The organism is Arcicella lustrica (genome assembly GCF_034930985.1).
Classification (GTDB): Bacteria; Bacteroidota; Bacteroidia; order Cytophagales; family Spirosomataceae; genus Arcicella; species Arcicella lustrica.
This window is the reverse complement of the sequence record NZ_JAYGIM010000011.1, coordinates 1-115,343: the sequence shown is the minus strand read 5'-3', so window position 1 is coordinate 115,343 and position 115,343 is coordinate 1. Positions and strand designations below refer to the sequence as shown.

The following is a 115,343-nucleotide window of genomic DNA, read 5'->3' as shown; positions in this document are numbered from 1 at the left end:
AATATAATACTTGCTTTAGGTGAAATAATTGGTTTTGCTGTTTCTTCCGTTATGAACAATGGATTACTATTTTCTCCTTTGGCTGTTTGTAAATTTACATTTTTACCTTTGAGAGCAGCTCCGATGCGCAAGCGACAGTTTCCGCCAATAGTAGATTTTATTTGCAAGCTTGTTACTTTTCCATTCGTCCAAGTCATTTTTACAATTTCAAAACCACCACGAGTTTTCAAGCCTGAAATACTTCCTTTTTCTTTCCAAAAGTCAGGCAATGCTGGCAATAAATGAATGGCTCCATCGTGACTTTGTACCAGCATTTCGGCAATGCCAGAAGTACAACCAAAGTTACCATCAATCTGAAATGGAGCGTGAGCATCAAATAAATTTGGATAAGTACCCCCGCCCGCAGCATTGACGCCTAAAGGTGATAATTGATTTTGAATTAATAGATGCGCATGATTCCCGTCTAACATTCTTGCCCACCAGTTTACTTTCCAACCCATACTCCAACCTGTTGATACATCGCCACGTTGAATCAGTGTATTATTAGCGCCCACAAATAATTCAGGAGTACGATAAGGCGAAATTTGATTAGAAGGAAACAAACCATACAAATGTGAAATATGACGGTGTTTGTCGTTCGGACTATCAATATCTTCCATCCATTCTTGTACTTGATTATATTGCCCGATACGCATAGGCGACAATCGTTTACGAATCGTTTTAAGCGTATCTACTAATTGTTGATCTTTTTTCAATAATTCAGCCGCACGAATGGTAACACTGAGCATATCAAAAACAATTTGATTATCCATTGTTACGCCAGCATCAAAAGATGAGCCTTGATGAGCCGCAGGAGCATTTTCTGGTGAAGTTCCCGGATTGATGACCAAGTATTTATTGCGTGGGTCTTCTACCAAATCATCGACAAAAAACAGAGAAGCACCTTTCAAAATAGGATATATTTCAGCTAAATAGGCTTTGTTGCCTGTATAAAGGTAGCGTTCCCATAAATGTTGACATAACCAAGCGCCGCCCATACTCCAAACGCCCCAAAAAATTCGGTCAACTGGACCAGTAATTCTCCAAAGGTCAGTATTATGATGCGCCACCCAGCCTCTTGAACCGTACATGATGCGAGCAGTCTCTTGTCCTGTTTCCGATAATTCTTTCACCATTTTTAACAGAGGCTCGTGCATTTCTGATAAATTGGTTTTTTCGGCAGGCCAATAATTCATCTGAGTATTGATGTTGATGGTGTATTTACTATCCCAAGAAGGAAACATTTTATTGTTCCAAATGCCCTGTAAATTAGCAGGTTGTCCGCCAATTTTAGAGGAAGAAATCAATAAATAACGTCCGTATTGAAAATATAAACTTGCAAAAGTAGGGTCGTTATTCGTTCTAAATTCATCCAAACGTACATCTGTAGGTTTTTGCTCAGCAGCAGGATTTGAGCCTAAATCTAATTTTACACGATTAAAAAACGATTGAAAATTCGCCACGTGTTCGTTCAACAAAGTAGCATAGGGTTTTGGGAGTGCTTTCTGTAAATCGGCTTCCGTTCTAGCGATTTCATTTCCTGATAAATCTTTATAAGAATTAAAATTGGTTGCAATGTTTACATAAATAATTACTTCATTAGCACCTGTAATTTTGGTCAATGTATCGTTTGAAGTAATGCTTCCTCCTTGTTGTTTAAAGGTTGTTAAAGCATTAAATTTCAACTGATTACCCTCTACTCCTTCGTGCCCAGCGGTTGCTCCATGCAAAATCAATTGTTTTCTTGAATTCGTACTAAGTTTTACATTTTTTTGTGGCGTAGTAAAAAAAGCGTCCAGTGAAATACTGTTAGCTTTATTCGCCGTAATACGCACCACTAAAGTATTGGTAGGAGAGGAGACGAAGGAAGTTCGGGTATATTGAACGCCATCAACACTGTAAGTTGTGGTGCTTATGGCACGTTCAATATTTAATTCACGACGATAATTAGTGTAATTTTCGTGATTGGCGAAACGTAAATTCAGACTGCCAACTGGTTGAAAAATCTGTCCGTTCGATTTTTTACTTTGTATCGTTTTTTCAGATAAGATTTCAGCCTCCTTTTGTTTTCCATCAAAAACTAATTTACGAACAGCGGGTAAAGAAGCCAGCGCATCAGGATTATCGTTTCTATTGGGGCTACCCGTCCAGACAGACGTTTCGTTTAATTGTAAAATCTCTTGAGATACATTCCCATAAACCATCGCTCCAATTTTACCGTTGCCAATGGGCAGAGCTCTTTCCCATACATTTCCAGAAGGTTTATCATACCACAAAACCAATGATTTTTGTGCCTGAACAAAATTTGAAATAGCAAAAAGGAGGATGAAAAGTACTTTCTTTTTAAATAGATTGTTTGTCATTTTCTAGTAATATGTTTAGCGTATAATAAAGTTTTTCTAAAAGTGAGGTAAGTAAGTGTGGGATGATTCTCTTTTTAGCAAAGGTAAAATTCATTAAAAATACTGTTATAAGATGGATAATCTTATAACAGTATGAGTATTAAAATAGCAAATTATTAGTAACCAGGATTTTGAGTAAGTTTTGGATTAATATCACGCTCTGCTTGAGGGATTGGTAATAACTCGCTAACTCCTTCTTTATAATTAGTTTTACCAATTGATTTCAGATAAGTAGCGGCGTCACCCCAACGGATTAAATCGAACCAACGTATTCCTTCCATACCTAATTCTACAGTACGTTCTTTTTTAATAGCTGTTCGCATTTCTGTTTGTGTCATGCCTGAACTTAATAGTGCAAGATTGACATCCTTTCTAGCACGAACAGTATTGATGAACGTATATGCCTCTGCGGTTTTTCCTGCTTCATTCAATGCTTCTGAATACATCAATAACAAATCGGCATAACGCATAAGAATATAGTTTTTAGGGTCGTCGGTTTTACCAATGTTTGTTCCTTTACCAACTACATATTTTTTTGAATTATAACCTGTTGACGAAGTAGATGAACTATAAGGTATTCCTTGGAAAACATCTCCATCTCTAAATACTGTATAGCCTAATCTTGGGTCATTTGTTGTAAAAGTATTTACAAAAACTTTTGTAGGACAACTCCATCCATAACCACCATCTAAAGTAAAACCCGAACCTCGTGGAGCATCATAGTTATTAGTAGCATTGCCCAAACCTCCTAAAAATGATGCGTACTGAATTTCAAAAATTGATTCTTTCCCGTTTTCAGTAGCCAGTTCAAAGTTATCGAAATATCTATCGAATAAGCTGTAAACTTTGCTATCTATTACTTCTTTAGCTTTACTTGCTGCTTCGTTCCATTGCTTGCGGTATAAATATACTTTGGCTAAAAAGGCTTTGGCAGCCCCTTGGGTTGCTCTACCAAGGTCTGATGCTGGATAAGTAAGTGGTAGTCCTGCTTCTGCACTATATAAATCTTTGATAATTTGCTGATAAACTTCCTCTTTACTATTTCTAGCTACCAAAAAATCACTTGGATTTGTCTGAGGTTTTGTGATTAAAGGCACATCACCAAATAGAAGTATCAAATAATGATAATAAACCGCCCTTAAAAAAGATGCTTCTGCTAATACTCTTTTTTTAAGATTTACATCCATCTGAATAGCAGGCACTTTTTCTAAAACTAAGTTCGCTCTAAGAATGCCTTGATAGGCAGCATTCCATGTATTTCTAACAGCGCCATTATCAGAAGTAATGTTATTGTTTTCAATTTGTGCCCAATCTGCTGCATCCCCTAATGATGTTGCGTCGCCAGCCAAATAATTTCCATAATAACAAAGTCCAAACTGACCTAGCCCATTGTACATTAATGGCTTGTATGCTGCATTGGTCGCTCTAACAGCATCGTCAGATGTTTTGTAAAAATTCTCTGTAGTTACTGCATTAAGAGGTTGCTTTTCCAGAAATTCCTTATCACAACTGCTTAGTAAAGCAATTACGAAAAATGTATATATTGTTTTTTTCATGGTTCTATACGAATTAAAAGTCTAAATTGATACCAAAAAGGATTGTTCTAGGTTGTGGGTAAGTCATTAAACTGGTAAAGTTATTGTCTCTTCCCGCACCAACTTCTGGGTCAAACCAAGGATATGGCGTAACTGTAAGTAAATTCTGACAGCTAGTATAAACCCTAATTTTATTAACACCCAAAGTGCCTTTTGGCAAAGTATAACCCAACTGAATATTTTTGATACGCATATAACTAGCATTATACACCCAGAAATCAGAGGTTCTACGGTTGTTGCTTGGATCACCCCAAACCAATCTTGGAACATGGTTACTAGTACCTGGACCAGTCCAACGAGTAATATAATCAGCCGTAGTATTATCAAAATTATCCATTAATCTACGTCCGCCTGTGCCGTCAATATAAACCTCTCTTCCTTGTATTCCTTGAATAAAAATACTGAGGTCGAAATTTTTATAATACATATTGGTGGTTAATCCATAGCTCAATCTTGGAATAATATTACCAATATAGTCTCTGTCCAAATCATTGATTACTCCATCATTATTCAAATCTTTCCACTTGATGTCCCCCGGTTTGGCATTAATTTGGGTTGCATGTTTATTGATTTCCTCTTGGTTTTGGAAAACTCCTTCCTGTACATATCCAAATATTGAACTAATAGGATGTCCTTCTGCTGTTTTGAATACACTAGAGAAAATTGGTAAGCCTGCTAAAGAAACTACTTCATTTTTTATTGTTGAGATGTTAGCATTAATATCGTATTTGAAATCGCCTGTTCTTTTTCGATAAGTAAGCCCTAATTCAAAACCTGAATTGCGAACAGAACCCACATTTTGATAAGGTGCACCTGTTACTCCTGTTGTTCCTGGAATAGGTACTTGCACGAGCATATCCGAAGTAAGTTTTGAAAAATAATCAGCCGTAATCGACATTCTATTATTGAAAAGTTCTAAATCTACTCCTATATCACTAATGGTTGTTGTTTCCCACTTAATGTTTGGATTACCCAATGAAGTAGGAGCGACCCCAGGCGCAATACCTTGATTACTACCCAATACATAGTTCTGTGATAAATCTAAACCAGAGGTAAAAGCATATAAACCAATTTCCTGATTACCCAATTGTCCCCAGCTACCTCTGATTTTAAGGTCTGAAATAGCGGTAAGGTCTTTCATGAAATCTTCGGCAGAAACTCTCCAAGCAGCAGCGAATGATGGAAATACTCCATATTTATTATTGGTACCAAAACGGGAAGACCCATCAATACGCACATTAGCTGAAACTAAGTATTTGTCTGAAAAATTATAGTTTACTCTGGCTAAATATGAACGAATTGACCATTCAGAGGCAGTACCTCTGGCTCTGTCGTTCAAAGCTCCTGCATCTAATACTCTGATGTCATTATTCGGAAAGGTTTCACGGTGAGCGGTATAAGTATCATAACGATTGGCTTGTTGGGTAAGACCAACCAATGCGGAAATACTGTGTTTTTGGGCAAAAGTATAGTCATAAGCCAAAGTATTTTCGTTGAGCCAAGTACTGCTGTTCAGATAGGTTCTATCTAATGTACTAATTGTATTGGTTCTTCCACCAAAAGCATAAGTAGGCGTAAAGCTAGTTCTATCTTCAATCAAAATATCAGCCCCTAAAGTCGTTCTGAATTTTAAGAAAGGAAGAATGCTATATTCTGCATACACGTTTCCTAACAAGCGGTACCTGTCAATATCGTTCTGAAAAATATAGGCATTAGGCACTGAAGGCAAGTAACCTAATTGTTCTCCTTGGCGTGTGGCATAGCCATATTCTCCATTCGCAAATTTGTAAGGAATCGTTGGCGAAAAACGAATAGCATTTACAAAAGTCTCATTCCATTGTCCACTTCGTTCTAATCCTTTGGTTAGCGATAAGCTATTTCCAAATTTGAATTTCTTAGTGATTTGGTGGTCGGATGTTACATTTAAAGAAAGTCTATTATATTTAACACCAATACCGATACCTTCTTGTGAGAAATAGCCCATTGAAACCGCATATTGCGATTTTTCAGAACCGCCAGAAATACCAAAATTATAGTTTTGAATAGGAGCTGTTTGAAAAACTTCTGCGATTTTTTCGTTGCCTACACCCAATGTATCTACTCTTCCCCAATAAATTGGTAAACCTGCATTGGTCCTTGCTTCATTTTGTAAAGTGGCAAATTCTGTCGCATTCAGCATTTTAGGTAAACGCCAAGCTTTCTGAATACCATAATAGCTACTAAAAGTAATTTTTGCTTGACCAGCTTTCCCCCTTTTCGTCGTAATCAAAATAACACCATTGGCAGCTCTGGCTCCATAGATTGCCGAAGATGCAGCATCTTTCAATACCGTCATTGATTCTATATCATCTGGATTGATATTACTAATGCCTTGATCAGTAATTACGCCATCAATTACATAAAGAGGATTGCTGTTTCCTGTTGTACCAACTCCTCTGATTCTAACAATGGGTGAATCGCCCGGACGACCAGTATTTTGAGTTACCTGTACTCCTGCACTTCGTCCTTGTAAAGCTTGCCCCACATTAGTATTCACCGTGTTCTCAAAATCTTTTGAAGAGATAGTAGATACTGCACCTGTTAAATCAGATTTCTTCGCTGTACCATAACCAATGACGATGACTTCACTAAGCGATTTTGTATCTTCTAATAATTTTATCGTTAGAAAAGATTGTTTCCCAACTGTCACCTCCTGACTAACATAACCTACTGAAGTAATGACTAAAACCGTATTTTCATCCCCAATATTCAATGAAAAAGTACCATCGTTTTTAGTACTTGTACCAATGTTAGTGCCTTTTACTTGGATATTTACTCCTGGTAGGGCTTCATTATTTATACCTGTTACTTTTCCTGAGATGGGCAGAAATACTATTTCGTTTGTTATGTCGATTAACTTGTTTTCGACTAAATGCTTTTTTTCAATTTTATTCAATAAGATTTGTCTGCCAGATACTTCGTAAGACAACTCTAAAGAAGCACATAGTTTATCTAATACTTCTATCAACTTACTTTTGTCAGTATTGAAATTGACTCTTTGTTGTGGATTAAGTACTCGATTACTATAAATAAATTTTACGTTAGATGACTGCTCAATTGTTTTTAAGGCATCTTTTATTTTTTGATTTGAGAAGTTTACTGTAACAGTTTGATTCAACAAGCTTTGGGCATCGCTAATATGGGCTGAAACCACATTAGTGAACACTAAAACCCATAAAAGTTGTACAAAGGTTAATTTCATAATACTCCATATAAAATGGTGGATTTTGGGATTTTTTTTCATAAATTCGTTTTGTTAAAATGTTCGATTTTGACAATAAAAAATCATTCGTCATTTCTGACGATTGATTAGGAGACGTCGGTAAAGTGGCCGCTTTATCGACGTTTTTAATTAAAAAATGATTTTAAAGTCATGGAGGACTTCATTGTGAGGGAAAGATTGTCTGTTTTTTTTTCATACACTAAAAGGGTTGTTTTATGATATACTGATTATTATTGTTCATTGCATCCTACTCCACTAATTATAATTTTCCCGTTCACGATTTCATAAGTTGCTTCTACTGATTTACTGATAAGTTTTAATTTTTCAGATAATGGTTCGTCTGTCAGAGAGGCTGTTACTAGGCAATTTTTAAAGATGTTTTCATCACATACAATGGTAATATTATAGGCTTCTGAAAGGTCTTTAAATATTTTGAGTACTGATACTTCTTCATACTCAAAGGCTATATTTTGAATAGAAATAGCTTGTTTGTCAATTGCTTTAATGTTTTTCTTTTCAAAAGTGAGCAATTGTCTTTTGATGATAACCTCTTGATTAGGACTCAATACAAATCCTTCTAATTTTTTATGATTAGCCTGCTGTTCCGCTTCAATTCCATCTGATTGATATACAGAAACTTTTCCCGTTTTAACACTTACTTGAATTTGTTTATCGTTTGGATAAGCCTTCACATTAAAACTTGTGCCTAATACTTTCGTAATGATTTCGTGAGCATGCACATAAAAAGGTTTAGAGGGGTCTTTGGCAATTTCAAAAAAAGCTTCGCCCGTTAAATATATTTCACGGGAATCGTCCGAAAAATGATTGGGATAAGATAGCTTACTTCCTTTCTTTAAAAGGACAGAACTACCGTCAGGCAAAACAACCAGCTGTACAGCATTTGATAAATTTCCTACTTCTACAAGATTATATTTGGAAGAAGCTTCACTAACTAAATCTGAATATTCGATAGTTTTTGTATTGACCTTTTTATAAAAATATACTGAAAGAACAATGACTAAACTTGCTGCCAAAACCGTAATCAGCCAAAGGTTTTTAGTATAAAATTTAGCCGGCTTTACTATAATATTAGCTTGATTCGCACTTTCATCAATTGTAGAAAAGATGGATTTTTTTAACGATTCTACCTGACGAGAAGACAATTTTGGTATTTCTAATTGATGGATAGTCAATACGATTTGGCGTGCAGTTTCTACATCCGCTCTTTTGAATGGATAAGTTTCTAGCCAGTTTTGCCAAAATTGCTCGGTAGAAATATCAGTAGAACAGACCCAAGCAATGAAGTAATCATCTTGGGCTAATTGTTCTGGCGTATAATATAAGTAGTCAAACATTGTATTTATTGAATAATAATTTGTCTTTCAATAATACAGAGTTGGGTGCTATATTTTACTACTAAAGAATTTTAGATTTTTTTTAAATTAATTGAAGAAGAGAAAAAAGAGGGTAATGCAATACACTAATTTACTACGAAGTTTGGTCAGTGCATTTTGAAGAGTATTCGCAATGGTTTGTTCTTTTAGATTCAATAACAAGGCAATGTCTTTAATTTTCATGCCAGAAAAGTACTTCAAAGAAATAATTTCTTTTTCTCGTAGCGACAACATATCTAAAGAATCAGCTAATTGTTTATCTTGCTTATGCTGTTCTTCAGTCTGTATCCATAAATCCTCGAAAGAGTCATCGTTATCCTCCAACATTTCCTCGTCAAATATTCCAGTATAGATATTTTCTTTTGTGAGGGTGTTTAAAAGCGTGCGTCTTAAACATTTATACAGATAAAATTTTACCTGAACGTCTTTAGCTAAATTTTCATGATAATGCCAGATTTGAATAAAAACATCTTGAATGGCATCCTGTGTGAGGGCGCTATTATTAGATAAACGATAGCCATAACTATGTAATTCTTGTACGTAGCGGTCAAAAATCAAACCCAAAGCATTGATATTGCCTTCTACGACCGACATCCACAGCCTTTGGTCTTCTTTTTGATTCGATATTTCGTAATAATAACCTTTCATCTTTGATTCATAAAGAGAAGGCTTATTTATAAATACTCAAAAAGTTATTATTTTTATTAAAATAGTTAAATAATAAACTTTCAAGAATCGCATTGTATAGGTTTATTGCAATAAACAAGAGGAATAATTCCATCTGAAAGGCTTAAATTTGTTCATGAATTTGGGAGAAGCTCTACTATAATCTGGGCAATAGGGAAATACTAAAGTATCATTATAACCTAAACCTCTAAAATATGTATCTAAAAAACAATCTGACACAATTCTTAAAAACAGATGAATCCATTCTTGATTTTATTGAAGAATATGCACTTGATGGTTTATGGTTTTGGGATGCCGAAGACAGTAATCGTTCTTGGGTAAATACAAAGTTGAAAAGTGTTTTGGGCTATCAACAAAAAGATAATGATGTTGCTTTAAATCAGCAATTTATACATTTTTTTAAGCAAGATGTTTTCTTAAATACTATTGATTACTCAGTCGAAAAAGGCAGTTATTTTCATCAATTTACTTATTTTCATGAAAATGGAAATAAGCTGGTGATGGATTGCAAAATGCTCAATGTATTTGATGAAAAGAAAAAAATGTTGGGTGTATTAGGAGCAAATACTTTTGCTTGTCAAGTTGATATTGATGCAAATAAAGTAGTTCTTGATTTAGATTTTTTCAATCAGCTCAAAAAGAACGAAGAGATTCTCAAAGAGAGTAGCCAAATGGCAAGAGTTGGTAGTTGGGAAATGAATTTGAATACTGGAGCTTTGTACTGGAGTAAAGTAACCTGCGAAATCCATGAAGTACCCGATAACTTTCAGCCTTGTTTAGCTGATGGAATTAATTTCTATAAAGAAGGCATTAGTAGAGATACCATCACAAAAGCCGTTGAAGATTGTATAGCACTAGAAAAAACCTTTGATGTTGAACTCCAACTCATTACTGCAAAAGGGAATGAAATTTGGGTAAGAGCAATTGGGAAAGCCGATTTTTCAGCATCGAATGATAAAAGGATTTTTGGAGTTTTTCAAGATATTAATCAGATAAAAAAAATAGCTGTTGAACATACTCAAACAACGGAATTATTAGCAAAACTAGCAACTCAAGTACCGGGAACACTCTTTCAGTTTCAGTTACTTGATACTGGAGAATCTTACTTTCCATATACTTCTCGAAATTTCATTAATTCAAATAATTATTATGAAATGACGCCCCAACAGAGGAGCGCCTATTATTTTCAACACATTCATTCAGAAGACTTGCCCATAATAATGCAAAAGGTGCAACAGTCGGCTAAAACATTAACAACGCTAAGTTTTCAATATCGTTATCATGATGAAAATAGAGGTACGCTATGGATTGCTTTAGTTGCTAATCCAGAACGTTTGGTGAATAGCGTTTTATGGCATGGATATTCTATTGAAATTACTGAGAGCAAAAAAGTAGAAAATGAATTAAAAGATACCAAAAGGCTATTACAAGAAAGTAATAAACTTGCTATGATTGGTGCTTGGGAAAGTAACCTTAATACTGGAGAATCAAATTGGTCTGATTTCACTAGAGAAATCTTTGGGATTAATGAGGCTTTCCAGCCTTCTATTGAAACCATCAATACTTTTTTTAAAGAAGGAGAAAGTAGAGATGCCATTTCTAGAGCCTTGAATTCGTGTATTAATGATGGTCAGCCATTCAATCTTGAACTGGAAATGACGAATAATTTTGGAGATGATATTTGGGTAAGAATTATTGGTTATGCAGATTTTTCAGAATCAAATAATAAAAGAATCTTTGGGTCGATTCAAGATATTTCTTACATAAAAGAAATAGAAATAGAGAAAGAAGCATCTAATATTTTACTCAAAAAACTGACGAAACAACTTCCAGGAGTATTGTATCAATTCGAGGTAAATCGTAATGGAGGTTCATCTATCATCTATCACTCAAATGATTTCTTTGAAATAGAAGGTTTCAATAAAATGTCTTCTGCTGAAAAAGCCAATGCTTTTTGGAAAATTATTCATCCAGAAGATTTTCAAGAAATTACAGGGTTAATCATGCAAGCGGTTAAAAGTTTTTCAAAATTTGAACATGAGTATAGAGTCTGTTTACCTGATGGAACGATAAAATGGGTGCATTCGATTGCAAAACCAGAAAGAGTTAAAAATGGAGTACTTTTTCATGGTTATTTATTTGATATTACACAACAAAAAGAAATAGAATTAGCATTTCAAAGAACAAGAAACTTATTAGAAGAATCAAGCCGAGTTGCTAAACTCGGAGGTTGGAGTTTTGATTTAAAAACCAAGGTTATTCATTGGTCAAATCTTATTAAAGAAATTTTAGGTACTCCAGCTGACTTCAATCCATCACTAGAATCTGGAATAGCATTTTATAAAGAAGGGCATTATCGAGATTCGATAAGAGTAGCTCTGAAAAACTGTTTAGAAGAAGGCATACCTTTTGATATAGAATCTAAAATTATTAATACAGCAGGGAAAGAAATTTGGATTAGAGTAGCTGGTAAAGCTGAAAAAACAAAAGGAGAAGTAAATCGTATATATGGTATTTTTCAGGATATTGAACATCTTAAAGTAGCCGAAGCACATAAAGAGAAACTTCAAAAATTAGAATTACTATTGGCGAAGGAAAAAGAGCTTAATGCTATCAAATCAAGGTATCTTACTTTAACTTCACATGAGTTCCGTACACCTTTGGCTGCTATTTTGGGAAGTACAGAATTAATAGAAATGACAAGCGATTTTATAGAAAATAAGTCTGTTTCCGAGAAAATATGTAAACATATTGAAATCATAAAACTGCAAATAGATAGATTATCATTTATGATTAAAGATGTTTTGTCTTTAGAAAATACACGTGCAGATACAACAAGGCTTACTACTCAGTCTTTTTCTATTAAAACATTTGTATCAGATTTACGACAGTCATTACCAAGTAACCAAACGCTTGAATTATTTTTACCTGATGATGATAAAGAGATAATATCTGATAAAACATTGTTGGATGTGATACTCAATAATTTACTTAACAATGCCTTTAAATATTCCCGTTTATCGAATCAAAACCCTGCACTCCAATTAACATATTTAGATAAATCAATTGAGATAGCCATAAAAGATTATGGAATTGGGATTCCAGCCAAGGAACAAGACCAAGTATTTGAAGCATTCTTCAGAGCGAGTAATTCTATCAGAACAGAGGGTACTGGTTTTGGACTGAGTGTTGCCAAAGAATTGACGGAAAGATTAGGAGGAAATATTACTTTTCATAGCGTAGAAGGAGAGGGGAGTACCTTTTTACTGAATATTCCTTATTTTATATAATTTTTTGGTTCGTAATTTTAGTAGTACTTGCCTTAAAACAAAAAAACAATCGGAATATTTTCCGACTGTTTCTGTATTTCACCAATATGAAATTCATTTTGCTCCCGAGTACCACTTTTTCTTGAACCAGAAGGCTACTCTAACCAGTAAAATTAATGCAGGAACTTCTACCAAAGGACCGATTACTCCTGCAAAAGCTTGCCCACTGTTTATTCCGAAAATTCCGATAGCAACTGCGATAGCCAATTCAAAATTATTTCCTGTTGCTGTGAATGAAATGGCAGTATTTTTAGCATAATCAGCACCCATTTTTTTGCCCATAACAAAGCTCACTAAAAACATAATAATAAAATAAAGTACTAAAGGAACTGCAATTGCCAGTACATCAAATGGGATTTGTACAATCAGTTTTCCCTTTAAACTGAACATTAATACAATGGTGAAAAGCAAAGCAACCAAAGTAATAGGAGAAATAAATGGAATATATTTATGATTGAACCACTCAATCCCTTTCCACTTTATCAATACATATCGACTGATAATTCCTGCAAAAAAAGGAATGCCTAAATAAATCAAAACACTTTCTGCAATTTGTTCAATAGTGATATTTACTTCCATACTTTTCACCCCAAAATATGGTGGTAAAACAGTAATAAAAAGATACGCATAGATACTGTAAAATAGAATTTGAAAAACGCTATTTAAAGCTACCAATCCAGCAGCATACTCTCGATTTCCTTCTGCTAATTCATTCCAAACGATGACCATTGCAATACATCTTGCAATACCGATTAAAATTAAACCAACCATGTATTCAGGTTGATTATGAAAGAAAATGATTGCCAATACAAACATCAAGATTGGTCCAATTATCCAATTTAATAAAAGCGAAACACTTAGTATTTTGGTGTTTTTGAACACTTCACCGATATTCTCAAAACGTACTTTTGCCAAAGGCGGATACATCATTAATATTAAACCAATAGCCAAAGGAATATTGGTTGTTCCACTAGAAAATGAATTAATAAATTGGGATGAATCAGGAATAAAATAGCCAATCCCTACGCCCAAAAACATGGCTAGAAAAATCCATAAAGTTAGGTATTGGTCTAAAAAACTTAGCTTTTTCCGTTGTGTTGGATTGCAATTAATAGCACTCATAAACTCTGATTTGTTTATATTATACAGTTGGGCTTAGCGTCAGCCATGTATTATTTTGAGAGTAATGATTTAAATCTCATTGTGAACATTCCCACAAATTCATTTAAAAGCAGATAACTTCAATGTTTTTGAAGTAAATTATTATGTAATATTGCAATATTACGATAAACATCTAAAATAAAAAAGAGAATGGTTACTGTTTTCTTTTTGTGATTTGTTTATTTAACATAACTATAATTATAATTCAAACCATATGCTACTGATTTAACTTGACACTTAAACGTTAAGTTCATGAATATCAATGAGTTGAAAAGGAATAAAAAAAATCGTAACTTGATACTTTATCTCCTAAAAGTAGTCGAAAGTTACCGTGCTGGATTCGTTTGCTAATAGAGATTTTTTCAACTAATTTATTAGCAGTCAATAGTCATTTCGTCTGTAATTGGGTCAAAATTGTAGTTAATCTGAGGAAAGTCGTTTTGTATAGTTCATTGAGAACTCTCAATAATTTTCATCCAAATTCAAGCAATAAAGTACATTGGAAATTTTGTTTCTCCTATTTTAAAAGCCGCTCTAACTGTACCTTAAATAGTTTCCCAATAGGCACTGTGTAGTTATCAAGAAATATCTGATTTCCCTCTATGCGTTTGATGTGCTTCTGTGCTACCATAAACGACCGATGTACCTGAACAAAACTGTCAATAGGCATGAGTTCCATCATAGAAGCTAATTTTCCACGAGTAGTAATGATTTCTTCTTTTAGTACAATTTTAATATAGTTGCCCGATGACTCAATAAACAAAATATCATCTATTACAATTTGAATGTATTTATTATCTGAACGTAGGAAAAGCCTTCCTTGCTTTTCATCGCTCACTGTACTTTGCGTGTTAGATGGTACTTTGGGAGTATCTGTACGTACCTTATTGACCGCTTTCAAAAAACGTTCGAATGAAAAAGGTTTAAGTAAATAATCAACAATGTTTAATTCGTAACCTTCTAAGGCATGTTCTTTATAAGCAGTAGTAACAATTACTTTTGGTGAATGAGACAGTGTTTTTAGAAATTCGAAGCCCTTCAGTTTAGGCATATTCAAGTCCAGAAAAATCAAATCTACCTCGTTATGACTGAGGTATTCAATGGCTTCAATGGCATCGTAGCAGTGCTGCATCAATTGCATATTGGGCAATAGCGAGCAATACTTTTTGATGATGTCGTGTGCCACGGATTCGTCATCCACTATAATATATTTAGTACTCATAAAGTAAGTCTTAATCTAATTGTATAAATATCTGCACGCTTAGAAGTTATTTCTAATTCATGTTTCTTCAAATAAACCAATTCTAGTCGCTTTTTCAAATTATTCAGACCAATGCCTTGAGTCCCAACTTGTTCCTCAATGTCAAAATTGTTTTCAATTTCAAAATCAATATTTTGCGATGTAGCCTTTAAGCGAATGTAAACAAATGCATCTTTTCTTAGTTTTTCTACACCATGCTTGAAAGCATTTTCAACCATAATAATCAAGAGTAATGGCATAATTTTAACACGCCTATCTTCTACATCTACATCAAAGCGAACGGTAATTTCTTTGTGGTATCGCATTTTATGCAAATCCATGTAGTTTTCAAGATAAGTAATTTCATCCGCTAAGGTAACCCAATCATTTTGTCCTTCATAAATACTATACCGCATCATGTCGGATAATTTGAGAATTAACTGCTGTGCTTTAGCGGTGTCTTTTTCTACTAATCCATACAAATTATTCAAGGTATTGAAAAAAAAGTGCGGATTAACCTGACTCTTCAAGTGCATTAACTCAGCTTGTGTTTTATCTTTTTTGAGTCGAAGTATGACTTTAATCTGAATGATTAGCCAGCGTATCATCCAAACCATCATCGAAATGAAAAATAGTAAAATGAAAATGTGATAGTCTTCTTCTTTTCCAAAAAAATCGTTAAAAATCACCAGTAACATGGTGGTCACGATGAAAAAGTAAGGCACTAGCCTTTTAAGAAATTGCTTATCGAATAGTTTTTGCCCTAAAGTCATTCCACAAAACTACACAAAAATTCAAGCCATGTCGATTGGTTGTTACAGATTTATCACTTAGCGTGATGAACGTACTGTTTACTGTTATCAAGTGCTTTTGCCACGCAGCACCAGCAATTCATACCTATCTGAAGTACACCTATCCCAGTTCTTTTTATAGCCATTTCATTCATTTTAATATTGGGTCAAAATTAAATTAATCATGGATAATCTAATAATTACTGACCTTTCTAAAACATACAACAATGGAGTTAAAGCACTCCAAAACGTATCATTACAAATACCCGTGGGGATGTTTGGACTGCTGGGACCAAATGGAGCTGGTAAATCAACCCTCATGCGTACAATAGCGACCTTACAGGAAGCCGATTCTGGAAGTATTCAATTGGGAAATCTCAATATTTTAGAAAACAAGAATGAATTGAAAAAAGTACTGGGTTACCTACCTCAACAATTTGGTGTATATCCAGCACTATCTGCTGAAATGTTATTGAATCATCTAGCGGTGCTAAAAGGGATTATAAACCGAAAAGAGCGTAAAGAAATGATACACGCCCTTCTCTACAAAGTAAACCTGTATGAGGTTCGGAAGCAAAAATTGGGGGAGTTTTCTGGAGGAATGAAGCAACGCTTTGGCATTGCTCAAGCATTGTTGAACAACCCTAAGTTGCTGATAGTTGATGAGCCAACGGCAGGTTTAGACCCTGTGGAACGCAACCGATTCTATAATTTATTAAGTGAAGTGGGTGAGCATACAATCGTAATTCTCTCAACGCATATAGTCGATGATGTGAAAGAATTATGTCCAAGGATGGCCATCATCAACAAAGGGAAGGTGATTATTCAGGGAAATCCCTCCCAAATCATCGAAAGCCTTCAAGGGAGAGTGTATGAAAAGACGATACTCAAAAACGAATTGGAACAATACAAAAAGGAATATCAGGTCATCAGTGAGCGCCTGTATTTAGGAAACCAAATTGTTCATGTAATCAGTGACACACACCCTGGCGCATCATTCAAACTTATTGAAGCCAACCTTGAGAATGTTTATATGTCTCAAATTTTCAACAGCTAATATTAACGCATCATGCTATACGAATTTTTTATATTTGAAATAAAATACCGATTAAAGCGACCTGAAACCTATTTCTTTTTTCTGCTGCTATTTTTATTCTCCGCAGTGGGCGTGGAGTTTGTTTTTCAGGGCATAGATTTAGGATTAGTGAAAAAGAATTCTCCACTGGTGATTGCTAAAACCATGGGAGCGATAACTGGATTGTCGATGATTATTGCGTCCATGATTATGGGCGTTCCTGTACTTCGTGATTTTCAGTACGACGTTACTTCACTTATTTATGTTAATCCTATTTCCAAAAGGAAATACCTCTTGGGCCGTTTTTTAGGCTCTTTGGTGGTGTTACTCTTTATTTTCAGTGCTGTATTTTGGGGAATGATAGTAGGACAATTTTTGCCATGGAATAATCCAAACGATTTTTTGTCTTTTCAATTGATCAATTATCTACAGCCCTTTCTTTGGGTGGTTTTACCTACTTTGTTTTTTGGTGCTGCTGTATTTTTTACCACTGGGGCGCTCAGCAAAAATTTAATAGTCGTATATACTCAAGGGGTAGTCATTTTTGTATTGTTTATGATTACTAAAGGCATTACAAATGAAACGTTTCAAGCCTTATTGGATCCCTTTTCGCTTACCACATTAACAAAGGCTACCAAAGGCTGGACGGTAATGGATAGAAATTCTCTGCTGATTCCTATGTCGGGGATTATGCTATTTAACAAACTTTTCTGGGTAGGCTTGGGTATTATGGCATTAGCGATTGGCTATATCAAGTTTCAATTGATGCTCATCAATGAAAAGACTTTCAATAAAAAGCAAAAACAAAAAGTAAAAACTTTACCAGTTACTTTCATTAAGAGCCTACCCACGGTTACACCTGTCTTTCATATCAAGGCGCAATTCATTCAGCTGTTGCTCAATGCTTGGTTTCATAGTTTGTCTATTCTCAAACTCATTTCCTTTTGGGCGATTATTCTGTGTTGCTTCATTATTATTCTTATCAATTCGGTGAGTTTAGGCACATCGTATGGAGTAGATAGTTATCCAACTACCTATTTCATTATTGAAGAATTGCGAGAAATGTCCATTTACTTTTTCATGATTATTTTAGTCTTTTATGCTGGTGAAATTATGTGGAAGGAAAGGGATGTAAAGCTTAACCTCATTCATGATGCTGCGCCGATTTCAAGTTTTGTCAATATGAGTAGCAGATTTTTAGGATTACTGTTCATTTATGCTATTGTCATGCTTTCGCTCATTGTTGCTGGCATTCTCTTTCAAACATTGAACGGCTACTATCGATACGAGATGGATGTCTATTTCTTTGGTTTTTTTGTAGAACTATTTCCATTTCTGGCTCTTTATACCTTTGCAGCCATGTTTTTTCAGGCACTTACTGGTAACAAGTTTATGGGAATGCTCGCAACCATCGCATTTGCTATTATCAACGTAGCAATTGGCGTATTTGGTTTAGAACATGCCTTACTTAACTTTGGCGGACAGGCACTTGCCGTATACTCGGATATGAATGGTTATGGACACTTTCTGAGTTCATATCTGTGGGTAAAAATCTATTGGGTATTGTTTGGTTTACTACTCTTGATTTTCGCCAGTGTTTTGATGGTAAAGGGAGCCGAAACGGGCTTGAACAAAAGATGGACGAGCGGACTAAAGCAAATAGGAAAACCGTTGAGGATTTTCAGTTTAGTTTGTCTGACGCTCTTCATCAGTATAGGAGCTTATATCTTTTACAATACCAATGTGTTAAATGAATTTTGGACTAAGGGTGAGCAAAATAATTTTAGAGTTGGTTATGAAAAGACGTTGAAACATTTTGAATATATTTCACAGCCCAAAATTACAGATGTTAATCTAAAAGTTGAGCTGTACCCATCACAAAGAGCATATAAAATTGCAGGTTCTTATGTGCTTATCAATACTTCACCATTACCCATTCGGGAAATTCACGTCCAAAAACTAATGGCGTCAAATGTAGCATTAACGGATGTAACCTTTGACCGTCCTGTAACAACAAACAGCAAGTACAAAAAATATCATTATATCATTTACCAATTGAGTCAAGCATTAGCACCAGGTGATACAATGAAAATGAATTTTAAACAGACTTTACAGCCAAAGGGTTTTGAAACTGACAATACTGATATAGATGTAGTGTATAACGGTACTTTTTTTGACAATGCCGTATTACCAAGTTTTGGTTATCAGAAAAAATATGAAATGCAGGATGTGGACAATCGAAAAGATTTTGAGCTGGCTCCAAGACTGCAAAAAGCCAAACGAGATGATGTAAGGGAACTGGTGAATGCACGCAATGGGAGTGATTCGGATGGAATTAACTTAGATATTCTAATCAGTACAGAAGCACCACAAACAGCACTAACTTCTGGCGATTTACTAGCGACCTGGAAAACAGGCGACCGCAATTATTTTCATTACAAAACCAATCAACGGATTATCCATTTTTATCCCATTGTATCAGGACAGTATGAAGTAATGAGAGACACCTGCATTCCGTCAGGTAATATTTCAAAGGAGCGGGTTAATTTAGAGATTTATTACCAAAAAGGACATGAGTACAACCTGAAGCGTATGATGGAATCTATGAAAATGTCCTTGGATTATTACAGTAAACATTTCAGTCCTTATCAATACAAGCAACTCCGTATTGTGGAGTTTCCAAGGTATCGAACATTTGCCCAATCGCTGCCAGGCATTATTCCATTTTCGGAAGCTATCGGCTTTGTGATGAACATTGATGATGAAAAAGATGTTGACATGGCATTTTATATTACTGCCCATGAAGTGGCTCACCAGTGGTGGGGTTTACAACTGGAAGCTGCAAACGTACAGGGACAAAATATGATTTTGGAAACACTGGCGCAGTATTCAGCCATCATGGTGCTTAAAGAAAAATACCCAGATAAAAAAGTTCAGCAATTTTTGAAGTTCCAATTGGATGAATACACAGAAGCTAACTTAAAGTCTAGCAAGAAAGAAAGTCCACTGACGTTGGTTGAAAATGAAGAACACATTTACTACAACAAAGGAGCAATCGCTATGTATGAATTACAGAAAAAAATTGGAGAAAAAAATGTAAACATAGCTTTACAGCATTTTCTGAAGGATTGGCATTCTTTTAATAATCCTAAAAAGCCAAATCGTTATTCGACCACCCTAGATTTGATTCAGTATTTTCGTGAAGTAACTCCAAATGCTAAACAACATATTATAACAGAATTGTTTGAACAGGTGAATAGTATTAAGTAAAGCAATATCGGTCTCCTATTGCCCACATAAAGACAAACAAAGCTACTTCAAAAAAAGTGGCTTTGTTCTTTTATTTAAGTCTCATTTGAATATTTAAATTTAGCTTTTCATTAAATTCTTGATTGTACAGCGGTACAACAATTAGTTACAAATTTTGTAGTTATTCTAGTCTTAGCTGTTCAATGATTTTAGAATCAACCCAATATTTTTTTGACTCCCAATATGTGCTTCCACCCTCCCTTATTTTTTCTTCTGACCTTTCAAAAAGCAAATATTTTCCATCAGGGGTTAATCTTGCACCACTTTCTACTAGTTTTGAATTTATCTTATCTCCCATATTGATAGTTGAACCCCATGAGCCATCTTGCTGTCGAAAACTGATATAAATGTCAGACTTGCCATATCCATCTTCTCTCTCACTATCCCATATTAAGTAGGATTCATCAGGTGCTATAAAGGGGTGGGCTGTCAATGCCCCTGAGTTAATCTCCTTACCGAGTAGTTTTGGTTCTTCACGCTTTCCGTCTAGAATCCTTGATATGCGAATTCCTTTATTGCTTTTATAGTCGTCAAAAACAAGAGTACCCTTAGAAGATACTGACATCACCATAATACCCAAATCTTCCCTATCAAACATAGAGCCTAGACTTTTAATTTTGGACCAGCCAGAATCTGTACGCTCTATGTAGGTCCATCTAGAGTATAAGATGTTATTATCGCTAGGATTATGTTTAAAGCTATACTTATTAACCCTGTAATAACTACCTTCATTACGATACACAACAACGAGAGGCTCAAACGGGTCGTTACCTTGATATGTAAAATAAAACTCATCCATATTCAAAGAGTCAGTATCCCATAATTCCCAATCTTGAGAGGTGCTCTTTTTAGGAATAAAAATTTCGGGGTTTAATCCTGGAGTTTTATGTCCAAAGTAAAGGTTCTCTTTCGTTAAAGGATTATTCTTCTTTGTTTCAAACTTCTCTGTTTTGCAAGCACTTAAAAATAATACAAATACCAGTACTGTAATTTTAATCATGTGATTTCTCATTGCTTAATATGTTTTAATTACCGCCAACGTCAGTCTGTGAAAAAAAACTCAGTTGTATTATCTCCCTATATCATAATTATCCAATGAATTGTTGAATTATATGTTTCTTCTAGTTTTGTTTTTTCTATTCTTTTCGAAATACATTTTGATAAAATTCTTTCCATATATAATTTGCATGCCCTTTTTCAAAACTCTTTTCCTATTTATTTGATAGTCTTTTCCAATTTTGCAAAAAGCATGGACTTTTCTGTATCACTTGCAAAATAACATCATAAAAGAATCATGATATTCTCTTTATAGGTTTGTCCAATTGGCACTTCATAATCATTTATTAATATCCTGTTGCCTTCAATCTGTTTGATTTTATTTTTAGCAACAATAAAAGATTTATGAGTCCTTATGAAATCACGTTTTGGAAGCAACTGTTCAAAAACTGAAATTTTTTGATGGCTTACAATCATCTCATTCTTTAAATACACTTTGGTATAATGCCCATAAGCTTCTATGAATAATAAATCTTCAAAATGAATTTGATGGTACTTTTTATCCCCACGCAAGAAAAAGCTATTACTATTTGACGTTGTTTCACTTATTGGCAATGCAGTTATGCTATTCTTATTCCTATTTTGACTACTATCAATTGTTTTGTTAATCGCTTTTATGAAACGGTCAAAGCTAAACGGTTTTAATAAATAATCAGAAATATTAAGTTCATAGCCTTCTAATGCAAATTCTCTGTAAGCTGTGGTCACTATTATTTTGGGTGGATTGGGTAGTGTTTTTAAAAAATCGAAACCAGATAGTTTGGGCATTTTTATATCCAAAAACAACAAGTCAACAGTATTTTCATTTAAAAATTGTAAGGCTTCAAAGGCGTTATAACAACTTCCTTTCTTTTCCAAATGTTGCAAATGCTCGCAATAGTTTTCAATAATGCGATGTGCAATAGGTTCATCATCAATAATTAAATAGTGAATCATGTCATTTCTATTTTAAGGGCTAATTTGTAAATAGAATCATTAACTTCTATTTGTATTTTGTGTTTGTTAGGATATAATAATTTCAAACGCTGTTTTAGGTTCTGTATTCCAATACCAGCAGTTGGGGAAGATTCTTGTACTTCAAAGTTATTTTCAATGTCAAAATAAACTATGTGAGCATCAATTTTTATATTAATATGGATGTAAGCATCTTCTGTTAAGCTTTCTACTCCGTGTTTAAATGCGTTTTCCAAAGGAATAATAAACAGTAAAGGCACAATTTGATAGTCTATTTCGTAATCATGATTAAAAACAATATCGACTCTTTTCTGGTACCTAATTTTATGCAATTCAATGTAGTTCCTTAGATATTCTATTTCATCCTTCAACAGTACAACATCTTCTTTCCCCATATAAATAGTATAGCGCATTATATCTGATAATTTTAAAACAACACTTGGTGCATCATCAGATTTTTCTATTATCAAACCATATAAATTATTTAAAGTATTGAAAAAAAAGTGCGGATTAATCTGGCTTTTCAATAACGATAATTCTGCTTTAGTTTTTTTTGATTCTATTGTTTTCATCCATTTCCACTGCTGATAAAACCAGGTTAAAAGCAACACAAAAAAAGGAACTGTCAAGATGATTTTGATTTCTTTTTCCTGCTGGAAGTAACTGTTTAAATCATCAATATAAATTCTTATATAGTAGAAATAGCCTAAAGCCAAGACATAGAAACCAATTATCATCAATGCGTTTTTCTTAAAATAGGAAGGTGCTAAAATGGCAAAAAAGGATAATCCAACACCAACTAATCCGACAAAGGTTATTGGATTGTCAATTATTTTGGAATTAACATCATTTATTATGATCACAAAAAATACAAAAATCAGGATAAGCAACTTGAGACTAGTGGCTTTATGCTTTTTTAAAAACAAAAAATAATGAATAGGCAAAGAGATTAGTAACCAGCTAAAAATAAAACTCAGCATATTCGCTAATACTCCCGAATCATCAATATAAATGAAATTAAAATACAGTAAAACAACCACTGCTATCCTTTGGATTAGCAATCCATATAAAAAGGCTTTGTACTTTTTAAGAAATTCAATCATGAAGTCAAAATTAATAGAAATTGACTTTGTACCAGTACAACGTGCACCAATTCCCTTAAAAGAAGCATAAACGCTACTTTTTTCGACTTAAAATAGATTTGAACACAAAAATCAATTGTATGTGATTAATATTAACTGGTTGATGATAAAAATTTTAGACCGTTTTAGTTTACTGATATGTTTGTTGAAAATTATAAATATTAAAACTAAAATATTATGAAAGTCTATCTCAAAACAATGCTATTGATGTTATTTGTAATCGTACAAGATACAGTAGCACAAGACACTAAACATTTACTAAATACAAAAGAGAAAAATGCCGTTGTATCAGCAATAAAAACTCATATTGAAGAATCTTATATTGATTTAGATTTATCAAAAAAAATGATAATTGAATTAGACAAAAATTTAAAATCTAATAAGTATGAGAAAATTACAAGTCCTGTTGAATTCTCTAAAACAGTAACTGAAGATTTGCAAAGTATTAGTAAAGATTTGCACCTAAAAGTTCGATTTGAACCAGAGCGTATCGCCCAGGAAAAGCTTATTGTTTCTGAAGAGAAGCAATTAGAAATGGAGAAAAGAACAGCTATGCAAATAGCCGAAATAAATTACGGATTTACAGAGGTAAAAATACTGGATGGAAACATTGGTTATTTAAATTTAAGTCAGTTTGCAGATATAAAATATGCTGAAGAAACTGCTACAGCAACGATGAATTTTTTAAGCAATGCCAATGCAATCATTATCGATTTACGTTCAAATGGAGGTGGTGTTCCAAGTATGATGCAGTTATTATCGAGTTACTTCTTAGCTGAAAAACCTGTTTTATTAAGTGACTTTTATGAACGAAAAACAAACACAAAAACACAACTGTACTCATTTGAAAATGTAAATGGGAAACGAAGTGCAAACAAGCCACTTTATATCCTAACCAGTAAGCATACGTTTTCGGCGGCAGAGGCATTTACTTATACTTTAAAACATTTAGACAAAGCCATTGTTATTGGAGAAATTACTAAAGGTGGTGCTAATAGAACAAAACGAATTAATTTAAATGACGAGTTTACAATATCGTTATCTTATATACAATCTATTCACCCTGTTACAAAAACTAACTGGGAAGGAAAAGGTGTTGAGCCTAACATAAAAACAAATGAAAAAGACGCTTTTATTTATGCGTACATAGATGCTATTAAAAAGACATTTAAAAGAAATAAGAATACTATTTTAAACAAAATTGGCTACGGTTTTTTGAAAGATAAATTGATTGATAATGCTATTGCCGTATTTCAGGAGAATGCAAAATTATTTCCAAATGATTCAAATTCATGGGATAGTTTAGGTGAAGCGTATTTTGCAAATCAGGATAAAGAGAACGCATTAAAATCATACAAAAAAGCTTTAGAATTAGACTCTAGTTCAGAATCTGCAAAAGCAATGATTCAGAAATTAGAAGTCATGAAATGAGAAAAAAACTTACAGCAACTGCTTGGCGTTATAGTTAATATATTTATCAGCTAAAAGTTATTGACATAGAGCGAAATTGAAATAACAAAAAAAGCCTTTAAAATAAATCATTTTGAAGGCTTTTAATGCAAAGTAACCAATGGATTCAACGCAAAAAATCTTACTTTAGCTATCAAGAAACGTCAAAATAGGTATTTGGGTGTGCTTATCTATATCCGAAACCTTTTATTCTTAAGCCTATTCAACTTTTGTTTAAGGTAACTTTTTAAAATCCCAATCATTTGTCTTCATTGTCCACTCAAACGTCAGTTCAAACTATCAGAGTGACTCGTTCATCCAGTTAGATTTTTGTATTAAAGTCACAACTCCTATGTTGTATGCGTAAATGGCCGCAGGGACAAAAGTAATGTTCAGATTATCTAATGTCCTATTACCTGTTTGATCCATGGTAGTTACCAAAGTAGCCTTAAAACTATTTTGATTGCAAAAATGTAATAGACTGTTTAACTCCTGTGGTTTGTCAAAATAGCGATTACTCCATTTAACTTCTACACACCATTGTGGCCTAAATAATTTATTATCGATGAGAACTATATCTACTTCGCCTTCAGAGCGTCCCATTTTCCAACGAGCATATTTTAAGTCAAGATTTTCCCTGTGCATCCATTGAGAAAAAATAGCAGTCTCTACCATATTTCCTGACTCATTATCGGTTTCTTGTATTGGTGAAAACAAAGCAGTACGTAATGATGGATTGGTTAAATACACTTTGAAATTAGTAATCCGTTTGAATTTCTTGGCATTATCATCAATTTTGTGAATGACCTTAATTAAAAAGGCTGCTTCTAAGTATTCTAAGTACTTCTTAATAATTTCTTTCTGAATACCGCTGTCTCTCCCTAATTTTTCATAAGAAAATTCATTGCCTGTATTATAAGCTAAATAACTGAAAAAACTATTGAGTTCCTGAACATCTTTGATACCGTATAAACTAGGTAAGTCTCGCAACAGAACTTTATCAACAATATCGCTTTTTACGTAGCGTCCCATATCACGCTGAATTTTTTCAGATAAAACTACTTCTGGATACCCACCATAATTAAGATAATGGAAAAACTCTTTGTTCAAAGCCTTATTATCGTGAGTAGTAAAAAATGGTACTTCTTTTTCATTATAAATAATGGATTTAGATTGTACTAAATGATTCAATCCTTTAAGATGTATGTACTCATGGAAAGTTAATGGTGGTAACATAAAATCTGTAAATCTACCAGCACCGCTTTCTGAGCTTTGTAATCGTAACGCTGCCGCAGCCGAACCAGAAACGATGAACTTCGTTTTTGGGTAAAAATCGACCAATACTTTGAGATGACGTTCCCAATCTTTTAAGTATTGAATTTCGTCAAAAAACACAAAACATCCTTCCAGACTTTCTAAATGAACGGCCTCTTTTGCCAACAATAATATATCCTCTAAACCCAGTTGCATATAAATAGGATTGTCGATGCCGATGAAAAAGATTTTTTGAGGAGAAACCTTTTCTTTAATTAATTCTTGTATAGCATGAAACATCATAACCGTTTTGCCTACACGACGTGGCCCCATTAAAACCACAGCTCTTTTTATTTCAGTTTCTTTTACAAAAGGATAGAACAAATCAAAATATAGTCTTTTGGACATATCCATGTACGTTTGTTGTACTTGACCTGAGAGCCACCAAGGATTTTCATACTGTAAACGTTCTATCCTTTTAGAAGTTGGAATAACATTATTAAAGTTCATAATTTTATTTATTTTCACGTAAATGTAAAAATAAATAAAACAAAAATGTTTTATTTATACAAATAAAACATTTTAAGCTAGTTAACTTATTATTAATGGTTTATTTCCACCACTCCATCACCACTTAATATTAGCAATCTATACATTCGGATAAGCTCTATAAGTAAAGCTTATTCTAAAACAATATTACACTAACTCATGTTTTGGTATTTACAGTAACATTTTATGAATAATCTCAAAGTGTTTTTAGTAGCGGATTTTAGAATCATTGCAGTTTCCCAATACAAATATTTTAATTCTTAAGCCTATTTAACTATTGTTTGGCATAACGTTTACAAGTACAAATCATTGACATTCTACACTAAAGCAATATTCCCTAACATTTCCTAAATGCTTTTTCCATTGGCTTCCGCATAGACTTTATTCAAGAGCCAGATGCTGCTTTGTCCCATTTCAAGAGCAAAGGTATGAACGTGTTCTTAACCCAGGAACAAGGTCAAGCCTTGGGTTTGCCAAAAAATCTCCACCCATGCGGGTCGTATTTATTTGGTAAAACCTTGTTCCTGCTAAACACTAACCTTTTATGCTCCTGAAACGAAACAAAGCATACTCCGACTCTTTACACGAATAAAAAAAATGTCAGACATGAAAAAATACAGCATTGAAAATGGCAATAAAGTGAAACGAAACAGCACCACCTCTCATTGCCGAATAAATCTAAATAAATCAAATCAAATCACATCAAAGTAAACAACATAAAATATGGCAAACTGGTGCAGTAATATGGTTACTTTCGAGGGAAGTATCGAAGCAATCAAACAGATACAACAGCTTTTCGAAGCAATGAAAGCAAACGAAGAGAAAACAAGACAAGGGCAACTGCCCGACTTTACAGACAATACTAACGGAGGTTATTTTTTCAATATCTATTGGAACGAGGGAGACGAAGGCATATTTCAGTATGAGACAAAATGGGCACCCAATTCCGAAATATTAAGAACGATAGCAGAAAGGTATCTATTGAACTTCATTCATGACTATGAGGAAATGGGCAACGGTATATACGGTAAAGCAAGTTATCAAAATGCAATACTAGACGATGTGTGTTTAAGCGACGAAGAATTGGATTTGTATTCTTTTGACGAAGAAACTGATACTTATCATTTTGAAGGAGAAGTCTATGAAATAGAATACGAGATATTGGAAATACTTCTCGAACGAAAACTATCTTTCTGACAGTAATGGCTTTAAAGGTTTGTTGCCTTAATGGAACAAACCTTTAAGTTATTATGAGGTGGAGCCTGAAACAACAGTTTTTGACACATTACAACCGGAACAGCAACAAGAAGCAAACTAATCCCCTCAATTACATATCTTTCAAAGTTTTTTTCATCATTTTTCCTATGAAATTGGTCGCTAACTTTGGATTTAGGCGATAAAGTAAATCCAAAATCATGGCATCTTTTCCAACGGTTACTCTGTATTTGTCGCATTCTATTGCTCGAATAATTATTTCAGCAGCTTTTGAAGCTGGTAAAGCTAATTTTGTTTGTTGCGAATTAGCTTCAATTTTGGGTTTTCCAAGTCCAGAATTCTCTGTAATGTTTGTTGCGATTGCCCCTGGATGTACAACTGTAACCTTTACGTTGGTATCTTTCAGTTCTGCATACAGTCCTTCTGTAAATATTTTCACCGCAGCTTTAGCAGCTCCATAAATAGTTTGTCGTGGAAAAGGAATAAAACCTCCCATACTCGAAATATTAACAATGTGTGCTTCTGGACGCTCTAAGAAATGAGGTAAAAAGGCTTTGGTTAAATAAACCGTTCCATAAAAATTGACGTTGATAACTCGGTTAATCTCTTCAATGTTCAAATCGTTTACTGGAATAAATTTTTGAATAATTCCTGCATTATTAATAATTCCATCTACTGAACCAAAGTGCTTGATAACCTCATTTGGCAAGGCATCAACTTTTTCTTTATTAGTAATATCAAGGGTAAAAACCTTAAATCTATCATCGCCAACACCTGCTATTTTCTGGGTTTCTAAAAGTGAATTTAAGTTTATATCAACACCTACCACATTAGCTTGTTTTTTGATTAATTGTAGGGCTAATTCTCTTCCTATTCCACTACCAGCACCTGTTAGTACAATGGTTTTATTTGCTATTTGCATTTTTTTATTTGTTAAAATAGATTTTAATTGGAGCTAATAAACCTGAAGGTAACAATTGAGCGTCCTTTCTGTAAAATGGGATTGTAGTAAAAGTAGTTTTCTTGGCATTGGGTTGGGCATCGCCAATCAAACGATTTACCCAAAGATTTGAAACCTTGATTTGGATGGTATTTTTGCCAGTCTTTACAGCTTCTGAAATATCCAGTTTAAAAGGCTTCTTCCATGCTGTACCCACATTTTTACCATTAATAATTACTTCAGCGATATGCTTTACATCACCCAAATCAATGATATAATTTCCTGATTTATCAGGGTTGCTGAGCGTAAAAGTGTTTTCATAAGTAGCAGTTCCCGAGAAATACTTAACATCTGCATCTGGATTTTCAGACCAAGAGGTAAGTTCTTCAAAATCAATAATTTTGTTATTGAAATTTGCCTTCCAAGTACCTGTTAAGGGTGTAACCAAACTTTCTTTACTTGCTGTTTTCGTGTAACTCTTTGCTGCTGTTTTACCTTTGAAAATTATAAAATATGCGTCCCAAGATTCAAATTTCAATGGTATAATAGTTCGCCCATCTACTATTTTATAAGAAATTTTTTCTGTTTTTCCCGTTTGAGGATTCCACAATGCTGGTATTTTTCCACTTACCTTAAAACTTACTTCTGTATTAGTTGACTCTTCTCCACGATTATTTAACCAATAAATATCTTGGTCGGAACTCTGACGATGACGGTAAAGTATTTTATTTTTTGTACTGCTAATTATTACATCAGGTTTTAAATTGATTTTATCAAACGCTGTAACATTTGTTTTCGACCAAATTTCATCAGCCAATTTCTTGAAATCTGATTCGTTATCCGTTAAACTTGGTGATTTTTCGGGTTTTGTTCCTATTATCTTTACTCCATTATCTACCAACGATTTGATTTTTTTCAGCACTGGTAGTGTCATGTACTTTGCTGATTCATCTAATATCAACACCTTGTACGTATTTCCGCTTTTAGCGATTAACTCGCCGTTTTTTGCTTGTATGGCGTTGAGTAAAGCAGATGTATTCACAAAATCAAATTCAAATCCAGTAGGAATATTGGGTAGTTTCTCTCTACAAATCCACGTGATATTGGTGTTTTCTCCATAATAATAAAGGATATCGGCAACGTTTTTACCTTGTTGAAGCATATATGAGCTTCGACCCAAATAATCCATCCAAGCTTTTGCTCCTGCTCCTGCCCATGTTTCTTGACGAGTAAAATACTGTCCGAATGGCCCAAGTGAAAAACCTGGTTTCCTATCGTCAAGTGGTTGATGAACAGAAGTATGAATTACAAAACGGTTCAATCCAGAAGCCATCTCAAGATCTGCGGTGCGCTTTAATTTTTCTGGATGCCATGAAAAAGCATTTTGAATTGCCGTCATTGATTCTGCTGCAACTATAGATTTTCCATAAATATTGGCTACTGAGGCTGATTCACGAATATCGGCTTCGCTTCGTACTTCTTCATTTCCACCTGATTGTAAACTACCAGGAGTCCACATCGCAGACATCGGAATCTCAGCATTACGTTTTACATCCATTCCATCGGCCAAAAATATACGTCCATTTTCGTGCGATTCGGTATAACGCTTCATTCCTCTTTTAGACAATTCTTCGCCAATTACTTCATAATGATTTTCAACTATCATTTCACCAATCGTTTTACGAAAATCCCAAAGGAATTTTTCGCTTGCTTCGGTATTTTTCATAATACGACCAATCAAAACAGGCATCCAAGTTATCATATCATATCCACGGCGTTTTTTGAATTCTTCAGGAAATGCTTTTGTCCAGTTCATGTGACCAGCTTCGTAGCTATCCAAGACCATGTATTGCAAGCCTTTTTCACCCATCATTCCACCCGTTGCATCTTTGTACATATCTAAGTAGGTATTGATGTATTTTCTAACAGCGTCTCTGTCGAGTTTATCTACTTCTAAACCTGTTGCTTCTGGTGATGCTGGATGATTTTGACGACCCGTAAGAGAGTATCCAAAACGGATAATTCCCCAATTTCCTGCTGGAGCTTGCCAATTCAATGTTCCATCTGGTAGCATTTTATTAGTTAAATCTATCACATCTTCGGTCGAAATCACATCTTGCATTACTCCTTGCCCCCCTTTTATCATGTTATTTTCTTCTCTCCAAGGCGTAAAACCTGCCTTGTCTTCGGCTTGGTCGATTCTGTCAGTATTGTAAAGGATAAATTCTGAAACTTCAACTCCATCTGGTTTTTCTACCTTTGGATTTCCACCAGACATTGCAGCCATCACATTCATAGGTGGTGGTAATGTTTTATAGGCTATTCTCCAATATTTGGCTGTGGTTGCAGGAAAGCTTATCGTATTGAATGGGACAATACTGCTTGTAAAAGCCGCAATTTCTTTAAAATTAATACCATCGTCACTCACTTTTATCGAACGATTGAGGGCTACACCATTAAAATCTGACGAACCTCTTGTGATTGCTCCAGTAATAGAAGCCGCTTTGAATGTTTTGGGAGAATCAAATTCATATTGAACCCACATATCTTCGCCAACTGCCATTGGAGGGAGCATTGTTGGATTCCCCAAATCACCATCGGTAAGATTCTTGAAATTGAATGCTCCACCACTAGAACTTACTTTTGGTGTAAAATCAGTAAACGATTTATCATTTTGAGGTAAACGAAATGCAATGACCATCGCATCACGATAAAATATAGGTTTGTCGCCTACATATTTACTAAAAAATGATTCTGATTTGTATGGAGAAGATTGGAATTTACCTGCAATATCTGACGGTTTTGGTAAATTTAATGATATGTTTTTCCCCCCTTCAACTCTGGTTTCTGTCCATACATATTTTTTCATGGCATCTTCTGGTTTTACCCAAGGGCCTCCTGTTACACTCCAACCCGGTGAGCCTGCAATGGCCATTTCTAAGCCTTTTTGGTTAGCTAATTCAGTAGTGAATTTGAAGGCATCTTTCCATTCGGGAGTCATGAAAACCAATTTTTTGGGTACAATTACGGGAGTAAGTAAATTAGCATCAAAATTCTGAAAACCTCCAATTCCTGTTTTTTCAAACCATTCAAGGTCTTTTTTTATGCCCTCTTTGGTGATATTACCATTCATCCAATGCCACCAAACTCTTGGTTTGGCGGCATTGGGTGGTGTTTGGAAATCTTTCAATTGCGGGCTTTGGGCAAATGTAAGACTAGGAATTAGGAGAATTCCAAAGATAATTTTTTTCATGTTTTTCAATTTAAAATCATGGTTTTTTTGCACCAAAAAGACTGTCTTATTTACTAAAAGTCAGGAACATAATACTATAAGCAGGTAACTCAACGATTCCCTTTTTTACTGTTTTGCCTTCTATTTCAGGTAATTCATCATTTGCAGTCAACTTCAATACTTTCCCGTTTAGGCTAACTTTTTTAGTTACCAATTCATCGGCAGTAAGTAAATATTGTTTTGCATCAGCAGGAATACTTACAGAGGTTGCTGTTTTATTGGTATTCAGTATCATTACTGTTTTGCCTTTTGATTTATTTTTCAGATTATGAGCATAAGTATATACTCCTGTTTCTGAATTTCCTGCATCATACACTTGGTTTCCCATGAGTTTATTCCAAAGATGAGCTGCCCAATAATTTGGGCGAGGATTATGAGTATCATGGTCTAACAAACCATATTCACTTCTTGCAAGCGTATTGTGCATGACTACTTGAACGCCCTTTTTGGCTAGTCGCCCCATTTGGTCTAAATATCTGAAACTATCAATATAGGTAGCTGCCCAAGGATTACCACCACAAGCAGTCTCGGCAGTTTCAGTTAGCCAAATGGGCGTATTAGGCATATATTTATCTCTGGCATTTTGATAAAATTCCAGTCCCTTTTCAGTTCTTTTTAACCAATCTGGTGATAAGGCATTTTCTACTTTTTGCCCTCCTAAACAACGCTTTGAGATATTACCGTAATAGTGGTATGTAAATACTTCAAAACTTGGTTTTGGTGTATGTGATAATAATTCATCAATCGGAAAGTCTAATCCAGCAGGAATAATACCACCTTCGGTGCTTGACCCTGGACCAATAATTCTCATTTTAGGGGCATAAGTACTTGCAAAGTCCTTAAAAAGAGCGAATTCTTTGGCGAAAATCTCCCCGTTATATCCTTTAGGTGCATCGCCATGAATGGCGTGAGAAGGCTCATTGAAAAATTCGGCAGCGTGAATATCACCACCCACTGAATTGGTATAATCAATAATTGATTTTACTTGTGTTGGTTGCCACTTTCCAGACTCGTCTCGCATACCCTCACTGATAGGAAATGATGTCACGAGTTTTCCATCAACTGCTTTACAAAAATCTACTACGCCCTTCCATTGTTGACGAGTAAGTATATTTTTAAACCCTTTGGGCGGGCTACTTAACTTAGGTCCATCGTTGTTTTGAAAAAAAATGGCATTTGCCCAAGTACCGCTTACTCTTACATAGGTTGGTCCTAATCCAGCAGCAAGATTTCGTATTTTTTTTTCGTATAGATTTATTGGTTCAATTTTCCATTTCAAGGCATCAATCCCCTTTCTATCAGAGTGTTTTCTGACAGAATCTACCAAATTGTAGGGGATCCAGAAATCGCCACCAATAACCTCACACATTTCTATATTGAATGATTGATACCGCTCATCTACCTTTCCGATAAAGCTCATATCTTTCAAATTAATTTTGTTTTGTGGAGCGTTTTGCTGTGCAAAGACATTTCCACCAAGTAAAGCAAAAACCCAAAAAAGGAGTATTTTTTTCATGATTTTCATTATTTAAAAGACATTCTAGTACTTATTTGTATTCTACCTGTTTGATATTTTTATTTAAAAAATCACCAAAGAAGTGAAGAACCTATTTACCTTATTACAACTATCACTCTATCTTAGCTCACCGGGAACACCAGTTGGTAGCCCTTTTGCTAAATCAACATCTACTTTACGATTATCTAATTGTGCCTTGATAGTCCCCGACCCTATTTTATCTGGATAAAACCACACATTATCAACTTTCAAAAACCCTTTGTGCTTACCACTTACTTTTAAATCAGCAAACCAGTGTGAAGTCCTTGAAAATGGATCATTTGGGTTCGGTGCATTTCTTTTCTCATTGCCATTCAAAACGTATTCGCCATCATCAGTAAAGTTGAAATATTCTATTTTGAACATCGGCTCTTTTGGATTTGAAGTATCCAAATTTATATTAGCATAGCCCGACACTTTGCCTTTGAGTATCCCTTCTGTTGGTATATTCGTATTTACCATTGGTTTTAAGTCTTCTAATTTCAATGCCCAATCCAATGTTGGTGTATATACTGGTAGTGGATTAGTTGGCTTTCTTGAAATAAATTTGATTAATCTCAAACGACCAAGTTGTTCACCTTCTTTTAATTGCCAATGGTCTTTTTGTTCCCAAAAAACACCTTTTGTACTACTTTTATGCCAAGCGAAGTTGCCAAAATGATTGTATTCACTTAAATTATCCTTTGCTACAGTTAGGTTTTGACCTGTGTAACCTTTTTCTGGCAAACGATTTCTATCACCAAATTGGTCAGTCATAGTAAGTCCATAAAATCTTCTATGTCTTCCGTTGCCATTTTTACCCTCCCTATGAGGGGCTACCCATTGATTTCGATACTCTGCAACTCCAGCACTTAGGCTTGTACCAGCTATTAAGGGACGAGGTATTAAACCAAAAGCATCCATTCGATTATGATGTCTTTGTGTTTGAAAAATTATCCACTTGCCATCTGGTGAGGGGTAAACACCTTCGTCATAACTAAAATGACGAGTAAAACGACTTACATCACCTGTTTTAAGGTCAATTTTACAGATGTCGTAGTTATTTGCTTCAAAAGTTGTAATAGTGCTTAGATAGCGCCCCATATCCGTAAAACTTTTCACTTCACCATTGCCATAAAAATAAGGTCTAAAATAGGATGAATCCGTTTCCAGAGTTTTATCACCTGCTATAACTCTTGTCTTAGTAAGTTCATACCTTTCTCCTTTTTGGTCAGAAACTCTGGTCAATTCACTCACTAATACAAGAGAAGTAGGTCTGGTAGTAATCAAGGTATATGCTACATGAATACCATCTTGTGACATATTGGTAGCAATACGTGCAAGAAATCTGGCTCCAGGAATCTCTGGAAAAACTAAAGGCAATATTTTAGCCTCCTTACAATCTACAATCGAAGGGCTACACTCTAAAATTCCTCTAGGCGTGTAAACTCTTTTGCCATCAGGCAGTGGAACAGGCATTTCATCACCAATTGGTTGATTCAAATGACAAGTAAGGCATTTAAACCCGCTACCATCTTCTTTCATTACTGCCAAATCTGATTCATGTTTACCTTTCATGGTTACATCCATTATTAGATGTTCATTATCAGGCAAATAATTTACTAATGATACTTCGGATACCTCACTAGGTATAGGAATGGTTGTTACCTCAAATGCCTCGGGTTTTGGCGGTTTCGGAAGTTTGGGAGCAATAGAATAATTTTTGGGTGTATTTGTTCCCAATTTTTTAGAATCAAAATTCATACTTTGTGAGAGTACATTAAAATGCACCTGTAAAACGATTGTAATTATCGTTGAACTTATAAAAAGTTTAAAACTCATTTTTCCCATGATTTTATTATTTGAAGACATAATAACATTTATAGTGAAAGTAAAGCGTGTTTTATTTCATTGAGTACTAATAACGATTTGAGCAGCCGTTAGCCCGTTTGAGTATGCTTTCAAAATAATATTCCCCTTTTTACCTGTAGGCCTAAGTATCGCCAAGCATTTTCCATTAGTAGTATTTCGCTTAGGTTGCTGAAAACTTGCCATTTCGGTTGGACTTGCACTACCTACACCAGCCAATTCACCTTCGCCACTGATTGAGAATTGAATCGGCACATTGGCAGTTGGTACAACTTGATTATTTTCATCTACGATTTCGACTGCAACAAAAGACAAATCGTTTCTGCTCGCTTTAATTTTAGTGCGGTCGGCTGTTAAGCGAATTTTATTGGCTGTTCCTACCGTTTTTAATACAACACTTTGGGTTTCAATACCATTTTCAACATTTACAGCTTTGAGTGTACCAGTTTGATAAGGCACTTGAAATCTTGCCGTAATACTATTGGGGGCTATTTTTTGTTCATCAATAAGTTGGTTATTCAGATATAAACGCACAAATGAAGCCCTTGAAAATACTCTTACTTGCAATGGTTTACCTTCTGCACCATGCCATGACCAGCTTTGTTTCTCTAAAGGCCATCCCCAATCACTTATATTTTCGACCATACCTTCAGCAATGGGTTCATGTACTGCCATTTCGATAGGGCTGTTTCTCCAAACAACATCTCTGTAATAAGATTGTGGCTTTTTGTTGCCTACCAAATCGATATCTCCACACCAAGCATTAAACCAAGGATACTTCAATAGCCTTACTTTCTTTTCCATTTTATCGTAAGTTGCATTACCTGTTGAGGCTTCTCCGAGATAATCAAAAGCCGTCCAAACAAAATCTCCAATGATATAAGGGTGTTTTTCTACTAAATTCCAGTTTTCTAAAGCATCTTTAGGGAGAGACTCCGACCCTACCATAATTCTATTAGGATATTTTTCATGGTCAGCTTCATACCTTTGCCATTCGTAATTATAGCCACCAACATCTAAAAGAGCGAAAGCATTAGCGGTTGTGTCCCATTTATAAGTAGGTTTATCCCAAAATTTGCAAAGTGCTTCTGTTACTGGGCGAGTAGGGTCTATTAAATGGACTCTATCAACTAATTTTTTTGCGGTTTGTAAGCTATCTACTCTTTCAGGAATCTCATTTCCAATACTCCACATAATAATAGAAGGATGATTTCTATCTCGAAGAAGCATCGCATCTAAATCTTTTTGCCACCAATCTTTAAAAAATGTATGACTATCATGCGGCAATTTAGCTTTTTCCCATGCGTCAAAAGCCTCGTCTATTACCAACATTCCCAATCTATCACAAATATCAAGAAATTGTTTTGAGGGCGGATTATGGCTTAGGCGTATGGCATTAAAGCCATTCTTTTTAAGAATTTCTATTTTTCGTTCCTCTGCACGATCAATAGCCGCCGCACCCAAAGGACCATTATCGTGATGAACACAGCCTCCTTTCAATAAAACTCTTTTACCGTTTAAGGTAAATCCGTTTTGTGCATCTACATGAATACTTCTGATTCCAAAAGGTGTTTCTACTCGGTCAATTGTTTTATTACTTTCTTTAATTTCGGAAATGAGCGTATAAAGCGTAGGTGCTTCGAGTGTCCATAAATTAGGATTACTGACAATTATTTGTTGATCCGTTGGACTCTTTGTATTTATTTTTTGAGTTGCTTGACCAACTATTTTTCCATTTGGAGCTACGATTTTGGAAACCAAACTCAAACTTTGAGGATTTTGTCTTTCATTAATAATAGTTGTGTGTATTTTCACTGTAGCCTTTTGCTTGTCTATCAAAGGTGTAGTTACATAAACGCCCCACGTAGCAATATGTGTTGGATCGGTTACAATCAGTGAAGCATGTCGATAAATACCCGAACCGCTATACCAGCGAGAATTCATTCCTTCATTTCTTACTTGTACAGCCAGTACATTTTCTTGACCAAGTGGATTTAGATAAGGCGTTAAATCATAATAAAAAGGAGTATATCCATTCGGATGATTTCCCAAATAATGTCCATTTAACCAAACATCCGAGTTCATATAAATGCCATCGAAATAAATACTTACTTGCTTGTTTTGAAATACTTTGTCTGTTTTAAACTTTTTCCGATACCAAGCCGTGCCTCCTTTGGTAAATCCTGTGAAAATAGACCCCATACTTTTTCTATCGAAAGGACCAATAATAGTATCCTTTTTTTGATTTGGCAAATCTTCGATACTCCAATCATGTGGAATATCTAATTTTCGCCATTGAGTATCGTTGAATGCAATTTGCTGGGCATTAGCAACTTTATCTTTACTAAAAAGCCAATCACTATCAAAAGGAATATTTCTTCTTGACTCAATTATTTTGTTCCCTCCTTGTGCCAAGGATGAATGAAATAAAAATAAGAATGGCGCTATAGATCCTCCTATAATAGCCCCTAAGTTTTTATTTGATACCATTTCTTAAACTGTTTAATTAGATTTTGAAAAGACGATAACTGGTGTAATGGTTTATATAAAATAGGAACAGTTTTACGTGTGAATTTTGAGTAAAGGACATGATACTGATACTTCATATCATGTCCTTTAAATTACCCACGTTAAAATTTGTAACTGAGTGTTAAAAAATAAGCTCTTGGAGGTAAACTTAGTGTATAATACACGGCATTAGGATTAGCCTCTAAGTTCGCCTTTGTAAAGCCTTGGGTATTCAATGATGCTGGGAATGAACCAGGAGCAGACCATGACATTACACCATTTTGATTAAAGAGATTATTAATATTGGCTTGTAATGAAATGTTTTTGTTAACTGTATAGCCTACGTTTAGATTTGACTGATTGAATGAAGGTAGTTTAAATGTATTTGCAACATTTGCCATTCTACTACCCATATAAGACCAATCTATTGAAGCAAATAATTTACCTGTCGTATATGATGGCGATACTCGTAATATCACTCTTGCATTATTATCGGTTTCATTACCTGAATAATAAACAACTTTGTCATCTGCATTCCCATTCGCTCCTAAGTCCCAAGTACCATAATCAAGAGCGACTGATTTTTGAAATGTTGCCACTGCTCTTACGCTGAATTTCTTCGTAAAAGCATAATTTGATTCAAATTCAATTCCCTGTGTTTGGTATTTATTATACACAACTGGCGTAACATAAAGTGTTGATACATCGGCAGTTTCTTGTCCTTGAACTTGTTGAGGAACATTACTTAACAAGCTATAAAATGGCGTGATAAATAAGCTTGCATTGCCTTTTTTCAGTTTAATACCAGCCTCAACTTGTTGTATTTTCTGTGCAATTGGGTTAATAAAACGCTCATCAGCAGTAGCACTTACATTCAAGAACATGCTTAAATCTGGCGATTTACTTCCTTGCGAATAACGACCGTAAATAGCTAGACCATCATTAAACCTATAATTTAATCCTCCAGAAAACGAGAATGTTTCAATAGGTTTATCATAAGAATACTTTTTTGTAATTTTAGCAGAGTAGTTATCATATAATGTTAAAGGGTTTTTATCTGTACCGCCATCTGTTGCTGCAAATTGAGTAGCTATTTGGTTTGTTCCTTTTACACGAATTGTTTCATAGCGTACTCCCCAATCCAAGTTCAATTTTGGTGAAATTTCCCAGTTATGTCCAAAGAAAGTTGCTAATTGATTTTGTGTAACATTAAAAATGGATGTTGCAACACTTCTTCCCATTCCTCCAGTTATACCATCCGGATTTGTGACTTGGTAAACCACTCCTTTAGCATCTGTGTAGGTAATAGCTGTAGGGCTTATACGTGGAGAAGTCATTTGATTATACATTGTACCTACTCCACTTGGATTTTTACGGCTAATATCTGAAACACTATAAAAAATACCACCCGTAAAACTCATGTGGTTAATTTTTCTAGATAAAGTAGCATTTTCTATAAATTCATTTCCTTTATTATCAAAGACAACTAATGGATTGAAAATTAAAGAATTAGGAGAAGCATTAGCACCCGGCAAACTTCCATTCAATACACTAAATTTAATTCCTGCGGGTACACCATTAACGAAATTTAGCCCTTGATTTACCTTTAATAAATTCCGTCCAGTAGCTAAATCATTGAAATCATAAGTGCCAAATTTTCCAGCTAAATTATTTAATCCATAAAAAATCACATTATCCACTGCAATAGGATAAGGAACAGAAGTAGCATTCCAAAAAGATGATTTATCAGAATATTTGAATTTATTTTCAAAAGTCCATCCTTTTCCAAAATGTAAATCATAATTCAATGAAAAAGATAGCTCTTTAGAATGAATTTTATCCCTTGAATCAAAGGTCTGTTTTTCACCTGTATCATTGATTGTGTATTCAGCCGTAACAGGTGGAATCATCACAGAGTTGGTTTGCTCAAACCCTGGTACTAACTGAGGATTCGTAAAGCCTACAGTTGGTAAATATTCAAACCATGTATTTCTATCGTTCAAATATTTTGCATAAAACTTTACTGAACTGTTTTTAAAATGTTTTACTACGTTTGCCTTTACTTGTCCACCTTCATTCATTGGATAACCCGGATATCTTGCCCCATCATTTTGTCTCCAGAACCCCCCAATATTATACGTTAAGGTCTTATCTTTTGATAAAGGTCCACCAAAATTTGCTTCGAAACGATAGTAAGGGTTTATGCCATTTCCCTCTAAACCATATTTGCCCCTTACTTCGCCCGCAAATTCAGTTCCTCCTGTCTTTGATACGTAGTTAAAGATTCCTCCAGGGGCATTGTTGCCTAAAATAGAAGCTGTACCACCTTTTACTGCTTCAAGTTTCCCAATAGTGATATCAGAGCGCAAAAAGTAATCTGGACCAAAAGTCCCAAAAGTTCCATTAAATACAGGCAAGCCGTCTTCTTGCATTGAAACATAATAATAACCACTTGAGCCATCAATTCCTCCTGTTGTCACTCCACGAGAAGTAACAGTATTACGGATTTCTCCGGGGGCTGAATTGACAAAAACTCCTGATATATTTTTTAGTAAATCTGCCGCACTAAGTGGGGCTTGCATCTGTATTTGTCTTGTATTCAACACAGAAATGGCAACAGATGACTCCATACGGCTACGTTTGTCGAATACTCCTGTTACAACAACTTCTTCTAAAGCATCAACATCTTCGAGAAGTTCGATTGTCAAGGAAGTTCTACCTGATAAAGTAACCTCCTTTGTTACATAACCGACAGAAGAGATGACAAGAGTACTGTTGGGGTCTGTCACTTCTATTTTAAAATGACCAGATAAATCTGTAATTACACCCTGTTTTGTTCCTTTCACCATAATCGTTGCTCCTACTACAGGTTCTTTTTTCTCGCCAATAATAGTTCCTGTGATGGAAACACTGATTTTTTTCTCATACTTAATTGCCGTAAGTCCAACTGATGCTTGAACTACGTTAGGCACAAATGCAGTACCTAATAGTACTAATCCTTGAAAAAATGATAATCTGAAGGTTTGTACATACGAGTAATAATTTTTCTTCATATTTTTGTATGTTTTGTTTTAGGGAAATCGAAATGAAACATTTTACTCTGAGTGTGAGTGGCCATACCCACACTCAGAATTAGTCAATGGTTATTTTGACCATTGACTAATTTTTTTAACACTAAACACTATTTAATTTGTACTCGATATTTTAATCTAGGATAGTTTATACTATTCTTTTAATCTTATACCTTTAGCATCAAACATTCCCATCATACTTCCTTTTAAGGTGTTTTCATCAGTTTTAGACATTTCCAAGTTTACATCATAACCACTTGAAGTGAAGTAGATTGTGATTTTGTCAGCGCTATCTTCAATTTTAGTAATAGCAATTTTTTCTTTGGTTGGGTTAGTTGGATCAGATAGTTCTCCTGTTAATTTTCCATCCTTACGAATTAAATTGGTTGAAAATTTAGCATCTCCATTAGGCGTTCCCATAACTGTAAATTCCCATTTCCCTACAAAAAAATCTTTGGGAGTAGTGCTTTGAGATAAGCCATTAAGGGTTATTCCGAAGAATAAAGTCAATAAAATAATAATTGATTTGTTCATTGTTTTGATTAGTTAAAGTTAAAAATTGATTACAAAAATTATTTAAGCATAAATTCCTTTTCAAAGCAAAGCACCAACTGTATCTTCTGCCGAAAGGCATCCTTTGTGTGAGTTGTACTTTGTCAAAATCTCAGCCCACTCATTAGCCTACTCTTAACAATATACGTAGTCATATTTAGTATCAACTGAAATATGAAACTCAATTGTAAAACATTTGTATGAGTACTAGCTATACCTAATTAGGTATAGACTTATTTGAATACATGCACAGTCATTTCATCATTTATTTAATTATTCCATGACAAAATTATAAAAAAAAATCATATTGTATATTTTTTATACTATAAATTTTATTTTTTTAATACATTTGTAAGCATAAGGATTTTTACAAGAATCAGAGAGTCATATCTTGAGTAGGAAAGGCATTAAAATGACGACAAGAAAAAAAATCTAAATAAGTGTAATTTTGTGCGATATCACCATCAAACTGAAATGCAGTTTGATAATCATTTAATGATGGAATTTTTGTTTTTGAATACTTATTAATATTCAAAAACAAAAAATACATACACTAATAGTGTGTAATTAGTCAAAAACTAGTATCTAACTTAGATGAATTGATAGAGATTACTCCAATTCATTCATATAAATAAAACATTTAAAACTTCATGGAATTAAAAAATTATGCCCCAAGTAAACTAAATTATATTCATCAAATAACCATTGATTGTGTTATTCTGGGGTATTCTAATAAAGAGATAAAAGTATTAGTTCCTAAACTAATATTTAATGGGGATTTTTTTGCACTACCAAGTGGATTTGTCTTTCAAGACGAAGATGTAGATGATGCCGCAAAAAGAATTCTTCATGAAAGAACAGGACTTGAAAATGTATATTTAGAGCAATTTCAGGTATTTGGACAAGCTAAAAGAAATAGCACAGCTTTCCTTGATAAGTTAACGGCACTCAATCCTGATATTGTGAGTGATCAAAATATGGCTACCAGAGAACATGAATGGTTTACTAAAAGATTTATTTCTATTGGATATTATGCTTTAGTGGACATTAACAAAGTTGTGCCACAAAAAAGCTCATTAGACCAATCTATTAGTTGGTTCAATATAAAGGACATACCTGAAATGATTATGGATCATAAACAAATTGTTATAGAAGCAAGAAATGCTCTAAGAGTAGATTTAGACGAAAAAATAAGTGCATTTAAACTACTTCCAGAAACGTTTACGATTAAAGAAATACAGGAGTTGTATGAAACTATTTATGAAAAAGAGTTCGTAAGGACTAATTTTCAGAAGAAAATATTAGAATTGAATGTATTAGAAAGGCTTGAAAAAAAATATACAGGTGCAAAAAATAAAGCACCATACTTATATAAATTTAAAAGTTAGCAAGTGTAATTAACAAAAACATATTTCTCCACCCTCCCTAAAAATTAACTACAAAAGATTTTGAAATTGAAAACTCAAGAAAAAGAGTTGATAACTGTAAAATCTATGGATTTTTAATTTTCCTTTGGATATTACTAAAATATTAGTGTTAAGGTAATAGCAAATTCATAAAACGTATTTTAGCATAACGTTTCCTTTTTAAGATTATGCTAAAATACGTTTTAATTCACCTTAATTGAGACATAGTTGCTCAAATCTTTTGAGTAAGAAAAAATGATTACGATGACTAATGTTCAGACTATCTAATTAATGTTGGTAATAAGTAATCTTACTTTGAACTAAAAGGCTCAAGAACATGATGTCAAAGATTATCTATAGTTAAATATTTTTTAGAGAGAGTACATGAATGTTATAAACTAAAATTTGTATCTTAAATCACTATAAATCCTGTATCGCTATTTCAAGGCAAGACACCTTTGTTCTAAACCTCAATTAAGGAAAAACAACCTCTTTATTATTTCGCAAATTTCTCTAATTCAATGTTGAACTTTCCCATTTCTTCAATAAATAAGCCGTGTCCACTATTTTCAAATCGAATGATAGTCGAATTCTTAAGACCCTTTTGCATTTCTGTAGCCAAAGCAAAGTCACAGATTTTATCTTTCACTCCGTGGAAAATAGCTACTGGTATCGTTATTTTACTCAATTCTGGACGTAAGTCAGTGTCTCTCAAAGCGATTAGACTTTGTGTTGTTGCATAAGGAGATGCTTCCAGATTGATTCCTCCCAACCAATTTCCCATTCCAGCTGATACAGATGTTTCAGAGGCGGCAAATATTTTACCGAAATTCTCTAATAATTGAGGTCTATTGGTACGGCTCAAATCAATGAGTTCATTTACTTGATCCTTAGTAAATCCAATGGCAAAGTCGGCTCTTTTAGTCCAAACAGGTGCCGCAGCTCCAAACAAGGCAAGTTTACTCACATGAGCGGCGTTGTGTCTGGCAACATAATGTAATGATATTGCACCTCCCATTGAGAAACCTCCCAATGTTGCATTTTTGATACCCAATTGGTCTAAAACAACTTTAATATCATCAGCATACACATCATAATTATAAGCTCCAAATGGTTTGTCTGACTTTCCAAAACCTCGTAATGTAATACCAATAACTCTAAATCCTTTCTGAACCAAATATTGGTATTGATATTCATACATGGCATCGCTTAATGGCCAGCCGTGAACTAAGACGATAGGTTTGCCATTCCCAAGGTCAGTTACATGTAGGCGTACATTTTTTTCTACTTCTATGTACTCTGCTCGGCCTTCCGAAGCTGGCACTCTTTTGTTTTGGGCCATTAGGTTGTTAGTAAAAAGAGAAACTAAAATTGCGATTGCTAAAACTGACTTTTTCATTTTGTTAATAATTAAATTGTTTATGATTATTTTGATGATGCAAAGTTCTTCCAAATAGCGAAGCCCATCAATGGACGGACTTCGCCTTGAATTGCACTTTTTGCCCTAATCATTGAAAATGAAAATATAGAAATAAAAAAAGCATGAATTGAGCTTCATGCTTATCAATTAATCGATTCAAAAAGTCAGAATTGCTTTCGAAATGATGTTGGAGATGTTCCCGTATTTTTAGTAAAAAATCGGACAAAATAGGCATCGTCTTCATAATTTAAACTATAAGCAATTTCTTTAACTGATAGTGAAGTATGAGCCAACAGGCGTTTACTTTCTAAGATTATCCGATTTTTGATGATATCGTTAGGAGTATCTTTACTGAGTAAACCTATTTTTTTGCTTAGGTTTTTTGGAGTGATGGATAGCATATCAGCGTAATCTGCCACAGTATGATGTGTTTTGTAATGCTGTTCGACCAATTTACTGAATTTCCTCAAAAACTGAACATCTAAATGTTGTTCAGTTTCAGCTAACTGATGCTGTTGCTTCCAAATTCTTGTCGATTTTAAAATAATTAGCTTTAATAAAATCCTGAGCATTTCTTCTGTACTGGCATCTTGCGATTGCATTTCAGATTTTATGTCAGTGATAATTTTCTGAATATCCTTCGATTGATTTTCATCTAATTCAATAAATGGAACTTCAAAAACATTATTGTACAAAATACCATCGCAAGCTACTTCTTGGTCGTGGATTTCTATGCAGTAAAAATCTCTGTTAAAATGAATTAATTCAGCTCCTGCTAAGTCTATTTTCAATGGCTGTATTACTACTTGGGGATTCACAAATAGTAAGGCATCATGTGGCAGACTAAATTCTTGAAAGTCAACTTTAATCCCATATTTTTGAGGTATAAAGATGATTTTTATGTGGTCTTCTATGGTGTTAATCGACTTGGCTGTGTTGTCATACACAGCCAAGTCGATACTCCCAAATTGTTTGTAGTTAAATTGCTTAATCATATTGAATACATATCAGCCATAAAGGTATAAAAACAAATAAGGTTTTAAAAGCTAAAGTACACTACAGCCTCTTTGACTTGCAGCCACAAAAAACGCAGTTGTTAGCTACCCTCATTTGTCAGCCTGTTATTTTCAACGACTCAATAAGTCTGTCTTTTAATTGAAAATGATATGTTAAAACAATGGGACTTCCGGGGAAGTTGCCTGAAACTTCAGCTTTTAGTATTTCTTCTGTTGCAGAATATTCTAAAGGTTTCATAACGGCTTGATATTCATCATTGGCTTTTTTAATCCATTGTTTGATTTCCGTTTTTCCATTGTGGGTTTTTCCTTCGTCAAAAACTACAGCAGTTTCTGAAAAACAATTGGCATAAGCCACACTGTCGAAATTGTTTTGTGCATTGGTTAAATCTGCAATTACATTTGGTAAGTTCATATTCTTGATTTTTAGATGATTAAATAGTTGGTACTGTGCCGCCATCTATTACATAATTTGTTCCTGTTAAATAATTGGCTCTTGGTGAAACCAAAAAGCCAACAAATTCGGCCACTTCTTCGGGTTGGGCTGGGCGACCGAAAGGAATTCCCCCCAAAGCGTCCATGACACTTTGCTGAGCTTCTTCTACGGTGCTATTTGCATTTCTTGCAATCTCGCCCAACCAAGCTTCCGATGCTGTTGTATTTATCCATCCTGGTGAAACAGTTAGTACACGAACTCCTTTTGGTGTAACTTCATTTGATAAACTTTTGCTATAATTAATCAATCCTGCCTTTGCGGCTGCATAGGGCAATGTGGAATCATATAGTGGTAGTTTACCCTGAATAGAAGCTATGTGAATAATAACACCACTTTTATTAGCTAACATTTGTGGTAAAAATCCTCTGTCTAGTCGAACAGGAGCAAGCAAATTAGCTTGTAGGGTTGATTCCCAATCATCATCAGTTAATACAGCAAAACCACCAGCAGGAGTTACTGAAGAACCAAGGTTGTTCACAAGAATATCTAGTCTCCCATAAATCGATAGCACTTCGCTGACTACTTTTTGTGCATCTTCTGCCTTGCTTAAATCGGCAGGGATAAAATGCAAAGCACGGTTTTCTTTTTCGGGTACATTTCTTGCGGTAATAATAACCGTTGCACCAGCTTGTAAAAGCCTTTCTGCAATGGCTCTTCCAGCACCCTTTGTTCCGCCTGTTACCAAAGCAATCTTGCCTGATAATTCATTATTGAAATTAAATTCTTGTTCCATTAGTTGTTTTTTTGAGCAAATTTCAGCTGTACATTGATATAAAGCAATTACGGAAATACGATTCACATAGGGATAAATTTTTCCCCTATTGCACAGTTTGGAACTGTGGTTTAAATTTGTTTTATGTATGAAAGGAAAATTTTACCGAACCTAAATTGTGGTTTGGATTTGATTGGCGAAGTGCTTTATGGCAAATGGAAAATCCGTTTGTTGTGGTTTATCAATCAAGGGCATCAACGTCCAAGTGAACTTCAACGCAAAATACCTGATGCTTCCAGAAGGGTTTTAAATATTCAATTGAAAGAATTAGAAGATCACGACTTGGTTACGAAAAAAATATATCCAGTCGTTCCGCCAAAGGTAGAATATAGTCTTACCGAATTTGGTCAGACCTTGATTCCTGTACTTTCAGCTTTGGGGCAATGGGGAGATAAAAATGAAGAACATTTACGGTCGGTTATTTTAAAACGCTTAGATTTAGAAAGTCAGTAGTTTTTAAATCGCTATTTTACCTTTTAAATTTATACTGAATACCTCTGAAGTCTTATCCTCTGTAATTAAAAACAACATTTATATGCTCAAGAAAAACCTAATTATTGTACTTTTTTTCTCTTTATTATTGAATAAACTTACAGCTCAGTCCATCAAAAGTGATGGAAGTAAATATCCAGCAAATCGTATTTTGATAGCTCCAGAAAGTGTTTTTAAAATGTTTATTGAAGCTGGAATGGAGCCATCAAACCATGTATTGACAGCCCTTGAAAAAGAGAAAGTAGAACAAGCCTTTGCGATATTACCTCCATTGTATAAAAAAGTACTGAGAGAGCATTTACAGAGTATTAGTTTTATGGACAATATGCCAAATACAGCACTGACTTCGCCAGTTGAAACGGCTGATTCTACAAAACAATTTAATATTACTTTTCGAGCAGGTATTCTAAACGAAACAATTTCTGAGTGGGCAACATGGAAAGAAAAAACCATTTTTAACAATCCTGAAAATTCAGGATTCGAAATACTCATAGATGCGGGGAAATTAGATGCCATCCAATATGTTTTATTGCATGAGGCTACACATGTTGTAGATGCCATTTTAAACCTTGCGCCACACCTAGACAAAAAAGACTCTTTGGTTATACCTACAGCATTTACTAAAGATATATGGAGTAAAATGAATACACCAGTGGCAAAGTTTACTAATCCATTACTAGAAAAAACACGCTTCAGAAGTGGCAAAATTCAGCCAATTTCATCTGCATCAGAAATATACAGTAGACTCAAGAAAACCCCGTTTCCATCACTTTATGGAATGGCTTCATGGCATGAAGATATCGCAGAACTTTTGTCTATTTACCATCTGACCAATAAACTAAATCAACCATTCGTAATTTATATTAGAGAAAAAGATAAGGTCATAGCAACATTTGAACCGATGAAGAATAAATTAGTAAAAAAGAGAGTAAAGCAACTCCGCTTTTTTTACCATACCGATAAGACAACTAAAGTATAAAATGGAAAAGTGGCGGTTATCTTTAGTTTGTCTTTTCTCGCTAAAAGTTGCATAAATAGTCATAGTGTGTCTATTCCCAATTCAAACGCTTCTTCTAACCAATTGATAAGAGTAGAAGAAAATCAAAAAAAGTTTTTCTAATATATCCATGTTCGTTTGATTGAAATCATATTTTTAGCCCTTATTTACCCTTACTTAACAGATATCACTAAATCTCTTCGATCAATTACTAAATCTATTTGACTACCTTTCGTTTCCCTCTCTCCTTTCGTTCGCCAAGAGTATATTTCGCTGGCTACCCCTCCAATATTCAATGCTCTTTTAATCTGTGGAATATGAGCAAAATAAACTTGCTCAAAAGCAAGTCTCGACCATGTTCTAAAAGCTGGATTATCTATTTTATTCAACCAAATATTGGGCTCATATTTACCAGCCTTATCAATAAATCGAAAATAGAAAAGTGTATAAAAATCTGAAATACAATAACCCGAGTTAGCCAATTTTAATCCAAACTTAGGAAACTTAGCAATAAACCCACTTTCTTCTAATTCATTTAAAGTTTTGGTCATTGTACCGCCAGAGGCAATGTTTGTGTATTTTACTAATTCTTCTCTGTTCAAAGCCCCACCCTTTTCAAAAAGTGTTTTTAAGATTAATTCATGTTTTTCGGCATCTCTAAATAAAGAAGAAAAGATATAGCTAAACTCTGTTTTAAGTTTTCCATCATTTCTAAAACACAAATCTTCAATATTTTGCATGGCACTCTTCCCCGCCTCTACTTGGTCTAAGTAATAAGGAATTCCACCCATTACCATATATAATTGAATGATTTGATAATGGTCTAAAACAATATTTTTCTGAGCAAAATAACTTTTAGTTTCTTGTAAATTGAATGGTTCAAGTTTAATTCTTTCAGTTACTCGGTTATATAATCCTCCAGTATTTTTAATTAAATTATTAAGCATTCAATAATCCGCTGAACCGCAAACGACAAGTAAAACGTCAGTTCTGCCACTTGCCCAAGCATTCCAAAAAAACTCAAGCCCATCATAAAATCAGACTTTTTAGTATCCATCCACGGCATTTCGGCAATGAATATTATCTTCTTTGAAGTTGTTTTTTTCTGCTCTAATTCTTTGATTAAAAGGTTGAAAGCCTCTAACCAATTGGCAGGAACAACATGAGAACCAGAGAAGTAGTTATTGATAAAAATAGTAAAATTCGTCAACTGCTGTTTGGTATTACCTTTGGCAAGACCCGTTGCGTAAAAGTCAAACTCGTTTTTGAAGTAATCTCTAATTAAAAACGTTTTTCCTACCCTTCTTCTACCATAAATTGCCAAAAATTCTGATTGAGTAGAACTCATTAATCTGTCAATTTTTTGAATTTCTCTAACTCTACCTATTAATTTCATCGTCTTTACTTTCATTGATAGCCAAAAGCAATAAAAATAAAGCATTTTGGCTGTTAATTGTTATTTTTTTAGCCAAAAATTAAATACTTGATAATTTTGGCTAAAAACAATGAAATAGGACTATTTATTTCTTAAGCAGAGACATCTTTACTGAAAGATTAAACCTTTTCAGAAGATATTGATTTTAAAGTACCTAGCACCAAGTTTAGCGCAATTTAGTAAAACTAAACAAAGTAAAATATTATCAACTTTTAAGAAAGATGTTATTCAAAAACTAAGAAATGATTTCGAAATTATTGATGAGCAAATCACCGTTAATAATGGTAATAAATTTGTAGCCGTTGAGATAAATTACCCTACATTTTTCAGTTGTGCAGAGGCTTTAAGACCGCATATTTTACTTGGATTGACTGTTGCAGAACTTTTATTGTCTCCGGTAAATCTACCAGTTTCTTCTATGATTAATCAAGTAGCGAAGAGACAAGTAGAAATAAGTAACATTGGCTGTATTAATCCTGTTGAAAATGCTGCAGATAAATTAAGTGCTATTACTTGGCGTATTGCAGAAAGAGTAATGGGGTAGTTGAGGGGGATAGCCCTGATATTGTAAGGCATATTCACGATTTAGCGATAGATAAGCCTAAATTTCCAGAAATAGTACTATTTGCAATGGAATATTTGCAACGGAACGAGATAAAAATCGTTCTGAGGTTATAAAAAACTTATCAGCAAAAGAAAAGCTTTCTAACGTGTTAAATATTATTTCCTCAGATGTAGAATATATTAAAAAATATGAAAGCGTTGTAAACGCTATGTCTTATGCAAATAGTGATTCAGTCCCTACTTTTAAAGCCGCTCTGGAAGATGTGGGAGAATTGGTTAATTTGTCAATAGGTTAGTTAGAATAAAGTGTAATGCAACGGAGGAGATAAAGATAATGCTTAATACCCATAGGTATATAGCCTCTGACTATCAATTCTTTGGGTAAGAAATGGGATGAATACAGTCCTTTACAAATTAAGTAATGAAATCTTTTTACAGATAATGAAACCATATTTTGAAAGAAATAGAATGTTTTTTTCTATTAATCATAAACGAAGAAAAGCCTCAACAATACAAATCTAATTTGATTACAAGATTGATGACGAAACAGGTCAATAAGAAGTGGAGAATTTCAGTTCCCTACTCTGCTTTTCTCTTCATCGCCAAAACTGTTGGTAGTTCTTTTTATATTTCCTCCAAAACTCCTGGAATAGGTTAATTTGATGACCCGATAAAAAACGGTTTCATCACGCCAATTAGAAATCGTGTTGATGTCAAAGGCAATAGGTGTCATGCCTCCGTTGTGGGAATAAACACTAAACGAACGAAAAACATCGGGCAAAGTAAGTAGGAAAGTCCCATTGTCGTTTTTGAGTTTTTTACCAATTCCTACATTAGCTACGCCGAAAGCTTTGATTTTATTGGGGCCTTCAAAATAGGGGAAATTATACCATCCTGAAAGCTCAATTTCGAAGTTTTTAGGTAAATTGATTTGTTGTGAAATATTCAGATTTTGAAATAAATAACGCTTTTCGGTAGGAAATTGACTGTAAGAAACCTTATAATCTCTGAGAGAAGTGAGGCTATTCAATGTAAATTTCCACCATTTGGTTATCTGCAATGGATAGGTAATAAACAAATTCAGACTTTTCATATAATCAAGATTTTGAGGTGAAGAAATTCCCATATCTTCGGTGGCATTTGATGTAATCTGATACCTCAAAATCGGATTCAAATCATATTGAGCCGAAATGCCAACACTTAACCCATTTCTTGAATACTCAACTTTGAGCATATCAGAAAGAGTTGGTTTGAGAAGTGGATTTCCCGAGAAAACAAAAGTAGGGTCGGTATAAAACAAATTAGAAATCAAATCGGTATAAGCGGGGCGACTAATTCTGCGACTGTAATTGAAATTTATCGACGTATTTTGATTAATGGCATAAGTATAAAGTATTGATGGAAAGAATTTTGAAATCTCAAATGGGTCTTCTTGATTGCTAAAATTCCTCTTCCAATACTCATAACGCAAACCCAAAAGAAGATTAGTCTTAGCATTGAGTAAAAGTTTGACCTGAGAATAAGCCGCAGCTATCTGTTCCTGACTTTTGAGTTGGCTTTGAGAACGTGGGTCGATTTCCCAACTATCATTTACTTTTCTTTCTACTTTGCTATCGTTTTCGTTTTTTGCATAACTCATTTTTATGCCAAAATCGGCATTGATTTTTTCACTAAACTGAGTACTCAAATCAGTTTTAAAAACTCCCACATGAATTTTTGAAACACTTTCACCTCTATTTCCAAAAGTAAAAATTGAAAACTGTGGTTTGATGGGTTGCTTCTGTTTATCAAAATATTCTGACGTGATAGTGGCAGGGCTATTGTTGGTATAATTAATGTAGGTCAAATCGACATTGAATTGCGTTTTTGGTGAAAAATTTTGTTTGAGATAGGCAGATGAAATATTATTTTGTTTGGTTGTCAATCCATCAGAAAGCATCATGATTTCGAAATACTCTCCATTTTTAGGCTGATAAGTACCACCGTTATTCACCAAATTTTGTGATTTATCAAAAGCTCCTACAAAATCAACCCCAAGTGTAGTTTTAGGGTTGGGTTGATATTGTGCTGCAAAATTTAGATTATGAGTATTTTGGTATCGACGAGTAATCCCATAAAAAGTGTTAAAGGTTTCTCCCAACATAAACGAAATCCCGGCGGTTCCGTCTCCTTCATACCCAGATTTACGGACATCATGGTTGAAAGAATACGATGTGTTCAGATTTAGCTTTTTATATCCTTTAGCAACCCCGATGGTGGTAACAGCTTTCTCTCTAAAACCATAACCTGCTGTGGCTGAAAAATTGATTTTTGTACCCAATGTTTCATTACTCTTGAAAATAATATTGATAATACCTGCTCCACCATCGGCATCGTATTGGGCAGTGGGAGAGGTAATCAATTCAATTTTTTCGATATTATCAGCCACTGTATTTTCAAGCAAAGCCATAATTTCCTCAATGGGCATTTGTACTTTTCTACCATTAAACAAAACCGTTACTCCATTTTGACCATTGAGGCTAAACTGGTTATTTCTTCGGTCGGTGATAACCCCTGGCAACCTTTCAAAAACTTGCAAAGCGTTGCTTCCCTTAGTCAATAAACTACTTTGGATATTGATGATTTTGCCGATGGGTGTAGTTTGAATTAATTCCCTTTTGGCTGAAATCGTTACTTCTTCCAGTGTATTGTTTTCATCCTTTAGATAAATAGTTTCTAATTCTATGATTTTTGATATATTGCTGATATTAAATACTTTGGAGACGTAATTTTCATATCCTATAAAACTTGTTTTAGTGAAAAAATCCCCTGTTTGTGTGAAATTTAAAGCAAATACGCCAAGTTCATTGGTAGTTGTGCCTGCTACGATAGACGAATCCTTAGCTGAATATAAAATGACATTGGCGAAAGCAATCGGTTCATTTTTGATATTCTGAACCTTGCCACTTATTTGTCCAAAAGCATAATTGGTTATCAGTAAAAAAAGGAATAGCTTTTTCATTTTCTTGTTTTTTGATTCAAAGAAAATAAAAGACTAAATTGAACATTTCTGAGATTGACGAACTATCTGTTTAGATTGATAAAATGTAGCGTTTGCGTGTTTTTGCATTTGGTCATTTATTTTATACACTTTGTCAATCACAAGTCATACTTTATATCAAAGTGGTTAATTTTCATTTTTAGACTAAAATGCAAAACTGGTTTTTCAAATATAAACTTCATCATATCCCATTTTGGATTGCCTATCATCTGCTTTGGATGATGATAAATGTAGGTAATTTTGATGGCGTAATTGGGTATCTTTTTAAAGGGGAATTACCGATTAAATTTATCGGATACATTATTTTTCAAGCAGCAGGAGCCTATTTTAATTTGTATTATCTGATTCCTAAATTTTTGTATGTGGGCAAATACCGCAGCTATATTTTATTAGTTATTCTTACGGTTTTGATTTGTTCTGGTTTTATTACTTCGGGCTATTTTTTGAATGCTTATTTATCAAAACTGACCTTTTTTGAATTATTCAATAAACGTCCTGACCAATGGTTTATCATTTTTTCAACGGCTGCTTTACCTTCTACGGTAGGCTCTATGACGTTGGCCATGAGTATAAAATTGGGCAAGAACTGGCTTAATGCAGAAAGGAAACGTCTTACACTTGAAAAAGACAATCTTGAAACCGAATTGAAGTATCTGAAATCTCAAATCAATCCCCATTTTTTGTTTAATACCATCAATTCTATTTTTGTTTTGATTCACAAAAACCCCGATTTAGCATCTGAATCGCTGGCAAACTTTTCAGAAATGCTTCGCTATCAGCTTTATGAATGTAACGATCAAGAGATTTTATTGAGCAAAGACTTGCTATTTTTAGAAAATTTTATCGAATTAGAGTCTTTGCGTATTAATGAAAATCAGACCGAACTTTTATTTGAAATTGACCATGAATCGGCTCAGGGAGTAAAAATTGCACCGTTCATTTTATTACCCTTTGTCGAAAATGCTTTCAAGCACGTTTCAAAAGGAAAAACCCAAAAGAATTTCATAAAACTTAAATGTTCGGTAAAAGAGTCGGAGGTTTTTGAATTAAGTATTCAAAACAGTTATCATGCAGAAACAAAAATTGAAAGTTCAGGAATTGGTCTGAAAAATGTAAAAAGAAGGTTAGATTTGGTTTATCCAGAAAAACATCATTTAGAAATTGAAAAAGAAACTGATTCATTTAGTGTTAGTTTGACAATCAATTTAAATTAACCCATTTGTAAATGAAACTTAGATGTGTCATAGTAGATGATGAACCATTGGCAAGTGAAGGCCTAACTAAATATGCTGAGGTAATTGATTATCTCACTCTTATCGGTGTTGCCGAAAACCCCATTGAGCTCAATAAAATCCTTGAAAGACAAGCTGTTGACCTTATATTTCTGGATATTCAGATGCCCCATATGACAGGACTCGATTTTCTGAGAATTAAGACCAATCTCCCAATGGTCATACTGACTACCGCCTTCCCCAATTATGCTCTGGAAGGTTTTCAGTTTGATGTGGTAGATTATCTGCTCAAACCAATTACCTTCAATCGCTTTTTTAAGGCTGTCAACAAGGCCAAAGAATTATACTCTCTTAAAAATCAACCTCTTAATTTATCTCCTCAGAAGAGCGAGCCTGATTATCTTTTTATCAAATGCGAAAGTAAATACGAGAAAATTCTAGTTGACGAAATATTGTTTGTACAAGCACTCCAAAACTATGTCATTATTTATACCAATAAAGGTAAATACATGACCCTTTTACCCCTTAAAACAGTAGAAGAATATCTTGATTCAAATACATTTTTGCGGGTTCATAAATCTTATTTGGTAGCTATCCCGAAAGTTGATGGTATAGAAAATAATGAAATAAGTATTCAAAATCATATCATACCCGTAAGTAGAAATCTCAAAGAGCGAATAATCAATATGGTAGTAAAAAACAAATTGCTGAGCAAATAAATGCCTGTATTGGAGGGTTGTTAGAGGTATCAATACTATTTTATCTTCACGGCTAGGCTTAGGGTAATGGCGTTGGGAAAAACGTAAAGGGGTACGCCCATATTATTCAGATTTTTGATTTTAAACGGCTCAACGTTTCCTGTGAAATATTGAGGTAAGAAGCGACCATTTTATTAGGCAATCGTCTTACGATGATTGGGTTTTCATCAAGTAGTTGACGGTATTTTTCGGTAGCATCTTGTGTCAGGAAAGACATCAACCGTTTGGTATTGTTTACGTAGGCTTTTTCGAGGTAATAGCGGTAAAATTTCTCCCATTGAGGAATGATGTCGAGCAGATGGTAAAAATCTCTGTGCGTGATAAAAAGCAGTTCCGAATGTTCGGCAGCCTGTATAAATTCTTTGGAGGGTTCGCTAGTAATGAAACTTACCAGAGCTGTTGCAAACTGGTTTTCAAAAGCAAAATATCGGGTGGCATCCTGCCCATCTTCATTAATGAAAAATATCCGCAAGCAACCTTTGCTAACGAAGAATGTCCGCTGGCTGGTTTGTCCGTGGGTGACTAGCAGTTCATTTTTCTTTAATTTTAAGGGTTTAAAATAGGAAAGAACGGTCTTTAACTCGTCTTCACTGACTTTAATTTGGCTGTTGATGTAATGTGTAAGTTGTTCGTACATTTAATTTTTTAGGTTACTAAATTACTCTTTTACGGCTAATTTTTCTGCCAGTTTTCGGGCATTGGGTATAATGAGGAAGGCTGCTGCATACGCCACAGGCAACATTACGCTCCAGGCTTTTAGGAATTTGAAAAACCATTCTTCACCAAAACCATAATTACGTATCAGTCCTACAAAGGCCATAATCAATGTCATCGGAATGACTACAAACAAAGTGTTAATGTACTTAAAATGTTTCTTTTTCATTTTTTGACTTGTTTAAGATTAATGATGGTGCAAATTTGCAACGCTTATTATTTTCAAACTTTGACTTAGGTCAAAAAATGAGGTCGTGGGATTTTCAAGTTTAAGGTTTACACTTCTTCCCAACCGAAGCCGTTCTACTTGATTTTGGCATTGATAGTATAGAATGATAAATTTAGATGAATTTGAAAAATACTGCTTGAAGTTCGAAGTTTATTTTATAGCTCCAAATAAGTTGAAAAACTTAAAAGTTTTTGTTCTGCCATTATTTCGAAAAGATTCTTGCCTTCTGCAAGGATAGGTAAAATCTTTAATCTATTTGATAAGACTTTAAACACGTTGGTTGGTAGGCTCAAAGTTCTGGTAAATAATACAAGAGTTTACGAATTTATAGAAAAAGGTACTTTACTTAGATAATATTTGATTATTAGCTGATAATTATTAAATATATTAAACACTGTTCAAAAAAAGTTGTCTCAAAATTTTTTTTTGAACAGTGTTTAATATATTTGTGCATCAAATAATGTTTAACATGTCTATATCGAAAAGGAAAGAACAGGAAAAAATAGAAATGCACAAACGAATACTGAATAGTGCGCGTAAGATTTTCCTTGAAAAAGGCTACGAGCAGACCAGTATCCGCAACATTGCCAGTGAAATCAGTTACAGTCCAGGTTCAATATATTTTTATTTTAAGGACAAGAGCGAGATTTTTCATGAGCTTCATAAAGAGGGGTTCCGCTTGTTTTTAAGCCAGATGAAAGCGTTGGATGTCATAGCAGACCCTTATGAACGCTATAAAGCGCTGGGCCTAGTATTCATTCGCTTTGCACAAAACCATACTGATTATTATAATCTGATGTTCCTAGTGAGTGAAACAGGGAAAGCACAAGGAGAAGGATTTCAGATCGCACAGGAAGCGATTGAGCATTTGTCCGGCGTGATACAGCAATGCCAGGATCAAGGAAAATTTGTGGGGTTGAACAATAAGTTTTTTACATTGATGACGCTGTCTTTGGTACACGGTATTTGTTCACTGTACTGTAAAGACCGGATGTCGGGTTTTTTTGAAAAATCAAGTGAGGAGTTGATGCTGCACGGATATGAAACTTTTATTGCATTGATAGAACTGAAGTAAGGTCAGGAATATTTAAATTTTAGTCAGAAAGAGTAAGCGTTATTATAAGGCCAGTTGCGACAGGATGTTTTTCATCCTGAAAAAATTGGCCTCTTCTTTTAAATTTTAATTAAACAGTGTTTAAAATTATTACAGTGAACAAGTTGCTAAAAAAATCAGGCGCTTGGAAGGCGGCGCTTTCGTTTCCAATGCTTGCTATGCTAGCCTACCCATCTCAGGGACAGAGCAGGCTCCATAATTACATCATCGAAGGGCTTGGGGCAAACCAAAGCATCAAACAGCAGAATTTTCTGCTGGAAAGAAACGTGCTGGCCCTAGCAGAAGCCAAAACCATGTTTCTGCCCAGCGTTTCATTTTCTGCTACCTACACCAAGGCAAGTGGCGGACGAACAATCGATTTCCCAACCGGAGATCTTTTAAATGGGGTGTATTCCACGCTCAACCAGCTTACCAGTACCAACACTTTTCCTAATTTGCAAAACCAGAGTATTAAGCTGTTTCCCGACAATTTTTATGATGCGAAATTCCGCACCACGTTGCCTCTTATCAATGCTGAACTGGTTTATAACAAGCGTATCAAAGGCCAGCAGGTAGGTCTGCAAAAAGCAGAGGTGCTTGTGTATAAGCGCGAATTGGTAAAAGAGATTAAAACCGCTTACTATCAGTATGCCAAAGCAATTAACGCCGTTAAGATCTACGAGTCTTCACTTGGACTGGTTCAGGAGAGTAAGCGTATCAATCAGGCGCTTTTTGATAATGAGAAAGTGAATCGGACTGGGGTAATCCGTAGCACCAATGAAGTAACGAAAATCAATGCATCGCTGACAGCGGCCAGAAAAACTAAAGAGTCAGCTAGGTATTATTTTAATTTTCTGCTCAACCGTACGCTCACCGATAGTGTCCAGATTGATTCCATTACCAGCTTGCCGGAACTTAGTCTACTATCTGCTGGCGATGTAGCAGGAAGAGAAGAGCTTGAAAAACTTAAAATTTCCAAAGACATCAGTACCAACCTGACTGGGCTTGCTAAATCCTACATCATCCCCAGGGTAGGAACGTTTATAGACCTGGGTTCGCAGGCATTTGAGTGGAATTTCAATAAAAAGAGCCGCTACTACTTCTGGGGGGTATCACTGGACTGGGACCTTTTTGCTTTTGGAAAGAATAATTACAAAATCAAAAAAGCAGTCGCCGAACAGGAAAGCATTTCAGCCCAGTCAGACTACATCGCAAAGCAATTACTAACGGAGCTGAAAGTACGCCAAAATGAGATGCAGAGTGCGATAGCGCAATACCAATCTGCTCAGTCGCAACTGAAAACCGCCCAAACCTACTATAACGACGAACTGAAATTATACCGGGAAGGTGTGGCAATTTACATTGAATTGCTGGATGCACAAAACCAGCTAATCAATGCCCGTCTGGATGCCAATATCGCGCTATTCGACATCTGGATTACCCATGCTTCCATAGAACGCGCCAATGCCAGTTTTACTTTTCAATAATTTAAAAACATAGTATATGAAAACGATACCATTAATAATTTTGGGAGCTGTAGTCTTTCTGGGCTGCAAACAGACACCCAAAGAAGAAGTCCATTTCGATGAGAGGGAAGCGATTCCTGTGAAAGTTTCAGTGGTAAGCTCACTTGACGTTTCGGGAAATATCAGTGCCACAGGTCTTGTGAGCACCGAACACGAAGCAAAGTATAGCTTTAAAATTGGAGGGGTGATTAGCCGTATTCTAGTCGAGGAAGGACAATCTTTCAAAAAGGGGCAATTGCTGGCTGTCTTAAATGCCACAGAAATTGCGGCGGGTTTGAGTCAGTCGAACTTAAATGTTGAAAAAGCGCAACGCGATTATGACCGGGCTGTAAATCTTTACAGGGACAGTGTGTATACCAAAGAACAGTTGCAGAATACCAAAACGCTACTTGATATAGCAAAAAAAGGGGATGAAGCAGTTTCCTTCAACGAGCAGTATTCCAGGATTTATGCCGCTTCCGATGGTTTTGTAGCCCAGCGACTGGCCTCGGAAGGTGAGGTGATTGCACCAGGTAGCCCTGTTCTGATTATCAATGAGACAAAACAGGACAAAAGCTTTCTGCTCAGGGTTGGGCTTACCGATAAGGAATGGGCTTCTGTTTCAGTCGGACAAAAAGCAACGGTTACCTTGGATGGCTATCCGGACAGACCAATTGATGCTTACGTACAACGGAAGTCTCAAACTGCCGACGTAGCTGCGGCATCTTTTCAAGTGGAATTGAAATTGAAACTAACCGACATTAAACCTGCCGTGGGCATGTTTGGGAAAGCACAGATTGCTACCGGAAAAGCGCAGCATGTGATGAGCATTCCCTATGATGCCTTGGTGGAAGCGGACGGATACACGGCCTATGCATTCATTTTAAATGGCTCTGGAAAAGTAAAGAAAGTGGCCGTTGACATTGCCAGTTTCGACAATAAAACGGTGTATCTGAGAGACGGGCTAAATGCAACCGACCAAGTGGTTATTTCTAATAGTGCTTACCTGAATGAAGAATCTAGAATTAAAGTAATCTCAAAGCAATGAAAATTACCCGTTTCGCTGTTAAAAATTATCAGTTCACCCTGATTATTTTCCTTCTGGTTGCTGTTGTCGGCGTGTTGACACTGCTTACCATGCCACGTTCAGAAGATCCCACTACCCATCCGCCACAATATCTGGTCACGGTAATCTACCCTGGCACGAGTCCAAAGGACATGGAAGAACAAGTGGTAAAACCCATAGAAAATAAAATTTACGGTCTGGAGAACATCGACAAGATCCTGACCACGGTGGAAGACGGCGTAGCCGCAATCCAGATCAAGTTCAAATATGGTGTCGATGTTGATAATAAGTACCAAGAAATTTCCACGGAAATCAACGCCTTAAAAAACAGCGAGCTTCCCAAGGAGATTTACCAGATTAAGACCGAAAAAATTGCCTCATCCGATGTGAAAATTATTCAGGTTGCGCTGATATCAAACACCGCATCATCGAAAACATTGAGGGACAATGCGGATATCTTAAAGACCAAACTGGAAAAAATCACCAACCTGCGGGAAGTGAAATACACAGGGATGCCAGAGCAGGAAATACGTATTGATATGCAGTTAGATAAGCTGGCGCAGTTAAAAATACCAATGAACCTGGTTGTGGGCAGTTTGCAAAGTGAAGCGGCAGACATTCCAGGCGGAAGTATTCATGTAGACAGCAAGGTTTTCAATGTCAAAACCAGCGGCAAGTTTAAAAATGCAGAAGATGTTGCTAATTCGGTCATCTACAACGCCAACGGAAAAATAGTTTACCTGAGGGATGTTGCTAGGGTGAGCTATAAAGACGGTACCGTCAGCCACATTACCCGGATTAACGGCCAGCGCTGTATTCTGGTTACCGCAGCAATGAAAAATGATGTTGACATCAGTCAGGTTAAAAAAGAGTACACGCCTGTATTGGAAGAATTCAACGAAACATTGCCTGAAAATATCAAAATGGTCAAAAACTTTGACCAAGCAGATATGGTTTCAAAGCGGTTGGGGCATCTAGGTTTTGATTTCGGGCTGGCCATTTTACTTGTGATAGTTACGTTGTTGCCGCTGGGTTTCAGACCATCGTTGATTGTAATGATCTCGATACCGCTTTCTTTGGCCCTTGGCCTTATTGCGATGAACCTTTTAGGCTACTCGCTTAATCAGCTTAGTATTGTAGGTCTTGTTGTAGCATTGGGCTTGCTTGTTGATGACAGTATTGTAGTTGTTGAAAATATTGAAAGGTGGCTCAGAGAAGGGCACTCCAGAAAAGATGCAGTCTTAAAAGGAACCAGTCAGATTGGGGCAGCTGTTGTAGGTTGTACCGCAACGCTTGTCATTGCGTTTTTACCATTGGCTTTCCTGCCTGATATGGCTGGAGAATTCATACGAAGTTTGCCGATGGCCATCATTACCAGTGTACTGGCATCGATGATCGTAGCACTTACACTGGTACCTTTTATTGGAAGCAAGATCCTGAAAACCCATGACCACGGAGAGGGTAATTACTTTCTGCGAAAATTGCAGGGCTTTTTGACCTATTCCTACCGTGGCATCATGCCCATGGCTTTGAAGTGGCCTAAGGTTACGATTGGTATATCTCTTGCATTGAGCGTACTGGCATTTTTACTGTTCCCACTGGCAGGTTTTAAACTTTTCCCTACCTCAGAAAAACCGATGTTTCTGATCAACATTAAAATGCCCCTGCAAGCCAATATTACAGAAAGCGATAGGGCTACAAAGCTGGTGGAAACGGAGCTAAAAAAACATGGAGAAATCATTTATTACACTTCTAATGTGGGAAAGGGCAATCCGCAAATTTATTATAATGTTCACCAGCAGGATATCAAACCGGATTTTGCACAAATTTTTGTGCAGTTGGAAGAAGAAACAAGCCCAGATGCTAAGACAGAACTAATCAAAAGATTAAGAGGCAAGTTTGGCGATTTCCCTTATGCAAAAATAGAGGTGAAGGATTTTGACCAGGGCACCCCGATTGAAGCCAACATCGTGGTACGGGTTTTCGGAGTCAATCAAGACACGCTACGGTCCCTTACATTCAAAGTGGAAGAGATACTGCGTAAGCATCCCGGCACCTTTTTCATCAATAACGAGCTCAATACCTATAAGTCGGATGTGAAGATTAGTATCGACAAGGAAAAAGCCAGAACATTGGGCGTAATGACCAGTGACATAGATAAGGTGATTAGAATGGCCGTTGCTGGACTAAATGTCGGAGATTACATTGATGACAGGGGCGATGCCAGAAATGTGGTCATTACGATCCCGCGTGAAAAGTTTTCAAATCTGGATGCACTGAAAAACCTTTACGTCAATAATATCCAGGGTGTTCCTGTGCAAATAGATCAGATTGCGACCATCGGTTTTGAAACCTCACCAACCGCCATCAACCACTTCAACAAGTCGAGGTTTGCAAAGGTTACTTCGCTGACAAAGGACAACCTGCTGGCCAACGATATTTTGAAAGATGTTGTACCGCAGCTTAACAAGTTGAAAATGCCGAAAGGATATTATTACAAATTGTCTGGTGAGGCCGAATCAGAAGGTGATGCACTTGGCGGAAATTTTCTATCGGTCATTATCTTGAGCACATTCCTGTTTATTGGCGTCCTGTTGTTACAGTTCAAAACCTTCAAGGGGATCATCATTGTTTTATCAATCATCCCATTGGGTGTTTTGGGTGGTGTGGTATTTCTGCTACTGACTGGAAATCCGATGTCGCTTGTTTCGATTATTGGGTTCATTGGACTCTCTGGTATACAGGTCAAAAACTCATTGCTGCTTGTCGACTTTACCAACCAGCTCAGGGAAGAAGGTAAAAGTATAGAGGAAGCGATCAGCATTGCTGGAGAAACCAGATTCCTGCCCGTTGTACTTACTTCAATAACTGCTATATGTGGGCTGATTCCTATTGCCATGAATCCCAATCCGCAGATTGCACCACTTGCCATTGTATTGATTGGAGGACTAATCAGCTCAACCATACTATCCCGGATTGTTACCCCGGTGATGTACAAATTGATCCCCCCAAGCCTTGATAATGACATTAATAAGGACTAACATAAAACGGTACAAAATCAGATGAATGGAAATGCAGGAGTCTGCGGGATTTTCTGAAAGAAAACTTCATTGATAAAAACAAGCTCGGTATTTCTACGGGGAAGGTTTTTACTCGTACCCAAACCCGGCATATCAGCATGCTGATTTCCTGAAATAGAGCATAATCTTAAATATACCCAATGGAATGACATTCAAAACTCAAATATTACTAACATAAATATATAATCTATATGAAAGAATACATATTGCTCACCGGAGCATCATCCGGTATTGGCTATGAGATGGCCAATCAACTGGCTGCGAAAAAATTCAACCTGATATTGGTGGCCCGTACCGAATCCAAATTACAGCAGATGCAAGCTGAACTAACAAATAAGTATGGCATAGGAGTTGAGTATTATGCTGCTGACCTCTCTGATGTAAATGCTGCAATAAACCTTCATAAAGCGGTGAAGCAGGAAAAGTTTATAATAACTCATCTGGTAAATAATGCTGGTGTAGGAAACTATGGCAATTTTACTGAAACGCTACTGGAAGAAGAACTGAGTATGATTCAGTTAAATATTTCCAGTCTGGTGGTACTCACCAAGCTCTTTGCACAAGATATGGTCAGCCGCAAGTCTGGACGAATCATGAATGTAGGCTCGGTCGTTTCATTTTTACCAATGCCTTATTTTTCTGTTTATTCTGCTACCAAAGCTTTTGTAAAAGCATTTAGCGAAACACTTGATGCAGAATTGGACGGCACTGGTGTTACCGTTATCTCTCTATATCCAGGTACAGTAGATACTGGTTTTACAACCCAAGAGATGGCATCTACCAATCTTCACAAAACCAAACCAATGCATCCCAAAGAAGTGGCAACGCAGGGTGTAAAACATCTATTAGAAGGAAATGGCAAAAAAGTAGTGGGCTTTCAAAACTGGTTTAACTCTAAACTCCCAAATTTTGTGCCTGATAGTATTATGATGAAAATTAAGAAGGGTTTGGCAAGTCAAAAATAAATATATAATGAAAACAACAAAATTATTCATACTCGTTAGCTTAACGGGTATGTCACTACTACTTTCTTCTTGTTATTCGCACAAGAAAGTGATTCAATCAAGTTTGCCTTATTCCGAAAAAATCAACTGGCCGAAAGGTTTTAAACCAGCAGAATCTGATTTTTTCATACATAATGAAATAGACATTAAAGCCTCCCCCCAGGTGGTTTGGGATATTTTCATCAATGCTGCCAAATGGCCTGAATGGCACAAAAAAACCGAAGGTATTCAACTGCTGAACTCACCTGAAGGTAAGCTTAATCCATCAAGTGTTTTTATCTGGAATCCTGCAGGAAAATTCACTTCAACCATCAAGGAATTTAAGCCTCCCTATAATATCGCTTGGTTAGGCGAAACCGATAATAAAAACATGACCGTTTACAATGCATGGGTGATTATCCCAACCGAAGATGGCTGCAAGGTTGTTTCATGCGAAACCCAAAATGGTCCCAAAACGAAAGTGGAGAAGATTTTTGCACCCAATATGGTTAGCAAAAATATTGGGCAATGGTTAGTAAGACTGAAAGAGCAGGCAGAAAAACACTAATTTATATAAATGAGACTTATGTCAACTGCATTTTATGACATTAGAATAAAGGTTACATTCAAAAGACAGTATAACAGTGGGCATACCAGAAAAAAAACTCAGAGAGCATGCAGCAATGAAAAAAATAATTCTTGATGCTGCGTATGAATTGTATTCAGAAAAAGGGTTGGACTTTACAACCATACGTAAAATTGCAGAGAAAATAGATTATAGCCCCACTACGGTTTACCTTTACTACCCAAGCAAGGATATGATTTTCTACGATATGCAGAAATTGGCATTTGAAAATCTGCTTGCAACCCTACAATCTGTTGATGAACATAAAAACGCATTCAATAGATTAAATATTCTTGGCAAGACTTATATTGATTTTGGTGTACAAAATCCCCAAAAATATGATTTGATGTTCATTTTGCATTCCCCAATGAATAGCATTCAGTTAAATCAACCTTGGGGTAACTTCCAGGAAACTTTCCAATTTATGCAAAGCATAATAAATGAATGTATAGCCAAGAAAATCATCATTTACACTGATCCACTTACTACATCATTGCAATGCTGGGGTTTCCTGCATGGGCTCACTTCTTTATATTTAAAAAAGCGATTTTCTAATTTAAGTTGTGCTGGGCAACACAACTTAAACCCTATTTATCAGGCCTGGAACGAGTACATAGGATACATTAGCATAGCTTCGGGCTACAATAATGGGGAAATTAAAGCCTGATATTACATTGATATAGTTAGTGGCGGCTTCTAAATCAAACAATATAACTTAGCTACTTTATCCACTAACAATCGGTTCTTCACTTAGGCTAGTAGTCATGCTTCGTATCAACGTAGGGATAAAATTACACAAGAATACAAAAACTGCGAGACGTTAGTACTAATTTTATATGCTTCTCTCATTTACCATCTAAATCCTTATGATTTTGTTAATACGGCTAAACGGTTATAATCAAGTCCATCTTTTTATCCACTCAACAATGTCATTGGTCACAATATTACCTTTTTCTTCATTCATCAAAAAAAATGCCCAATACCTCTATATAAACGAAAGCTATTATCTGTTGAATTGGTTTGCTGTTAGAAGTCAATCGCATCTTGTGGAACAACATACAAATCTGCATCACCGCTAACCAAAAGTACGAGGTCTGTAGATTTTCGGCTGTTGTCTCGCAAATATTCTAAGCCTAGTTTAAAAGCATTGATTAATGATACAGAGCATTTTTTAGTGAAAGTGCCTTCCACTGAAAGCGAGCCTTTAAGACCGCATATTTTACGTGAATTGACTCTTGCAGAACTTTTATTATCTCCGATAAATTTACCAGTTTCTTCTATGAATAATCAGTATCAAAGAGAAAAGCAGAAATAAGTAACACTGACTGTATTAACCCTGTTGAAATTGTTGCTGATAAATTAAGTACTATTAGTGATCCTGTACCTACTTTAAAGCAGCTCTGGAAGGTGTAGGAGAATTGGTTAATTTGTCGATTGGTTAGTATAAACCATACTGTAATGGAAGAGACAAAATAAAATAGCAGTCACAGGAAGCTTTGTAAATACTTTAAAATGGCTTGCGGAGAAAAACAAATCTATTCTCCGCATATTATGCGGAGAATAATCACTATATTCACCGCATAATTTATTCTTGCATGGGCAATTACATACATCAACAGGCTAATTGGACAAACTTTACTTGGGACGATGCTACTCTTTCAGTCCCACTTGGAAAGGTTAGAAATCTACAAGGCAGACTCATGGGTAAAATGGGACAATTGGGCTTTGGTCTTCAACAAGAAGCTTTTCTGGCTACCCTTACTTTAGATGTACTAAAATCAACTGAAATTGAAGGTGAATTTCTTAATCCTGAGCAAGTCCGCTCGTCTTTAGCAAGGCATTTAGGAATGGATATTGTTGGTTTAGTGCCTTCTAATAGAAATGTAGATGGAATTGTTGAAGTAATGTTAGATGCTACACAAAATAATCAATCTCCACTCAGCGATGAACGTTTGTTTAATTGGCATGCTGCACTTTTTCCTACTGGTAGAAGTGGAATGTACCCTATAACAGTAGCAACATGGCGTACTGGTATTATGCAAGTGGTATCGGGTGCTATGGGTAGAGAAAGGATCCATTTTCAAGCATCAGAAGCTTCAAAGGTAAATCAAGAGATGCAAGAATTTATCTCGTGGTTTAATGGAGACCAAGTGATTGACCCTGTTTTAAAAGCAGGAATTGCACACCTTTGGTTTATAACAATTCACCCTTTTGATGATGGTAATGGTAGAATTGCAAGAGCAATAACTGATATGCAATTATCAAAAGCAGATGGCAGTCCCCAACGTTTTTTTAGTATGTCAGCACAAATTCAGAAACAGCGAAATCTTTATTATGAAACCTTAGAAAAGGTACAAAAAGGCACTTCGGATATAACTATTTGGCTTGATTGGTTTTTAGAATGTTTAACAGAAGCTTTACTCAACACCGATGTAATTCTTGAAAAAGTACTGACAAAAGCAAGATTCTGGGAAAAGCATAGAAATACTTCTTTTAATGAAAGACAGCAACTTTTGTTGAATAAACTCATGGATAATTTTGAAGGTAAACTTACTTCTTCAAAATGGGCAAAAATAGCGAAATGTTCAGCGGATACAGCTTTGAGAGATATTCAAGATTTAATGTCAAAAAAGGTTTTACAGAAAGAAAATGCAGGAGGAAGAAGTACTAATTATGAACTGGTTTATTAGTGTCAAAATGTTGGAGTTAGTCCATTTACAGCCCTTACTAGAAAATTTGGGACAAACTAAAAATCTGATGGCACTAGATTTATTACCAGTATCAAAACATGGAGATAAGTAACTATAAGTAGAACATTACAGACATTTGTTTAGACTCAAAATGCTTTATATTTAATATAATTATAAAGCTAAATAAATTCTTTGCTTATCGCTTCTTTGTACTTAATTAACAGTAAATGTTTTCCATTTTCCGAGGCTATTTCTAACACACTAACTTTACACAAAGCATCGATTCTAGCTATTTGGTCATTAGCTGAATCTACCTTTCCTAATTCATCATCAAAACCTGCAATATTTTTTATAGCATTTTTAATGATTGAAGTAAGTTTTTCAAAGTTTTCAAAAGATAGGTCTGAACTAACCAGATAGTTTTCGAGTCTTGCTCCTTTTCTATAAGTTGGATAATTTTCTAAACCCATGAATGCCAACATCCAATCCATATTGTAGTAACCAATAGTCTTAGTAATTCCTATATAATCTGCAATTAGTTCGTCGTGAAGGTTATTAGACGCACTGCCATATTTTTTTAGCGTAAATAGATGTGCACACTCATGTTCAAGTCTGATTGAAAAGGAATATAACTTCCATTCAGATTCAGATATTGCTAAACTACTAGCAGTAACGTTACTGTAAGGTTTTGTACTTAAAATGATTATTCTATCTTTAAATAACCCTGAATTTGGTAAGACATTTTTTGCAAATTCCTCATTCCAGGTTTCTAAAGGATTATTTGCTAACCAATCTTGTTTCAAAGAATGTAATCTATGCCAATTATTAATTCCATTAATTAGTATTGCTCCCATTGAATCAGGAATAGAGATTGGGTTATTCTTGTATAAAAGGCTTTGAACGATTTGTTTAAAGTCCTGATTGTTAGGAACTTTTATCACTGGAACTTTGCCCGCTATACTTTCGAAAATATTAATTTCAATTCCATCTGGATCAATAAGATTTAGTGTATTCTCCCTTTTGTCTGTAGCATTTTTCCCTTTCAATACCGTATCAACGTAATCCTCAGTTTTATTTATTCCTTCTACTATAGGGAAATTTAATTGAGGATAACACATTTTCAAAATGGAAAAGGCATTTCCACTAGTAGAATCTGCCGCATAACTTTCCCATGCACTAATATATGGCTCGTCAATCAATAAGGAGTTAGGTTGTGCTTTTTGAGAAGAAAACTTATTCTGAAAATACAATTCCAGTTCTTTAGATAAACCGTCACCTTCTTCTTTTAATGCCAAACTTGATAAAGTAGTTTTCATTGATTAAGCAATTTGGCGTTTGGCAAGTTGTGCAAAAAGAGCATCATTTTCCATTAATTCATCATACGTACCAGCTTCAACGATTGTTCCTTTATCCATCACATAAATACGGTCAGCATTCTTAATGGTACTTAGTCTATGAGCTATTATGATTCGGGTTGCTTGAAGTTTATCTAAACTTTGAGAAACAATATTTTGTGTTCTATTGTCTAATGCACTCGTTGCTTCATCCATAAACAGTAACCTTGGCTTATGTACAATTGCCCTTGCAATCATCAATCGTTGTCTTTGTCCACCCGAAAATGTGCCTGCTCCTTCACTAACAACGGTGTGCATTTCCATTGGCATTTGCTTGATATCATCCTCCATTCCTGCCATACGAGCAGCTTCCCAAGCATCATCTAATGTCAATTCGGAATTCCCCACTATATTTTGATAAATACTTCCTGACATTAACGCACCATTTTGTAAAACAACGCCGATTTGTCTTCGTACTAATTCTTTATTCATTGATTCAAAAGAATCTGTATCATAATAAATAGAACCTGCTTCGGCTTGTTCAAAGCCTAAAAGTAATCTCATAATCGTAGATTTACCAGAACCTGAGGCTCCTACGAAGGCAACCATTTCGCCTGGTTTAACTTTGAAAGTAACGTTATTTAATACCAGTGGAAGGTCTTCTTTGTATCTAAAAGAAATGGAATTCATTTCTATTTCTCCTGCTAATTCACCAGGGTCTATACTTTGTTCTGCAGATTCTGTTTCTTCTTCTAAGATAGGTTTAACTCTTTCATACAATGTAATTACATTCAGTGACGTAATTAGAGCCATGCTTAGTCTCAAACTATCATTCAAAAATTTGTTAAAAGCACTAATAAAAGCTAAAAAAGCTCCTACTGAAAGCATACTTACAGCTCCAGTCGAATTTAATATGGTATAATATAAGAATGAGAAAAAGAAGATGCTGGTTAAAAGTGGGTAAGACGCATTGAATGTTTCTACAAAATTTTGATACATTCCTGAGTTAAATCCAAGTTTTTTTAAGTTTGAAAACTTATCTGCCCAAAGTGTAAAAACTCTACTTTCTCCTCCCGTTATTCTTATTTTAGTAATCCCTGATAGAAACTCAAATAAAAATCCTTGTATTTCACCTTGATACTTAGATACTTGTCGGTCATATTTTAATTTTAGTAATCCAATGCAAACTATAAAAGCGGCTGCAATTGCACCTAAGAGTACACCAACCCAAGCCAACTTGGCATCATAATAAAAAAGTAATATCAAATTGACAAAAGAGAAAGCTCCACTCAATACCGCTGTCATTAAAGTATTTGAAACAATTTGACGAATAGCATTAATACTTAATACTCTATTGGTAAGGTCGCCGGCAGAGAATTTTTTATAAAAAGTCACAGGTAATCTTAGCATGTGATCCATTACACCCGCTTGCAAATTAATACTTGACTTTGATTCAACCCTTAATTGTAGGACTCCTTGAGCAAGCTGTAAACCTGCAGATACGAATCCTATCATAATCATAATAGCAAAAACTTCAGTGTGAAGAGATTTATCAGCAGTTGGAATAACATCATCGTACATCAATCCAGATAGCATTGGTATCAATAAACCAATTAAAGTTCCTACGAATGCTGCAAGTATCAATATTTTTGAATCTTTCTCTACTCCCTTGATGGCAAAAGTAACTACTTTTTTGATTGAAGTCATTTTGCTATCAAATCCAGCAAAGAACATATTGCCAATCGGTTCTAAAGTATCTGCAACTTCATTATCAATGACTAACTCTTCGCCACTTGACAAATTTTTCATTACATAACTTGTAGAAGTTTTTTGTATTAATGCTACTGGAGTTTTGTCTTTTTTGGTAAAAGCCAATAAATGTCCGTTTTCTTCTTTCCACCAAGTTCCTCGCAGAATAACTTTACGAATTCTTATTTTCGAGCTCTTTGCAATGGCATATAATTGATTGTTAGTACTATTTTGGTAGGATTCTATGTACTTAGGCTCTTCCAAATCAAATCCAATCTGATTCCCAATTAATTGACAGGTTGCAAAAAGAACACTTTGTTTATTTGAATTTTGATAAACAGCAGATGGAGACTTTTCATCATTACCTACTACGATAGATTTTATTTTTTCTAAAGTCGTTTTTAGTCCTTGCGCTTCATTAATAAGTTTATCTTGGAAACGATTACTTTCTTCTGTTCTTTGGTTTTCAATAATTTTATTAAGTTGAGTATAGAAATACCCTTCTAGTTTGCTCAATGAAAGTAGAAAATATATTTCGTCTTCAATCAGTACCTCTCTAGTACTTAACACTCTCACTTCTGTAGCATTGGTAAGAGACTTTATCCATAATTTATTTGAAACAGGTGCAAGAAAATCAGGATATTGCGCTGAGCTGATAGGGGTACTTTCAGAAAAAACGTCAATTTCACCCTTTAGCAGGTGAATCCAATTGATGCCACTTGAAGGGAAAGCAACCGTATTTTTTTCTAAAGTAGTTATTTTAAAATCATCAAGTGCTGTGTAAATTCTTGGAGTATTATTAGTATTTAAAATGGTAGATGTTTTAGTAATCCATTTATTAATCATATTCTTTAAAAAGAAGGGATCAACATCAAGTAGATTATTTTTGTCAATTGCTAATAAAGTAGCTTCATTTGATGAAATGATAAGCCTTGTATTATCAGTATGCTCAAGAGCCAATAAACTAAATAATATTTCTCCTTTCTGTGCGGTGTACAAGTGTCTTAAAGCAATTAAATACTCTCCATTTTCACCAATTTTAGTATAAAAAACATTTACTTCACCCGAAAGCACCAGCCAAAATCTATCCGTATCGTTCAGAATAAAGGGATTTTCAACTCCGATATATATTTTTTCATTTACAGACATGAGAGTAAATTTTATTAGTCCTTGATTTAAGTAATGAATACAATTTAAGCGACGTTTTGTATTTATGTAAGTGTTTGATTATTAGGTATATGAAGTGCTAAGCACCAATCACTTTTTACTAATCACTACCTAAGTAGATAATTATACTTTATTTTGATTCAATTAACTGAGCGTAAACACCGTTTTGCTTCATCAGTTCTTGATGAGTTCCTCGCTCTACGATTTTACCGTATTGCATTACGATTATTTCATCACAATCCATAATAGTGCTGAGTCTATGAGCAACAATCAAACAGGTACATCCTCTTCTTTTGATATTATCCATCACTAATTTTTCGGCCGTTGGGTCTAAGGCACTTGTAGCTTCGTCCATAATCAAAATAGACGGATTGGTGGCTAGTGCCCTTGCTATTTCTAAGCGTTGGCGTTGCCCACCGCTAAAATTAGAGCCGCCTTCCATCACCATACTATCATAAGCATCTTTTCTGACTGCTATAGTATCATGAATGGCGGCATCACGAGCAGATTGAATAATATTTTTATCCGAAATGGTAGTATCCCAGAAGGCAATATTTTCTTTAATTGTCCCATTAAAAATTAGTACTTCTTGGTCAATTACTGCCAAAGAATCTGTAATGATATGTCGGGGAATATCGTCTTTGGGTTTGCCGTCGAACAAAATTTCACCTTTCCACGGTTTATATAATCCAGAAGCTATTTTAGCCACTGTTGACTTGCCACTACCAGAGCCTCCAACCAATGCAACTCTACTGCCGGGTTTCAATTTTAAATTAAAACCTTCAACCAAAGCTGGCATCGTGGTATTATATCCAAAGGTTACATCCTTCATTTCGAAATATCCAATCAACTTTTGATTGTTGGCAGTATTTGAGTTTTTTGCTTGCTGATTATCATCTCTGAATTGGTCATCCACTTCATAATTTATTACATCATCTATACGACCCATGTCACTTTCTGTTTCATTTAACAATGTACCTACAGAAATTAATTGATTAACAGGCGAGATAAAATTCCCCATCAAGTAAGTGAAAGCTACCAACGCTCCAAGGGTCATCTGTCCATCCATGATTCTCAAAGCCCCTATGCCTAAAATCAAAGTAGTTGTCAACGAAGTAAGCAAAGGAGGAATAGCATTAAACCTAACTGATAACCATCCTAATTCTTGTTGTCCATTGGTTACTTTTGCTAAATATCCAATCCAATTTGTAAAGAAATCATTTTCTCTCCCCGACGCTTTCAAGGTCTCAATCATACTGATTCCAGATGTTGTTATGCCTAATAGTTTGCCCATTTCGTTGCTCAAACGACGATTCCCATCTTTCCTCGCTCTTGATACATATTTAATAACACCCACATTAAGCGCTGCCATTAATATCCCAATAAGAGTTAAGGGAACATCATACGAGAACATCAGGATGGCATAAAATATAACAACAATGATATTTAATGCAGCATTGGCAAGATCCCCACTTAGTAGTTTAGCAACCTTGTCGTTGAGTGATACTCTATTACCAATTTCACCACTATAACGTTGCGTAAAAAAGGCTATCGGTAAGTGAAAAACATGCCACAGGAACTTGCTAGAAGTAGTTAAGGCTAGTTTTGTTTCTAGTTTGAGCAAATAATATTGTTGCAGATAAACTAGCACTGCATTAATTATTAAGGTTACTCCCATAATCAGTAACAAAGGCATCACAAAGCCAGAGTAGCCATTTATCAAGTATTTATCAATAAATATTTGAATGAATGAAGGAATAACTAAACCAGGAATAACTAAGAAAAGGCTCACTAAAATAATATAGCCAATACTTAATTTTGAATTTGCAATTCTTGAACCCAAGGATGCAAGAAGCCCTCTTTTTTCATTTCCTTTTTCAAATGTTGCACTTGGATTAAATGTAAGTACAACTCCAGTATAAGCCTCATCAAACTCTTGATGACTTACTTGATACCTTCCTTGGGCAGGATCACTTAAAAATACTTTATTTTTGGTAAAGCCTTCTAACACTAAAAAGTGGTTAAAATTCCAAAATATAATCGCTGGTGTCTGGATTTGCATCAGCTTTTCAAGTGATTTCGCATAGCCTTTAGATTCTAAGCCAAATTCTCTGGCTGCTTTGATAATATTGGTAGCCTTTAAGCCATCTCTTGAAACTCCACAAGCGATTCTCAGTTTTTCCAAAGGAACGAACTTTCCGAAATATCCTAATATAATGCTCAGTGCGGCAGCACCACACTCCACACTTTCCATCTGTAATACTGTAGGAACCTTAACTGGTCTTGCCTGTTTTTCGATAACAAACTTGGTAGTATCCATCTTTTAAAATTTGTTCATTAGTACAGATCAAAAAATTTCTTAAATGCTGGTACCACGATTGTAGCAGGCGCTTCCTGTTTTATCGTAATTTTACCCGTGCATGAAGTACCTTCTTTTATCAAAATATCAGGGCCTTTAGCTGAAGTCCATTTGAATCCGCTGAATGATGCAGTATCTTTTTCAAATTCTACGTGAACTTCAAAAAGAGGTCCAGAGGCTAATAAACCTTTCGCTAATTGGTCATTCTTGACGGAAGTCATCATGCCTTGTTGCGTAATGGGGAAGTCAGAAATGTAAGTCACCTTGGCTTTGATAAAACCGTATTCTTGTGGTTGTACTGTAGATGGAACAACAAAAGCCTCCATGCCTTTTTTAATTTTTTTACCATCTTGCGAAGGAATATAAAGTACACCTTTAAGCTTAGTTATCTTTTTTTCATGCAAGTTTTTGACTTTGAACAAAGGCGTACCAGCAGCTACCATAACGCCTGCATCTGTTAACACTTCAACTACTTCACCATCATAAGAACTTCTTATATTCGACTGAATATCATATCTTTCAGATACAAACTGAAGATTCCTTTCGGCTTCTGCAATTCGTTGATTTTGTAAAGTAATTTTTTGCTGTAAATCAAATCCTATATTGAGTTTTCGGCTTGAGGTTTCTGCCATTTGAGATTTTAATCTTTCGATAGTATTCTTAGAAGCATCAATTTGTTGTTTTGTATTAGCAACTTGCGATTTTACGATTAATCCTTTTTCAAGTAAATTATTTTCAGATTCTAATTGATTACTCAGAAATGATAGTTTCTTTTTTTCTGACTCGATTTCACCTTGAATACTTATTCTATTTTGATTAATTATTTCGCTCTCCAACTGTGTCCCTTGACTACCGTAAGACATTAATTTCCCCATCTCCAATTTCCTATCCGACAATACAGCTTTTGCAGATTCTATTTGTTGAATAAGTTCAGGTTGTTGGATTTCAGCGATAATATCGCCTTCCTTTACATTTGTACCTATAGCAACACTCAATTTTACAAGTTGACCTTGCGAAGTTGCAACAACCTCATGAACCTCTCCGCCTAAAACTACTCCAACGGCATTGAGTTTTGTTTTTACTCTGCCCACAACAGCCCAGCCTATTCCAGTACTTAACGCTAAGAAAACCGTAAAAAGAGCAATCCAAGCTTTTGGACCAGTCACTTTTATTAATTGGTCTAATTTCTCTGGTGTCGAAAGTTTTTCCAATGCTGACTTTCTGAAAAATCCTGCTGCCATAGTTTTATTTTTTTATTAATTATCGGTTTGAGGAATACTATAAAATGATTTTTGATCTAAAGTAAATCCCTGATTATCTTGTGAAATTAGCGTTCCAGTTTCATGTCTAAGGTTAATGATTGCATTAGCAAATTGTTGGTAAGCCTGTAAATATTCTAATTGTGATGCCGTTAAGCGTTCTTGGAATAATATCAAATTTAAAAGAGTAGTCAATCCTGTTTGGAATTTCCCCTGTTCGTTGTTGAAAGCTACTTGGTAATTATTCAATGCCTCTTTTGCCTTTTCAAGTACAAGTACACTATTATTCAAATTGTTGAGGGCATTACTAATATTTAATTCTACATTTCTTTGAAGATTTTCATTAATCACTTTTTGGTCATTTAAGGCAACATTAATCTTAGCAAGATTACCTTTTGCTAAATTATTATTTACAGGAAATGTAAAGCTCAGTTTCGCTCCAACGCTCATATTTCTACCTTGATTACTTGTGAGTGAAGAGAAGGTTTCGCTAATACCATTACCCATACTTGCACTTCCGTAAGAAGCCAATGCCGTTAAATCTAATTGTGGTGTTGTATTATTGGCTGCCAATTTAGCTTGCATTTCTAATGCTTCATATACTTTCTTGAGTGCCTTCAGGTCTGCTCTTTTTCCTTTTGCAAGTTTAATGAAAGTGTTTTTATCTAAATCTTTTCTATACTCTGACTGAGAAATTGTTGGAAACTCATTTTCAGGAATATCCAACAACAGACTTTCTTCGTTACTAAGTCCGATTGCTCTCCCCAAATTAAGCCTTGCTGTATATAAATTCTGTTCAGCCAAAATCGTTAGTTTTTCCTGATTGGCTAAATCTGCATTTACCTGTACTATATCTCCCGCTGGTTTTTTGTCGGCCTTTATTAACTCATTTGTGATTTCTAAAACATTTCTAACCCTACTTTCATTCTGTTTATAAATTTCTACATTTTTAAATGCAGTAAAATAATTCCAGTAAGCAAAGCCTATCTGCAAGATTTCATAAGAATTTGTAAACTCATTATTCTTTTTTGAGTTCTCTATATAAAGTAGGGATACTCTTTCAGAGACAGTAGTAACCTCACGTCCTCTCCCCCTTAATAATGGTTGGGTTAAAGAAAAATTAATAGTACTTGTATGATTTCCCCAATAAGCTCCTACATTTTGATTAAAACTATCGAAGGGGAGATTACTATTATTGAAACCATAATTCAAACTTATATCTGTGGTTTGTCCTGAACGAAGCTTTTTACGAACACCCGCAGAGAATTCTGAAGTATTTGTTTTTAAAACCTTATCAACAAACTGATTTCTGGTATCTGCATCAAAAAGGTTGTACCTACTATTTCTAACTAATAATCCTGAATATGAATTAACATCAAAGACACTTTTTTGAATCTGAAAATCAGCTCCAGCATTTTGAATCGTATAAGTACTTCTTTTTAATAAAGGATTTTTATCAAATGCCTTATATGAGATTCCAATTAAATCACATTTGATTTTTGACTGACCGTATAAGTTGTTGATATAGACAACAAATAACAATATGTAAATACATTTACAAAATCTCATTACATTATGTGTTAAATGTTTACTTTATACTTCAGAAAATCTATGCAGTATTTGCCCAAATCTAGCTCCTGCTTGTGCAACACCATCCAATACACTAATATCTATTAAATCTTCTTCTTCTGGATTTCCATATCCTAACTGATCTGTGGTCTTTCTTAATCTATTTGATAGAAACAAAGCCAAAGCATAATAGAAATTTGCTCTAAATTCCATATTAGTTGAAAATCTAGCTGTTATCATTTCACGAGAAATTTGATAGACAACCGTTGGCTGAGTAACGATAACTGAAACAGAGGGTGGTCTGGATTCTAAGAATGACATTTCTCCTACTATTTCACCAGCTTCGAGTTTTGCAACTGTTTCATTATTGTTGGTACATACTGCCAACTGCCCCGATAAGACTATGTACAAACTATCAACAAACTCTCCTTTATTGATGAGTCTATCGCCTGTTTCCAGTGTTAATTTGCTACCATTGGTAATCATCCACTCAACATCTCTGTCATTTAATTGACCTAAGAAAAAAAGGACTCTTTTCATAATTATCTTGTTTTAAAGTAATACACTAATTTATGCTGTTAAAGCTTGACAATTAAGCCAAAATGTATGTCATTACTGCCATTGAAAGCTTTTGATAAGGTAATAGTTTTGCGTTCAGTCTGCATAGAATGGACGATTAACGTAACGTTTTAATAAGGTCTTTAGGTGAAACATCGTACTGACACATGAACAGCGTTGAAAAATAGTGAACATCATTATATCCAACGGAATAGGCAATCTGTGAAATAGAATTTTGGATATAATTATCAATCATCTGCTTTGCTTTGTGTAATCGTAGTATCCTTATATATTTATTAGGTGTTAAACAGACTAAATTCGCAATTTTTCTATGCAACTGTCTTTCGCTAACTGCCATTTTAAACGCTAAATCGTAGAGACTGAGGTAATCTTTGGTGATACAACCATAAATCTCTTTTTCAAGGCTCATGAGCCATTCCTGATCCATTTTTGTTATTTTTTGAGGTTTTATCTCATCTGAACACATTGCTCGGACATTTTGATTTTCCTCATAAATTTCAAAAATTTCTGGACGACCCTGAAAAGTGATATTGAGGGATTTAGATTTAGCTTTTCGCATTATTTCTTCTACGATGTCGCTAATTTCTTTGCTACTCGAAAAGATGATTTCATCAACAATATTTTTATGCTCCATCGAACTATTTTGACTCGCACTAATAATGTTTTCTAATGGGTTTTTGATATTCTGAACAATTTGTTCCAAAACATCTGGAGAAGACCAATCGATAGCTATGTTTTTTCTTGTGTCCATCATATTTTTTGTAAATAGCGTTTAGAGGTACTTGAAAAAAATGGTTAATGAAATTCAAGAGTATTTTAATATAACGATAATCAATATACGTTTTTTGCTTTAGTGTTACATTTTAAAAATGTATCAAACTCTAGGAAATAAAATCTTCGCCAAAAAGTATCTTGTGGATTTCTAAAAGCTTCAAAAGCTAAGATTGTTTCTTTGTCTATTTGTTCGATGGTTCTATTTTTTTCTTTTAAAAAAAGCTGTTTCAATTTTTCAGATTTCTCAAACCAATAATTTGCTCGTTCTAAATACAGCTTTTCGTTTGTCAAAAAATAAATGGTTTGGTAAAGTAATGCTATACCAATTGTTCCACTTTTCAAATCAAAGGTCAAATCTTCTTCTTTAAATCTGTCTTCTTTAATTTTTGAAAAAGATGCTATAAGATTAGCTTTTTTAAGTAACCTTTCATCTTGTAATAAAATCGCAATTTTTACAAACAACAGTGCAATTTGTAACTCTCCTTCATACAAAGAAATAATATTATTGGTAATGATATTATCGCCTTCAAACTCAGCAGGAAGAATTGAAATATCATCTTCAGATAAATCTAAAGGTATCAAATAAGTCCATAATAGATTAACACTCTTTTGTAGGGTTGTTTTTATTTTCTCTCTTTGAAATAACTCACTCAAAAAATATTCTTGAATGAGTTGGTGTAAGGCAAGATTATAACCTGTCATGTTCAAAGAGATATGTAAAATTTCTCCTTCTGCGAGTTTCTCTACAATGCTATCACAGTAGTCTAAATATTGGTTATCCCGATTAAGCATCCTAGTATTTATTTGTATCTTTCAGAGATTAATTCATATTTTGATGCTACTTCTGCATTGATGTTGAATGTAAGCAACTAACTTGGTTTACTTCTATTACTGCTCTTGCCCTCAAAGACTTGAATAAAAGTATTTTAAGTGCCTGTATTAATAAAATTTATTATGCGAAAGTGCCAAAACATTATGTGAAACTTGATTTTTGTGTGGATATAACAAATTTGGTTTTAAAGTACTTCGCTGAATATTTAAATAAATACACAACTTTAATGAAAACTAATAAATATGACTTTATAATAGACTTGTAGTTTATATCAAATAACACTAATTGTGAACCCCGTTGTCTTTATGGTGTCAAAATTTGTAAAAGCTTTTTGGTGTGCGTATTTTTTTGATATTTGTCCGTTGAATTGAGCCACTGTGCTTTTCATTAACAATAATTTTGTTGAATTTTTCATAGTTAAATTGATTTAGTTTATTTATTGAATCAAAATTAACGGGCAGTAATGCTGTACAAAAAAATATTATGTAAACACTTTAAAATATTATGTGAAATGCCCAACTTTTTAAGTTTAAACTTTCTTCAATATAAACCGACCTCAAAAAAAAATTTCTATCATATATTAGCATGGGGCATATACTTCACTTTAACCAATCTTAATTATTATTTAAGTACTGGGGGGCAGACCGATATTTTAAGCACCTTGATTAGAATGGTGTTGGTTGCAACTGTTCTTTTTTATGCAAACATCTATTGGGTTATTCCCAATTTTTGGGCTAAAAAAAGATATTTTGGGCAAGTTATAGCAATGCTGTTTTTAACAATAATATACATATATCTAAGATATTTATTAGATTTTTACTTATTGCCTGCATTAGGAGAAGAATATATTGGTTATCAATCTTTATCTAATCAATTTTTTTCTGATTCTATATGGTTCGCCACACAATACTTTTTGCTGAGTTTTGGCTATTGGTATGCTATACATGGAATAGAGAAAGAAAGAGAAAATAAAAGAATGGCAATCGAGCTTTTTGAATATAAATTACTCTTGAACAAACTTGAATTAGATTTTCTCAGACAGCAAATTAGCCCACACTTTGTTTATAATGTGCTTAGTTCTGTTTATACCAAAGTGTATAAACAATCACCTGATGCCGCAGAAATTATTATGCTACTATCTGAAATAATGTCGTATTCAACTGGAGCTTCTAAATCAGACGATGAAGTACCTTTGGAAGAAGAACTCAGAAATGTTGGAAGATTTATTGAGTTAGAAAAATATAGATATGGCTATGATTTTATCATCGACTACCATATAATTGGTAGCCCTGATTCAGCAGACCAAATACTCCCATTGATACTTTTAACATTTATTGAAAATGCTTTTAAATATGGAGATAGAAATAATGCAGAAAGACCAATAACAATCAAAATAGAAATTGATGACGATAAGCTGACTTTTTACTGCAAAAATGTAATCCAACAAATATCACCCTACAAAAAATCAAACAAAATCGGGATTGCCAACACTCAGAAGAGGTTAGCGATAAAGTATCCAGGTAAGTTCTTTTTGTCAAATAGAATTGAAGGTGACGAGTATGTTGTTCACTTTTCTCTTCAATTGAGGCATTAAACAAAAAAGCTTATTAGTTGTTACTCAATCAGATGGATTACATATTAGATTTAATTATTGATAAATCAACAATTAAATAGTTAAGTGCTTTAAATTGATGTTTAATATTAAAAATTTCACTTTCTCCATCAAAATAAGAACATTAAATACTAATTTTAAATAAAATATAAAATACTAACCGCCATCCAATCCATTTAACGCTTGATCTTCCACCTCTAATGCCAACATAAAATGCTGAATTGCTTAATCATTGATGATGAAAACCATGCCATAGAGCTACTTACCGACTATATTAGTAATGTTAGTTTTCTAAAATTAGGAAATACTACCAACGACCCAATTGTTGGTCTAAAACTAATAAATGAAGGGGATTATGATATAATTTTTTTGGATGTTGAAATGCCTAAAATAACGGGTTTAGAGTTGCTCTCTGGCATTACAAATAAGAGTAAAGTCGTCATTACAAGTGCGAATCGTGGCTATGCTGCAGATGGCTATGAAAATGAGATTTTTGATTTTCTCTCAAAACCAATTCGTTTTGAAAGGTTTTTAAAAGTAGTTCAAAAAATTTTTAATGCTACGACAAAGGAAAATTCGGATGCTAAAGGAGATTATATTTTTGTAAAACTTGAATCTAAAAATAAACTAAAGAGAATTTTATACAACGATATTGTTTACGTAGAAGGAGCAGGCAATTATATAACTATTCATACCATTAATGAAAAAGTTGTTACCTATTTAACCATTCGAGATTTTGAAGAATTGGTACCTTCTGAGAAATTTATGAGGGTTCAAAAATCATATCTTGTTGCAGTCGAAAAGATTTCGGGTTTGGAAGGAAATGAACTTCTCCTTGAAAATAACAAAAGTGTATTAGTGGGAGAATCTTATCGGCTGAAAGTCATTGAATTTTTGAGTGGCTTTATGAAGCAGAAAAAGAAGTGAAACAGAAGATAATTTATTTGAAAAAATATAGCCCAATTTCCTCGACTGCATAAGCAATTAATCCATTATTAATGGTTATCAAGATAAAAGCCGTTAGCATACTTTTGAGCGTAAGTATCCATTTCTTGTAGCTAAAAACTGAAAAATATTGGTAAAAAAACCAAGAGGAATAAATAATTTCTGAAACTGCAAGTCCCTGATTCATAATGCGCAAACCTGACATGTTGCTATAAAACAATGAAATAATTACTAATACGGTGGACATTATCAAATATGCACTCAATCTGTAAATATTTAATACCAAATGCTCCGTGTAGTTTTGGCGACTTTTCCTAAATAGTAAATAGCTTGTTAAAGCAAATAAAGGGATACCTGCAAGTGCTACAACTTTATAATATTCCTTAACTACTTTTTGAAAACCAGCAAATTTAGCTTCGTAAAGCTCATCTCTATTGATGTTAGACAAAGTACCAAGATAATGATTAATCGCAATGATTACGAGTATAAATGCGAAGTAATTAAAATGGTTTATTCTCTTCCCCTGTATGAATTCTCTGATACTGTGTCCCGGTCTGGTAAAGAGTTCTTTAATCGTGTGTGGAAAGCCTTTATCAAAGTGAAAAACTCCATGCACAAAATCGTGTACAAAGAAATGCTGCAAAGAAAATCTATGCGTAGAGGTCTTTTGTCCACAAAATGAACAAAAATTGTTTTCAACAACGCTATCACAATTTAAACATTTGTAATGAGTTGAATCAGAAGAAACGGTTAGTTTATCTTGTATTTCAATAGTTGCTCCCATATTATTACAAATAAATTCTTTAAATATTTACCCAACGTGTAATATACATTAACTGTTCTTTTTTATGTTCAAGAGAAAATAGGTCTAATCTATGATAGATATTTTCGATACAATTATGTTCAAATATTTTTAAGGAGTCATTCCCTTCCAAAAAATTATCTTTACTTTTCAAGTTGAAAATGGGTATGTCTCCATTAAGCATTTGTTTCATTTCATAATCAAGAATAAACCTATATTTTTCCATATTTTCTCCTTGAAAAGCTTTCGATAATAAATAGCGTAGCTTTGAGTTATATTCGTCAAAATTTGACATGAAAGATGCTGCTCTCATATACTTTAAAATTTTGAAATATATAAAGGTTGGTCGCCAAACATAGCGAACTTCATTATTTTGAAATAATTGTAATAAGAAATTATTAGATGTTAATTCCTTTTTTGAATTTAAAATAATATCGTAGGTAGAAGAAAACCCATCAATGAAATACTCTTTGTAATCACTTACCAAAATGTACTTCCCCTGGAATACAGGAATATTTTTAGCTATTATTTCTTTTGTAGCAAAACGAGTCATCCTCTTAGAATTTATGGTATTGGGATTTACCACGATTGTCTGTAACTCTGTTACATCGACATACCCATTTACTCCGTAGCCAACATTGTGTAATGGTGCTCCTGTTTCGGGATTAACAATCAAAACATTTTCTAATACTGAAAAAGGAGGAATTTTGAACTGATCATCCCATGAACGAAAAGATTTATCGTTAAAGAATGGCTGAATAATAGTTTCGTGATCAATTATGACAGGATTTTTATTTGATGCAATTAAATTCTCACGATGACAATCTCTGCTACCCAAAAGTAAGGTAACAGCTAATAACATCCCAGCTTTGTAGTAGTATTCTCCTAAATCCTGTTCTAAAGTAACTTCTTCGTAATGTACAAATTCTATCCAGCCATAACTACCACAATCCAACACTTTAAAAGTTTTTAGGTCTGTCTTTAATTTGCAATTAATCCAATCAATGAAAGAATTATATGAATTAGTTATTTTTATATTTCTCGGTTTGTATATCAGCTTTGTTCCATCTGACAAATACACTAAGGAAGTGCCCTCGCCATTGTGTCCATCACCGAGACTTACGTCAATATCTACAATCTTGATGTCTCTTAGGTTGAATACAGATGCTATATTTTCAAAATCTTCTTGAAAATGAGAAATAATATTATGAATATGATTTGAAAAATTAGTGCTCTTTATCTTTAGAATTTTATCTAAAACAGGATAATCAGATGCTAATGATAAGACCATTTTTTCTGTAAATTCATCATAGTTTATGTTCCCTTTTTCAATAAAATTATCTAATTCCGACTGTAATGTAACTTCTGCCGAATAACTCAAATCTTCTAATAATAGCGCCTCTAACTTATTTTTTAGATTAGATGATAAGTCCAAGAAAGAATTATTTGTAAAACTTTCAGTATAGGATAAAAGAATTTCAACAAACGGAATTGTTTTGAAATTATCCTTTATTAAATATGTGGCTTGATTCGTCATTTTATTACGATAAAAGCAGATGTTAAAATGTCATTTTTGAGTATTAATAATTCAAAGAGGTGGTGGAATATCTTAATCTTGATTATATCGGGAATAAAACATTATTGTTAAAAAATATCGTTGGAGTAGTTAGAGAGATTCTTACTATGAAAACCCAATTGCACTTATCTGGATGATTTACAATAAATCATCCAGATAAGTGCATACCTAATTTAAAACTTTAAGTAACCCGCCTCTCACAAGCCTTTTCGCTAATTTTAATTTATTTTCATTATTTAAAAACGGAATATCTTTAATCGAGAAAATACCTTCTTGTTGAGAAATAAACACTAATGTATTTACAATTTGCGAAGGTCCTTTTATGGTATTTCCTTGGAACGAAATTCTTGCCCCTGAAGCACTATTCGTTACTTTTGAGGTCAATCCTTCTCGTTTAGATAGCTGTGATTCTAAATGGATATGATTCAGTCTATCTAAACTTGAAAAATGCCCGTCTGGCTTTGGTTGCTCTTTTGTTCTGAACTCTTCTCCTAAAATGTTTAAAGAACCAGCAATATTTTCCTTCTGAAAGACTTGTTGTAAGATATTAATAAAGTCTAATTCTTCGTCAGTAGATAATAGGTTTTCATTATCAGAATTCAAAAAACCAATAGGAAGTGCTTTACGCAGTTCTATGTGTTTTTGGCTTAGATTTAATAACGATTTCGTGATAAAATCAATCCATTGTACAGATTGAATACCGACAGTAATGTGCATAGAGGATTTATCAGTTGTGTATGCCTCATGAGGAACACCTCGTGGCATATACAAAATATCCCCTGCACGCATAGTAATTTCTCTTGCACCAGTTAGTTGCTCTCTTTGAAAAGTAGGTTGATAGCTATTTAAAAGAGGTGTTTTGAGATGAGTCTCATCATACAATATCCAATGTTTTTCACCTGAAATTTGTAAGGCAAAAACATCATGCGAATCATAATGAGGGGAAAAGGCTTTTTCGTTTTCTGGAGTTAAATAAAGGTTTGCAGACGCATTATGACTTATATCATTCCTTAAACTTTCCATAAGCATTTTAATTGGCTCCCAAAAACGCTGAATTCCATTAATTAATATGCTATATCCATCAGCATAGGCAGTATAAAGCTGATTCAAGTTTAAACTTCCATCTTGATTTTCGTAAACAGTTGAATTCATTGGCTGATTACTTTTCACAACTTTCAAACTACTACCATGTGGTCGATTATATTCTAAAACCTTGTCCAAGTCTTCAATTGAGAATAGTGAAAAAAAGAAATCAGGGTTATTTCTTTGGATATGTAAAACTTGCTTTTCCCAATAATTAGCTGCAAAATCTTCTATATTAATCGGCTGAATTAAATCGGAGAAATTTTTCAATTCAGTTTGAATTTCGTTATGTGTTTCCATTTGTTAAAATTTAAAGTAACAAATAATATCTTCGTAAAACGTAATAAGCATTTATCTGAAAATTATAATATTTCAGATAAAAAGACCCATATAAACTAACCCCATAGTTTCTAACGCTTGAAATAAATTATACACAAGAGCCTTCTAAAATGAAACTTCCAGAAATTTTTAGAAGCCTTCTGGAAGTTATAGGAAATAGTTTTCTATTGATAGTACACAAGTAGTGAAAAATATTACAAGCATACCTATTTTTATATAAACCCCAACAGGGATTAAAAGACATAGTATAACTGCATTTAACTAGCAGGGTCTGTATCAGGTAGGGAATTGAAAACCGTCCGCCCGTAACATAATCGGAAAAATAAGCTCAAAAATCGTTAGAGACTGCAGTAAATTGTCAGTCGAAGCAATTAAACTTATTGTTCTTAGATTATTAGTTTGAATTTCTACTTTTTAACTCTTTATCTATAGAATTGACTTGACTATAAACTAGAATCAAAAGGGGTAAAAGTGCAAATGGAACAGCAAGTAAAGGTGTAACCCCTTTATTGATTGTCTGAAATATAGTGATAATAAGTAGTACCGTTAAAGCTCCTACAAATAAACCAAAAGCGAAAGAAGTAGATTTTTTCTTTTTGATTAAATCTTCTGTTCCCATGTCGCTAAAATTGTCTTTTTTGAGTTCCATTTTCATTTTGTTAATATTTTTATTTTGTTAGTATTTTTATGCTTACCGCCAACATAACGATATTATTTTTCTAGTGATTTAGAACGGATGCTTCATAAATACCTTTGAGCAACAAAAGAGGGCAAAGTTTTCTTGAATTAGGTTGTCTTAAATTGCACTATCCAGTTACTTATGATTTTACTTGGTCTTCAATTTTTTTCCACAAATACACTAATAATTATCGTCAAATATTAGTGCATTCGTGGCAATCAAAAAGCATCAAGTAAAATCAATGAGAACCTTTACCAGCATAATAAGCTCCGGCAACAAGTATAACGCCAAGTGCTATACCTGTAATTAAATCAGTACCACCTGCAACCGTTTCCAACTGCTCATCGGTTAATTCTAATTCGTCAATCTCAATTTTTCTTGGAATGTTCAAATATATTTTTGAAGTATCCGTTTGATCCTCTACTATAATCTTGATATCTGATTGCATCTTCTGCCCAGTAACTGATTCAATTGTAGAGATAGGGTTTTCTATTAGTTGCTCTTTAAAAGCCGAACTTTCCCATGCTTTCTGTGCAAGAGTTTTCAATAATTCTGCACCTTGTTTTTGTTGTTCTTGAGTTATCATAATTGTAAAGGTTTAAAAGTTTATTATTATTATTTTTCACGCCCAGCTATGAATGCAGCAGCGACCGCACAACCTATCCCAACGCCACCCCAAAAAAGAACATCAGTACCTCCTGCAACCATTTCCAACTGTTCATCAGTTAATTCCATTTCATCGATACTAACTTTTCTTGGAATATTTATATACACTAATGACTCATCTGTTTGGTCTTTTACAACCAAAGTCTGTCCTTTAGGCAAATTGACTTTATTCCCTGTAAACTTTTCAATCGTTTCAATGGGATTAGCGATCAAATCATTTTTAAATTGAGAGTCTTCCCATGCTTTTTGTACGATTTCACCGTACACTTTTTGTCCTTGTGTAATGTCCATGATTTTAATATTTAATTGTTATTAATTTAAAATTTTAAGAGAAATACTATGCGTTAACGAGTTGGAAACGTAGTGAGAGGTTTTAGAATTTCTTCAATTGGATTGCTAAAAGGACCTCCTGTTGTGCATCCACCACCATCTATTCCTTCCCAAACTCCTCCAGCCACAAGTTCTAATTGTTCCTCATTCAGCTCCACATCAGCAATATTTTTTGGTTGGGCTGGGATATTGATATAAACTGTAGAGTCATCAGTTTGATCTCTCACTACCAAGGTTTTACCTGCTGGTAGATTCAATTTATTACCCGTTAATGTCTCAATAGTTGCTACTGGGTTTGCCACCAATTCATTTTTGAATTCAGGGCTTTCCCATGCTTTTTGCACAATTTCAGCGTACGTTTTTTGTTCTTGTGTGAATTCCATAGTTGTTGTGTGTTTATTTGTTTTAAGTATCGTTTTCTATGAGAAATATTTAGGGTTGAAAATAAAATGAATTAAATTGGTTAATCCATTCTCATCTTTTCCTCCTGCCACGGCTTCTAATTGCTCTTCATCTAATTCTACATCTTCTAGGTTTGGTTTAGCAGGAATGTTGATATAAACTGTAGCTTCGTCAGTTTGGTCTCGAACGACTAACTTTTTCCCTGCGGGTAGATTAATTTTCTGACCTAAATGATTTTCAATGGCTCCTAAAGGATTGGTCATCAATTCATTTTTGAATTCAGGACTTTCCCATGCTTTCTGTACAATTTCTGCGTACAGTTTTTGCTCTTGTGTGAATTCCATGATTTATTGAATTTTAATGTGTTCAGTTATCCCTGCAAATAAATTCTTAATCAAACTCTCCCAAATTGGTTGTCCACCTCCTGCAATTGATTCAAGCTGTTCTTCGGTAAGTTCCATGTTCTCAATTTCAGGTTCGGATGGTATATTAAGGTAGATTTTAGACTTGTCTGTTTGATCTGAAATTACCAATGTTTTTCCTTCTGGGATTACAATTTTCACACCCGTTAGTTTCTCAATTGCTGATACAGGATTGGCTATTAATTCTTTTCTAAAAGTTGAATCTTCCCAAGATTTAGAAATAACAGCTTGTATGATTTCTTGCTTTTTCTGTTCCATATCGCTTATTTGTATGATGTAAAATTAGGAGAGTATTTACTGATAAATTTGCCAAAAAAACCTACAAAACAGCCAATTCATTTTTTGTTTTATATCTTGATTTATTAATTATTAAAAACGAATTTTATGTGATAAGCAATTGATTGTTAGAGTTATATAATAAATAACTCTATTTGGACAGCTTACTAATTTTGTATAAATGACTTATGTTTTGTTTTTTTATATAGTAAAAGTAGAGCAGATTTTCTTGATGAATTTGCCAAATATTCTGTCAAAAAAGACAATGGATAATAAACAAAAACAGATACCTTCGATGATGAAGGTATCTGTCAAATAAAATATAAATTAGATTTATATGAAGCCAAAATTCTGCTCAAAATGAAGCGGTATTTATAGCGTATCCCACTAAGTATTTTTCAAATTTTATGAGACAATCTTTACTAAGACTGCCAAAGATTTTTAGTGTTAAAATGTATTATTTTCAGTAACTAAGGCACTGTTAGCATCCTCAAATGTATAGTCGTTTCTTTCTACAAAATACATGGCAATTTCTCCCTTGCCTTTCGCTATTATATTTCCTCTATATTCAAAGGTAAAACATTCTTCATCCTTAATTAGGTGATATAACGACTCGCTGATGTTTACTTTCCCTACCATTCCGTTGCTTTCTATTCTGCTGGCAGTATTTACGGTATCACCCCAAACATCGTACTGAAATTTCTTAACGCCAACAATTCCCGCTACGATAGGTCCTACGTGGATACCCAGACGCATCTCGAAGAAAGGCTTCTGATACTGCTTATTTTCAATGGCTCTTTGAATTACAAAGGCTTGCATGTCTAAACCAGCCAACACAATGTTTTTTAATGAATTTTCATCAGGATGTGGAATACCTCCTGCTGCCATATAGGCATCTCCGATAGTCTTTATTTTTTCAATTTTGTACTTTTCTGAAATCAAATCAAATGCTTTAAAACATACATTTATTTCTTCGACCAAAAGATGAGGAGTCATTTTTTCTGCCGTTTGTGTAAAGGATTTGAAATCTGTAAAAAGTATTGAGACCAAACTAAAGTCTCGGGCATTCACACTCCCTTTTTGCTTTAATTCTTCTGCTATTTCTGCTGGAAGTATATTCAGTAATAATGCTTCTGAACGATTTTTTTCGATACCTAAAGCCTTTTTTGATTTTCTTACAAAATTTAAGCTACTCCATAAACCAACAGCAACAACAAGCATAAAACATAGCGAAGCGATAATGATATTTCTTTGCTTCTCCTTTTTTTGTATCTCTTCCTTATGTTTTTGTTCGATGATATTTTGTTTCTTCACATACACAATACTATCCATCAATTGCTGTTTTTGGAATTCCATATTCATCATCCTGTTGGAAGCTTCTTCAGCCTTTAAACTATCTTTGAAAGCATTTGTTTTTTCATAATATTGAAGCGCTAGCGTACTATTTTCTAAAGATTTATATGATTTATACAAGCATTCACAGGCATCTTTTTTTACAGAAATTGCTCCCAATTTTTCAGCCAATTTTAATCCAGTGCTACATTTTTCAATTGCTTTGTTGTCCTTCTTTAATTGATGGAATATATTACCAATGGCAATCTGAGACACACTTTTATATCGCAGATTATCAATTTCTTTGGCATATTGGAAACAAATATTGTAATAATATTGAGCCTTTTGAAAATCTGATTGTTTGTAAAATAACTCTCCTAAATTTGATAGTACTTCTAATTCTAACTGTTTGTCTTTTTCTTCAACTGCAATTTTTAATGATTGATTAAAATCCTCGAAGGCTTTATCAAAATCCCCTTTTTCCATAGAAATATATCCTATTTCAATGAGCATTTTGGCAATGCCTTTTCTATCATTAATGCTTTTGAAGATAGCATAGGCTTTATTGATATACCGCATAGCATTCGTATAGTCTTTTACTTTAGAATAAATAGCTCCAATATTCTCGGTAATGGTTGCTACATTTTTTCTATTGCCTATTTCTTCTTGAATAACAATTGCCTGTCTATAATATTCTACTGCTTTGAGATAATTTCCAAGACTGTAATATATAACTCCAATATTGTTAAGAATATCTGCTATTCCTTTTTTGTTTTTTGCTTTTATTTGCCACCTTAAACTTTCTTTAAAAAAAAATAAAGTTTTAAAATAATCACCTCTAAAATAATATATTGTCCCGATGCTATTGAAGCAGTCTCCTATTTTTTGATTCTCCTTAATGCTTTGATAAATGTTCAAACTATTTTCATAAAGGGCTAAAGCCTTTTTTGAGTTTCCTATTTCATCATACTTTGAACCAAGAGCATAAAGACTATCCGCTATTACTTTAGATTTTGAGTTTTTATTGATTTTCACAGATTGTTGTCCATACCCTTTCTCCTCTATTCCAATGAATAGAATTATTAGAAATAAAAAATATGCACAGTAGTTTTTCATTGATTTTAAAATTTCGGTTACTCAAATATCTAAAAACGCATATATTCATAGAACATATGCGTTTAACCCAAAATCATTTCAAACCAAAATCTCATCCTCCTGTCTTAATAAGCACACCTTCACCCCCCCCTGATATAATATCCAACTGCTCTTCATTCAGCTCTACATCATCTACTATAATAGACTTCTCCTGAGTGTTGTTTAAAGAGCTCGCATTGTCTTTTTTTTCAGCATCAGAGAACTTTTTCTCTTCGGGAGAATTTGAATTTTTAGGATCGTTCGTTAATTCCATGGCTTGTAATTATTAGTTTAAAATATATCTTTTAAAAAAGCACATCGTAAAATTATCATGATTTATTACGATAAAACTGACAATTACACCGATAAAAACTACGCAAGATGCTACTGATTTTACTTGACATATAAACGGTAATTGCACTTTAATACCTCAGGTCAACACGTTCATCCAGTTGGATTTTTAAATTAAGGTCACAACTTCTATGTTCTATCCGTAATTGGATTACAAATTCCAGACAAGAAGCTTTAAAGCTAATTGTGAACTATCTGACAGACGAAGCTCTAATAATTAAATTGGATTTCAATACTGTTTTTTTAGGGATACGGTTGAGTCCTTTTTTCTCAATTAATTTAAAGAGAATAGTAGCTGATTCTCTTCCCATTTCAAAAGCTGGATGAGTAATCGTGCTAAGTGGTGGATTCAATAAAGCAGCCATGTACGAATTAGAAAAAGTAATTACTTTAACATCTTTGGGAATGTTTAAGGTTAATTCTTCGCATATTTGGTAGGTGGCTACTGCCAATTTTTCAACAGAAGCAAAAATACCATCAGGTTGATTATTACCGCTGAATAAATTTTTTATATTGTCTTTGTTACTCATGTCATCTTCATTACAAAAGCGGATTAAGGCTTGGTCATGCTTGATATTATTCGCTTTTAAGGCATCCAGATAGCCATTTTTTCTATCATTACTGATAGAAAGGTTTTCCGAAATTGTCAGGAATGCGATGTGCTTACATCCATTGGTGATGAGGTGTTCGGTTGCAATAAATCCACAATGATAATCATCAGTAATCACTACAGGAGTGCCTACTTCGCTAGCTATTCTATCAAAAAAAACAAGGGGAATTTCTTTTTCTTTTAAAATATTTAGATGGTCTGTATTGGATGTCTGACTTGCTAATGAAATCATAATACCATCAACTCGCCCGTTTTGTAATAACTTACTAATCTCTAATTCCTTTTGCATGCTGTCATGAGTCAAATAAATTAAAACATGATAGCCTTTTTCTTGAGCGATAGATTCGATACCATTGATTACTGGTCCAAAAAAATCGTTGACAACTTCGGGAATAATTACAGCAATAGTTTTACTTTTTTGTTTCCGAAAATTACTTGCTAATGGATTTACCTGATAATTCAATTCTTTAGCTTTTTCCAGTACTCTTTGTTTGGTAGCTGGGCTAATTTCATGGCTATCTCTTAAAGCTTTGGATACTGTTGAAAAAGACAGATTGAGTTCTTTGGCAAGTATTTTAAGATTCATTTTTGTCGGTTAATGCAAGTATAAATTTGGTAAAACAATTGCTAAAATTAACGAGTATTTACGACAACGTTGTCGTAAAAAAACAATCGGCAAGTTGACTAAAGCATTCGTTTTTCCTTGAATTTTGCATGATATAATTTTAATAAATATACATTCAAAATTCAGAAGTATTGGCTCAAATTCAAAAATAGGGATTTTCTAATTTAAAGAAAAGTATCATAAATTTCTTAGAAAACTACTAAAGAACCTCAGTCAAATACTGATTCCATAAAACAATTAAACAATCAATGTACAAAGCAGCAGACAATCGTTACGAGCAAATTGCCTACAGAAGATGTGGCAAAAGTGGCATTCAATTACCTGAAATTTCATTAGGATTATGGCATAATTTCGGTGGTGTTGATGTTTTTGAAAACTATAGAGCAATCCTTAGAACAGCATTCGATAAAGGGATTACTCATTTCGACCTTGCCAATAATTATGGACCTCCTTATGGTTCAGCAGAAGAAAATTTTGGGCTGTTGATGAAGAAAGATTTTATGCCATATCGTGACGAGCTGATAATTTCTTCAAAAGCTGGATATGATATGTGGCCTGGTCCTTATGGAGAATGGGGTTCACGTAAATACTTGATTGCTAGCTGTAATCAAAGCCTCAAAAGAATGGGTTTAGACTATGTTGACATTTTTTATTCGCACAGACCAGACCCAAATACTCCGATGGAAGAAACTATGGGTGCTTTAGATTCACTCGTTCGTCAAGGAAAAGCACTTTATGTGGGCATTTCAAATTATGATGCAGACCAAACGAAAGAAGCTTTGAGTATTTTAAAAAGTTTAGGAACGCCTTGTCTTATTCATCAACCAAAATACTCTATGCTTGTAAGAGACCCAGAAGAAGGATTATTAGATGTTTTGGGCGAAAGTGGTGTGGGTTGTATTCCTTTCTCACCTTTGGCACAAGGTTTATTAACCAACAAATATTTGAAAGGCATTCCTCAAAATTCTCGTGCCGCAAAATCGACAGGCTTTTTACAAGAAGACCAAGTAGATACACAAACCATTTCAAAAGTTCAAGAACTCAATATTCTTGCTGAAAGAAGAGGTCAAAGTTTGGCACAAATGGCGATTGCATGGTTGTTGAAAGACGCAAGAGTAACAACAGTACTTATTGGCGCAAGTAAAGTAGAACAATTATTGGATTCTTTGAAAGCCGTTGATAATAAGCATTTTGATGCTTCTGAATTAGCGGAAATAGAAAAGATTCTTGCACAATAGTTTTACGGAACATTACCTCAAAAGGTTTATTTAATTTTAACAAGAAACAGAAAATGAAACAATCAGCGATAGAAGCACAACATTTTGGACAAATGCCAGATGGGCGAAAAACATCTTTATATACCTTGAAAAACGCCAACGGTATCATTGTAAAAATAACAGACTTTGGAGCAACGATTGTTTCCATTTTCACCCCTGATAAAAATGGGTTTTCTGATGATATTACACATGGTTGTAATACATTAGAAGGCTATTTGAAAGGTGTTCCTTATTTTGGGGCAACCGTTGGGCGTTATGGAAATAGAATTGGAAATGCTACATTTTCTTTGGATGGAGAAACCTACACTTTAGCCAAAAATAATGGACCAAACACACTTCATGGAGGTTTAATTGGGTTTGACAAGGCAATTTGGAAAATGGTTGAAATGGTTGAAGGAGAAGAAACTTCATTATCTTTTTCGCACGTTTCACCAGATGGAGATGAAGGATTTCCCGGAGAACTTTCGTTGGAAGTTACTTTTACTTTGACGAATGACAATGAATTAAAGATTAAATATAAAGGTAAAACCAACAAGGCTACCGTGCTGAATATCACGAATCATTCATACTTTAATTTAAGTGACGGAAGCGACATTATGGCGCACCAAGTGAAATTGTATGCGGATAAATTCTTACCTGTTGATAGCAATATCGTACCAACTGGCGAAATGAGATGGGTGAAAGATACTCCTTTTGATTTTACTGATTTTCATACCATTGGCGAGCGAATCAATGACACAAGTGATGAACAAATTGTGTTAGGAGAAGGTTACGACCATTGTTTTGTAATAACAGAACAAGATAATGAAGGAAAACTTAAGCAAGCCGCTACGATTTACGAACCTATTAGTGGACGAATGATGGAAGTATTTACAACTGAACCCGGAATGCAATTTTACACAGCCAATCATCTTGATGGAAGTATTATTGGTAAAAAAGGAGAGACTTATATTTATCGTTCTGCATTTTGTGTTGAAACCCAACATTTTCCAGACGCACCCAATCAGCCTGATTTTCCAAGTACAGTATTAAGACCCGATGAGACTTTCAACTCAATAACAGTCTATCAATTTTCGATAAAATGAGTACTGGAAACGAAGTAAAATGTTATTCCAGAAAGATTTTATCAATAATCAATATCCAATATTTCTTTTCGATTTATTGGATATTGATTATTTAAAATTTACTTAAATAGTAACTGTGAAAACTGGAAAATGTCATGTCTCCAAACGGGCCAAGTATGACCGCCAGCGTATTCACTGTATTTGTATTTGATAGTCATATCATCAAATTTTTTCAACATAATTTGGCAATTTGCATGAGCTATATCTTCTTTTCCTCCCATCGAAATCCAAAATTCTTTTAGATTAGTATTGATGGTCGTAGCATTGTTTTTCATAAAATCATATTGAGGATCAGATAATTTAGGGTTGTTTGCCCACCATCCCGAACTGAATACACCCAAGTAAGAGAACATATTAGTATTTTTGATACCTGCATAAAGTGTTTGTAAGCCTCCCATCGAAAGCCCCGCCAAAGCTCTATGTTGAGCATCGGTTTCTACTTTGAAATTACTTTCTATAAAAGGAATAGCGCCATTTTTCAATTCATTTTCAAAAGCTCTAAGCTGAGGTTCTCCAAAGCCAGCTATTCCGCCGCCATTTCCATAAAAATTGCCATCAAGCATGGCAATTATCATTGGTTTTGCTTTTTGTTCAGCTATTAAATTATCCAGAATGAGGTCGGTACGTCCTTGTGTTGCCCAACCACGTTGGTCTTCACCACCACCGTGCAGAAGGTACAAAACTGGATATTTTTCAGTCGATTTGTCATACCCTGGTGGAGTATAAACATACATTTCACGCCATGAATTACTGGCTTTTGAGAAGTATTTTTTAATACGAATATCACCATGAGGAACGTCTTTGAGAGCATAAAAACCGCCTTCTTTGTAAGGAATTTCAATACCACTTGCTTGGCGACTCATTCCGTAAAACGTTTCGCTGGCTGGGTCGGCAAGAGCCACGCCATCCACCACTAATGAATAATAATGAAAACCACGACTAATAGAATCGGTTGTGACATTCCACACACCGCTGGTGTCTTTTACCATGTCGTATTTTTTACCCAAATCAATTTGCACTTTTTGGGCATTCGGTGCTTTTACTTTGAAAACTACACGATTATCGGGAAGAATCTGAGGATACTGATTATTACGAATATTCGTGCTGGCAGGAGTACCCAAAATAGTATATTTATTAAAAGATGAAACATCAACAGGCTTGAACAAAAACTGTGAATACATATACAAACCGTTTTTCCAAACTTTGAAATCATGTACTCCAGGTTCAAGATAGTAAATATGCGGAACATCGTTTTGGTATAAATAATCGTGTGTACGTTTGCTAAAAGAAAGCAATCCGTCGTTATCACCACACGAAATCCAAAGGAGTTTAAGTTTCTTTTTAGCATCCTCAGGATTCGGAACTAATTCTTGAGGAACTTTAGTATTGGGAGCAGACGAAAAACCGCCAACCCATGCAAATTTGTCTAAATTCCCTAATCCAAAATTAAGCGATTGCCCGCCACCCATCGAAAGCCCAGCAATCGCACGGTTTTCACGGTCTGTTAAAGTCGGATAGTTTTTTTCAATAAAAGGAATCAGGTCATTCAATAAATCTTTTTCAAAAGTAGCAAAAGCCTGTACTTTGTCAGGAGCCATGATATTGCCAACGGCACGGTCGTCTTTCATCGCACGTCCATTAGGCATGACCACAATCATCGGTTGTATTTTTCCTTCAGCATATAAATTATCTAAAATCACCTGAGGTTTACCACCGTTGAGCCACTCTTTTTCATCGCCACCAATGCCGTGCAAAAGATATAATACAGGGTACTTTGTTTTTTTGTTAAATCCTGGTGGTGTATATACTAAGGCTTTTCGAGTAGTACCTACGGTTTTAGAATCGTACTTTATGGTATCTAATTTACCTGTAGCAATCCCAGTTTTTACTTGGTCGAAGCCTTTAGGACCTTCTTTTTCTATTTTCTGTGCATAAACCATTAGGTTTATTAAAAAGAATATAGAAAAACTTACTATTGTTTTTTTCATACTTGTGTTGTTAAAAGGTTGATTATGTTGTTTTTAAACTAAATATATAAGTTGTCTCAGTGTTTTCTATTAAAGCGAATGATACTTTTATTTAAAGAGTTGTGGTAAAGTATTGGCTAAAAACAGCTTACAGTTCATCCAAGTATGTCCACCCGATACTATAAAAGGTGCTAATTTGATTTTTTTTTCTTGAAACATCGCAATGTTCTGCTTTACACTTTCGTATAAAAAATCTTCTGTTCCAACACTAACCGTAAATAATTTTAATTGCTTGTTTATTTTTGTAGCATCAGGATTCCAGTCAGTAAAATTCTTTTTAAATTCTTCCGTTGCAGTATAAGGTGCATAAGAACAGATATATGCGAATTTATCCGTATTAGTAAGTCCAATATTAAGCGTTTGCCCCCCTCCTACTGAAAACCCAGCTACTGCACGATTTTTACTATCCGTTAGTACTGAATAATTGTTTTCTATATACGGAATGATGTCATTGATAACATCTTTGGTGAAGTCTGGCATTGGGGCTGGTCTGACATTACCATAGGGCATTACAATAATCATGGGTTTAGCTTTTCCTGCTGCAATGAGGTTATCAGCTATAAAGTTTGCATGCCCAACCTTTGTCCATGTTTCTTCTGTATCAGAACCCCCATGTATCAAGTATAAAACTGGATATTTATTGCCAGAAAAAGCATCATAGCCTGGGGGAGTATATACAAGCAATTGACGGGTAGTTCCTAAGCTTGATGATTGATAATAACAATAATTAATTTTGCCATGAGGTACATTTTGAAGAGAATGAACAAGTGGTTTGTCGCCTTTAATATCTACAATACTTCGCTTGAATCTTTCGTTGGCAAAGATATAAGTATTGTTCGGGTCGGCTATTTGTACGCTATCTACAAAAAAACTATATGGATAGATATCTGGCTTAATTGCTGGTACAGTTACGCTCCAAATTCCCGAAGTATCTTTTTTTAAGGCAACAGGATTGGCTAAAAACTCACCAACAAGTGTGACTTTCTGTGCACTTTTAGAAAAATACCTAAAAGTAACACTATTATCAGCATGTACATCTGGTGAACTAATTGACGGTGGACGTTGTGCTAAAGCCGTAATAGTAGAAAACAACAAGATTTGAAAAAGGTAAATTATTCTTTTCATAGTTTTGATTCGTTTGAATACTTTGACGTTGGATAATGAATTTGGACAACCTACTTGAACAATAAGGGTAGGGTTTCATGAAGATATTTTTTTACATTCATCCAAGTATGACCGCCATCGTTGATATATTTTTTGTAGTTGATATTTTTAACAGACAAATAGTCCATAAACTCTACAGCTCCCTTGTACAGAAAGTCTTCATTACCTACACTTGTCCAAAGCAATTTTAGTTGTTTGTTGGTTTTGGCTGCATCGCCAGTGATATAACTGAAACTTTTGTCCATTTCGGCAGGCGATAAATAGGAGCTATAGCTACACACCCAAGCGAAAGTATCCATATTGCCAAAAGCCGTTCTCAAGGTCTGTCCTCCCCCACGAGAAAATCCACCAATCGCACGACTTTCACGGTTATTTTCTGTATGATAATTTTTTTCGATATAAGGCAATACGTTTTTAACTAAATCATTTTCAAAGTCTTTCGCACGTTTCACCGCATCTTCACCATCACGTACAGTAGGGTCGGCTGGCTTTTGACCTCCCAATTGTTCTGTTAGTCTGGCGGCAATATTGCCATAAGGCATTACGATTATCATCGGTTTTACCTTGCCTTCGGCTATCAAATTATCCATGATGAAGTTCACCTTTCCTACTTTAAAAAAAGTTTCTTCGGTATCTGTAGTTCCACTGATGAGGTAATACACGGGGTATTTGATCTTAGAATTTTTAGCATATCCAGGTGGAGTATAAACTACTAAAGAACCTGTTGTTCCTGAAATAGAAGGATAATATTCGTAACTGACAGTACCATGTGGCACATCTTTGATAGCGTGCATTGAAGGAGGAGTACTTGGGATTTCTACAAGGCTCGCTTTAAATCGTTCGTTAGGGAAGAATGCAACATTGGCTGGATCCATCACTGTAACGCCATCAACTTGAAAACTATAAGGATAAATATCTGGATTAACAGGACCAACAGTCACACTCCAAATTCCCTGAGCATCTTTAGTCATAGATATAGGAGATTTTTCAAACTGTGCATTCAATTTTACATCTTTTGCCAAAAGTGATTGATAACGAAACGTGACGGTTTTATCAAGGTTCACTTGTGGAGAAACCACCAAAGGTCCACGAGGCGGTTGAGCAAAAACTCCATAATAGCTAATAATTAAACCAATAAGAAAAAGCAACTTTATATTTTTCATAGTCTAAAATTTTAATTGTTTACTCAAATATTTTAAATGGAACGCTACTTAATACTTCGTACTACTTTGTGAAAGATAGCCTGATCCAATGTATTTTTCCTGTTTCCTTTTTATTTTTTTAGTAATGCTATTTTTTTCATCCTGCTGTACAAATGAGAGTAGTTTGTTATTAATCTGAGAAACTAAGTATAAGCTCTTTCCATCTTTCAAATGCAGTTGAGCGATGGCTCTAGCATCGCCTTTTACAAAAAAATTACTTTTTCTTACAGAAACATTTTTAAAATTCCCTTTGCCATCACCTTGTAAATAATTTCCGATTCCAGCGTCATATCTACCCGTCAATACTTCTGTTCCATAGTCGTTGCCCACTGATAAAATGTCTAAATTTCCATCATCATTAAAATCTTTAATGAGTGTACCGTACATAACAGAAAATTGTGCTTCAATTGGTAATGGTTTTAATTCAAAATGTCCATTCCCTTTATTTTCTAGGTAGGAATTGGCAAAAGTGTAAGCCTGTAATTTTGTAATATTTTTCAAATCTGCGGCAGGAAGTACTTTGTCAAAAGTCGTTTCGCCATACTCTTTAAAAGTTTTAAAACGTCTCCTCATAGAAATTAATTGACCTATCAAAGTACCTCTTGGATGGACTAAATATTCTTTATCTTGATTATAAGCTGTGAATAGAGGATCCACAATAGCATTATCATCAAAATCTTTGGCATACACACTAACAGGTTGTGATTCAGAGGCTTTCATTTTTGTGTTTAATCCTAAATTACCTACAATATAATCTGTATCGCCATCATTGTCGAAATCCCCACCAGAAATACTATTCCACCAGCCATTAGATTTTTCTAAACCTTTCGGGATTATTTTAGTAAATGATTTCCCTTTGTTATTCTTATAAATACAAATGGGCATAAATTCGCCTACAACGATTAAATCCATCCACGTATCGTTATCGTAATCTGTCCATAAGGCAGCAGTTACCATTCCGCAAAGGCTTAAATCTTGTATGGCAGGAGCAATGTTATTGAGGTGCCCTTTGCCGTTATTTTGAAATAAATATGATTCAGGCGTTAGTGGGTATTCTGTTGAACGGACTCTACCCCCACGGAAAATATCCAAGTCTCCATCTTTATCAAAATCACAAGCATTAATACAAATACCACTTGATTTGGTAATGGGCAAATAGCCGACAGAAGGTTTAAAATTCCCTTTTCCATCGTTTAAATATAGTCTATCTTGATACTTTGCACTGTTCGTGGTAAATTCTGAGCTTCCACTTACACAGTACAAATCAAGGTCTTTGTCATTATCAATATCAATGAGCAGTACGCCCATATCTTCTTCTGTTTTCTCCGTAAAGTATTTTTTAGTAAACTTCCCATTGGCGTTCTGTAGAAAAAAAGCACCTTGTTTATGAGCCGAACCACCCACAAAAAAATCCTCTAAGCCATCATTATTGACATCGCCTACTGCAATCCCCCCTCCTAACTCAGAATGTTTATGTTGTAAAGTATGTTGAATTAAGAAATCATTATACTCCAATTCTTCAGAATTCCAGTCAATACGATACTCCTGAGAAACTTCTTTAAAAGTATAAATTTCCTCCTTCGGAAGTTGCTTAGAAATAGACAAAGCATTGTTTTCGTTTACAATCAATACTCTGTCAGGGCTAATATTTTTTATCACCTGCTCTTTGCTCGAAGCCCATGTAATTTTTAAACTATCAATTTTTGAAGCATTCCCTACTCCAAAATGGATAAAATCTTCAACGGTAGATTTATAACCTCTAATTGTTTGATGTTCAGCAAATTGATATTTTCCTTGATACCAAATATTTACTTTTGCTCCGAATGCACTTCTGTTTTGGTTATTGCCTTGTAATTTTAGCCTTAAAAAATGGTTGTTGACAGACGAGGCATCTTTATTTTTATCCATCAATTTATTACGGTAAATAAAGGCTTCATCATCAATATTATTCATGACTAAATCTAAATCACCATCATTGTCAAAGTCGGCATAAGCGGTACCATTTGTGTAAGAAGCATCACCTAATCCGAATGCTTTTGTAGCATTTTCAAATTGTAAATTTCCTTTATTTTTAAACAATAAGTTCGGCTTTTTTACGCCTGTCAAGGTAGCAAAGGCTTCTTGCATCTTTTTTAGTCTATCTTTAGGATTGCCAATTGCTTCAAAATCTCTGCGATAAACGATGAAATCTAAGTCGGTTACATCTAAGCGATAACCGTTTGTAATGAGTAAATCTCGCCAGCCATCATTATCAAAATCGGCTAATAATGGACTCCACGACCAATCTGTTGCTGCCACTCCTGACAAGTACCCAATGTCGCTAAACGAGCCATTCCCATTATTGATTTGCAATACATTCCGAACATATTGAGGATAAAATTTCTTTCTTAAATTATCTTGAAATCTATCATATTCAATATTGGCAAACATGGTTTTTTGTCGAAGATTATCCTCTGGAAGCATATCCAAAACCACCAAATCATTTAAGCCATCGTTATTAATATCAGCCATATCTACTCCCATAGAATTCTGAGATAAATGTCTGAAATACTCATTTGTTTTATTACTAAAAGTGCCGTTTTTATTATTAATATACAGATGGTCATTAGAGAAAAAATCATTGCCTACAAAAATGTCTGGATAACCATCCTGATTGATATCGTTGATAATTACGCCTAAACCCCAACCATCATCCACAATTCCTGCTTCTTTTGAAAAATTTCTAAAAATGGGCAAGCCTTGTTTGTTATTACCTTCATTTCTAAATAATTTATCTACTCTTCGCCCCGAAGTATCATGATGTTGTCCAATACTATTATTTCTGTCATAACCTTCCATCGCATTTGTTAGCAAATACATATCCAAATCTCCATCTAAATCATAATCAAAAAAACTAGCTTGTGTACCATAAGAATCATCTGCCAAGCCTACTTCTTTAGCTGATTCCTTAAAAATTGGAACGCCATTTTTATCATTACCTTGATTAATAAAGAGTAATTTGAGGGCAGATTTGTTTCTGTCTGGATGAATCGTAGAAAGATAAATATCTAATTTTCCATCTTGATTGATGTCTATCATAGCTACACCTGTACACCACGATTTTGTACTAACATTTGCATTTGTAGTAATATCTTCAAATTCAAAATTTCCTTTATTTAGATAAAGCTGAGAACTCACCTGATTACCAGCAAAAAATATATCTGTTAATCCGTCATTATTTACATCGCCCACACCCACACCAGCTCCATTATAGATATACTCAAACTCAAGTACGTTTAACGAATCTGTAACTTTAATGGCATTGTTGAAGGTAATGTTTGTATGATTGGCACTTACTTTTTCAAATAAAGTATCTTCAGAAGTGCAAGCCCCAAACAAGAGTAAAAAAATAATGAAAAAAAGATATTTCATGATTGTGGTTTTTATGTAAATTAATTTCCTCTACTACATATACGATTATAAAAATATCGATTGTATAAAACAATTAATTTTCAATAAGTAGTCGTTGAAAATCAGCAACTACTTATTGAAAAATTTAACTTAAAGATACTGTATCTTAATATCCAGGATTATTGTTTTTAATGTTAGGGTTATTATCTATTTCACCTTGAGGAATAGGTAATAACTCATGCTTATTAGCAACAAAATAGGGAAGCGGCTCTTTTTTCAATTTCCCTTGTTTTCTCCAACGAACAATGTCCTTCGCTCTCAACCATTCTGCAGAAAATTCTACTCTTTTTTCATGTTGAATAGCAGTTATCACTTGCTCTTTAGTACTTACTGGATAATTGCTTGTTGGATAATTTGGCATTTTTACATCAGCACGATTACGAAGTTGATTCAATAATCCAACTGCTACTGCTGTATTTCCCAATTCGTTTTCACATTCTGCTAAATTTACCAATACCTCTGCATAGCGCATTACACGCATATTGATTCCACTTAAATCATAGAAACCATCTGCATTTCTGTACAAGGCTGAGTATTTTCTCCAACTAATTCTTTGTTCAACACCATCTAAAATAGAAGTATTTCCTTGAACAGGATAATCAATTTCTAATCTACCTTTTCCTTGATTAACTAAATCTCCCTTGAAATATAGTGTAAAGCCCATACGAGGATCTCTTTTAGTATCTCCTTTTTGTGTACGTTCAAATTCATTAATAATATCATTAGATGGAATAAGGTTTCTCCAACCTACAGCAGAATATTCTTGATGACGAATTGACGATCTTCTTGGGCTACTTCCTGCGATATTGTCGCTATCGCCATTATCCCAACTCATCCCGTTTTTACTATCAAAACCAATTTCAAAAATTGATTCCTTGTTATATTCAGTCTCTTCAAGAAAATTATCTAAATAACTATCAGTTAAAGCAAACAAGCCTGAAGAAACAATCTTAGTTAGTTCTGTTTTAGCAGCAGCAAAATCACCCTTGAACATCAAAACTCTTGCTAATTCAAGTTGTGCAGCGTGTTTTGTGGCACGGCCTAAATCTGCACCAGTATAAGATGAAGGTAAATCAACTTGTGCTTCAGTTAAATCTTTAATTACTTGTGCAAAAACTTCATCTTGTGTACTTCGAGCTTTAGCATCAGATGATTTTGTAGCACTTGTTGTGTAAACAGGTACACCACCCCACATAGTACCAAGCTCATAATATGCCATTGCTCTTAAGAATTTTGCTTCAGCAACAATTCTTTTTTTCCTAGTCTCATCCGTTGTATTAAATGTTTTAACGTTGTCTTTGGCATCAATGACTACGTTAGCACGGTGAATCATACGAAAGAGACCCGTCCAAACAGCCCCTAAAACAGAATTGGTAGGTTGATGAACACCATTTAGCATCTGAGCACGAGGGGCTTCTAATTGTCCACCACCTGTTGCAAAATCATCACTGCGTAAATCATTCGTAAAAAAGTACTCTCTTCCAAAAAGGTTTGAGCCTGTTAAAAGGCCATATACAGCAGTAACGCCTGATTCTAATTCAGTTGTATTTGAAAAATAACTATCGGAAGTAAGTGAGCCTGGATTTGTTTTATTTAACTCATCATTGCACCCAAAAGCAATGCTAAGTGATAATACTCCTATGTATATAAGGTTCTTTTTCATTTTCTTTTATTTTTAATTTTCCTTGAAATGATACTATCCAAGAAAAGAGCATTGTTACGGGATAAATATTAAAAACCTAATTGAAGACCTGCCATCAAAGTACGAGCTTGTGGATATTGTCCATTATCTATACCATATACAAGTTGAGCATTATCACGAGAGCCAATTTCTGGATCGTAACCACTATATTTTGTAAAAGTCAATAAGTTTTGAGCTGACACATACACTCTTACTCTTGAAATTGAACCACCCGCAAAAGATTTTAGAATACTTGAAGGTACCGTATAACCCAAGCTTATATTTTTTACACGCATGAATGAGCCTTTCTCAACCCATCTATTAGATGGACGAGTAGTATTTAAATTCGGGTCTCCACTTACAGCTCTTGGAATATTAGTATTCGTATTTTGTGGCGTCCAAGCGTTCAAGACATCAGTCGTTGCTCCGAATAAACGAACCATTCCTTGTGTCTGAGTTTTTAGATTGTTGTAAATATCATTTCCTTGAACACCTTGTAGAAATAAAGTAAAGTCAAAGTTTTTGTAGTTAAAGTCGAAATTGACCCCATAAGTAAAATCAGGAAGTGTGTTGCCTATCATTGTACGGTCTGAATCATCTATTTTGCCATCACCATTCAAATCCTTGAAACGAATATCTCCTGGTGCTGCTGCGCCCCCTTGGTAACTATCCCAGCTTTTACTTTTTGCTAAAGCTGCATCAGCATCAATTTCTCCCTGATTTTGGTAAATTCTATCAACTACATAACCATAAAGGTATTGTACAGGCATACCTACCTCTGTTTTAGTGACACTTGCTCCTGTTTCAGCATGACCGCCTGCAAAAATTGGAGCTTCTAATGACGTTACTTTGTTTCTTACAATGCCTAAATTTCCTCCAATTTTCCATTTAAAGTCGCCTCCATTATGATTATAACTAATCTGAAGGTCTAACCCTGAGTTTTTCATTCCTCCAAAATTGGCAATGGTATTGTTTGTGTAGCCAAGAGATGTTGCTAATGGTCTTGCGAGAATCAAACTATTATCAGATGTTTCTCGCACATAGTAATCGGCAGAAAAAGTAACTTTATTTTTAAATAAACCTAAATCAACCCCAATATCAGCCATTTTAGTTGTCTCCCAACCTAATTCTGTATTACCAAGTTGATTCGTTGATAAACCAGGAACTGTTCCATTCCCGAAAACATAAGTAGTAGCAGCACCTAATAGTGATTGCCAAGCATAATTAGGTAAACCACTGGTATTACCAACCAAACCATAGCTTGCTCTTACTTTTAACTCGTTAATAGATGCAATCTCCTTCATAAATTCTTCTTCGCTGATTCTCCAACCGATTGAGGCTGCTGGGAATGTTCCCCATTTTTTGCCAGGAGCAAACAATGATGAACCATCACGACGAATGGATGCACTTAAAAGGTACTTTCCTCCAAAATCATAATTTACACGTGCAAGATATGACAAGATAGTGGTTTCACCTTTAGAACCACCCGCTGCTGGACTCGTTACATTTGGCGTAACAATAGTGAAAGTATTAGTTGTATAATTTCCAGAAGCTGTAATACTTTCTGATTTACCAAATTGTTGTTCAGCTACAATAATGGCATTGATGGAGTGTTTTTTGAATGTTTTATCAAACGAAAGTTGATTAGTAAAAAGTGTTCCGTAGTAATCTCCTCTTGTGTCTGAAATAGTATTAAATGGGCTACTCATTTGTCCCGCAGTATAAATTGGAGTACGGCTCAAGCTTCTAGTAGTATTATAATCTAAACCAGCAGAAAACCTATATTTTAGGTAGTCTGTAAATTTTATTTCTGCAAAAAGTGACCCTAATACTCTTACATTACGATTTTGACTTCTAATTAATACTGCTGGAATCAGTGGGTTTACTGGGTCAGAACCGTCAGCGTTTGTTGTACCAAAATATCCACCAATTTCAGTAGGATTATATACAGGAGTATATGGCAAGCTTTTGATTACGTTGGCTAAAGCTGTACGTCCGCCACCTACGCCTTCATCTAATTTACTACCAATAGCAACTGTTAGTGTTTGTCCGATAGTAAAGTGCTTCCCAAGGTTATGGTCAGAATTAACACGTAGGTTTCCTCTTTCATAATTAGTACCGACATAAATACCATCTTGTTTGAAATAACCAAAAGATGTTAAGAAACGAGATTTTTCATTTCCTCCAGTAATAGATACTGTACTGTTTGATAGAACACCTGTTTGATATAAGTAATCTTGCCAATCTGTATTGGTATTGGCAAAAGTAACACCAGAACCAGGATAGGTTTCATTATTCATCTGGCTCCAACGGTCAGGGAAAGGTGCTCCAGCAGCAGTTAATAATGCTTTTCCGTATTGTAAGTACTGCTCAGTATTTAGCGTATTCAATTTTTTCCAAGCAGTTTGTGTAGCCTGATACGTTTCTACACTTACATGTAATTTATTATCTCTCGTCCCTTTTTTGGTTGTAACTAAGATTACGCCATTAGCTGCACGTGAACCATAAATAGCGGCAGCACTAGCATCTTTCAGTACCTCCAAAGACTCTACATCTTTCATATCTAAGTCATTCATGTTTCCAACAGGATAACCATCAATAACATACAATGGGTTGGCAGCATAATTGATAGAACCAACACCACGGATTCTTACTACTGGTGCAACACCAGGAGAACCATTATTGGTTACTTGTACACCCGAAACACGCCCTTGTAAAGCACTTTCAATACTTGGAACAGGCAAAGCTGTTAGCTCTTTTGCACTTACTGATGCTACAGCCGCTGTTACAGAAGACCTTTTTTGAGTACCATAACCAACCACAACCACTTCTTCCAAAGCACTTACGTTTGATACTAACACAACATCAACTACATTGCGACTTCCAACTTTAATTTCTTGACTAACATAACCTACCGAACTAAATATTAAAACATCTTGGGCCGATGCCTTGAGGCTAAATGCACCTACGGCATCTGTTGAAGTACCAATTTGAGAATTTTGTACCCTTACATTGACACCCGGTATGGGCTTTCCGTCATCCCCAGTGACTTTACCTGAAATATTTTTTTGAGCTCTTGCAAATGAACAGCATAGTAAAAGCCCGAATAGAAATAATAGTTGTTTTTTCATATTATTATTTGAGATTAAAAAAATTGAAAAGTCAGAGGGTAAATTGTTTTTCCTTTACCAAAAATCTTTAGCTCTTTCTACAGAAAATCATTATTAGTTTGATTACTCCATAAAGGGCAAAGAAAGCACAGCCTTCAATAATTTCATTGAAAATCATTGAAGGGAATAAAGTATTTAACTAGAGATATTTTTAGCTTTATTTAATGAGCATACAAGATTGGGTAAAGTAATAGCATCATAACACCATCTGTAATAAAGTCAATATGTTTCTCTGACAAATTTCATATTGGCTTTTAGTAAAATCAGTACGATATTCTCGAAAGACTTTCTTTTGAGAATGTTAAATGATTTATTTCACCATAGGCAATAATACGTTGTTTAAAATTATCTTATAACACCATAGAACACTACATTGAAAATAAAAGGACTCTCTCTGGGAAATCCTTTATTTTCTACCGAATAATACTTTCTGAACAGGCAAAAAAAAACTACCCCAATAATTTTGTTTAGCATTATTGGCTTATGAAAACCTAACAAGTGGTATGAATCACTTTCTTTAGATTTTTCCCATGGGTACAACGTATTTATTGGATAATTGTACCGTCTATCTAGTCTTTACATTTATCATAGGCAATATTTTTAGAGATTACAGTATAACACAATAGAACACTCAATGCAAAAAAATGCAGGACATTTCAACTAACGATTGAGAATAATAATACAAAAAACCTGTGTTAAAATAACACTTTTGAAAAAATAAAGAAGACCAGAGAGAGTCCAACACACTTGGATTGAATATACTAAAATTAAATAAAAATATAATACTAGCAATTTTTTATTTAAAAAATTCAAGAATAAAAGCGCTCCTACATCTCTATATTTAAACCTCTCTACAATCAAATTTAGTATAAAATGATATTTACTTAGGCTTGATAATCTGATACTTACCGCTCAAGTGCATTAAACTAAACAAGTACATTAGTCCATCATAATAAGGGTCAAAATATCCATCTTCGTAAGGTTCTAATTTAGCATTCCAAATAGCTCGCACAAAATCAACATTGTTTTTATCCTGATTAATAAGCGATGCTGTTGCTGCTGTAGAAACTAAACCAATTGAATGTCTTAATTTTGGAACATTACCAGCTTTCAAAATAAAATCAGGTTTTGAGCCATCCAGATTAAACTGGTCATCATATGTATCAATACCCTTTGAACGAAGAAAGTTTTGAAACCTTTTGGCATAATCTTCTTGCCAAGTTTTATCTTTTCCAAACCAAGTATAATCCATCGTAATATTCATAGGCACTCTCCATGAATCATAACGAAAACCTGCTGGCATCCAACGAGTTGGGTGAGGTACTCCACTAAATTCTGTATAATCAGAATTTAACCCTGTTATTGGATGACAAGCTCTGTGTAAAAAGACACGAGAGGTATCGGCACATTCTTTATAAAAAGCTTCATGACCATCTTTAGCATATAACGCCCATACTTCATAAAATGCAGGTAGGTGGTATGATGGGTCTGTCCACTTATAACTATTCCCTTCTGGTACAAAAGTAATTTGCTTATGTTCTGTATTTATCAGATTATAAATATTCCCTGTACCATCTTTTTTCCACATGGCATCTAATATTCTTCGGGCTTCATTGTAATAATGAATACCTGTATTATTTCCCCATTTGTTAGCTGCGAAGAGCAAACTCGTAACATAATACAATTCGCCATCAGAAGCTGAACCTTCTGAATTTTTTTTCATGGTTTCGGGATTGATACTCCATGCAAAGTATCCTTCTCGTGGCCCGCTTTGATGTTGGAGGTACTTTTTTGACCATCTCCAAATTTTATCAAAAACCTCCTTTTTATTGAGTTGAACCGCAATCATCATTCCATAAGAAAGCCCTTCGGTTCGGGCATCATGATTTTTTACATCAGATACATAAGCCATAGAATCACCTACGGCAAAATATACCCGATTGGGTCCTTCAAAAATATCATAATATGCTTTGTCAACTTTAGCATCTATCTCGTTTTGACTATATCCTACTTCCAAAAACAGATTACGATATTTCCCTGAAACAATTGATGCTTGGCTATTTCCTTTTTCTGAATAAAAGTTTTTGTCTTGTGAAAAAGTTCTAAAGCCTGTCATTAACAGACCGATTACAACTAAAAAATATAATCTCTTTTTGTGCATATTATTTAAACAATAAAGGAGCTAACTCATGTAAACTTCTACGCCATGTTTGAAATTCGTGACCAGTTTTATCTGAAACGTAAGAAACAGCGTTAAAACTTGCCTCTTTTAATGCCTCTACCGCTTTTATTACGCCTTCTGGTCTTTCTTTGCTACCGCAACTCAAAAATATAAGTTTCACTTTAGATTTATCTTTGATGTCGGTTGGCGCATAAGTACCACCACTTAAAAGAGCATAATGCGAAAATACCTCTGGATTATTCAACGTAATGGTTTTAGTTTCCATACCACCCATGCTCAATCCAGCCATAGCACGATGTGTTTGTTTAGCAATTGTCCTAAAATGAGCATCAACGTATGGAATAAGCTCATTGACCAAAACTGTTTGAAAAGGCTCAATTTTGAAATCTTTCATTCTCCCAAATTTTACTTCGTTGGTCATACCATAAGTATTTACGATAATGAATGGCTTAATTTTACCTTCGGCTATCAGGTTATCCATAATTAAATTGGCATGACCTTGGTTCATCCAAGCAGTTTCGTCTTCGCCCCAGCCGTGTTGTAAGTAAAGTACAGGATATTTATCCTTGCCTTTTTCATAGCCTGGCGGAGTATATACAAATGCTCTAAGAGAGGTATTGTTGCTTGGTGAAGGAAACAATACTTGCTGTACATGACCATGAGCTACGTTTTTGAGCGCATAAAAATCTTGGTCGTGTGCTGGAATTTCTATCCCACTTTCCCAACGAACAGATCCATAGTAGTTTAAAGCGCCCGGGTCGTTAAATTTTCCTCCATCAATTTTTATGTTATAATAATGAAAACCTTCGTCCATCGGACCTTCTGTAGTTCCCATCCAACTACCATCACTAGCTTTCTCCAATTTGGTGCCTCCTTTACCACCAAGACCTAAACTTACACGAACACTATCAGCAGCAGGTGCAATTATTTTGAAACGGGCATAACCTTGAGAGTTTACCATAGGGTATTCTTGCTGTGGCTGATTGAGAGGAGACGGTTTAAAGTCTTCAATAACGGCTGGTTGCTGTGCGAAACTCTGTTGAGCAAGCATAGCAACGAATATTCCTACAATAATTGATTTAGCTTTTATTTTCATAGTGTTTAAAGTTTTAATTCAATGATTTAATTGTGATTGTTTTTCAATAGTTTGGTTCGAATATAAATTAAGTAGTGATATACTTTTAAATTTCTTCTCAGCTTTAGCGTATTTATTAGCTGAATTTCCCCTTTCATTTTTCCAAGAATATACTCTACTCATAAACTATACTTATCAAAAATCTTCTTGATAAGTCGATTTCATGTGTTAACCTTTCTTAATAAAAGATAGGTTTTATTGATAAAGCGAAATCTCTATTTTTTGATGGTGTAAAGTAAACGAATAGTTAAAAAATTGAGTAGCACAGATTAGCAAATATGCCTACAAAATGTTCAATGAACCCAAAATTTTCAAATTAATATCAATAATATTATAAAAATGAATCCTAAATATAGAAAATGTAAAGAGTAAAAATATTTTTCATAGAAATAGGCAACTTGTATAAAGTCAAAAAAATGCTTCATTATTGCTACTTATCAGTAAAGTTTTCATGACTTTATTAGGAATAATCAAGTGAAGAGGCTGTCCAAAAAGGGAGTTACAAGCAAGTATTTTCCGACCCAAATAAAACCTCGTAATATCATTCAAATAATGAATGAATTTTATTTCCCTCTTTTTAACTTAATGTATTCTGTAGGCGAAATTTCGTATTTGATTTTAAAGGCACGTGTAAAATAATTTGGATTTGAAAAGCCAGCTTCATACGCAATTTGCGAAATTTTCATATCACTTTTTTCAAGTAATGGCAATGCTTTAGTCAATTTAATTGAACGAATATACTCTATCGGAGTTTCACCTGTAATCTTCAATAGTTTACTGTAAAGTGTGCCTCTACTCATATTCATTATCTGGCTTAATTCTTCAATGGATAGCTCAGAATCATGAATGTGTTCATCAATGTATTTGTTAATTTTTAATAAAAACTTTTCATCTTCCAAAACAACCTCTGTTTCAGAGGTTTCTATATTAATTTGCTTTTTGTACGTATTTTTGAAAGTACTGTTTAGCTTTAGCAGGTTATCTATTTTAATACTAAGTACTTCAAAACTGAATGGCTTAGTCAAATAATCATTGGCTCCTGTTTTAAGCCCTTCTAGTTGTTCTCCTTCATCTGTCAAAACAGTTAAAAGTATAACGGGAATATGTTTTGTTCTTTCATCCTTTTTAATTTTGTTAACCATTTCTATTCCATCCATATTAGGCATATTTACATCGCTCACAATGATTTCTGGATGCGATGATAATGCCTTTTGCCAACCCTGTTTTCCATCAGCGGCTTCGATGATTCTGTATTTTGATTTTAAGCTTTCTCTTAGAAATATGCGAAGGTCGTAGCTATCGTCCACAATCAGGACTACTGGTTTTTCAGTGAGGCTAATTTCTTCCTCACTCTTCTGTATATACGAAATGTTTTCTGAATCTGTCTTTCCCTCTTTTTCGTCCTCTTTATTGCTTTGGCTAATTTTTTGTTGTTCTTGAATAAAAGGGAAATATAGGCTAAAAACACTTCCTTTAAATTCTTCACTTTCTAGCTTGATGGTTCCACCATGTAATTTGACAAACTCCTGAGCAATAGACAAACCTATTCCACTACCTTGGTTAAGGATATGGGATGGACTACTTACTTGGAAGAATCTTTCAAAAACCTCTGTCTGCATGTGCTGAGGTATGCCAATGCCTGAATCGCCAATGATGAGTTCGATACCATTAGTTGATATAGATTTGATATGACAATACACATTGCCATTTTCGTTCGTAAACTTTATTGCATTTGAGAGTATATTTATCAAAATACGCTCCATTTTATTTTTATCAAAATAAGTACTGTACTCATCAACAGTACTAGCAAATTCAAGATGGATATTTTTTTGTGAGGCAATATACTTAAATGAATCAAAGATTTCCTTCACCAAAGGAACAAGGTCTTGTAACATCAAATTTAGCTTGAGTTCATTTTCCTCAATTTTCCTAAAATCAAGTAATTGATTAACAAGATTCAAAAGCCTTTTTGAATTTCTATTGATAAGATTTAGCATTTCTATTTTATCATTGCTTTTCTCTCGAAACAAAAGGTTTTCTACTGGATTCAAAATTAAAGTAAGTGGCGTTTTTAATTCATGGCTCAAATTGGTCAAGAATTTAATTTTCAGTTGCTCCAGTTCCATTTTACGTTCTGCCTCTGTTCTCTCCTGTTCAAGTGCAAATTCATTTTTTAATTTTTGGACACCTCTTCTCCTTATCATCCATAAAGTAAATATCAATACTACCAAATATGTTATATAAGCATAATAAGTACGCCAAAATGGTGGGTGTACATTAATAAGAATGGTTTTTTCGGGCGTTTGCCAAGTACCATCCTCACTTTTTACTTTTAGCCTAAAAGTATATTTTCCGGGGTCAAGATTGGTATAAACGGCTGTCGTAACAGAGCCTACATTGTTCCATTCTTTATCAAAATCTTCAAGCTGGTAAGTATATTGGTTTTCATGCGGAGCAGTGTAATTTAAAGCGACAAAGTCTAAAGAAAAATTTTGTTTATAGCTTAAATTGATTTCTTTGGCTAAAGTAATATCTTCTTTAAGTTCTGTATTTTCAATAGGATTAGCTCGTTTATTATTGATTTTTATATCGGTAATCACTACGGGCGGAGTTTTAGTATTTTGAAACAAATGGCTGGGGTTAAAAAAATTAAAGCCATCTAGCCCACCAAAATACATTTCTCCTGTTTTTGTTTTGATTCCAGCGCCGACATTGAATGTTGTATTTTGAATACCGTTTCGATGAGTAAAATTCTTAAATCTTTTTTTACTTAAATCAAACATCGAAATTCCTTTGTTGGTACTCAACCACAGTTTTCCAGCATTATCTTCTAATATTTTATAAATAACATTATTAGAAAGTAAGTGTTCTTCTCCATACTGTTCAAATTTTCTTCTTTTTTTATTGTACAAGTATAATCCTTCTCCCCATACACTCACCCATATTCTATCCAGTTTATCCGAATAAATACTGAGTATTCTATGAATAGGTAAATTATCTTTCGCTTGATTAAAGGTAATTAATGTATGTTTATCTGAATTATAAATTATGAGTCCACTTCCGTTTGAGCCAACCCAAACATTTCCTTCTTTATCTTCTTCAATCGCTGTAATAAAATCATTTAAAGAATACTCTTTTTTGAGTTGTTTATCAAGTATACTCGTGAAAGGGACGAATGTACTTGACTGAGCCAAGCAAACATACAAACCCGCACCATTTGTACCAACCCAAATGTTACCCTTCGAGTCCACTTTTAGGCAATTAATCACAATAAAGTATTTGTTCAGCTTGTCTTTAATAGCGAACAGAGGTTTTGTTAGGTGTGTTTTTTCATTGAGGCTAAATATTCCCTCACTACTTGTTCCAACAATCAAATCATCTCCTTTTTTTTCTAAAGCTGAAATATTTTTAATCTTTCCTTGGGAAGAGTAAATCGCTACATCATGAAAAACGTTCTTTTTAGCATCAAAAATATTAAGCCCTCCCCCATCTGTACCAACATAAAGATTCCCTGAAGCACTCTCTGCAAAAGCCATCACAGAAGAACCTTTTAATCCATAACTTTCATTGGAAAGATGAAATCTATGCTGAAAGAAAGCTAAATTTTTATCATACTTATTCACCCCTCCGTTGACGGTAGCAAACCAATTAATACCATCTTTTCCGATATAAATGTCTTTTATATTATAGCCAGCAAAACTTCCAAATGGATTGTTTTTATCTGGCAAAAGGCTTTTTATTCTAAATGCTGTATGGTTTTTAATATCAAAAATCGACAAACCATGTTCTGTGCCAACCCAAAGATTACCATTGCCATCAAAATTAATTTTATTAATGATGTTATTGCTAATCGTTAGTTCGTCAGTTTCAATACTTTTAAAACTATCAATCTTTCCTGTAGTGGGATTCAATACATTTAAACCTAAATCAGTACCTATCCATAAATTCCCGTTTCGGTCTTCCGAAATGGTTCTGACACTATTGTTTGAAAGTGAATTAGAATTATTGTTTTGGTGCACATATTTTTTAATCACCCCTTGATTACGATCAAGTAAATATAAACCTGATTGTGAACCAACCCAAATCTGCTTTTTACTATCTTCAAAAATACAATAAACCAATTCCAAGGCTACATTTTTTCTATCAACCTTATACGAACTAAAAGCTTTTGTTTTTCTAGTTTTAGTATCAAAATAAAAAAGTCCATTGTAAGTACCAACCCATATATTGCCCAAATAATCGGAAGAGAGTGTATGTATCCAGCCTGTTTTTGTAAAATCAAAGTTGGTGAATTTGTCTGAACTCCTATTATATAGTGCCAACGTTAGTTTTGTACCTATCCATAAATTTCTGTTTTTATCTTCCGTAATAGCCATTACTTCGCCTCTTCCTATACTCTCTTTATCATTTTGCTTATGCCTGTAAACGGTAAAATTTTGTCCATCAAATTTATTAAGTCCGTCTTCAGTACCAAACCACATGAAGCCTAATTTATCTTTATAAATAGCATAAACAGTATTTGAAGCAAGCCCATCTTTGCTATTAATATTGATAAAATTATAATTTTTTACTTGTCCAAAAGATTGTTGGAACAGCAAAAGTAAAAAAACAAAAAGGTATCTATTTGTCATGATTCATCACGTTATTCATCCAATAATAGAAATACTATCTGTTTGAAAAACAAGTATTTAAAAGAGGCTATATAAAACAAAAATAATTATCATCCTTAACCTTTGATTGAGGCAAATGAAAAACAAAATGTGTAAAACAGACACAAATGTAAGAATACATATCAAAACACTCACAATATTGTTTAAAATAATATTATAAAAATATAATTTTT

General features: G+C 34.4%; 81 protein-coding genes (1 of these 81 running past the window's edge). 23 read left to right on the top strand and 58 right to left on the bottom strand.

What is annotated here, in order from left to right; translation table 11 throughout:
• From VB798_RS15000 to VB798_RS14980, 5 genes are all read right to left on the bottom strand, one after another.
• Positions 1-2,402: the 5' portion of a glycoside hydrolase family 95 protein gene (locus tag VB798_RS15000; protein ID WP_323259717.1), read on the bottom strand. It extends 76 nt beyond the left edge of the window; 2,402 of the gene's 2,478 nt are visible here — the first part of the coding sequence; it begins with the start codon at positions 2,400-2,402; the stop codon falls past the left edge of the window.
• 155 nt (positions 2,403-2,557) lie between these two features.
• Positions 2,558-3,997, bottom strand: coding sequence for a RagB/SusD family nutrient uptake outer membrane protein (locus VB798_RS14995; protein WP_323259716.1), 1,440 nt, complete (start codon positions 3,995-3,997; stop codon positions 2,558-2,560).
• Between the two features lie 13 nt (positions 3,998-4,010).
• Positions 4,011-7,319: a SusC/RagA family TonB-linked outer membrane protein gene (locus tag VB798_RS14990; protein WP_323259714.1), complete on the bottom strand. Its 3,309-nt coding sequence runs from the start codon at positions 7,317-7,319 to the stop codon at positions 4,011-4,013.
• 209 nt (positions 7,320-7,528) lie between these two features.
• Positions 7,529-8,653 carry a FecR family protein gene (locus tag VB798_RS14985; protein ID WP_323259712.1) on the bottom strand — a complete coding sequence of 375 codons (1,125 nt, stop codon included), beginning with the start codon at positions 8,651-8,653 and terminating at the stop codon, positions 7,529-7,531.
• Positions 8,654-8,740: 87 nt separating this feature from the next.
• Positions 8,741-9,340, bottom strand: a complete 600-nt coding sequence (locus VB798_RS14980) for an RNA polymerase sigma factor (RefSeq protein WP_323259711.1) — start codon at positions 9,338-9,340, stop codon at positions 8,741-8,743.
• Positions 9,341-9,573: 233 nt separating this feature from the next.
• Here VB798_RS14980 and VB798_RS14975 point away from each other — a divergent pair, with 233 nt between their 5' ends.
• Positions 9,574-12,669 (top strand): PAS domain-containing protein, encoded by a 3,096-nt coding sequence (locus VB798_RS14975; RefSeq protein ID WP_323259709.1) that lies wholly within the window; start codon positions 9,574-9,576, stop codon positions 12,667-12,669.
• A 93-nt stretch (positions 12,670-12,762) separates the two neighbouring features.
• On the opposite strand, the gene arsB is transcribed toward VB798_RS14975, so the two are convergent.
• The 3 genes from arsB to VB798_RS14960 form a co-directional block, all read right to left on the bottom strand.
• The gene (gene arsB / locus VB798_RS14970; RefSeq protein WP_323259707.1) at positions 12,763-13,830 is read right to left on the bottom strand and encodes an ACR3 family arsenite efflux transporter; all 1,068 of its coding nucleotides are present in this window, start codon (positions 13,828-13,830) and stop codon (positions 12,763-12,765) included.
• Between the two features lie 556 nt (positions 13,831-14,386).
• Complete coding sequence (locus VB798_RS14965; protein WP_323259705.1) at positions 14,387-15,091, bottom strand: LytR/AlgR family response regulator transcription factor; 705 nt, start codon at positions 15,089-15,091, stop codon at positions 14,387-14,389.
• The gene (locus VB798_RS14960) at positions 15,088-15,807 is read right to left on the bottom strand and encodes a sensor histidine kinase (protein WP_323259703.1); all 720 of its coding nucleotides are present in this window, start codon (positions 15,805-15,807) and stop codon (positions 15,088-15,090) included. Before VB798_RS14960 ends, VB798_RS14965 begins: the two co-directional genes overlap by 4 nt.
• A gap of 277 nt (positions 15,808-16,084) precedes the next feature.
• Here VB798_RS14960 and VB798_RS14955 point away from each other — a divergent pair, with 277 nt between their 5' ends.
• On the top strand, positions 16,085-16,957 hold the full coding sequence (locus VB798_RS14955; RefSeq protein WP_323259701.1) for an ABC transporter ATP-binding protein: 873 nt from the start codon (positions 16,085-16,087) through the stop codon (positions 16,955-16,957).
• A gap of 12 nt (positions 16,958-16,969) precedes the next feature.
• Positions 16,970-20,245 carry an ABC transporter permease/M1 family aminopeptidase gene (locus VB798_RS14950; RefSeq protein WP_323259699.1) on the top strand — a complete coding sequence of 1,092 codons (3,276 nt, stop codon included), beginning with the start codon at positions 16,970-16,972 and terminating at the stop codon, positions 20,243-20,245.
• A 160-nt stretch (positions 20,246-20,405) separates the two neighbouring features.
• Here VB798_RS14950 and VB798_RS14945 read toward each other — a convergent pair whose 3' ends face one another.
• The 3 genes from VB798_RS14945 to VB798_RS14935 all read right to left on the bottom strand — a co-directional run bounded on the left by VB798_RS14945 (position 20,406) and on the right by VB798_RS14935 (position 23,397).
• Positions 20,406-21,284 (bottom strand): TolB-like translocation protein, encoded by an 879-nt coding sequence (locus VB798_RS14945; protein ID WP_323259697.1) that lies wholly within the window; start codon positions 21,282-21,284, stop codon positions 20,406-20,408.
• Positions 21,285-21,565: 281 nt separating this feature from the next.
• On the bottom strand, positions 21,566-22,276 hold the full coding sequence (locus tag VB798_RS14940; RefSeq protein WP_323259695.1) for a LytR/AlgR family response regulator transcription factor: 711 nt from the start codon (positions 22,274-22,276) through the stop codon (positions 21,566-21,568).
• Positions 22,273-23,397, bottom strand: coding sequence for a sensor histidine kinase (locus VB798_RS14935; protein ID WP_323259693.1), 1,125 nt, complete (start codon positions 23,395-23,397; stop codon positions 22,273-22,275). The genes VB798_RS14940 and VB798_RS14935 overlap by 4 nt, the downstream gene beginning before the upstream one ends.
• A 216-nt stretch (positions 23,398-23,613) precedes the next feature.
• Between VB798_RS14935 and VB798_RS14930 the strand changes: the two genes are divergently transcribed.
• On the top strand, positions 23,614-24,867 hold the full coding sequence (locus VB798_RS14930) for a S41 family peptidase (protein ID WP_323259691.1): 1,254 nt from the start codon (positions 23,614-23,616) through the stop codon (positions 24,865-24,867).
• A gap of 318 nt (positions 24,868-25,185) precedes the next feature.
• On the opposite strand, the gene VB798_RS14925 is transcribed toward VB798_RS14930, so the two are convergent.
• Entirely contained in the window at positions 25,186-26,649 is a 1,464-nt protein-coding gene (locus VB798_RS14925) for an ATP-binding protein (RefSeq protein ID WP_323259689.1), read from the bottom strand.
• Positions 26,650-27,411: 762 nt separating this feature from the next.
• Here VB798_RS14925 and VB798_RS14920 point away from each other — a divergent pair.
• A complete protein-coding gene (locus tag VB798_RS14920) occupies positions 27,412-27,885 on the top strand; it encodes a DUF1281 family ferredoxin-like fold protein (protein WP_323259687.1) in 474 nt (157 codons plus the stop codon).
• Between the two features lie 130 nt (positions 27,886-28,015).
• On the opposite strand, the gene VB798_RS14915 is transcribed toward VB798_RS14920, so the two are convergent.
• From VB798_RS14915 to VB798_RS14885, 7 genes are all read right to left on the bottom strand, one after another.
• The gene (locus VB798_RS14915; protein ID WP_323259685.1) at positions 28,016-28,825 is read right to left on the bottom strand and encodes an SDR family NAD(P)-dependent oxidoreductase; all 810 of its coding nucleotides are present in this window, start codon (positions 28,823-28,825) and stop codon (positions 28,016-28,018) included.
• 4 nt (positions 28,826-28,829) lie between these two features.
• Positions 28,830-32,096, bottom strand: coding sequence for a glycosyl hydrolase (locus VB798_RS14910; protein ID WP_323259683.1), 3,267 nt, complete (start codon positions 32,094-32,096; stop codon positions 28,830-28,832).
• Positions 32,097-32,142: 46 nt separating this feature from the next.
• Positions 32,143-33,651, bottom strand: coding sequence for a glycosyl hydrolase family 79 N-terminal domain-containing protein (locus tag VB798_RS14905; RefSeq protein ID WP_323259682.1), 1,509 nt, complete (start codon positions 33,649-33,651; stop codon positions 32,143-32,145).
• A 117-nt stretch (positions 33,652-33,768) separates the two neighbouring features.
• A complete protein-coding gene (locus tag VB798_RS14900; protein WP_323259681.1) occupies positions 33,769-35,511 on the bottom strand; it encodes a TolB-like translocation protein in 1,743 nt (580 codons plus the stop codon).
• 66 nt (positions 35,512-35,577) lie between these two features.
• Positions 35,578-38,028, bottom strand: coding sequence for a glycoside hydrolase family 2 TIM barrel-domain containing protein (locus VB798_RS14895; protein WP_323259679.1), 2,451 nt, complete (start codon positions 38,026-38,028; stop codon positions 35,578-35,580).
• Positions 38,029-38,168: 140 nt separating this feature from the next.
• Positions 38,169-41,099: a TonB-dependent receptor gene (locus VB798_RS14890; protein WP_323259677.1), complete on the bottom strand. Its 2,931-nt coding sequence runs from the start codon at positions 41,097-41,099 to the stop codon at positions 38,169-38,171.
• Positions 41,100-41,270: 171 nt separating this feature from the next.
• Entirely contained in the window at positions 41,271-41,651 is a 381-nt protein-coding gene (locus VB798_RS14885) for a hypothetical protein (protein ID WP_323259675.1), read from the bottom strand.
• Between the two features lie 668 nt (positions 41,652-42,319).
• Between VB798_RS14885 and VB798_RS14880 the strand changes: the two genes are divergently transcribed.
• Positions 42,320-43,057 carry an NUDIX hydrolase gene (locus VB798_RS14880; RefSeq protein WP_323259673.1) on the top strand — a complete coding sequence of 246 codons (738 nt, stop codon included), beginning with the start codon at positions 42,320-42,322 and terminating at the stop codon, positions 43,055-43,057.
• Between the two features lie 514 nt (positions 43,058-43,571).
• Here the strand turns inward: VB798_RS14880 and VB798_RS14875 are convergent.
• The 4 genes from VB798_RS14875 to VB798_RS14860 all read right to left on the bottom strand — a co-directional run bounded on the left by VB798_RS14875 (position 43,572) and on the right by VB798_RS14860 (position 46,740).
• Positions 43,572-44,474, bottom strand: coding sequence for an alpha/beta fold hydrolase (locus VB798_RS14875; RefSeq protein WP_323259672.1), 903 nt, complete (start codon positions 44,472-44,474; stop codon positions 43,572-43,574).
• Positions 44,475-44,659: 185 nt separating this feature from the next.
• The gene (locus VB798_RS14870; RefSeq protein WP_323259670.1) at positions 44,660-45,490 is read right to left on the bottom strand and encodes a helix-turn-helix domain-containing protein; all 831 of its coding nucleotides are present in this window, start codon (positions 45,488-45,490) and stop codon (positions 44,660-44,662) included.
• Positions 45,491-45,608: 118 nt separating this feature from the next.
• A complete protein-coding gene (locus VB798_RS14865) occupies positions 45,609-45,926 on the bottom strand; it encodes a nuclear transport factor 2 family protein (protein WP_323259668.1) in 318 nt (105 codons plus the stop codon).
• Positions 45,927-45,945: 19 nt separating this feature from the next.
• Positions 45,946-46,740: an SDR family oxidoreductase gene (locus VB798_RS14860; RefSeq protein WP_323259667.1), complete on the bottom strand. Its 795-nt coding sequence runs from the start codon at positions 46,738-46,740 to the stop codon at positions 45,946-45,948.
• A 123-nt stretch (positions 46,741-46,863) separates the two neighbouring features.
• Here VB798_RS14860 and VB798_RS14855 point away from each other — a divergent pair, with 123 nt between their 5' ends.
• Both VB798_RS14855 and VB798_RS14850 read left to right on the top strand, forming a co-directional pair.
• Positions 46,864-47,232 carry a winged helix-turn-helix transcriptional regulator gene (locus VB798_RS14855; protein ID WP_323259665.1) on the top strand — a complete coding sequence of 123 codons (369 nt, stop codon included), beginning with the start codon at positions 46,864-46,866 and terminating at the stop codon, positions 47,230-47,232.
• 82 nt (positions 47,233-47,314) lie between these two features.
• Complete coding sequence (locus tag VB798_RS14850) at positions 47,315-48,250, top strand: hypothetical protein (RefSeq protein WP_323259663.1); 936 nt, start codon at positions 47,315-47,317, stop codon at positions 48,248-48,250.
• Positions 48,251-48,441: 191 nt separating this feature from the next.
• Here VB798_RS14850 and VB798_RS14845 read toward each other — a convergent pair whose 3' ends face one another.
• The gene (locus tag VB798_RS14845; protein WP_323259661.1) at positions 48,442-49,215 is read right to left on the bottom strand and encodes an AAA family ATPase; all 774 of its coding nucleotides are present in this window, start codon (positions 49,213-49,215) and stop codon (positions 48,442-48,444) included.
• Positions 49,200-49,616 carry an ATP-binding protein gene (locus VB798_RS14840; RefSeq protein ID WP_323259659.1) on the bottom strand — a complete coding sequence of 139 codons (417 nt, stop codon included), beginning with the start codon at positions 49,614-49,616 and terminating at the stop codon, positions 49,200-49,202. The genes VB798_RS14845 and VB798_RS14840 overlap by 16 nt, the downstream gene beginning before the upstream one ends.
• A 226-nt stretch (positions 49,617-49,842) precedes the next feature.
• Between VB798_RS14840 and VB798_RS14835 the strand changes: the two genes are divergently transcribed.
• Complete coding sequence (locus VB798_RS14835; protein WP_323259657.1) at positions 49,843-50,247, top strand: hypothetical protein; 405 nt, start codon at positions 49,843-49,845, stop codon at positions 50,245-50,247.
• 591 nt (positions 50,248-50,838) lie between these two features.
• On the opposite strand, the gene VB798_RS14830 is transcribed toward VB798_RS14835, so the two are convergent.
• Positions 50,839-53,268 carry a TonB-dependent receptor domain-containing protein gene (locus VB798_RS14830; protein WP_323259655.1) on the bottom strand — a complete coding sequence of 810 codons (2,430 nt, stop codon included), beginning with the start codon at positions 53,266-53,268 and terminating at the stop codon, positions 50,839-50,841.
• Positions 53,269-53,456: 188 nt separating this feature from the next.
• Between VB798_RS14830 and VB798_RS14825 the strand changes: the two genes are divergently transcribed.
• Together VB798_RS14825 and VB798_RS14820 are read left to right on the top strand one after the other, a co-directional pair.
• Positions 53,457-54,521: a sensor histidine kinase gene (locus VB798_RS14825; protein ID WP_323259653.1), complete on the top strand. Its 1,065-nt coding sequence runs from the start codon at positions 53,457-53,459 to the stop codon at positions 54,519-54,521.
• A gap of 11 nt (positions 54,522-54,532) precedes the next feature.
• Entirely contained in the window at positions 54,533-55,258 is a 726-nt protein-coding gene (locus VB798_RS14820) for a LytR/AlgR family response regulator transcription factor (RefSeq protein WP_323259651.1), read from the top strand.
• Positions 55,259-55,364: 106 nt separating this feature from the next.
• On the opposite strand, the gene VB798_RS14815 is transcribed toward VB798_RS14820, so the two are convergent.
• Positions 55,365-55,934: a Crp/Fnr family transcriptional regulator gene (locus VB798_RS14815; protein ID WP_323259649.1), complete on the bottom strand. Its 570-nt coding sequence runs from the start codon at positions 55,932-55,934 to the stop codon at positions 55,365-55,367.
• Positions 55,935-55,955: 21 nt separating this feature from the next.
• Complete coding sequence (locus tag VB798_RS14810; protein WP_323259647.1) at positions 55,956-56,180, bottom strand: DUF2798 domain-containing protein; 225 nt, start codon at positions 56,178-56,180, stop codon at positions 55,956-55,958.
• Positions 56,181-56,709: 529 nt separating this feature from the next.
• On the opposite strand from VB798_RS14810, the gene VB798_RS14805 reads away from it, so the two are divergent.
• The 7 genes from VB798_RS14805 to VB798_RS14775 all read left to right on the top strand — a co-directional run bounded on the left by VB798_RS14805 (position 56,710) and on the right by VB798_RS14775 (position 65,259).
• The gene (locus tag VB798_RS14805) at positions 56,710-57,315 is read left to right on the top strand and encodes a TetR/AcrR family transcriptional regulator (RefSeq protein ID WP_323259645.1); all 606 of its coding nucleotides are present in this window, start codon (positions 56,710-56,712) and stop codon (positions 57,313-57,315) included.
• A gap of 116 nt (positions 57,316-57,431) precedes the next feature.
• Positions 57,432-58,820, top strand: a complete 1,389-nt coding sequence (locus VB798_RS14800) for a TolC family protein (protein ID WP_323259643.1) — start codon at positions 57,432-57,434, stop codon at positions 58,818-58,820.
• 16 nt (positions 58,821-58,836) lie between these two features.
• Entirely contained in the window at positions 58,837-59,886 is a 1,050-nt protein-coding gene (locus VB798_RS14795) for an efflux RND transporter periplasmic adaptor subunit (RefSeq protein ID WP_323259642.1), read from the top strand.
• Complete coding sequence (locus tag VB798_RS14790; RefSeq protein ID WP_323259640.1) at positions 59,883-62,945, top strand: efflux RND transporter permease subunit; 3,063 nt, start codon at positions 59,883-59,885, stop codon at positions 62,943-62,945. Before VB798_RS14795 ends, VB798_RS14790 begins: the two co-directional genes overlap by 4 nt.
• Positions 62,946-63,175: 230 nt before the next feature.
• Positions 63,176-63,949 (top strand): SDR family NAD(P)-dependent oxidoreductase, encoded by a 774-nt coding sequence (locus VB798_RS14785; protein ID WP_323259638.1) that lies wholly within the window; start codon positions 63,176-63,178, stop codon positions 63,947-63,949.
• 7 nt (positions 63,950-63,956) lie between these two features.
• Complete coding sequence (locus tag VB798_RS14780) at positions 63,957-64,535, top strand: SRPBCC family protein (RefSeq protein WP_323259636.1); 579 nt, start codon at positions 63,957-63,959, stop codon at positions 64,533-64,535.
• Between the two features lie 76 nt (positions 64,536-64,611).
• Entirely contained in the window at positions 64,612-65,259 is a 648-nt protein-coding gene (locus VB798_RS14775) for a TetR/AcrR family transcriptional regulator (protein WP_323259634.1), read from the top strand.
• A 359-nt stretch (positions 65,260-65,618) separates the two neighbouring features.
• Here VB798_RS14775 and VB798_RS14770 read toward each other — a convergent pair whose 3' ends face one another.
• Complete coding sequence (locus VB798_RS14770) at positions 65,619-65,783, bottom strand: hypothetical protein (RefSeq protein WP_323259632.1); 165 nt, start codon at positions 65,781-65,783, stop codon at positions 65,619-65,621.
• Positions 65,784-66,187: 404 nt separating this feature from the next.
• Here VB798_RS14770 and VB798_RS14765 point away from each other — a divergent pair, with 404 nt between their 5' ends.
• Complete coding sequence (locus VB798_RS14765) at positions 66,188-67,282, top strand: Fic family protein (protein WP_323259631.1); 1,095 nt, start codon at positions 66,188-66,190, stop codon at positions 67,280-67,282.
• Positions 67,283-67,461: 179 nt separating this feature from the next.
• Here the strand turns inward: VB798_RS14765 and VB798_RS14760 are convergent, their stop codons facing one another.
• The 8 genes from VB798_RS14760 to VB798_RS14725 all read right to left on the bottom strand — a co-directional run bounded on the left by VB798_RS14760 (position 67,462) and on the right by VB798_RS14725 (position 78,774).
• A complete protein-coding gene (locus tag VB798_RS14760) occupies positions 67,462-68,598 on the bottom strand; it encodes a DUF7005 family protein (protein WP_323259630.1) in 1,137 nt (378 codons plus the stop codon).
• 3 nt (positions 68,599-68,601) lie between these two features.
• Positions 68,602-71,514 (bottom strand): NHLP bacteriocin export ABC transporter permease/ATPase subunit, encoded by a 2,913-nt coding sequence (locus tag VB798_RS14755; protein ID WP_323259628.1) that lies wholly within the window; start codon positions 71,512-71,514, stop codon positions 68,602-68,604.
• Between the two features lie 148 nt (positions 71,515-71,662).
• Positions 71,663-73,852 (bottom strand): NHLP family bacteriocin export ABC transporter peptidase/permease/ATPase subunit, encoded by a 2,190-nt coding sequence (locus VB798_RS14750; RefSeq protein ID WP_323259626.1) that lies wholly within the window; start codon positions 73,850-73,852, stop codon positions 71,663-71,665.
• Positions 73,853-73,869: 17 nt separating this feature from the next.
• Positions 73,870-75,132, bottom strand: coding sequence for an NHLP bacteriocin system secretion protein (locus VB798_RS14745; RefSeq protein WP_323259624.1), 1,263 nt, complete (start codon positions 75,130-75,132; stop codon positions 73,870-73,872).
• Between the two features lie 15 nt (positions 75,133-75,147).
• Complete coding sequence (locus tag VB798_RS14740; protein WP_323259623.1) at positions 75,148-76,719, bottom strand: TolC family protein; 1,572 nt, start codon at positions 76,717-76,719, stop codon at positions 75,148-75,150.
• A gap of 24 nt (positions 76,720-76,743) precedes the next feature.
• A complete protein-coding gene (locus VB798_RS14735; protein WP_323259620.1) occupies positions 76,744-77,259 on the bottom strand; it encodes a cyclic nucleotide-binding domain-containing protein in 516 nt (171 codons plus the stop codon).
• Positions 77,260-77,395: 136 nt separating this feature from the next.
• On the bottom strand, positions 77,396-78,052 hold the full coding sequence (locus tag VB798_RS14730) for a helix-turn-helix domain-containing protein (RefSeq protein WP_323259618.1): 657 nt from the start codon (positions 78,050-78,052) through the stop codon (positions 77,396-77,398).
• A 77-nt stretch (positions 78,053-78,129) separates the two neighbouring features.
• Positions 78,130-78,774, bottom strand: coding sequence for a hypothetical protein (locus tag VB798_RS14725; RefSeq protein WP_323259616.1), 645 nt, complete (start codon positions 78,772-78,774; stop codon positions 78,130-78,132).
• Between the two features lie 641 nt (positions 78,775-79,415).
• Between VB798_RS14725 and VB798_RS14720 the strand changes: the two genes are divergently transcribed.
• Together VB798_RS14720 and VB798_RS14715 are read left to right on the top strand one after the other, a co-directional pair.
• Positions 79,416-80,498, top strand: coding sequence for a sensor histidine kinase (locus VB798_RS14720; RefSeq protein WP_323259614.1), 1,083 nt, complete (start codon positions 79,416-79,418; stop codon positions 80,496-80,498).
• A 231-nt stretch (positions 80,499-80,729) separates the two neighbouring features.
• On the top strand, positions 80,730-81,443 hold the full coding sequence (locus VB798_RS14715; protein ID WP_323259612.1) for a LytR/AlgR family response regulator transcription factor: 714 nt from the start codon (positions 80,730-80,732) through the stop codon (positions 81,441-81,443).
• 13 nt (positions 81,444-81,456) lie between these two features.
• Here VB798_RS14715 and VB798_RS14710 read toward each other — a convergent pair whose 3' ends face one another.
• From VB798_RS14710 to VB798_RS14655, 12 genes are all read right to left on the bottom strand, one after another.
• Positions 81,457-82,245 (bottom strand): DUF3667 domain-containing protein, encoded by a 789-nt coding sequence (locus VB798_RS14710; RefSeq protein WP_323259611.1) that lies wholly within the window; start codon positions 82,243-82,245, stop codon positions 81,457-81,459.
• 19 nt (positions 82,246-82,264) lie between these two features.
• Positions 82,265-83,800, bottom strand: a complete 1,536-nt coding sequence (locus VB798_RS14705) for a type 2 lanthipeptide synthetase LanM (RefSeq protein WP_323259609.1) — start codon at positions 83,798-83,800, stop codon at positions 82,265-82,267.
• 207 nt (positions 83,801-84,007) lie between these two features.
• A complete protein-coding gene (locus VB798_RS14700) occupies positions 84,008-85,222 on the bottom strand; it encodes a cupin domain-containing protein (RefSeq protein WP_323259607.1) in 1,215 nt (404 codons plus the stop codon).
• Between the two features lie 433 nt (positions 85,223-85,655).
• Positions 85,656-85,916 carry a hypothetical protein gene (locus VB798_RS14695; protein ID WP_323259605.1) on the bottom strand — a complete coding sequence of 87 codons (261 nt, stop codon included), beginning with the start codon at positions 85,914-85,916 and terminating at the stop codon, positions 85,656-85,658.
• Between the two features lie 262 nt (positions 85,917-86,178).
• Entirely contained in the window at positions 86,179-86,526 is a 348-nt protein-coding gene (locus VB798_RS14690) for an NHLP leader peptide family RiPP precursor (RefSeq protein ID WP_323259603.1), read from the bottom strand.
• Between the two features lie 29 nt (positions 86,527-86,555).
• Positions 86,556-86,897 (bottom strand): NHLP leader peptide family RiPP precursor, encoded by a 342-nt coding sequence (locus tag VB798_RS14685; RefSeq protein WP_323259601.1) that lies wholly within the window; start codon positions 86,895-86,897, stop codon positions 86,556-86,558.
• A gap of 53 nt (positions 86,898-86,950) precedes the next feature.
• Entirely contained in the window at positions 86,951-87,319 is a 369-nt protein-coding gene (locus VB798_RS14680) for an NHLP leader peptide family RiPP precursor (RefSeq protein ID WP_323259599.1), read from the bottom strand.
• Positions 87,320-87,355: 36 nt separating this feature from the next.
• Positions 87,356-87,682 (bottom strand): NHLP leader peptide family RiPP precursor, encoded by a 327-nt coding sequence (locus VB798_RS14675; protein ID WP_323259597.1) that lies wholly within the window; start codon positions 87,680-87,682, stop codon positions 87,356-87,358.
• Between the two features lie 3 nt (positions 87,683-87,685).
• Positions 87,686-88,018 carry an NHLP leader peptide family RiPP precursor gene (locus VB798_RS14670; protein ID WP_323259595.1) on the bottom strand — a complete coding sequence of 111 codons (333 nt, stop codon included), beginning with the start codon at positions 88,016-88,018 and terminating at the stop codon, positions 87,686-87,688.
• Positions 88,019-88,483: 465 nt separating this feature from the next.
• The gene (locus VB798_RS14665) at positions 88,484-90,484 is read right to left on the bottom strand and encodes an adenylate/guanylate cyclase domain-containing protein (RefSeq protein WP_323259593.1); all 2,001 of its coding nucleotides are present in this window, start codon (positions 90,482-90,484) and stop codon (positions 88,484-88,486) included.
• Between the two features lie 91 nt (positions 90,485-90,575).
• Positions 90,576-90,776 carry a hypothetical protein gene (locus tag VB798_RS14660; RefSeq protein ID WP_323259591.1) on the bottom strand — a complete coding sequence of 67 codons (201 nt, stop codon included), beginning with the start codon at positions 90,774-90,776 and terminating at the stop codon, positions 90,576-90,578.
• Positions 90,777-91,044: 268 nt separating this feature from the next.
• A complete protein-coding gene (locus VB798_RS14655; RefSeq protein ID WP_323259589.1) occupies positions 91,045-92,049 on the bottom strand; it encodes a LacI family DNA-binding transcriptional regulator in 1,005 nt (334 codons plus the stop codon).
• A 287-nt stretch (positions 92,050-92,336) separates the two neighbouring features.
• Between VB798_RS14655 and mgrA the strand changes: the two genes are divergently transcribed.
• Positions 92,337-93,326, top strand: a complete 990-nt coding sequence (gene mgrA, locus VB798_RS14650; RefSeq protein WP_323259587.1) for an L-glyceraldehyde 3-phosphate reductase — start codon at positions 92,337-92,339, stop codon at positions 93,324-93,326.
• Positions 93,327-93,379: 53 nt separating this feature from the next.
• Complete coding sequence (locus VB798_RS14645; protein WP_323259586.1) at positions 93,380-94,450, top strand: aldose epimerase family protein; 1,071 nt, start codon at positions 93,380-93,382, stop codon at positions 94,448-94,450.
• 98 nt (positions 94,451-94,548) lie between these two features.
• Here the strand turns inward: VB798_RS14645 and VB798_RS14640 are convergent, their stop codons facing one another.
• The 9 genes from VB798_RS14640 to VB798_RS14600 all read right to left on the bottom strand — a co-directional run bounded on the left by VB798_RS14640 (position 94,549) and on the right by VB798_RS14600 (position 115,131).
• Positions 94,549-96,477, bottom strand: a complete 1,929-nt coding sequence (locus VB798_RS14640; protein ID WP_323259584.1) for an alpha/beta hydrolase-fold protein — start codon at positions 96,475-96,477, stop codon at positions 94,549-94,551.
• Between the two features lie 87 nt (positions 96,478-96,564).
• Positions 96,565-97,641, bottom strand: a complete 1,077-nt coding sequence (locus VB798_RS14635; RefSeq protein WP_323259582.1) for an esterase — start codon at positions 97,639-97,641, stop codon at positions 96,565-96,567.
• Positions 97,642-97,691: 50 nt separating this feature from the next.
• Entirely contained in the window at positions 97,692-98,843 is a 1,152-nt protein-coding gene (locus tag VB798_RS14630; RefSeq protein WP_323259580.1) for an alpha/beta hydrolase-fold protein, read from the bottom strand.
• Positions 98,844-98,891: 48 nt separating this feature from the next.
• A complete protein-coding gene (locus VB798_RS14625; RefSeq protein WP_323259578.1) occupies positions 98,892-102,293 on the bottom strand; it encodes a VCBS repeat-containing protein in 3,402 nt (1,133 codons plus the stop codon).
• 145 nt (positions 102,294-102,438) lie between these two features.
• On the bottom strand, positions 102,439-103,995 hold the full coding sequence (locus tag VB798_RS14620) for a RagB/SusD family nutrient uptake outer membrane protein (RefSeq protein WP_323259576.1): 1,557 nt from the start codon (positions 103,993-103,995) through the stop codon (positions 102,439-102,441).
• 68 nt (positions 103,996-104,063) lie between these two features.
• Positions 104,064-107,144, bottom strand: coding sequence for a SusC/RagA family TonB-linked outer membrane protein (locus VB798_RS14615; protein ID WP_323259574.1), 3,081 nt, complete (start codon positions 107,142-107,144; stop codon positions 104,064-104,066).
• A 919-nt stretch (positions 107,145-108,063) separates the two neighbouring features.
• The gene (locus VB798_RS14610; RefSeq protein WP_323259572.1) at positions 108,064-109,344 is read right to left on the bottom strand and encodes a glycosyl hydrolase family 8; all 1,281 of its coding nucleotides are present in this window, start codon (positions 109,342-109,344) and stop codon (positions 108,064-108,066) included.
• A 1-nt stretch (position 109,345) separates the two neighbouring features.
• On the bottom strand, positions 109,346-110,416 hold the full coding sequence (locus VB798_RS14605; RefSeq protein WP_323259920.1) for an alpha/beta hydrolase-fold protein: 1,071 nt from the start codon (positions 110,414-110,416) through the stop codon (positions 109,346-109,348).
• A 647-nt stretch (positions 110,417-111,063) separates the two neighbouring features.
• Positions 111,064-115,131: a hybrid sensor histidine kinase/response regulator transcription factor gene (locus VB798_RS14600; RefSeq protein WP_323259570.1), complete on the bottom strand. Its 4,068-nt coding sequence runs from the start codon at positions 115,129-115,131 to the stop codon at positions 111,064-111,066.
• Between the last annotated feature and the right edge of the window lie 212 nt (positions 115,132-115,343).

Excerpts from the sequence above, each read along its gene's own strand:
- mgrA (WP_323259587.1), top strand. The coding sequence starts at position 92,337 with ATGTACAAAGCAGCAGACAATCGTTACGAGCAAATTGCCTACAGAAGA.
- VB798_RS14685 (WP_323259601.1), bottom strand. The coding sequence starts at position 86,897 with ATGGACATTACACAAGGACAAAAAGTGTACGGTGAAATCGTACAAAAA.
- VB798_RS14805 (WP_323259645.1), top strand. The coding sequence starts at position 56,710 with ATGTCTATATCGAAAAGGAAAGAACAGGAAAAAATAGAAATGCACAAA.
- VB798_RS14720 (WP_323259614.1), top strand. The coding sequence starts at position 79,416 with ATGCCCAACTTTTTAAGTTTAAACTTTCTTCAATATAAACCGACCTCA.
- VB798_RS14660 (WP_323259591.1), bottom strand. The coding sequence starts at position 90,776 with ATGGAATTAACGAACGATCCTAAAAATTCAAATTCTCCCGAAGAGAAA.
- VB798_RS14875 (WP_323259672.1), bottom strand. The coding sequence starts at position 44,474 with ATGAAAAAGTCAGTTTTAGCAATCGCAATTTTAGTTTCTCTTTTTACT.
- VB798_RS14630 (WP_323259580.1), bottom strand. The coding sequence starts at position 98,843 with ATGAAAAATATAAAGTTGCTTTTTCTTATTGGTTTAATTATTAGCTAT.
- VB798_RS14620 (WP_323259576.1), bottom strand. The coding sequence starts at position 103,995 with ATGAAAAAGAACCTTATATACATAGGAGTATTATCACTTAGCATTGCT.
- VB798_RS14935 (WP_323259693.1), bottom strand. The coding sequence starts at position 23,397 with ATGATTGAATTTCTTAAAAAGTACAAAGCCTTTTTATATGGATTGCTA.
- VB798_RS14780 (WP_323259636.1), top strand. The coding sequence starts at position 63,957 with ATGAAAACAACAAAATTATTCATACTCGTTAGCTTAACGGGTATGTCA.
- VB798_RS14610 (WP_323259572.1), bottom strand. The coding sequence starts at position 109,344 with ATGCACAAAAAGAGATTATATTTTTTAGTTGTAATCGGTCTGTTAATG.
- VB798_RS14965 (WP_323259705.1), bottom strand. The coding sequence starts at position 15,091 with ATGAGTACTAAATATATTATAGTGGATGACGAATCCGTGGCACACGAC.
- VB798_RS14830 (WP_323259655.1), bottom strand. The coding sequence starts at position 53,268 with ATGAAAAAGCTATTCCTTTTTTTACTGATAACCAATTATGCTTTTGGA.
- VB798_RS14910 (WP_323259683.1), bottom strand. The coding sequence starts at position 32,096 with ATGAAAAAAATTATCTTTGGAATTCTCCTAATTCCTAGTCTTACATTT.
- VB798_RS14725 (WP_323259616.1), bottom strand. The coding sequence starts at position 78,774 with ATGACAGGTTATAATCTTGCCTTACACCAACTCATTCAAGAATATTTT.
- VB798_RS14870 (WP_323259670.1), bottom strand. The coding sequence starts at position 45,490 with ATGATTAAGCAATTTAACTACAAACAATTTGGGAGTATCGACTTGGCT.
- VB798_RS14850 (WP_323259663.1), top strand. The coding sequence starts at position 47,315 with ATGCTCAAGAAAAACCTAATTATTGTACTTTTTTTCTCTTTATTATTG.
- VB798_RS14605 (WP_323259920.1), bottom strand. The coding sequence starts at position 110,416 with ATGCTTGCTCAACAGAGTTTCGCACAGCAACCAGCCGTTATTGAAGAC.
- VB798_RS14825 (WP_323259653.1), top strand. The coding sequence starts at position 53,457 with ATGCAAAACTGGTTTTTCAAATATAAACTTCATCATATCCCATTTTGG.
- VB798_RS14985 (WP_323259712.1), bottom strand. The coding sequence starts at position 8,653 with ATGTTTGACTACTTATATTATACGCCAGAACAATTAGCCCAAGATGAT.
- VB798_RS14745 (WP_323259624.1), bottom strand. The coding sequence starts at position 75,132 with ATGGCAGCAGGATTTTTCAGAAAGTCAGCATTGGAAAAACTTTCGACA.
- VB798_RS14980 (WP_323259711.1), bottom strand. The coding sequence starts at position 9,340 with ATGAAAGGTTATTATTACGAAATATCGAATCAAAAAGAAGACCAAAGG.
- VB798_RS14735 (WP_323259620.1), bottom strand. The coding sequence starts at position 77,259 with ATGAAAAGAGTCCTTTTTTTCTTAGGTCAATTAAATGACAGAGATGTT.
- VB798_RS14730 (WP_323259618.1), bottom strand. The coding sequence starts at position 78,052 with ATGATGGACACAAGAAAAAACATAGCTATCGATTGGTCTTCTCCAGAT.
- VB798_RS14625 (WP_323259578.1), bottom strand. The coding sequence starts at position 102,293 with ATGAAATATCTTTTTTTCATTATTTTTTTACTCTTGTTTGGGGCTTGC.
- VB798_RS14795 (WP_323259642.1), top strand. The coding sequence starts at position 58,837 with ATGAAAACGATACCATTAATAATTTTGGGAGCTGTAGTCTTTCTGGGC.
- VB798_RS14705 (WP_323259609.1), bottom strand. The coding sequence starts at position 83,800 with ATGACGAATCAAGCCACATATTTAATAAAGGATAATTTCAAAACAATT.
- VB798_RS14635 (WP_323259582.1), bottom strand. The coding sequence starts at position 97,641 with ATGAAAAGAATAATTTACCTTTTTCAAATCTTGTTGTTTTCTACTATT.
- VB798_RS14740 (WP_323259623.1), bottom strand. The coding sequence starts at position 76,719 with ATGAGATTTTGTAAATGTATTTACATATTGTTATTTGTTGTCTATATC.
- VB798_RS14615 (WP_323259574.1), bottom strand. The coding sequence starts at position 107,144 with ATGAAAAAACAACTATTATTTCTATTCGGGCTTTTACTATGCTGTTCA.
- VB798_RS14675 (WP_323259597.1), bottom strand. The coding sequence starts at position 87,682 with ATGGAATTCACACAAGAGCAAAAACTGTACGCAGAAATTGTACAGAAA.
- VB798_RS14955 (WP_323259701.1), top strand. The coding sequence starts at position 16,085 with ATGGATAATCTAATAATTACTGACCTTTCTAAAACATACAACAATGGA.
- VB798_RS14960 (WP_323259703.1), bottom strand. The coding sequence starts at position 15,807 with ATGTTACTGGTGATTTTTAACGATTTTTTTGGAAAAGAAGAAGACTAT.
- VB798_RS14785 (WP_323259638.1), top strand. The coding sequence starts at position 63,176 with ATGAAAGAATACATATTGCTCACCGGAGCATCATCCGGTATTGGCTAT.
- VB798_RS14920 (WP_323259687.1), top strand. The coding sequence starts at position 27,412 with ATGGCAAACTGGTGCAGTAATATGGTTACTTTCGAGGGAAGTATCGAA.
- VB798_RS14890 (WP_323259677.1), bottom strand. The coding sequence starts at position 41,099 with ATGAAGAAAAATTATTACTCGTATGTACAAACCTTCAGATTATCATTT.
- VB798_RS14855 (WP_323259665.1), top strand. The coding sequence starts at position 46,864 with ATGTATGAAAGGAAAATTTTACCGAACCTAAATTGTGGTTTGGATTTG.
- VB798_RS14905 (WP_323259682.1), bottom strand. The coding sequence starts at position 33,651 with ATGAAAAAAATACTCCTTTTTTGGGTTTTTGCTTTACTTGGTGGAAAT.
- VB798_RS14930 (WP_323259691.1), top strand. The coding sequence starts at position 23,614 with ATGAAAGTCTATCTCAAAACAATGCTATTGATGTTATTTGTAATCGTA.
- VB798_RS14845 (WP_323259661.1), bottom strand. The coding sequence starts at position 49,215 with ATGCTTAATAATTTAATTAAAAATACTGGAGGATTATATAACCGAGTA.
- VB798_RS14840 (WP_323259659.1), bottom strand. The coding sequence starts at position 49,616 with ATGAGTTCTACTCAATCAGAATTTTTGGCAATTTATGGTAGAAGAAGG.
- VB798_RS14790 (WP_323259640.1), top strand. The coding sequence starts at position 59,883 with ATGAAAATTACCCGTTTCGCTGTTAAAAATTATCAGTTCACCCTGATT.
- VB798_RS14670 (WP_323259595.1), bottom strand. The coding sequence starts at position 88,018 with ATGGAACAGAAAAAGCAAGAAATCATACAAGCTGTTATTTCTAAATCT.
- VB798_RS14665 (WP_323259593.1), bottom strand. The coding sequence starts at position 90,484 with ATGAAAAACTACTGTGCATATTTTTTATTTCTAATAATTCTATTCATT.
- VB798_RS14645 (WP_323259586.1), top strand. The coding sequence starts at position 93,380 with ATGAAACAATCAGCGATAGAAGCACAACATTTTGGACAAATGCCAGAT.
- VB798_RS14715 (WP_323259612.1), top strand. The coding sequence starts at position 80,730 with ATGCTGAATTGCTTAATCATTGATGATGAAAACCATGCCATAGAGCTA.
- VB798_RS14810 (WP_323259647.1), bottom strand. The coding sequence starts at position 56,180 with ATGAAAAAGAAACATTTTAAGTACATTAACACTTTGTTTGTAGTCATT.
- VB798_RS14695 (WP_323259605.1), bottom strand. The coding sequence starts at position 85,916 with ATGAAAATGGAACTCAAAAAAGACAATTTTAGCGACATGGGAACAGAA.
- VB798_RS14700 (WP_323259607.1), bottom strand. The coding sequence starts at position 85,222 with ATGGAAACACATAACGAAATTCAAACTGAATTGAAAAATTTCTCCGAT.
- VB798_RS14760 (WP_323259630.1), bottom strand. The coding sequence starts at position 68,598 with ATGAAAACTACTTTATCAAGTTTGGCATTAAAAGAAGAAGGTGACGGT.
- VB798_RS14680 (WP_323259599.1), bottom strand. The coding sequence starts at position 87,319 with ATGGAATTCACACAAGAACAAAAAACGTACGCTGAAATTGTGCAAAAA.
- VB798_RS14990 (WP_323259714.1), bottom strand. The coding sequence starts at position 7,319 with ATGAAAAAAAATCCCAAAATCCACCATTTTATATGGAGTATTATGAAA.
- VB798_RS14655 (WP_323259589.1), bottom strand. The coding sequence starts at position 92,049 with ATGAATCTTAAAATACTTGCCAAAGAACTCAATCTGTCTTTTTCAACA.
- VB798_RS14690 (WP_323259603.1), bottom strand. The coding sequence starts at position 86,526 with ATGATAACTCAAGAACAACAAAAACAAGGTGCAGAATTATTGAAAACT.
- VB798_RS14975 (WP_323259709.1), top strand. The coding sequence starts at position 9,574 with ATGTATCTAAAAAACAATCTGACACAATTCTTAAAAACAGATGAATCC.
- VB798_RS14755 (WP_323259628.1), bottom strand. The coding sequence starts at position 71,514 with ATGTCTGTAAATGAAAAAATATATATCGGAGTTGAAAATCCCTTTATT.
- VB798_RS14940 (WP_323259695.1), bottom strand. The coding sequence starts at position 22,276 with ATGATTCACTATTTAATTATTGATGATGAACCTATTGCACATCGCATT.
- VB798_RS14600 (WP_323259570.1), bottom strand. The coding sequence starts at position 115,131 with ATGACAAATAGATACCTTTTTGTTTTTTTACTTTTGCTGTTCCAACAA.
- VB798_RS14815 (WP_323259649.1), bottom strand. The coding sequence starts at position 55,934 with ATGTACGAACAACTTACACATTACATCAACAGCCAAATTAAAGTCAGT.
- VB798_RS14895 (WP_323259679.1), bottom strand. The coding sequence starts at position 38,028 with ATGGTATCAAATAAAAACTTAGGGGCTATTATAGGAGGATCTATAGCG.
- VB798_RS14945 (WP_323259697.1), bottom strand. The coding sequence starts at position 21,284 with ATGATTAAAATTACAGTACTGGTATTTGTATTATTTTTAAGTGCTTGC.
- VB798_RS14900 (WP_323259681.1), bottom strand. The coding sequence starts at position 35,511 with ATGAGTTTTAAACTTTTTATAAGTTCAACGATAATTACAATCGTTTTA.
- VB798_RS14880 (WP_323259673.1), top strand. The coding sequence starts at position 42,320 with ATGGAATTAAAAAATTATGCCCCAAGTAAACTAAATTATATTCATCAA.
- VB798_RS14885 (WP_323259675.1), bottom strand. The coding sequence starts at position 41,651 with ATGAACAAATCAATTATTATTTTATTGACTTTATTCTTCGGAATAACC.
- VB798_RS14995 (WP_323259716.1), bottom strand. The coding sequence starts at position 3,997 with ATGAAAAAAACAATATATACATTTTTCGTAATTGCTTTACTAAGCAGT.
- VB798_RS14765 (WP_323259631.1), top strand. The coding sequence starts at position 66,188 with ATGGGCAATTACATACATCAACAGGCTAATTGGACAAACTTTACTTGG.
- VB798_RS14925 (WP_323259689.1), bottom strand. The coding sequence starts at position 26,649 with ATGAACTTTAATAATGTTATTCCAACTTCTAAAAGGATAGAACGTTTA.
- arsB (WP_323259707.1), bottom strand. The coding sequence starts at position 13,830 with ATGAGTGCTATTAATTGCAATCCAACACAACGGAAAAAGCTAAGTTTT.
- VB798_RS14915 (WP_323259685.1), bottom strand. The coding sequence starts at position 28,825 with ATGCAAATAGCAAATAAAACCATTGTACTAACAGGTGCTGGTAGTGGA.
- VB798_RS14820 (WP_323259651.1), top strand. The coding sequence starts at position 54,533 with ATGAAACTTAGATGTGTCATAGTAGATGATGAACCATTGGCAAGTGAA.
- VB798_RS14750 (WP_323259626.1), bottom strand. The coding sequence starts at position 73,852 with ATGGATACTACCAAGTTTGTTATCGAAAAACAGGCAAGACCAGTTAAG.
- VB798_RS14950 (WP_323259699.1), top strand. The coding sequence starts at position 16,970 with ATGCTATACGAATTTTTTATATTTGAAATAAAATACCGATTAAAGCGA.
- VB798_RS14860 (WP_323259667.1), bottom strand. The coding sequence starts at position 46,740 with ATGGAACAAGAATTTAATTTCAATAATGAATTATCAGGCAAGATTGCT.
- VB798_RS14865 (WP_323259668.1), bottom strand. The coding sequence starts at position 45,926 with ATGAACTTACCAAATGTAATTGCAGATTTAACCAATGCACAAAACAAT.
- VB798_RS14640 (WP_323259584.1), bottom strand. The coding sequence starts at position 96,477 with ATGAAAAAAACAATAGTAAGTTTTTCTATATTCTTTTTAATAAACCTA.
- VB798_RS14710 (WP_323259611.1), bottom strand. The coding sequence starts at position 82,245 with ATGGGAGCAACTATTGAAATACAAGATAAACTAACCGTTTCTTCTGAT.